Source organism: Streptomyces sp. NPDC005574, from assembly GCF_040605435.1.
In the GTDB taxonomy this organism is placed as follows: domain Bacteria; phylum Actinomycetota; class Actinomycetes; order Streptomycetales; family Streptomycetaceae; genus Streptomyces.
This window is the reverse complement of sequence record NZ_JBEXCW010000035.1, coordinates 1-81,239: the sequence shown is the minus strand read 5'-3', so window position 1 is coordinate 81,239 and position 81,239 is coordinate 1. Positions and strand designations below refer to the sequence as shown.

The following is an 81,239-nucleotide window of genomic DNA, read 5'->3' as shown; positions in this document are numbered from 1 at the left end:
CAGAACACCGCCTTCGGCCTCGGCTCCTACACCGAACTGCCCTCCTCCAACCCCGCCGTCCTCGCCTTCCTGCGCGAGTACGAGGACGACCTGGTCCTGTGCGTCAACAACTTCTCCCGGTTCGCACAGCCCACCGAACTCGACCTGCGGGCCTACGCCGGACGGCATCCGGTCGAACTCATCGGCGGGGTCCGCTTTCCGGCCATCGGTGAACTGCCCTATCTCCTGACCCTCGCGGGACACGGCTTCTACTGGTTCCGGCTCTCCCGGGTCGCCGCCCGCATCGGCAGACGCGCTTGAACGTGTGCCGAGGAAAGGACGCCGTCATCATGCAGAAGACCGCATCGCCTCGCCCGCGGACCAGGGCCGTCGCCGACCCGATGGCCTCACTCGGCGGACTGCTGCGCGAGTGGCTGCCGCGGCAGCGCTGGTTCGCGGGCAAGGACCGCCCGGTCACCGAGCTCGGCCTGCTGTCGATCACCGAGCTGTACCCGGGCTGTCTGCACCTGCTGGTGCACGCGGGCCACACCGGCGTGCCCGGCCCCGACGGCGGCCCGGCCGGCGACTGCTACCAACTGCTGCTCGGCGTGCGGGAGCACCTCTCGCCGCGCCTGTCCCGGGCGCTGGTCGGCCGGGCCACAAACGGCCCGCTGGCCGGAATGGCGATCTACGACGCGCTCCAGGACCCCCGTTCGGCGCAGCTGCTCCTGGAGCGGCTGCGCCATCCGGGTGAGGTGGGTCCGCTGAGCTTCGAGTGTGATCCGTCCGTACCGGTGCCGGCCGGTCTCGCGCCCAGGCTGCTGGACGCCGAACAGTCCAACTCCTCGCTGGTGTTCGGCGACGAGTTCATCCTGAAGGTGTTCCGGCGCATCCAGCCCGGTGTCAATCCCGACCTGGAGGTGCCGGTCGCGCTGGCCGCGCAGGGGTGCAGGCGGGTGCCCGCGCCGGTGGCGTGGTTCCGCACGGCCCACCCGCGGGAGGCGACCCTCGGCGTCCTCCAGCGGTATCTGCCCAACGCCTCCGACGGCTGGGCGCTGGCGCTGGGCGCGCTCGCCACGGGGGACGACTTCACCCCGCAGGCGCACGCCCTGGGCCGCGCCACGGCGGAGGTGCACCTCGCGCTCGCCTCGGCGTTCCCGTCCGGTGCCCACGGTGACAAGGAGCGCACGGCGGCCGCGATGACGGAGAGACTGGACGACGCCGCGCGGTGCGTGCCGGCGCTGCTGCCGTTCGTGCCCGGGCTGCGGACCGCCTTCGGCGCTCTGGCCGGCTGCGACGCCGGGCCGCCCACCCAGCGCATCCACGGCGACCTGCACCTCGGCCAGGTGCTGTGGGCGGGCCGCGAGTGGTTCGTCATCGACTTCGAGGGCGAACCGTCCAAGCCGCTCAGCGAGCGGCGCAGCGCCCAGTCCCCGGTGCGGGACATCGCCGGCATGCTGCGCTCCTTCGACTACGCCGCCCGGCAGCGGCGACCCTGGCGCCCCGAATGGGCGCGCCGCTGCCGGGAGGCGTACTGCGCGGGCTACGCCGCCCACGCCGGCTGGGACCCCCGTAAGAAGCACGGGCTGCTGCGCGCCTACGAAACGGACCGGGCCGTGTACGAGGTCCTTTACGAGGCACGGCACCGCCCTGACTGGCTTCCCGTACCCATGGCGGCGATCGAGCGTCTCGCCGTGAGAGGAGACTGACCCGTGGCCCTGCGTGACACGTCACTGCCCGAGGACACCTCGCCGCCCGAGCCCTCCGGCCCGCTCCCGTCCGGAACGAGGCCGCGCGGGAGCGCGCCGCCCCTGGAACCCGCCGACCGTGAACGGCTGTTGTCGGGCTCCCACCACGACCCGCACTCCCTGCTGGGCGCCCACCCGGTGCCCGGCGGGATCGCGTTCCGGGCGCTGCGTCCCTGGGCCCGCGCGGTCGAGGTCGTCGTGGACGGCATCCCCAGCGCTCTCGTCTCCGAGGGGGACGGCCTGTTCACCGGCGTCCTGCCGCTGGACGCCGTGCCGTCGTACACCCTGCGGGTGGCGTATCCGGGCGGGGAGCACGAGGTGCACGACCCGTACCGCTTCCTGCCCGCCCTCGGTGAGCTGGACCTCCACCTGATCGGTGAGGGCCGGCACGAGGAGCTGTGGAAGGCGCTGGGCGCCGAGGTGATGACCCACCAGGGGGTGACCGGCACCCGCTTCACCGTGTGGGCGCCGAACGCGCGGGGTGTCCGGGTCGCCGGCGACTTCACCTTCTGGGACGGCACGGCGTTCCCGATGCGGTCGCTCGGTTCGTCGGGTGTGTGGGAGCTGTTCCTGCCAGGCGTCGGGGAGGGCGCCCGGTACAAGTTCGAGATCACCTCCCGGCACGGCGGCCGGTTCCTGAAGGCCGACCCGATGGCCCGCGCGACGGAGGTGCCGCCCGCGACCGCGTCCGTCGTGACGGTGTCGCGGTACGAGTGGGACGACGCGCAGTGGCTGGCGCACCGAGCGGACGTGCCCGTCCACCAGGCCCCCTTCTCGGTGTACGAGGTGCATCTGCCGACCTGGCGGCCGGGACTCACCTACCGCGAACTCGCGGAGGAACTGCCGCCGTACGTCAAGGACCTGGGCTTCACCCACGTCGAGCTGATGCCCGTCGCGGAGCACCCCTTCGGCGGGTCCTGGGGCTACCAGGTCACCGGGTTCTACGCCCCCACCGCACGCCTCGGAGACCCCGACGACTTCAAGTACCTCGTCGACGCCCTGCACCGCGCCGGCATCGGCGTGATCATGGACTGGGTGCCCGCCCACTTCCCGAAGGACGACTGGGCGCTCGCCCGGTTCGACGGCGAACCGCTGTACGAACCCGGCGACTCCCGCCGCGCCGAGCACCCGGACTGGGGCACCTACGAGTTCGACCTCGGTCGCACCGAGGTGCGCAACTTCCTCGTCGCCAACGCCGTGTACTGGTGCGAGGAGTTCCACATCGACGGCCTGCGGGTGGACGCCGTCGCCTCCATGCTCTACCTCGACTACTCGCGCGACTCCGGGCAGTGGTCGCCCAACGTGTTCGGGGGGCGTGAGGACCTGGCCGCGGTGGCGTTCCTCCAGGAGATGAACGCCACCGTGTACCGGCGGGCGCCCGGTGTCGTGACGATCGCGGAGGAGTCCACCGCCTGGGACGGGGTGACCCGGCCCACGGACAGCGGCGGCCTCGGTTTCGGGCTGAAGTGGAACATGGGCTGGATGCACGACTCGCTGGAGTACATCCAGAAGGAGCCGGTGCACCGCAAGTACCACCACAACGAGATGACCTTCTCGATGGTGTACGCCTACAGCGAGAACTACGTCCTGCCGATCTCCCACGACGAGGTCGTGCACGGCAAGCAGGCACTGGTGTCGAAGATGCCGGGCGACTGGTGGCAGCGACGTGCCAACCACCGCGCCTACCTCGGCTACATGTGGGCCCACCCCGGCAAGCAACTGCTGTTCATGGGCCAGGAGTTCGCCCAGGGTGCCGAGTGGTCCGAGGCGCACGGCCCGGACTGGTGGCTGCTCGACCCGGCCTACGAGGCGGAACCGGACCATCGCGGGGTCCGCGACCTGGTGCGCGACCTCAACACCGTCTACCGGGGCGCCCCGGCGCTGTGGCAGCGCGACACCGACCCGGGTGGCTTCCGCTGGGTCGTGGGCGACGCGGCGGAGGACAACGTCTTCGCGTTCCTGCGCTACGACACGGACGGCAACCCGCTGCTCTCGGTCTCCAACCTCTCCCCCGTCGTCCGGCACGACTACGACCTGCATGTGCCCGGCGGCGTCCCGGTCTGGCAGGAGGCCCTCAACACCGACGCGGTCCGCTACGGCGGCAGCGGCGTCACCCTCCCCGGCCCCGTCACCGACGAGGAGGGACGGCTGCGGCTCACCCTGCCGCCGCTGGCCACGGTCTGGCTGACACCGGCCGGTACGCGCCCGCCTTCGTGAAGCCCGGCGGCGGTGCCAGGTTCCGAACGTCCCGCGAGGGGCATTCGGGGACGTACGACCTGGCCGTACCCGCCGCGACAGGCGGGGTCACAGAAGGGCTGTAGTCACGTGCGCACCGTCGGAGTGGAGGAGGAACTCCTCCTGGTCGACCCGGAGACCGGCGAGCCACAGGCGCGGTCCGCCGCCGTCCTGGCCCGCGCCGAGCTGGACGACGCGGAGCAGGGTGTCTTCGAGAAGGAACTGCACAACCAGATGCTGGAGTTCGCGACCCACCCGCAGTCGGGCATGGCCGAACTGCGGGCGGAGATCGTGCGCTGCCGCAAGGAGGCCGCCCGGCACGCGGGCGAGATCGGCTGCACGGTCGCCGCGCTCGCGTCCTCGCCGCTGCCCGTCAGCCCCTCGGTCAGCACCAACCGCCGCTACCAGTGGATGGCGGAGCAGTACGGCATCGCCACCCAGGAGCAGATGGTCCTCGGGTGCCATGTCCATGTGTCGGTCGAGTCCGACGAGGAGGGCGTAGCCGTCCTGGACCGGATCGCGCCCTGGCTGCCCGTGCTGACCGCGCTGAGCGCCAACTCGCCGTACTGGCAGGGCAAGGACACCAGTTACAGCAGCTACCGCAGCCGGGTGTGGCAGCGGTGGCCCTCCGCCGGTCCCACCGAGCCCTTCGGCTCCGCCGAGCGCTACCACCGGCGCGTCGCGGACATGGTGGCCACCGGAGTGCTCCTCGACGAGGGGATGATCTACTTCGACGCCCGGCTCTCCCGCACCTACCCGACGGTGGAGCTGCGGGTCTCGGACGTCTGTCTGCACTCGGACACCGCCGTGCTGGTCGCCACCCTCGCGCGGGGGCTCGTGGAGACGGCCGCGCGCGAGTGGCGGGCCGGCACCGATCCCGCGCCGCACAGTGTGAGCCTGCTGCGGCTGTCCGCCTGGCGGGCCGCCCGCTCCGGGCTGACCGGGGAACTGCTGCACCCCGCGACCATGCGGCGCATGCCGGCCGAGTCGGTGGTCCGGTCCCTGCTGGAGCACGTCGGGCAGGCCCTCACCGACAGCGGGGACCTCGACCGCGCCGAGGACACGGTCGCCGGCCTGCTGCGGCACGGCAACGGCGCCCGGGTGCAGCGGGAACTGCTGGAGCGCACCGGGAGTCTGCACGACGTCGTCACCGAGTGCGCGCGCCGGACCCAGGAGTGAGAACGGGGCGCCGCGCCCGCGTCACAGCAGCAGCACGAGGGCGTACGCCAGGAAGAACGCGGCGATCAGTACGGCCAGGCCCAGGATGAGGGTCAGCGGCGCCTTGGCCCAGCCCTTGGTGGGGTTGTGCGTCTCGCGGGGACCCGCCCCGGGCATGCTGCTCTCCGCCGGCGGGGTCTCCCCCGGCGGTACGCCTCCACCCGGTTCCAGACCGGTGGTGCGCTCGGGCTCGGGATCGGGATTCCCGTGGCTCATGCCGTCCGGGTCCCCCTGAGATGCCGAGATCATCAAGGCCCGGACACTATTCTGCGTTCCCGGCCCCGACCGGTCCCGCCTGGGCTAGATTCGCAGCGCCGATGACCGTACTCGTCGGAGATGTCACACCCCGTACTCATCAGGAGCAGCGCATGCGCGACTTCGCCCTCGCTCCCCCGACCGCCTCGCCCCTGACCGGAGGGCTCGCCGACAGCCTCTTCGAGACGGCCGCCCTGTACCCCACCCGCCCCCTGCTCGCCCGCCGCCCCGAGGGCTCCGGCGCGGCCTGGCAGGAGGTGACGGCCGTGGAGCTGCGGGACGAGGTGGTGGACCTCGCCAAGGGCATGATCGCGTCCGGGATCGCCCCGGGCAGCCGCGTGGCGATCATGGCACGCACCCGCTACGAGTGGACGGCGCTGTGCTACGCCCTGTGGTCGGTGGGCGCCGAGGTCGTGCCGGTGTATCCGACGGCCTCACGTGAGCAGGTCGAGTGGATCCTGCGGGACGCCGCGTGCGTGGCCGTGGTCGTCGAGGACGAGCAGTCCGTCATGACCGTCGGCTCGGTGTGCGCGGCGCTGCCGCGGCTGCGGCACGTCTGGCAGCTGGACGCCGGGGCGCTGGAACAGCTCGTGCGCAAGGGCACGTTCATCCCGCAGACCACGGTCGACTCGCTGCGCCGTATCGTGCTGCCGGACTCCACCGCGGTCGTCGCCTACACCTCCGGGACGTCCGGTCATCCGCTGGGGTGCGCGCTGAGCCACCGCGGCCTGGCGAGCCCCTGCGACACCCTGCTGGCGGGCTGGGGCCACACGGCGGCGCCGCCCGGCGAACAGGGCGCGGTCCTCGCCTTCCTGCCCTTCTCCCATGTGTACGGCCTCATGATCCAGGCCCTGTGCATACGCGGTGGCCTGCTCATGGCGCACGAGCCCGACCTGAGCGAGGCGGCGCTCGCCTCGGCTCTCCAGAGCTTCAGACCCACCTACTTCTACGCCGTCCCCTCGGTTTTCGAGAAGATCTACAAGAACTTCCTGCGGGCGTCCCAGCAGTCCGGCCGCGGCGCCCTGTTCGAGCGGGCGGCCGGCACCGCCCGGGACTTCGCCGCGGCCAACGAGCGGCAGCGGCTGGGCGAGGGGTCCGGCCCCGGCCTCGACCTGCGGCTGCAGCACGCGCTGTACGAGCGGACGGTGTACCGCAGGCTGCGCGCCGTGTTCGGCGGCCGGGCCCGCCGCGCCACCTCCGGCGGCTCGCCCCTGAACCGTGATCTCTCCCTGTTCTACGAGGGCATCGGCCTCTACGTGCACGACGGGTACGGGCTGACGGAGACCAGCGGCGGGATCACCATGCAGCCCCTGGGCCGGGAGAAGTCCGGGACCGTCGGGCAGGCGCTGCCCGGCACGGGCGTGCGGGTGGCCGACGACGGGGAGATCCTGGTGCGCGGACCGTCGGTGTTCCAGGGCTACATCAACGACGACGCCGGGACGCGGGCGGCGCTGCGCGGCGGCTGGCTGGCCACCGGCGACATCGGACGGCTGGACTCCGAGGGGTATCTGACGATCACCGGCCGCAAGAAGGACATCATCATCACCAGCAGCGGGAAGAGCGTCGCCCCCTCCTCGCTGGAGCAGCGGCTGCGGATGCATCCGCTGGTGCACCAGGCGGTCGTGGTGGGCGACAACCGGCCCTGCGTGGGCGCGCTGATCACCCTGGACCCGGAGTACCTGGCGCACTGGCGGGGGTCGCTGGCCATGCAGAGCGACGCGCAGGTGCGGGAGGCGCGGGAGGAGAACGCGCTGCGGGAGGAGCTCGCGCGGGCTGTCGCGGCCGCCAACAGCGCCGTGTCCCGCTCGGAGTCCATCCGGGTCTTCCGGGTGCTTCCCGAGCCGTTCGATCTGGCCAACGGTCTGCTGACGCCCTCGATGAAGCTGCGCCGGGACGCGATCGTGCGGCACTACGCCCTGGAGATCGACGCGATGTACCAGGCGCGTGCCCGGCCACCGCGGCAGACCGCACAGAACGGGCAGGACGAACTGTCGAGCTGGGACGACTCGGACAACGTGTTCCGCTGACAACTCGGCTGCGCCGACATGGCGTTGGCGAACACGCCGAAGGGCGCCCGCCGGATGGTCTCCGGCGAACGCCCTTCGGTTGTCGCGTTTCCCGCGCGGACTCCCGGATCAGCCACCCACGTACCAGGTAAAGCCGCCGTTCGCCGCGGACACGGCGAGCAGGATGCCGAAGAGGACCAGGTCGACGATGCCGAGCACGACACCGGCCTTGGCCATTCCGGCCCCGCCCTTGGCCGGCGCCTGCCGCATTCCGACGACGCCGAGCACGATCGCTATCGGTCCGAGAATCACGTTCAGCAAGAACACGCCGATGATTCCGCAGATGAGGCTCGCGATGGCCAGACCATTGGTGCGCGACCTGGAAGACGCGGCAGAGGAACTGCCGTAACTCGTCATCACATTCTCCCGTTGTGGGGTGGTTGGATTCCCGAACGCTTGGCCCGGGAGCGCGTTTCGCCTTTCCCGTCGTTCGGATGCCCGCCAATACGCCCCGCATTCCCGGGTGTTGTCGAGGAACGGCGCCGCACGGCCGTGACGGTTGCGTCTCGTTGCGTCTCGGACACCCTGCCGCGGCGGGGAGTGACTTCCGCGGCACGGGAAACCAGTAGCCGCATGGTGCGAAGTAGCGAATTCCGTTGGTGGCCGGGCCTGTTCGAGACGGGAGGTGAGCGGTGCTCTTCCTCATCGTGGCAGTGATCCTGCTGGCCTTCGTCCTCGGTTCGGTGGCCTATCTGCCCTGGCCCCTCACGCTGGCCCTCAGCGTGGTGATCGTCGTCTGGCTGTCCGTCTTCACCGTCCGGGAGCGCCGGCGGCGGAGCGCGGCGGGAAGGAGCTGACTCATGCGGTTCACCGCACCACCGCGAGCGCGCACAGGCCGGCGGGACACGGAGGGCATGGCCGTGGCGTCCTTCGTCCTCGGCCTGGTCGGCCTCCTCGTCATGAACATCGTCCTGGGGCCCATCGCGATCGTTCTGGCCGTGATGGCCCTGCGCAGGAACACCCCGCGGCGTTTCCGGGCCCTGCTCGGCCTGGGCCTGGGCATCGCGGACATAGTGGTCCTCGTCGTCCTCATGGCCGTCAACGGCGGCGCCGCCTGGACGGCCGTCGGCTGAGCCGCCCCTTCCCCGCGAGGTTTACTTCGGCCGGTTCGTCACATGCGGAGTGAGAGAACGACACGACCGTACGAGGGGAACCGCCCGCCCATGACCGACCACCGCAGTGGCAGACCTGACCGTTCAGCGGGAGCGCTGCTGGCCGGCGCCGGCAGCGTGTGGTGCGCCGGCGGGCGGCTGTGGGCTCCGGCCGCCCTCCTCACTGTGGGCGCGCTCGCCCTCGGGACCGCGACGGTGCGTCGACGGCGCGTGCGGGCACAGGTGTTGACGGAGCGTCAGCGCGCCACATCGGGCCGGCGCTCACCGCTGCCGGCACCCGAGCCGTGCTGCCGGTTCTGGGAGAGCTCCGACGGCCTCGCCCATCACCCCGACTGCCGCGGCGCGGGCAGCCTCGCGGGCGAGGTGGAGCGGGGCTGGCGGGAACTGGACGACGCGTGCTGCCTGCACGGCTGGCAGTCGCACGGGACCGCCCACGACACGGTGTGCGCCGAGCGGACGGTCGCCTGAGGCAGCCGGCGTCGCGGAGGCACGGCCGTCGCGGAGGTACGGCGGCCCCGGGTGTACGGCATCACGCCCGTCCCGTGCCGGGACCGGCGCCTCTGTGGCGAGCCCCACTCGCGAGGTCAGGTCAAGCCGGGCGCGTAGGCTCTGCGGGCTTGGGAACTTGTCAACCGAACGACATCGGAGAGAGGACGACCAGCCCCGCAGACGGCGGGGCCGAGGAAGGCACGATGACGACCGAGCCGCATTGGGACGACACACTGGCTGCTGAGGAGATCTCCATGCGCACCTCGCGCTTCGCGGGTGAGCTGCGCAATGTGACGGGCGCACGCCTTGAGGCGGAGAAGTTTCTCCACGATCTCTCGCGGGCCTCGCCGCCGGCAGCACCCGAGTACTGGGACGACATACTCCTGGTGGTCACGGAGCTGGCCGCCAACGCGGTGCAGTACGCCCCGGGACCCTTCGAACTGCGCATGCGCCGCACCTTCGACGGCGTGCACGTCACGATGCGCGACACCAACACCACTCCGCCGGCGCCGCGCCCCTTCCACCCCAGCCGGGGCGGTGGCGGGATCGGCTGGCACCTGATCCACACCCTCTGCGACCAGGTCAGCGTGGTCCCGGACGAGACCGGCAAGGACATCCATGTCTTCCTGCCCTGGTGAGCGCGTTCCGGCGGGTCCCGGGCGTGCCGGGACCGGCGGGACCGTCAGGTCCGTCGTCCCGTGTCCTCAGGGCGTTCCGGGACCTCGCGCAGGGGCACGGTGACGCGGATCGTCCTGCCGGTCCCCGCGTGCGTGCCGATGGTGATCTCGCGGGCCAGTCGGATGATCAGCGACCGGCCGTAGCCGCTGCCGTGGTGGCCGCTGGGCAGGACGCCGCAACCGTGGGCCTCCGGCGGGACGACAGCGCTGTTGTCGCCGACGGCCGGCCGAACGCCCTCGGGGGTGAGCGAGATGTCGAAGCCGGCCGGCCCGTTCCCGTGCCGGATGGCGTTCGCGACCAGTTCCGAGACGACGAGGAGCAGGTCGATGGCGTCCTCCTCGCGCGCCGTGCGGGAGGAGGATTCCCACTGCTCGCGCACCAGGGTGCGGGCCCGCGCGCGGGCCGTCGCCGACGTCGTCACACGGGCCGCCGTCGCCGCCCGGTCCGGGACGTGGTCGGGGCCCTTCACCCGGGCGTCACCGCCGGCGGCGCCGCCGCCCCGGCGCCGGGGCCGTCGGCGACGACCTCGGCGGTCGGGCCGGTTGCTCTCACCGCGCGCTGCCTTCCCCGCTCGCGTGGAGCGGTCCCCCGTCCCGGGTCACGCGGTGGTCGTCTCGCGCGGCGGCAGCCGACGGTAGTAGTCGCCGACGCCGGACAGGTAGGCGGGATCCATGGTCTCGCTGTCGGTGTGGAAGCGGGGGGCCGCCTTCACCTCCGCCCTGGTGCAGGCCACGGTGATCGTCGCGTTCTCGGCGTCGACGCCGGTGACGACACCGACCGGGACCAGCACGCTCCGGCCGAAGATCCACACGCCGGTGTCGACGACGAGGTGCCGCATGCCGAAGTGGTCGGCCTGCCGGTCCACGTGCCCGATGACGCCGTCGGACGCCGTCACGGTGAAGCCCGAGAGGTCCAGCCCCTCGGCGTGGGCGCTCTCCGGCGCGTAGGACCAGATTCCGTCAGTGGTCACACTGCTCCCTTCTCCCCGGTCGGGTGACGACCATGAGCCCGGGGCGGACCGTGCGCGCCCCTGGTGCTCCACAGCCCGATTACCCGACTCCCGCGGTCGCACTCGGAGCGTTTCTCCGCCACACCGCGCCCGGTCCGCGCAGCGTTTCCTTCCGGTCGCCGCCACAGCCCACCACCATGGAGGGAAAACGACGCCGGGTACCCCGCTCTCCCGACACCATGCACGATCCGCGGCGGGTGGGGCGACGGAACCTGTGAGTCGGTGCGAGGCTTTGTCGGTGGTGCGCCGGGTGGGTTAGCCTGCGGCGTATTTCTCATCGCGCAGATCCGTGAACTGCGGAAATGCATACACGGCTTGCGGGGCCGGTCAGGGGCCCCGCGGGGTTCCGAGTCCTCGCCAGGGGACTCCTGGGGAGCGGAACGAGGGTGCGCATGGCCAGCAACACCACCGAGGTCACCGATGCGGTCCCTGGGGACCAGGAGCTCAGGCGGCTCCTGGCGGGACTGACGGCCGTACGCGACGGGGACTTCGGCACACGGCTCCCGGACGACGCCGACGGCCTCATGGGCGACATCGGCAAAGTGTTCAACGGCATGGTCGACCAGCTGTCCGTGTTCACCTCCGAGGTCACCCGCGTGGCCCGCGAGGTGGGCACCGAGGGGACCCTCGGCGGACAGGCGGAGGTCCCGGGGGTCTCCGGCACCTGGGCCGACCTCACCGACTCCGTCAACGCCATGGCGAACAACCTCACCGGCCAGGTGCGCAACATCGCGCTGGTGACCACCGCCGTGGCCAAGGGCGACCTCTCGCAGAAGATCGACGTCCCGGCCCGGGGCGAGATCCTCCAGCTGAAGGAGACCGTCAACACGATGGTCGACCAGCTGTCCGCCTTCGCCGACGAGGTCACCCGCGTCGCCCGCGAGGTCGGCAGCGAGGGGCAGCTCGGCGGACAGGCACAGGTGCCGGGTGTCGCCGGTGTCTGGCGCGACCTCACCGACTCCGTGAACGGGATGGCGGGCAACCTGACGGGCCAGGTCCGCAACATCGCCCAGGTGACCACGGCCGTCGCCCAGGGCGACCTCTCCCAGAAGATCACCGTGGACGCCCGCGGCGAGATCCTGGAACTCAAGAACACCATCAACACGATGGTGGACCAGCTCTCCGCCTTCGCCGACGAGGTCACCCGCGTCGCCCGCGAGGTCGGCACCGAGGGGCGCCTCGGCGGACAGGCCGACGTCAAGGGCGTCAAGGGCACCTGGCGCGACCTCACCGACTCGGTGAACTTCATGGCGGGCAACCTCACCTCCCAGGTCCGCAAGATCGCCCAGGTGGCGACCGCGGTCGCGGAGGGCGACCTCTCCCAGAAGATCACCGTCGACGCCCGCGGCGAGATCCTCGAGCTCAAGAACACCCTGAACACGATGGTGGACCAGCTCTCCGCCTTCGCCGACGAGGTCACCCGCGTCGCCCGCGAGGTCGGCACCGCGGGCAACCTCGGCGGACAGGCCCAGGTCCGGGGCGTCTCCGGCACCTGGAAGGACCTCACGGACAACGTCAACGTGATGGCGTCCAACCTGACCGGTCAGGTGCGTTCCATCGCCCAGGTCGCCACCGCGGTGGCCCGGGGCGACCTCTCGCAGAAGATCACGGTCGAGGCCAAGGGCGAGGTCGCGGCCCTGGCGGACGTCATCAACACCATGGTCGACACGCTCTCCGCGTTCGCCGACGAGGTCACCCGCGTCGCCCGCGAGGTCGGCACCGAGGGGCGCCTCGGCGGACAGGCCCACGTGCCCAACGTGGCGGGCACCTGGAAGGACCTCACCGACAACGTCAACTCCATGGCGAACAACCTCACCGGCCAGGTGCGCAACATCGCGCTGGTGACCACCGCCGTGGCCAAGGGCGACCTGTCGAAGAAGATCGACGTCGACGCCCGCGGCGAGATCCTCGAACTGAAGACGACGATCAACACGATGGTCGACCAGCTGTCCGCCTTCGCCGACGAGGTCACCCGCGTCGCCCGCGAGGTCGGCACCGAGGGGCGCCTCGGCGGACAGGCCGAGGTCGAGGGCGTCTCGGGCACCTGGAAGCGCCTGACCGAGAACGTCAACGAACTCGCCGGCAACCTGACCCGGCAGGTGCGCGCGATCGCCGAGGTGGCCAGCGCCGTCGCCGAGGGCGACCTGACCCGCTCGATCACCGTGGAGGCGTCCGGCGAGGTCGCCGAGCTCAAGGACAACATCAACTCCATGGTGGGGTCCCTGCGCGAGACCACCCGGGCCAACCAGGAGCAGGACTGGCTCAAGACGAACCTGGCCCGGATCTCCAGCCTGATGCAGGGCCACCGCGACCTGCCCGTGGTCGCCGAGCTGATCATGGACGAGCTCGTCCCCCTGGTGTCGGCCCAGTACGGCGCCTTCTACCTCGCCGAGGACGGCGCCGGCCGCCCCGAACTGCGGCTCGTCGGCTCCTACGGCTATCCCGACGACGACACCCGGCCCACCCGCATCCCCTTCGGCCGCACCCTGGTCGGCCAGGCGGCGCGCAGCCGGCGCATCATCACCGTCGACGAACTGCCGGCCGACTACGTGACCATCTCCTCGGGCCTCGGCCATGTGGTGCCGACCGCGCTCGTGCTGCTGCCCATCGTGGTCGAGGGCCAGGTCCTCGGTGTCATCGAGCTGGCGTCGGTCACCGCCTTCACCCAGACGCACCAGGACTTCCTGGAGCAGCTGATGGAGACCATCGGCGTCAACGTCAACACCATCGTGGCCAACGCCAGGACCGACGAGCTGCTGGACGAGTCGCAGCGCCTGACCGCCGAACTCCAGGCGCGTTCCGCCGAGTTGCAGTCGCAGCAGGAGGAGCTGCAGCACTCCAACGCCGAACTGGAGGAGAAGGCATCGCTGTTGGTGGCGCAGAACCGCGACATCGAGGCGAAGAACCTGCAGATCGAGCAGGCCCGTCAGGAACTGGAGGCCCGCGCCCAGCAGTTGTCGCTGGCCTCGAAGTACAAGTCGGAGTTCCTCGCGAACATGAGCCACGAGCTGCGCACGCCGCTCAACAGCCTGCTCATCCTCGCGCAGCTGCTCGCCCAGAACCCCTCGCGCAACCTGTCCCCCAAGCAGGTCGAGTACGCGGGCATCATCCACTCGGCCGGCTCCGACCTGCTCCAGCTGATCAACGACATCCTGGACCTGTCGAAGGTCGAGGCCGGCAAGATGGACGTCACGCCGGAGCGGGTGCCGCTGCGGCAGCTCATCGAGTACGTCGAGGCCACCTTCCGGCCGATGACGACGCAGAAGAGCCTGGACTTCACCGTGACCACCGCGCCCGGCGCACCGGGCGACCTGCTCACCGACGACTCGCGGCTGCGCCAGGTCCTGCGCAACCTGCTGTCCAACGCGGTGAAGTTCACCGAGCAGGGCAGTGTGGAACTGCGGGTCGAACCGGCCGCCGACGACGAGGTGCCCCGGGGTGTCCTGCGGGGCGGCACGATCGTGGCCTTCCGGGTGCAGGACACCGGCATCGGCATTCCCGAGCAGCAACTGGAGACGATCTTCGGCGCCTTCCAGCAGGCGGACGGCACGACGAGCCGCAAGTACGGCGGCACCGGTCTCGGCCTGTCCATCACCCGGGAGATCGCCCATCTGCTCGGCGGCGCCGTCACGGTGGACAGCACTCCGGGCCAGGGCAGCACCTTCACGCTCTTCCTGCCGGTCGCCCGCCCCGACTTCGAGGACCTGCTGAACGCCGGCCGGTCCCTGGAGCGGGCGCCCGCCGCCCTGCCCGACGAGGGCAGGAGCACGCCGCAGCCCCTCATCGGCACCGTGCTGTCCTCCTCGGCGCAGCGTCCGCGCCGGCTGCTGGTCGTGGAGGAGCGTCCCCGCGGCCTGCTGACCCTCGTCGCCGAGAGCGTGGTCGCGGACGTGACACACGGCCGCGCCGACCAGGGCGCCGCGGCCTCGATCGACATCATCACCGCCGTCGGCGCCAACGAGGCCGCGGGCGCCCTGGCCGCCGAGCCCTGCCACTGCGTGGTCCTGGAACTGGGCATGCCGGACGGTGAGGCGTCCCGCTTCCTGCGGGCCCTGCAGGGCGACTCGGCGCTGGCGAGCGTCCCGGTGCTGGTGCACAGCGGGCACCGCGCCGACCTGGCCCTGGAGGAGTCCCTGAAGTCCGGCTCCGACGGCGGGTCGCTGGAGTTCCTCTCCAGCCTCGACGAACTGCGGGAGCGCATCGCGCTGCACCTGTCGGCCGAGGAGCCCGGAGACGTGCTGACCCTGGTCCGCGCGGAGGAACCGCACCAGCTGACGCAGCAGTCGCCGGACGCCGCGCCCGGGCAGACCGTGCTGGTCGTCGACGACGACGCGCGCAACCTGTTCGCGCTCAGCGGGATCCTGGAACTCCACGGGTTCCGGGTGCTGCACGCCGACAACGGCCGCAAGGGCATCGAGACGCTGATCAACCACCCGGACATCGCCCTGGTGCTGATGGACGTGATGATGCCGGAGATGGACGGATACACGGCCACGGCCGAGATCCGCAAGATGGCGCCGTACGCCGATCTGCCGATCATCGCCGTGACCGCGAAGGCCATGCCCGGGGACCGGGAGAAGTCCCTCGCCTCGGGTGCCAGCGACTACGTCACCAAGCCCGTCGACACCCAGGACCTGATCGCCTGCGTCCAGCGCTGGCTGCCCGCATGAGGACGCCGGTTCCCGCCCCGCTCACCGGGGCGGGCAGCTGTCCCCTCGTCCGCGCCCCAGGGACTTCCAGCCGAGGAGCCTTCGCACTGTGAGCAACTCCGAGCATCCGAGCGACACCGCCGACGGTGAGGCAGGCTCCCTGCCGGCCGGGTCCTCCCCCGGCGGCGAGCCGCACGCCGACCCCGCCGCCGCGGAGGAACCGTCGGACGGCGCCGGCGGGGCGGACGAGGAGCAGACGGCCCTCAACACGTCCGTGGGCCGGCTCGCGGCCACCGTGGAACGGCTGCGCCGCGAGGTGCGGGCGGCCCAGGCGGAGGCCGAGGGGCGGGCCCTGATCGAACTCGCCAAGGGCATCCTGGTCGAGCGGCTGCAGTGCGGGCCGGCGCAGGCGGCACGGCAGCTGGCCGAGCTGACCGAGCAGGCCAAGGTGACACCGCTGGAGTTCGCGGTCGAGGTCATCAACCAGGCCGCGCGGGACCGGATGTCCGAGGTGACCGACGCCTTCCTCGCGGCCGCGGAGGGCGAGGGCGATCCGGCGGACGAGTCCGCGGCCGTACGGCTGCGGGCGGCCGAGAGCGGCGCGCTGGCGGCCAACGACGCCCAGGCCGTGGCCGACTCCCTGCTGGAGCAGGCGCTGCGGCCGCTCGGCGCGGTGGCCGTGGCCGTCTGGTCGGCGGGCTCCGACGGCTCCCTCACCCTGGCGGGCAGCGCCGGCTTCTCGCCGGCCGAGGCGGAGCGCTGGCGGTACGTCCCGCCGGACGTGGCGACGGTGGCGCGCCGCTGCCTGACCGAGCGCACCGGGCAGTGGCACACCTCGCTGTCGGCGACCGGCCTGCCCAGCATCGGCCGGCAGCGGAACCCGGACGGCGGTCGCGCCGCCCTGCCGGCCGGTACGGGCGGACGCATACACGGTGTCCTGGAGATCGTCTGGGCGGGGCCGCTGGAGCCGCAGCCGCCGCAGGTGGTCCGGCAGGTGGAGGCGCTGGCCGAACTGTGCGCGCACACCCTGGAGACGCACACCCTGCCGGAGGAGTCCGCGCAGGAGCCCCGCATCATGCCGGACGCGGCGGAGCTCATGGACCTGGCGGACGGGCTGCACGACCCCGCCCTGGTGCTGGTGCCGCACGTCGACGACTTCGGCAACCTCGTCGACTTCCGCATCCAGCACGTCAACAACCGGTTCCTCGACCCGGCCGGCCGGCCCCGGGCCGTCGTCAACGGCGCGCTGCTGCTGGAGACCTACCCGATGGCCGCCGGGGAGAGCGAGCTGTTCCACCAGGTCGAGCGGGTGTACGCCACCGGTGAGCCGTTCCGGGCCCGGCGGATGAACCTGACCGCGCTGGTCGACCAGGTGGCGCTGTCGGCGGTCGCGGACATCAGCGTCAGCCGGCACGGTTCGAGCGTGCTGCTGCTGTGGCGCATCGAGGACGAGACGGCGCGGCTCGCCAGTCTGCTGCAGCACGCCCAGCGTCTGGGCCGGATCGGCGGTTTCGAGGAGAACCTGCTGACCAGCGAGATCACCTGGAACGGTCAGCTCTTCGACCTGTACGGCCGCTCGGAGTCCAGCACCCCGGTGCCGCTGGAGGAGCTGCCCGCGCACGCCCATCCGGACGACGCCGTCGCCATCCGCCGGTTCCTGCGCACCCTGCTGCACCACAGGCGGCCGGCCTCCGCGGCCTTCCGGCTCCAGCGGCCCGACGGGGTCACCCGGCACATCCGGGTCGTCGCCGAGCCCGTCCTGGACACCGACGACCGGCTGTTCGTGATCCGGGGCGCCTACCAGGACATCTCATCCCAGCACTGGACCGAGGTGGCCCTGGCCGCCACCCGGGACCAACTCGCGCACAGCGAGCAGCAGTCGGCCGAACGCGACCGGCTCACCCTCCAGTTGCAGCACGCCATCATGCCGCCGACGCAGACGCCGTTGCAGGTGCCCACCCTCCAGGTGGCCGTCCGCTACCGGCCGGCGGAGACCGAGCAGCTCGTGGGCGGCGACTGGTACGACGCCGTCGTCCTGCCGACGGGGAACGTGCTGCTGTGCGTCGGTGACGTGGCGGGCCACGGCATAGAGGCGGCGACCAGCATGGTGGTGCTCCGCAACGCGCTGCGTGGCCTGGCGGTGACCGGCGCCGGGCCGGGACAGCTCCTGTCGTGGCTGAACATCGTGGCCCACCATCTGACGGGCGCGGTCACCGCCACGGCGGCCTGCGGTCTGTACGACCCCGACCGGCGCACCCTGCGGTGGGCCCGGGCAGGTCATCTCCCGCCGGTCCTGGTGCGGGGCGCGGAGGCGGCGCCGCTGCCGCTGGTCAAGGGGATGCTGCTGGGGGCGCTGCCCGACGCGGTGTACGAGGAGGACGAGGTCCAACTGGCGCCCGAGGACACCCTGTTGATGTACACCGACGGTCTGATCGAGCGCCGGGACCGCTCCGTGGAGGAGTCGCTGACGCATCTGCTGGCCACCGCCCGCAGCGCGCCGAAGTCACTGGACCACCAGTTGGACCGGCTGCTCACCTACAGCAAGTCGGACACGGACGACGACACGTGCATCGTGGGCATCCGGGTCTCGTAGGTCTGGTCTGGGGCCCGACCTCACGGGCACGGCCTCCCGGGGCCGCTCCGGCGTCCGCACCGCGGGGCCGGACGTCCGCGGGTCAGCAGGCCCGCAGGTACTCCTCCGAGCCCACCTCCGGCCACAGGTCGCCGGCGAGCCGGAGCAGCCTGCGGGGCTGGGGTGCGAGGCCGGCGACCCGCAGCCGCCCGCCGTCGCGTTCCACCGACCGCTGCATGCCGCCGATGAGGTGCAGGACCGCGCTGTCCACGAAGACGACGGGTCCGAGGCCGAGAGTGAGGTCGCGGACGGTGGCCGGCAGTGCGTCGGCCGCGGACTCGATGTCCGGCCCGGTCTGGTCGTCGATGTCGGAGTGGACCCTCATCGTCGCCGCGGTGCCGTCCGGGCACAGCAGGACGTGAACACCCGTCGTGGTGACCCCCTTCCGGGGGGGGTGACGGCCCGATACCGGGCCGGTCGCGCTCCTCCCACCGTGTCACACGCGTACGCACGGGGCGAACATGCCGGAGGTGACCGGGCCGTGCATGCCGTGGAGATTCGGGGGTAGACGCGGGTGCGCGGTGAGAGACACCGGCCGGCACCCGGAAGTGAGGGGACGAGATGAGACCGCAGCCCGCGGCGCGCCGCGTGGACTCGGGGGCGGGGCCGCCCGCCCGCCTGTGGTGGGAACCGTCGGCAGACTGATCACGGACCACCGCCGGACCCGTCCGCACCGAAGTCACTCGCAGGGGTCTTCAGCCCCGGCCGTCAGCATTCGTGGAGGTACTCATGTCCCTTTCCCAGAACCCTCTGTCCGTCGAGGTCACCCTGCCCCGGGAGGACGTGGCCCAGGTCACGGTCACGGGCTACCTGGACGTCGACACGGCGACGGAGTTCCAGCACCACCTCGCCAACCAGCTCCACCACGGCCGACGGCACTTCCTGCTCGACCTGTCCGGTGTCCCCTTCATGGACTCGTCCGGCATGAACATCATCCTGCGGGTCTACCAGGAGGCGCGCGGCTTGCCGGGCAGCGTGCACATCATCGCGCCCGCGCCCGCCGTGCGCCGGATACTCGACCTCACCGGTGTCAGCATCACGGTTCCGGTGTCGGACAGCGTCGAGGACGCGCTCGCGCTGGTCGACCACATGCAGCAGACGCCCGAAGGGCAGGGAGTCTGACCGGGCGGCCCGGAGCCGGAGGACTTCGCGGCGGACGGCCCGCGCGGCGCTGGGCCCCGCCGCGGCCCGGCAGCCGCGTGGGGGGTCACGCGGTCCGGGCGTCGTAGGTGTCGTCGCCGTGGATCTGCGCGGCGGCCGTGGCACAGAAGGCCTCCAGGCCGCGCAGCAGGGCCGAGCGCTGCACGGCCGGCATCTGCTCAAGCACCGACTGGAGCGCGGACTCGCGCCGGGCGCGCAGCCCCGCCAGAAAGCTCTCGCCGCGCCGGCTCAGGTGCAACTGGAGCTCCCGGCGGCTGGTGGCCGCCCTGCGCTCCACGAAGCCCACGGCCTGAAGGCGGTCGCACAGGCGGCTCGTCGACGGCGGCGTGGAGCCCAGGGCGTCGGCGAGCGTGCGCAGGTTGATGCCCTCGTTGTGCTCCAGGATGAACAGGACGCGCAGCTGGGAGGGCGAGACCGGCGCCGTCGAGGCCCGGCCCCACACCACTTCCAGCAGCTCGGCCGCCTGTGACGTGACACGCGCCACCTCGGAAGGACGGGGGCGCGCGGAGGAGGACGTCACGGGGACACTCTCGCAGGCTTACCGAAAGAAGTCAGGTCACGGGGACGGTGGCACGGCGTCCGCGTCACCGCGTCGCACGGATCGGATGGGACGAAGATCATGAAGAGACTCATCGCCGCGGAGCGCGCTCTGCGTTCCGCGGCCCCGGACCAGCTGCCCGCGGCGGTCCGGGAAGTGTTGTGCGGTCAGTACGCGGCCGAGGCCGCGGACATACGCCTGGCCGACTACGCGCTCACCGTGCTGCAGCCCGTGGGCGGCGCCGCGGACGCGCCCACGCAGCCGCTGCCCGTGCACGGGAGTGCGGCCGGCCGGGCGTTCGGCGCGCAGGAGCCGTTCGTCGAGGAGCTCGACGGCGACCGGGTCCGCGTCCATCTGCCGGTCACCGCGCGCGGTGACCGTCTCGGTGTGCTCTCCGTGACGTTCGCCTCCGCCGCTTCGGCCGCGGCGGAGCTCGCGGAACTGGCCGAGGTGGCCCAGGCGCTGGGCCACGAGGTGGTGGTCGCCGAGCGCGACACCGACCTGTACCAGCGGGCCCGGCGCACCGACCGGCTCACGCTGGCGGCCGAGATGCAGTGGCAGTTGCTCCGGCCCCGCTCGTCCGCCCGGCCCGAGTACGCCGTGGGCGCCCAGCTGGAGCCGGCCTACGCGATCTTCGGCGACACCTTCGACTGGTCCGCCTCCGCCGACCGCCTGACGCTGTACCTGGCCAACGGCATGGGTGAGGACGTCGAGGCCTCGCTGCTGACCAACCTCGGTGTCAGCGCCCTGCGCAACGCGCGCCGGGCCGACATCCCCCTCGCCGACCAGGCGGCGCTCGCCGACCAGGCGATCCACGCCCGCTACGGCGGCGAGGCGTATCTCTCCGCTCTGCTGGTCGACGTCGAACTGCCCACCGGACGCATGCAGGTGGTCGACGCGGGCTCCCCGAAGATGCTGCGCCTGCGCGACCGTACGGTGGCGAGTGTCGACTTCGACGCGCAGCTGCCGCTGGGCATGTTCGAGGAGACCGACTACGTCGCCCAGGACTTCTCCCTGGAGCCGGGCGACCGGCTGGCCTTCGTCAGTGACGGCGTCTGCGCGGCCACCCCGGAGGGCGGCGAGCAGCCCTGCGAGCGCGGCTGGCCCGGGCGGTCACCTCGACCGGCCTGCTGCCCGCGGCCGAGGCCCCGGCAGCCGTCCTGCGTGAACTGGGCGCCGCCCCCGGCGGGCTGGAGCCCGACGACGACGCGCTCGTGGTGTGTCTCGACTGGTTCGGGGAACAGAACGCGACGCTGTCCGGCGTCCCGTAGACGGGGTCCGGCACGACCTGGCCAGGGCACGAACGGCGATTCCGGAATCGCCCGCCCCCGGCGGTCCCGCCGACCGGCCTCCCACCCGACTGTGTCAATTCCCACGGATGGTGTCGTACGAGGTCGGGCCATGGATAGAGTTGTCATCCGGCAAGAGTTCCATCGCCGTCTCGTTGCTATGGCGGGCTCGGTGCCAGCAACGCGACCGAGGAGTCAAGCAGGTGCCGGAGCACGAAGTGACAGACCAGCAAGGGGCGCCGACCCGGGAGGTCGGCGCGTTCCTGCGCCGCCGCCGGGAGCAGATCGCCCAGCGGTGGGCCGACGAGCCGCTGTTCCGCTCGGTGTTCACCGTCTCGCGCGACGAGGCCGTGGACGCAGGCAGGGTCGTCGTCGACGCGCTGGCCCAGGTCGCCGACGAGGGCCGGGTGCAGGACCCCGACGCCGGCGGATTCACCGTCGTCCGCGAGCAGTTGGGGCGGATGGGCGCGGCCCGCTCCCGGGCGGGCTTCACCACCGCCCAGGTCTCCAACGACGTGGACGCCCTGCGGCCCCCGGCACTGGACCTGCTCGTCGCCGACCTGCCGGACGCCTCGGCCGACCAGGTGAGGGAATGCGTGACGGCTCTGACCGTGCTGCTCGGCACGCTGCGGCTGGTCGTCCTGGACACCGCGCTGAGCGAGGGTCACGCGCTCATCGAGCGGCAGCAGATCCAGCTGCTGGAGGTGGCGACCCCGGTCATCAAGCTCTGGGACGGCATCGTGGCCGTCCCGCTGATCGGCACACTGGACAGCGCGCGCAGCCAGGTCGTGATGGAGACGCTCCTCGAAGCCGTCGTCGACCAGCACGCCCGCTTCGCCATCCTCGACATCACCGGCGTGCCGGCGGTCGACTCGCTGGTGGCCCAGCACCTGATGAAGACGGTGGCGGCCGCCCGCCTGATGGGCGCGGAGTGCGTCGTCTCCGGCATCCGCCCGGCGATCGCGCAGACCATCGTCCACCTCGGCCTGGATCTGGGCACGGTGGTGACCCGGGCGAGCCTGGCGGACGCCCTGGCCTACGCGCTGCACCAGCTGGGCGCGAACATCGTCAGCGCGGCGCCCGGCAGTGCGGAACCCAGATGAACGACCACCTCTCGCTCCCCGCAGCGGGACCGGTGCCGGTACTCAGGCTCGGTGACATCCTCCTGGTCACCCTCCAGGGGGACCTGTACGACAACACGGCACAGCGGTTGCAGCAGGACCTGAGCGAGACCATCGCGGGCAGCCGGGTCAGGGGCGTGGTCATCGACATCTCGGGCATCGAGATCGTCGACTCCTTCCTCGGGCGGGTACTCGCCGAGATCGCCGCGCAGTCCTCGCTGCTGGCCGCGCGGACCGTGGTGGCCGGCATGCGGCCGGCGGTCGCCATCACCCTGGTGGAGCTGGGCCTGACGCTGCCCGGCCTGCGCACCGCGCTCAGCGCCGAGGCGGCCATGGAGCTCCTCACCCGGCCCGCGCCGTCGTCCCGCTCCGGCGGCCACCGCCAGGAGAGCCCGTGATACGCACGTCCGCGGGCGTCGAGGCCCGTCTGCCGATCCGTTCCGACACGGATCTGGTCTGGGTGCGCCAGCACGTGCGGCAGGCCGCGGCCCTGCTCGGCTTCGGCCTGGTGGAGCAGACGAAGCTGGTCACCGCGGCCAGTGAACTGGCCCGCAACACCCTGGTGCACGGCGGCGGCGGTCTGATGGAGGCGACCCGGGTGGACACCGCGCGGGCCCAGGGTCTGCGTCTGGCCTTCACCGACGAGGGGCCTGGCATCGCCGACCTGGACCGCGCCCTCAGCGACGGCTACACCTCGGGTGGCGGCCTCGGCCTCGGGCTGGGCGGAGCACGCCGTCTGGTGCACGAGTTCACGATCGACAGCACCCCCGGATCGGGTACGACGGTCACGGTGACCTCCTGGACGGCCGCGCCGCCGGCCCCCCGGGGGGAGCGCTGATGCCCCGCGTGTGGGACGTCCCCGTGCACGACTCGACCCGGGTGCGCGACGCCAGGGTGGCCGCGGAGGCCGCCGCCGGCCTCGCCGGGCTCGGCGGGGCGCGGGTCACGGCGGCCGGCCTGGTGGCGACCGAGCTGGCCACCAACCTGCTCAAACACGCCGGCGGCGGCCATCTGCTGGTCGAGGTCGTGACCCCGCCGGTGCCGGCTGACGGCCGGGACGCGGGCGGTTGCGTGCAGATCGCCGCGGTCGACCACGGCCGGGGCATGGCCGACGTGGCCGCCGCGGCGCGCGACGGTTTCTCCACGGCGTGCTCGCTCGGCGCGGGCCTGGGCACCTGCCGGCGGGTCGCCGACGACTTCGAGCTGCACAGCGCCCCCGGCCGCGGGACGGTGGCCCTGGCCCGGATCGGCGAGACGGGCCGGCGTGGTGTGCGTCCCCCGGCCGCCGCGGTACGGGCCGGCGGGATCAACATCCCGTTCGCCGGGGCCGAGTACTCGGGTGACGCGTGGGTCTGCGTGCGGTCGGACGACCGGGTCACGCTGATGCTCGCCGACGGGCTGGGGCACGGACCCGAGGCGGCCCGCGCGTCGACGGCCGCGGTGGAGGCGCTGCGCCGCTCGGCCCACCTCCCGCCCGGCGAAGCCCTGCGGGAACTGGACCGGGCGCTGCACGGCACCCGGGGTGCCGCGGTCGCGCTGGCCCAGGTCGAGCCGCGTGCGGGGGTGCTGCGGTTCGCCGGCGTCGGCAACATCGGGGCCCGGCTGCGCGAGGACGGCACCTGGCGCTCCCTGCTGTCGCGGCCCGGGATAGTCGGCGTGCACCGCCCCACGACCCTGCGCGAGGAACAGGGCCGGTGGGCCGGGGACCGGCTGCTGATCCTGCACAGCGACGGCCTCCCCAGCCGCTGGGCCCCGCCGTCCGACCGCTCTCTGCTGTCCGCCGACCCGGCCGTCATCGCCGCCGTGACGGTCCGCGACACCAGCAGTCCGGCCGGGCCGGTGCGCGACGACACCGCCGTGGCCGTCCTGGCCCCGACCCCGCCGGACCGCCCATGACCCGCACCTGGCCGATAAGCACCGTCACCGAGGCGGCCCGGGCGCGCATCGCCACCGCCCGCCTGGCCGCCGCCTGCGGCGTGCCGGCCCGGGAACGCGCCCGCCTGGCCACCGCGCTCAGCGCGCACCTGCGGCAGTGCCTCACCAAGGGCGGCACCTGGCTGCTCACCCTGGAGACCACCGCCGCGCCAGACGGGGAGGCGCTGCTGACCGCCGAGGTGAGCCCGCCGGCCGGCACCGGCGCCGTACCCCCGTGGCGGACCAGCGTCGGCTGCCCCGAGGCGCCGGACACCGCGCCCGGCGACACGGTGGCGGCGGACCCGGACTTCCTGGCGGAGGCCCTGCTCGGCGCCGACGAGGACACCGCCCTGGTGCTGGCGGAACTGGCCGTGCAGGAGGAGCTGGTCGCCTTCCACCGCGAGGAGCTGCACCAGACGAACCAGGGTGTGCTGGCCCTGCACGCCGAACTCGACGCGGCCGGACGGGCACAGCGGGAGGCGTTCGCCGCCGAGCACGCGGCCCGCAAGGAGGCGGAGAGCGCCCGAAGACGGCTGACGTTCCTGGCGGACGCGAGCGCCGCGCTGACCAGCTCCCTCAACCACGGCGAGATCGTGCGCCTGCTCCCTGAGCTGCTGGTGCCCGAGTACGCCGGCAGCGTCGACGTATGGCTGTTCGACGGGGACGACAAGCGCCACCCGTCCCCCCGTCCGGCGGCCGCCGTGCGGGCCGCCCGCACCGGGCGTCCGCAGTACGCGGCCGACCACCCCGGCGGCCTGCCCGGCGTGGACGACCACCCGCCGTCGGCTCCGGACCCCGGCCGGCCCCTGCTGTGCGTGCCGCTGCCGACCCACCGGACCCCCCTGGGCGTGCTGACGCTGACACCGCCCGGTGGCAGCTGGGACCCGGACGACGCCGTCATGCTGATCGAGCTCACCCGGCGGGCCAGCATCGCCATCGACAACGCACGGCGTTTCGAGCACAGCCGCGACATCGCCGAGACGCTGCAACGCGCCCTCCTCACGGACCTGCCCACCACGCCGGGCCTGCATCTGGCCGCCCGCTATATGCCGGCGACCCACGGGCTGAACATCGGCGGGGACTGGTACGACGCCTTCCGCCAGCCCGACGGCAGCCTGATCACCGTCATCGGCGACGTCACCGGGCACGGGCTGCACGCGGCCGTGATGATGAGCCAGCTGCGCACCGCGCTGCGCGCGTACGCGGTCGACGGCGGCAGCCCCGGCCAGCTGCTCACCCGGCTGCACGTCTTCCTGCACCATCTGCAGCCCGATCTGTACGCCACCGCCGTCATCGCCCGCTTCCACCCCGAGGACCCGACGCTGACCTGGGCGGCGGCCGGTCATCCCCCGCCGGTGCTGCGCACCCCGGACGGTCGGGTACGCACGCTGGACGCCAAGCCCGGCGCGATGCTCGGCATCCCGCTGCGCCAGGAGATCGCCGACCACACCGTGCGTCTGTCGCCGGGCTCGACGCTGGCGCTGTACACGGACGGGCTGGTCGAGCGGCGCGCCCAGGGCATAGACCCGGGCATCCGGCGGCTGGCGGGGGCGCTCGGCTCGTTCCGGTCGGCGGAACTGGACGAGGACCTCGACGGTTCCGCCGACCGGCTCCTGCACCCGCTGCTGAGCGACTCCGAACGCGACGACGACGTGTGCCTGCTGCTGTGCCACATCCACTCCGGGGCGACGAAGCCCGCGCCCGCGCCGGCCGCGGCCGCCTCCTTCTGACCCGGCGCGCGCACCGGGCCCCGTTCAGCCCGGGAGGTGGGCGACGACCCCGAACATCGTCACCGACATGTGCAGCGCCCCCCGTTCGGCCGCCGCGGCCAGATCGTCGTAGGCGCGGTCCCGCTGTGCCTCGGTGAGCAGTCCGCGGCGCACGGCGGACTCCCCCAGCATGCGCACCAGGGGCCAGGCCACCGAACGGTGGTCCTGCAGCAGGGCCTGCGCGCCGCGGTCGTCGACCTCCAGCCCGGCCGCGCTCAGCTGGCCCACGAGCCGCCGCCCCGCGTGGGGGTTGGCCGCCCCGGTGAGTGTCCCGGAGAACAGCGCGGCCACGACCTCCGGCTCGCCCGGGTACAGGATCGCGGTGACCCAGTCGGTGTCGAGGAGCGCGATCCGGCCGCCGGGGCGCAGGACCCGCCGCATCTCCCCCACCGCCCGGTCCGGCTCCGACAGGTGCTGCAAGACCCGTTCGCACCACACCACGTCCACCGACGCGTCCGCGGCCGGCAGCGCGAGGGCGTCGCCGTCGGTGAAGCGGGCCGCGCTGCCGGCCCGGGCGGCGCGTTCCTCGGCGACGGCGCGCAGCCCCGGGTTGGGCTCGACGCCGAGCGCCGTGCCCCGCGGGCCGGCCGCGTCCGCCAGCGCCCTGGTCTCCGAGCCGGTCCCGCAGCCGATGTCGAGCGTCCGGTCACCCGGGCGGACGGCCAGCGCCTCGTGCGCCCAGGCGCGCAGCCGCCGTACGCCCACGTTGGCTTCCTGGGCGTCCAGGGCGGCCACCAACTGCGGTACCCGGTCGGCGGCGATGTTCTGCGTACGGAATCCCGAAGCGGGCTCTGTCTCCCCCATGGCGAGCACTCTAGAGCCCCGCCGGCCGGGCGCAATCGGAGTCGCCCCGGTGCGTTTCGCGCGCCGGGCGGGCATGGTGGTGGTCGACGGGTTCGTCTGCCTGCCGCACGCCACCGGCGGGACGGCCGGCGGAGCGGTGGGATCGATGAGGTGCGAAGCAGCGATCCACGGGCAGGCGCATGTCGTCCGAGGCAGACCGCCTGGAGCCGCAGAAAGGGATGGACACCGTGACACGACCCAGGATCCTGGTGGTTGGCGCTGGCTTCGCCGGAGTGGACTGCGTTCGACGTCTGGAACGCAAGCTCTCCCCCGACGAGGCCGACGTCACGCTGGTGACGCCGTTCGCCTACCAGCTCTACCTTCCGCTGCTGCCCCAGGTGGCCTCCGGCGTGCTGACGCCGCAGTCCATCGCCGTCTCGCTGCGCCGCAGCCGGAAGTACCGCACCCGCATCATTCCCGGCGGCGCCATCGGCGTGGACCTGAAGGCGAAGGTCTGCGTCATCCGCACCATCACCGACGAGATCGTCAACGAGCCCTACGACTACATCGTGCTGGCCCCCGGCAGCATCACCCGCACCTTCGACATCCCCGGGCTCACCGACCACGCGTTCGGCATGAAGACGCTCGCCGAGGCCGCCTACATCCGCGACCACGTCATCTCGCAGCTCGACCTCGCCGACGCCAGCCAGAACGAGGCGGAGCGGGCCGCGCGCCTGCAGTTCGTGGTGGTCGGCGGCGGCTACGCGGGCACCGAGACGGCCGCGTGCCTCCAGCGCCTCACGCACGCCGCGGTGAAGCGCTACCCCCGCCTCGACCCGCGCCTGATCAAGTGGCACCTCATCGACGTCGCCCCGAAGCTCATGCCCGAACTGGGCGACAAGCTCGGCCGCAGCGCGCAGGAGGTGCTGCGCAAGCGCGGCATCGAGATCTCGCTCGGCGTCTCCATCGCGAAGGCCGGCCCCGAGGAGGTCACCTTCACCGACGGGCGGGTGGTGCCGACGCACACCCTGATCTGGACCGCCGGCGTCGTCGCGAGCCCGCTCATCGCGACGCTCGGCGCCGAGACCGTGAAGGGACGCCTCGCGGTCTCCGCCGAGATGAACCTGCCCGGCCACGACGGCGTGTTCGCGCTCGGTGACGCGGCCGCGGTGCCCGACGAGGCCAAGGACCAGGAGGGCGCGATCTGCCCGCCCACCGCGCAGCACGCCATGCGCCAGGGCCGGCACGTCGCGGACAACGTCATCGCGGCGCTGCGCGGCCGCCCGCTGGCGCCGTACGTCCACAAGGACCTGGGCCTGGTCGTCGACCTCGGCGGCAAGGACGCCGTGTCGAAGCCGCTCGGCATCGAACTGCGCGGTCTGCCCGCCCAGGCCGTGGCCCGCGGCTACCACTGGTCGGCGCTGCGCACCAACGTCGCCAAGACCCGGGTCCTGACGAACTGGATGCTCAACGCGGTCGCCGGGGACGATTTCGTCCGCACCGGTTTCCAGGCCCGCAAACCCGCCAAACTCCGGGACTTCGAGTACACCGACTCGTATCTGACGCCGGACCAGGTGCGGGCCCACGTCGAGGAGAGCCGCGCGCCGCAGCCCTGAGACCTCCGGCCGGCACGAGGGCGGGTGATCACGCCGGACCGTACCGTGCCATGCTGGACAGGGATCATGACGTGAAGCGGGAGTGAGTACGGCGGCGTGAAGGAAGCGGGACGATCGGTCCGGGCACGGATGCGCGACGCCCTCGCGGCGTCCGATCCGGGATTCCTGCGGCTGACCGCGGGTCTGCGGACCGTGACGGCCATCGCCCTCACGCTGGCCGTGCTCTCCCTGCTGCGGGCCGATGTCTCCCACCTCGTGGCGGGGGCCATCGCGGCGATGGTCGCGACCTTCGCCATCCGGGAGAAGCAGCGCGCCCGGCAGGCCGTGACCCTGGCGCTCGGTCTGCCGGTGGCGTTCGCCTCGGTGACGCTGGCCGCACTGCTCAACTCCCGTGTCCTGGCCGGAGACCTGTTCTTCGTCGCCCTCATCTTCTGCGCGGTGTACGCCCGCAGGTTCGGCGAACGGGGCACGGCCCTCGGCCTGATCGGCTTTCAGATCTACTTCATGGCGCTGTTCGTGGGCGCCGGAGTGCCGGGACTGCCCCGGCTGTACGGCGCGATCGGCGTCGCCTTCCTGAGCAGCGCGCTCACCCGTTTCGTGCTCGTCCGGGAGACACCCACGGGCATCCTGGACCGGCTGCGCGAGGCGTTCCGCGCCCGGCTGGCCCAACTGGTGTCCGCGCAGCTCGACCTCCTCGACGCCGGCCCGGACGACGTGGACGACGCCCTCAAGGACGTCCGCAAAGGCACCGCCCGGCTGCACGAGACGGCCATGCTGATCCAGGGCCGGCTGGAGGAGGGGACCGCCGACGAGGCCACGGCACGGCTCGTGCAGCGGCGCATCGCGGACGCGGAGATCGCCGCCGAACGCCTGGGCCTGCTGCTGCTGAGCGCGCGCAGCGCCCGGGGCGCCGACACCCTGACCCTGCACCTGCCGGGCGCGCCCGCCCCCTCGGGGAACCGGCTGCCGGTGCGGGACGAGGCGACGGAGACGCTGCGCCGGGATCTGGCGGCGCTTCGCCTGCTGGTGCTGCGGCCGGTGGGCCGGGACGCGGGGACCGCGCTGTCCCATGTGCGCAACCGGCTCCTGGGCTACCGCGACGCCGAGAACCTGCCGTCCGCCCCGGGCGCCGTCCAGGACGTCTTCCGCGGGATCGGCGAGCTGGCCCGCGCGGTCATGGGGCTGCGCATCGCGCTGGACGGGCCGCAGGACGAGTCGGACGACACCCCGGCGACCGCCCGCTCACGCGAGGAGCTCGACGCCGAGGACGCGGCCATCGACGCCGGTGAGGAGAGCGCGCCGGACGCGGAGGAGGCGGGTCTGGACCGGCCGACCACGCGCGCCGCCGTACAGGTCGCGGTCGGCTCGGCGCTGGCCATGGTCGGCGGTGAGTTCCTCTCCAGCCAGCGCTGGTACTGGGCGGTGCTGACCTGCTGGATCGTGTTCATCAACACGGCTTCGACGGGCGAGATCCTGGTCAAGGGCTACCGCCGGCTGCTGGGCACCGTGTTCGGGGTGGTGGCCGGCATCGTGCTGGCGGGGCTGGTGGGACAGCACACGTGGACGGCGTTCGCGCTGGTGCTGCTGCTCGTCTTCGCGATGTTCTACTCGGCGCCGCTGTCGTACACGCTGATGTCGTTCTTCGTCACGGCGGCCCTCGGGCTGCTCTACACCCTGCTGCACACCTACAGCCTGTCCGTGCTCGTGCTGCGCGTGGAGGAGACGGCGCTGGGCGCGGCCTGCGGGATCGTGGCGGCCGCGTTCGTGCTGCCGGTGCACACCCATCGCCGTACCAACGATCTCCTCGTGACCGTCCTCGACCGGCTCGCCGACGTCACCGAGGGGGCCGTGGACCAGCTCAGCGGTGGTCCCGCGGTCGATCTGCTCGAGAAGGCGCGGGACCTCGACCAGGCGCTGGCCGATCTGCGGGCCGCCACCCAGCCACTCACGCATCCGGTCACTCCGCTGCGGGCCCGGCGCACCACCGCCCGCTATGTGGTGGCTCTGCTGGAGACCTGCGCGTACCACGCGCGGGCACTGGCCGCGACGGCCGAGCTGCTGCCGAGCAAGCCCTCGATCGCGGCGGACCCGCGGCTGCGGCCGGCCGGTCAGCGCATTCTGCACAACATCAGGGCGATCGCGGCGCGGGTGGCCGACGACGAGGCGGGCGCCCGGATCGAGACCGGGCCGAACATCGCCTCGCTGCTGGAGCCGGACGGCCGGGGCTCGACCGGGCACGGGCGGATCACGCACCGGGTGCTGCGCCATCTGCAGCGCCTCGACGAGTCGGCGGCCGGTCTGGCCCGGCCGCTGGACGTGCCGGTGGCGCCGCCGCCGCGGGGATGAGCGGGCAGCGCCCCGCTCAGAGGTCGGTGGGCAGGTCGCTCGCCTCGGCGATGCCCCGCAGTTCCTCGTTCGTGCGGTGGCGTTCGCGGATGTAGTCGGCGATCTCGCCGAGACGTTCCGGATCGGAGGCCGTCGCCGCATCGGTGACCACCCTGATCGGGCCGGTCTCGTCGATGTCGAGCTCGATCACCTCGTTGTCCAGCCGCCCCGTCACCGCGGTGGCGATGACGAGGGCGGCCTCGTCGCGGACCTCCTGCGGCAGCCCGTCGGCGTCCTCGTCCCCGAGGGCGAAGTCCAGCGCGGGAAGCTGGTGCTCGTCGATCGCCCGCAGGACGGGTTCGACGACCGTGAGCAGCAGCCGGTAGTCGTCGGTGTCCATGCGCAGGCGCAGAAGGTCGAGATACAGGTCCACGGGCCGGCCGTCGGACGGAAGCTCGAAATCGTTCATCCGCTTCGGGTTCCCCGCCTGCGGCCGGTTCAGACCCGGCGCCAGCGTGCCATGGCGAACGAGAACAGACCGAACAGCACCAGACCGGCCGCGACGCACACCAGCAGCCACGGCCCCAGCGGGGTGTCGGCGAAGGACCTGAGTGTGTCGTCCATGCCCTTGGCCTTGTCGGGTTCGTAGTCGATCGCGGCGCGCACGGCGAAGACGCCGGCCGCCGCGAACACCGCTCCGCGGGCCACGCCGCCGCCTACACCGGTCACGTCGACCAGCCGTCGCGTCCGCGAGCTCATCGCTGCGAGCTTGAGCTTCTCCTGGTACTTGCGGCGCACCGCCTGGACGCCGATCCAGATGCCGGCCACGACGACCCCGACGCCCGCGGCGCCCACCAGCCACTGCCCGGCGGGCATCTCCATGGCCCTGGCGGTGACGTCCCGGGACTGCTCGTCGCTCGAACCGCCGCCGCCCTTGCTGGGGCTGGCCGCGAAGGACAGCACCGAGTAGGCGACGAAGGCGTAGAAGACGAACCGGAGCCCCGCCAGCAGCCGCTTCTGCGGCTTGCGGCCCTCGGGTCCGTCGGCGCCGAAGAAGACCTGCGACAGGCGCCACAGGGCCATACCGGCGAGTCCGATGCCCAGGGCCCACAGCAGGACCGCCCCGAAGGGCTTGTCCGCTATCTCGGCGAGGGCGCCGCTGCGGTCCGCCTCGCGCTTTCCCTCCCCGAAGGCGATCTGCAGGGCGAGCACTCCGACCAACAGGTAGATCACGCCGCGCGCGGTGAATCCCGCCCGTGCCGCGCCCTCCGTGACCGAACCGTTCGCGGCTCTCTGAGCCTTACCCCGGCCGTTCCGCGCCATGGTTTGCGTGTTCATGTCTGCCTCCCGGAGAGCTGATGCCCCGGGTTCGGGGACGCACACGCGGCGCTTCGGGGGCTCGCTCCCGTCGCGCGGGGGCGTGGGCCGGCGCAGGGCAGCGGTGTGCCCGCGGGCGGGCGATCGATTCTGCGTGATCGCTCTCCCGCGGGCACACCGCTGCTCATCCGCTCACGACCGCCCCGGCTCGGGGGCGGTCGGCCGCTCAGTCGGCCAGCGGCGCGGTCTCCTGGGCAGGCGCGGTGGCCGCCTCGATCAGATCGCGGGCGGCTTCCAGGGCCTGGGTCACCTCGCGCGTACCGGTCGACACGCAGAGCGTGTAGGCCAGGTCCTTCGCACGGGTGCTCGGCGCTCTCGCTCCGCGCGCGGCCTCCTGGGCCCGCAGCGTCTCGTACTCGTCGACCAGCCGGCGCAGGAAGCCGGGGTGCGGGATCAGCGTCGGGCCCGCTCCTCTGCCCTTCACGCGACCGTCCGTCCGCCGTCGCGGCGGCCGCCGCGCTGTCCCAGCACCTCGTCCCGGACCCGGGCGCAGCTGCGGGTGATGAGCCGCGAGACGTGCATCTGCGAGATGCCCAGCCGGTCCGCGATGCGGCTCTGGGTCATGTCCTCGAAGAAACGCATGTAGAGGATGGCCCGCTCACGCTCGGGCAGCCGGCGCAGCCCCTCCTTGGCGGCCTCGCGGTCGACCACGGTGTCGAAGGAGGTGTCGGAGGCGCCGAGGGTGTCGGCGAGGCTGTAGCCGTCGTCGTCGGCCGACAGCTCGGCGTCCAGCGACAGCGTGCTGAAGCTCTCCAGTGCCTCCATGCCCGCGGCGACCTCTTCCTCGGTGAGGCCGGTGTGCGCGGCGATGTCGGCGTTGGACGGCTCGGGCGTGCCGGGTGTCTGGGTCAGTTCGCGGCGGGCGATCCGGACCTTGTTGCGCAGTTCCTGCACACGGCGGGGCACCCTGAGGGCCCACATCCGGTCGCGGAAGTGCCGCTTGACCTCGCCGGTGATGGTGGGGACGGCATAGCTTTCGAAGGCGCCCCGCTCCGGTTCGAACCGGTCGATCGCCTTCACCAGGCCGAGGGCCGCGACCTGCTTGAGATCTTCGATGGACTCACCGCGGTCGCGGAAACGGCCGGCGATCCGGTGGGCCATGGGCAGCCAGGCGGTGACGAGTTCGTCGCGGAGTACGTCACGCTCCGGCCCGTCCTCGAGTGCGGCCAGACGGGTGAAGAGGGTCATGGTGTCGGGGGCGTCGTCGTGCCGGCGCCGTGGGGGGGAAGCCTGCTCGGCGGGTGCGCCGGGATGGCTTGTCGACAAATCGATGAGCATGCGGATTCGCTCCTGAACGGTGGTTTCAGGGACTGGCCGCGGGAAGATCGCTGCCCGGATCGCCTGGAGGTCCTCCGGGGCAGTGACACTGCTCCCGCTGGGGCGCCTCCGGTCCGAAGCACGAATGTGCGTCTGCCCCTGACCCGCAGGGGCAAACTCCACTTCGCCACGAAATATGTTCCGACGCATATGGACGGCACGTCATCCGCGGGGAGTGGCGCCCGGACGGCGTCAGGACAGAGGCAGCAAGGCGGTGATCCGCTTGCCGCCGGTGGGCAGGTCCGTGACCCGGACGTCACGGGCCAGCCGGCACACGATGGGCCAGCCGCGCCCGCCGGCCCGCCGGCGCCCCTGCGGGTCGAGCGGGGCGACCGCCACCGGCGGCCGGTCACTGCCGTCGCTCACGCAGACGCGCAGGCCGGGGCCCACCACGTCGACGTGGAAGTCCGTGACCCCGCCGCCGTGCAGGATCGCGTTGGTGGTCAGTTCCGAGGTGACGAGCAGGGCGTCCGAGAGGGCGTCGGGGTCGCAGGGGGTGCGGGTGGCGCGGCAGCGCTCGGCGGCGGCCTGTTCCACGGCCTTGCGCGCGTCGGCGGGTTTGCAGGGCCCCGGCCACCCGCACCGGGCCACGGCCGAGGAGTCACTCGTGAGTTCGGTCCTGTGCTGCTCGCACATTCCTTCAGCTCCCTGATCTGTGGTGGGGGGAAGCGACCCGGCGGGCACGGCGTCCGGGGGGCGGGCGGGTGTGGACTCGGCGGCCGGATCACCTCGGCGGGTGTCCCGTGCCGGCGGACCGAGCGGACCCTCCCTGTCCGGCTCACCTGTCCGGGCACCTTGAAACGTTTCCTCACCCGGGCGGGCGCGAGCCATCCGGACGGGATATGCGGGTAGGCGGGATCCCATGAGCGAAGTGGTGGACTCGGGCGAACTGTTGCGGCGCATCCAGCGGGCCAGGGCCTGCGCGCGGGAGGAGGAACGGGAGTGGCTGGCGCGGAGCGAATCGCTGCGGCAGGGCGATCCGGCGGAGGCCCGTGACGCGGCGGTGCGAAGCCTGGCCTACGAGGCCGTGGTGCGCGTGCTGGACGAGGTCCTGACCCCGGGCAGGCATGAGCCGGAAAGCTAGGGCCCTTCGTTCGGATCCGGTCGGCGGGAAGGGCCTGAACCGCGCCATCCCGTCGACCCGGATCCGGGCGGCGACGTCGGGCCCGGAGTCAAGAGCGGCGCGCCCGGAGTGAAACAGGTCACGTGACCGGCTTTTCGGTACGCACGAGGCCCGTAGATGGTTTACGGTTCATTCATACGTGGCACGGGGTCGACCGTACCGTCCTCCGTTCGCCACCGCATACGGCCCTGGCTGGTCTCCCCCGTCCAGCCAGGGCTTTTTCATGCCCTCGCACGGTCCTCGCGCCGCAGTCGTGTCCGCCGAGGTGCCCAGGACGTCGCCAGCCGCTGAAATGGGCGTAGGGAAAGCACCGGAACCCGTCCCGGCGAGGAGCCCCGCGTCATGACCAAAGCGACGAAACTGCTGACCGTCCTTCCCCCGCCGCAGCGGGAGCGTCTGATGGCCCTCGGGCGGGAGGTCGCCTTCCCGGAGGACGCCCGCATCTTCGAGGCCGGAGGCACGGCCGACCGCTTCTGGGTGATCCGCTCGGGCGCGGTCTCCCTCGACCAGCAGGTCACGGCGGTGCAGCGGGTCACGGTCGCGGGCCTGGGCGCGGGCGACCTGCTCGGCTGGTCCTGGCTGTTCCCGCCGTACCGGTGGGACTTCGGCGCGGAGGCGTTCAGCCCGGTGCGCGCCTACGAGTTCGACGCGGCGGCCGTGCGCGCGCTGTGCCAGGAGGACCCGCAGCTCGGGATGCTGCTGATGCAGAGCGTCGCCGAGATCCTCGCCCACCGGCTGGAGACGACCCGGGGCAAGCTCATGGAGCACTACGCGCTGCACCGGCGCGGCGGCCGGTAGGAGACCCGGCAGGACGCGGGCGGGCGGCCGGCGGCACGTCAGACGCGGTAGCGGCGCAGCGCCGGGACCGTGAGGGCCAGGGCCAGCATGACCACGACGACCAGCAGTCCGCCGCCGGCGACCGCCGGGCGGGCCCCGAACGCCGAACCGGCGGTCCCGTGCAGCACGTCGGCCAGGCGCGGCCCGCCCGCCACCACGACCGTGAAGACGCCCTGCATCCGCCCGCGCATCTCGTCGGTGGCCGCGGACAGCAGGATCGCCCCGCGGAAGACCATGGACACCATGTCGGCGACCCCGGCCACGGCGAGGAAGACCACCGCGAGCCACAGGTTGCCGGTCAGCCCCGAGCAGGTGATGGCCAGACCCCAGGCGACGACCGCGCCGATGACCATCCAGCCGTGCCGCCGGGCCCGGGAGAAGGTCCCGGAGAGCAGCCCGCCGGCCACCGCGCCGATGGGGATCGCCGCGAACAGCAGACCGAGCGCGAGCCCCTCGCCGTAGGGGGCGAACGTCTGGGCGGCGAGCTGCGGGAACAGTGCGCGCGGCATGCCGAACACCATCGCGATGATGTCCGCGAGGAAGGACAGCAGCAGCACCTTGTGCGCGGCGATGTAGCGGAACCCGGCCACGATCTCCCGCAGTCCGGCCCGCCGGGCCGCCGCGGCGACCGACGGCGGCAGGGAGGGCAGCCGGTACACCGCCCACACCGTGACGCACAGGGCCAGCGCGTCGATGAGGTACAGCTCGGGCAGGCCGATCACCGGGATCAGTACGCCGGCCAGCAGCGGGCCGACGACCTGGCCGGTCTGCATGACGGTGGAGCCCAGCGCGTTCGCGGCGGGCAGCTCGTCCCCGGGCACCAGGCGGGCGATGGACGCGTTGCGGGCGGGCGCGTTCAGGCCCCAGAACGCCTGCTGCACGGCGAGCAGGACCATCAGCGCGAGCACCGACTCCAGGCCCGTCACCGCCTGGAGCCAGAACAGCAGGGACGTGACGGCTATCCCGGTGTTGGTGATCAGCAGGAGCTTGCGCCGGTCCACGCTGTCGGCGACCGCGCCGCCCCACAGGGCGAACACCACCAGCGGCAGCAGGCCCGCGAGGCCGGCGGCGCCGACCCAGGCGGAGGAGCCGGTGATGTCGTAGATCTGCTTGGGCACGGCGACGGCGGTGAGCTGGCTGCCGACGGCCGTGACGATCGTCGAGGACCACAGCCGGCGGTAGGCCGGGCGGCGCAGCGGGCGGGTGTCCATGGCCCAGCGGCGCCATCCGCGCCCGGGCGCCGGGGCGGCGGGGGACGCCTCCCGCCGCGGTTGTGTGCTGCTCTCGCTGGTGTCCACGGGCTTCCTGGTTGCTCGTTACATCTTTGTTTGTCGGGGTCACTGTCGCAGCCGAGGCCGGGCGCTCGGGACCCGGTCCGCTCAGCGGGACCGCGACGCGGACCCGAGCGACGCCAGCTGGGCCGCCGCGCTGTCCAGCAGCATGTCCAGGGCCGTCGGATAGGCGCTGGTGACCATCCGGGTGGCGAGCAGGGGCGCGGCCTCAGCGATCCGGGGATGGGTGGCCCGGGGCAGCCGGGCGTAGGTCGAACGCCACATCTCCTCGTCGGCGCGCTGCGCGGCCGACGGCAGGGCCAGCGAGGCGGCGTCGAGGGCGGCGAAGGCCAGGGTCTGGTCGATGAAGGCGTGGTAGACGCGGACGGTGTCCGGCGTGGGGAAGCCGGCTCCGCGCAGCACGTCCAGCACGGCCTCGTCGGCGGCGAGTTCGTGGGCGCGGCCGGTGACCCGGCTGGTGGTCAGCAGGGCCGCCTGGGGGTGGGCGACGTACGCGCCGTGGATGCGCAGCCCGATGTCCCGCAGGTCCGGGCGCCACGCCCCCGTCGGCCGCCAGCCGGCCAGGGCCTGGCCGATGAGGGCGTCGCCGATGGCGAGCGTCAGGTCGTCCATGCCCCGGAAGTACCGGTAGAGCGTGCTCGGGTCCGCGTCCAGGGCGAGACCCAGGCGCCGGGCGGTGAGTCCGGCGCCCCCGTGTTCGCGCAGCATGCGCAGCGCGGTCTCGACGATCAGCGCCTCGGACAGCACCGTGCCGCCCCTGGTCGGCCGGCGCCGCCGCCGCTTGTCCTCGGGCACCACCGGTTTCGCCATGCCGCCCTGCCGTCCGTTCAGGCCGTACCCGTGCTCGTACGGCCGCTCTTATGCCAACGGCATTGACCTTACGCGAGGGGGCGGCGTTGGATCTGCGGCCAGGGGCTCCCCGGCCCCGACCTCGCCCTCGCCCTCGCCCTCGCCCTCGACCGTCAGGAGTTTCAGTCATGCGCGTACTGCTTGTGGGAGCCGGCGGTGTCGGTACCGCCATCACCCGGATCGCGGCCCGGCGGCCGTTCTTCGAGGAGATGGTGGTGGCCGACTACGACCCGGCGCGCGCCGAGGCGGCCGTCGCCGCCCTCGGCGAGGCGGGGGGCCGGTTCCGCGCCGAGCGCGTGGACGCCGGCGACGAGGCGGCCGTGGTGTCGCTGCTGCGCCGCCACGCGTGCGACGTCCTGGTCAACGCCACCGACCCGCGCTTCGTGATGCCCCTGTTCGGGGCGGCGCGCACCGCGGGCGCCACCTATCTCGACATGGCGATGTCCCTGTCGCGGCCGCACCCCGAGCGTCCGCACCGGGAGTGCGGCGTCAAGCTCGGCGACGCGCAGTTCGCGCAGGCCGACGACTGGGAGAAGGCGGGCGCGCTGGCCCTGGTCGGCATGGGCGTGGAGCCGGGCCTCTCGGACGTCTTCGCGCGCTACGCCGCCGACGAACTCTTCGACGAGATCGAGGAGATCGGCATCCGCGACGGCGCGAACCTCACCGTCGACGGCTACGACTTCGCACCGTCCTTCAGCATCTGGACCACCATCGAGGAGTGCCTCAACCCGCCGGTGGTCTACGAGGCCGGCCGCGGCTGGTTCACCACGGAACCCTTCAGTGAACCGGAGGTCTTCGACTTCCCCGAGGGCATCGGCCCGGTGGAGTGCGTCAACGTGGAGCACGAGGAGGTGCTGCTCGTACCGCGCTGGGTCGACGCGCGCCGCGTCACCTTCAAGTACGGCCTGGGCCGCGAGTTCATCGACACGCTCAGGACGCTGCACCTGCTGGGGCTGGACAGCACCACCCCGGTGACCGTGGGCAGCGCCGCCGGCCCGGTGGCGGTCTCCCCCCGGGACGTCGTCGCCGCCTGCCTGCCCGACCCGGCGACGCTCGGCGAGCGGATGCACGGCAAGACCTGCGCGGGCACCTGGGTGCGGGGCGTGAAGGACGGGGCGCCGCGCGAGGTGTACCTGTACCACGTGGTCGACAACCAGTGGTCGATGGCCGAGTACGGCTGTCAGGCGGTGGTCTGGCAGACGGCCGTCAACCCGGTCGTCGCCCTGGAACTGCTGGCCACGGGCGTCTGGTCGGGCGCCGGCGTCCTCGGTCCCGAGGCGTTCACGGCCGGGCCGTTCCTGGATCTGCTGACCGAGTACGGCTCCCCGTGGGGCCTGCGCGAGCAGTGACCGTGCATGCTCCGGGCAAAGACTTGTTTCACCGGCGCATCGACAGGTGACCCGAAGACGAGTAAAGCATCCCCGAGGGCACGATCAGATCGCAGGTGACTTTCATGGACAACTGGCGAGAGCACGCCGCGTGCCGCCACGAGGACCCCGACCTCTTCTTCCCCTTCGGTACCACCGGCCCGGCCCTGGTGCAGGTGGAGCAGGCGAAGGCCGTGTGCCGGCGCTGCCCGGTCCAGGAGCAGTGTCTGCAGTGGGCGCTCGACACCGGGCAGACCATCGGCGTGTGGGGCGGAACCGGTGAGAACGAGCGCCGCGCGCTCAAGCGGCGGGCGGCCTCCCGTCGCAACGCCGGGTGAACCCGCACCCCGTCAGCCGGCCGTGCGGCGCAGCGGGCCCCACGGACTCGCCTGTCGGGCCACCTCCGCCCGCGCCTCGTCGATGACGCCGGGGGCGATCCAGCCCACGGGCCCGACCTCGGCCACCAGTGGTTCGTTGTCGGGCCCGCGGCCCGCCTCCCTGCCCTCCAGGAGCCACGGCCGTACGCCGGGGCCCTTCTCGTGGGGCAGATGGCCGTAGTCGTGCAGGCGCCGGGCCACCCACAGCTCCACGGGCCGGTCCTGCCACCACTCCGCGACGTCGAGCGGGTTCGCGGACAGGCCGGGCAGCGGGATGCCGGTCAGGTCGTCCTTGCTGGAGACCTCGGCGAGATCGATCGCCGGTCCGCGCGACCAGCGGACGTACAGGCCGCGCCGCTCCTCGACCAGGCCGGCGAGCTCGGCGAGGGTGTGTACGACCGGCAGGCCGTCCGGTGTACTCATGAGAAGACCTCCCTCTTCGTCCTCGCGCCGTCGGAGTACCCGCGCGGGGCGAGGAAAACCGGCCGGGTCCTCAGTCGCCAGGCGGTGCCGGTGTGCCGGGCAGGGTGAGGGTGAACACGCTGCCCGCGCCGGGTTCGCTCGTCACCCCGGCCGTGCCGCCGTGGGCGGCGACCAGGTTGCGGACGATGGCCAGACCCAGGCCGCTGCCCCCGGTGCGGCGGCTGCGGGACTGGTCGGCGCGCCAGAAGCGCTCGAAGACGTGACGCAGGTTCCCGGGCGCGATGCCCGTGCCGGTGTCGGCGACGGTCAGCACGACGTCGTCGCCCTCGCGCCACGCGGTCAGGGTGACGCTGCCGCCGGCGGGCGTGTGGCGCAGCGCGTTGGAGACGAGGTTGCCGAGCACCTGGCGCATGCGCACCGGGTCGGCGTCCAGCCAGAGGGCGTCGGCGGCCTTGGTGGGCAGGGCGACCCCGGCCGTGTCGGCGGCGACCCGGTGGGCGGCGACCACCTGGTCCAGGAGCTCGTCGACGCGCACGGGTTCGCGGTGCAGGCGCAGGGTGCCGGCGTCGGCGGCCGCGAGGTCCTGGAGGTCGTCGATGACCCGCTGGAGAACCATTGCCTCCTCGTGCAGGGAGCCCAGCAGGGCCGGGTCCGGGTCGACGAGCCCGTCCCGGGTGACCTCCAGCCAGCCGCGGATGTTGGTGAGGGGGCTGCGCAGTTCGTGGGCGATGTCGCTGACCATGGCCTTGCGCTGGGCCTCCAGGCGTTCCCGGCGTTCGGTCAGGTCGTTGAACGCCTCGGCCAGGATGCCGGTCTCGTCGCGGGTCGTCACCGGCACCCGGACGTGCAGTTCGGGCGGCTGCTGGGCCGCCTCGGTCAGGGCGCGCAGGGGCCGTACCAGACGGGTCGCGACGACGGCCGTCACGAGGACGGTGAGGGCGAGGACGGCGGCGGCGGCGCCGACGACCTTGGTCTTGTTCTCCGCCGACACCTCGAAGCGGGGCGCGATGCTGTTCCCGCCGCCCAGGAACAGCTCCGCCACGGGCGCCACGTACGGGTCCAGTTGGGCGCGGCGCGCCTTGTCGGTGCAGGACCGCGCCTTTCGTACGTCGTCCTCGTCGCCCAGTTTCGCGTAGGCGCCCAGGACGTAGCGGGAGGCGAGACTGCGGTCCTCGATGTCGACCCCGAAGTACGGCGCCTCGAGGTCCCGGCCCATGCGGGCGCCCAGGCAGTCGTCGGCGCGCTCCATCAGGTCCTTCAGGGCCCTGCTCTCGGTGGCGGTCGGGGTGTTGAGCCGTCCGTCGGCGCACTTGTCGGGCACGTAGTCGGAGGAGGCGGTGCCGTCCGGGTCGGTGAGGACGGGGCGGCCGCTCGGCGTCGTCGACAGGCTCCTGACGGCGCCGAAGAGGGCGAAGCACTTCTGCCGCTCCCTGGCCAGCTTCTGCAGCCGGGTGCGTTCCGCGGCGGGCAGGAGGTAGGGCCCGACGACCCGCGGGTCGATGCCGCTGCGCTGCGCGCCGGGTTCGGTGTACGTGTCGGTGTGCAGCGGGTCGACGGTGGCGGCGGCGCGCGGCGGCAGCGAGGTGCCGTGCGGCGCGGAGTCGGCGATCAGGGAGCGGTCGGAGGCGGTGAGGGCGATGCGCCGGCCCATCTTCCGGGACAGGGCGCGGAGCGAGGGTTCGACGCCCTTCCAGTCGGGGTGGGTCGCGGCGTATCCGCTGAGCCGGGCGAGGATGCGCATGTCGTCGGCGAGGTCCTGCCCCTGCTCCTGCTGGATGGCCCGGGTGGTGGTCTCCACCGCGAGCCAGGCCGTCGCCGCCACCGAGCAGAGCGCGATGAGCACGGTGGCGACGAGCAACCGGACCAGGAGCCTCTTGTGCACCGGTATCCGGGCTCTCACTCGCGGCCTCCACTGAGCTTGTAGCCGAAGCCGAACACCGTCAGCAGCCGGACGGGCCGGCGCGGATCGGCTTCGGTCTTCCTGCGCAGGTTCATGATGTGGACGTCGATCGCCCGTTCCGTGGACGACCGGTCGAAGCCCCGCGTGCACTGCAGCAACTGCCGCCGGGTGAAGACCCGTTCGGGTTCGGAGGCCATCGCCAGCAGGATCTCGAACTCGGCCGGCGTGCACTCCACCGGCACCCCGTCGCAGCGCACCTCGTGCCGCAGCCGGTCGACGGACAGACCCGCCGCCCGGACGACGGTGTCCTCGCGCCGGTCCTCGGCGGTGCGGCCGCTGCGCCGCAGGACCGTGCGGATACGGGCCATCAGCTCGCGCGGGCTGTACGGCTTGGTCATGTAGTCGTCGGCGCCGAGTTCCAGGCCGAGCAGGACGTCGTCCTCGGTGGAGCGGGCGGTCAGCATCAGCACCGGGATGTCGTCGTCGCCGCGCAGCGCGCGGCACACCCCGAAACCGTCGATCACCGGCAGCATCAGGTCGAGCACGACGAGGTCGGGCCGCGACCGCCGGGCCTCGTCCAGGGCGGCCCGTCCGTCGTGGACCACGGTCACGGTGTGGCCCTCCGACAGCAGGGAACGCCGGATGAGTTCGGCCTGCATCTCGTCGTCCTCGGCGACCAGCACGTATGCGCACACTCGGCGGATCCTAGGCTCTCAGCGGGCGAGGGACGCGGCGTCCCCCATGACCACGACGGGATGCCGGGCCGGGTCCAGCTTCACCAGCAGTTCCCTCATGTGGGCCTCCGCCAGGGACACGCAGCCGTGCGTGGGGCCGCCGTGGTCGACGTGGAGCCAGATGCCGCCGCCGCGCCCCGCGCCGAGCGGGCGGGTCCAGTCGAGGGGCGAAGTGCCCGGCTTCCGGTTGTAGTTGATGGCGATCACGTAGTCGAAGGACCCGGCCAGCGGCTCGCCCTCGAAGCCGGTGCCGGATGAGCTGAAGCCGGTCCCCCGGTCGTACGTCAGCCGGGTGCCCGGGTCGCGCAGCAGCCCTCCGGCGTCGGTGAGGGTGTACACGCCGGTCGGTGAGCGCAGGTCACCGGCCGTGTGGTGGTCCGACCAGCCCTTGAGGGCGTTGTGCGCGGGCCAGCTCGCGCCGGGCTGCCAGCCCTGTCCGGTGCGCTCGTACAAGGCGACTGTGGACCGGGGGGAGTTCGCGCCCCGGCCGGTCACCAGGACGACCTGGCGGGTGCGGGCGGGTATCAGGGCCAGCGTCCTGGGGCCGACGCCCGACAGCCGCGCGGGGGCCGCCTCGGCGGACATCCTCGCCGACGGCGAGGAGGAGGGTGTGGGGGTGACCGCGGGTGCGGGGGCGTCCGTGTGGCCGGTCGCCGCCACGACGCCGCCGCCGCATCCCGTCAGGAGCAGGGACGCGGCGAGCAGCGCGACGCGGGGTGTGCGTGTGATCATGAGTCGACCTTGACCGACGCATGTGAGGAACTCGTCAGGTCTTTACGGGGTGTTCGGCTTTCCCGCAACGTACAGCCAGGTGTGGAACAGGCTGTCGAGGTCCTGGCCCGACTCCCGCTCGGCGAGGCGGACGAACTGCGCGGTCGTGCCGTGGCCGTCGCGGTGACCGGTCGCCCAGGCCCGCAGGATGCGGTGGAACGCCTGGTCGCCGACGGCCTTGCGCAGTTCGTGCAGGGCCATCGCGCCGCGCGCGTACACGGGCGTGCCGAAGATGTTGGCGCCGCTGCCCGGGTTGCCGGGCGGGAACGCCCACAGGTCGTCACCTGCCGGACGCGCGTAGAGCTCGTCGAAGGACTTCTGCGCGCTGTCGCCGCCGTGCTGCTCGCTGTAGAGCCACTCGGCGTAGGTCGCGAAGCCCTCGTTGAGCCAGATGTCCTTCCAGGAGGTCAGCGAGACGGAGTCGCCGAACCACTGGTGGGCGCTCTCGTGGACGAGGGTGCTCAGGTCGGGCGCCGAGTCGTAGACGGGACGCGTCTGCGTCTCCAGCGCGTACCCGACGTCCGGGGCCTTGTCCACGATCGAGCCGGCGGCGCGGAACGGGTAGGGCCCGAAGATCTTGCTCTCCCACTTCAGGACGGAGGGCAGCTTCTTCAGCACGGGGGCGGCCGCGGCAGCCTCTCGCGGGTCGACGGCGTTGTAGACCTGGATGCCGTCGGCGGTGGTGTACCGCTCGACCTTGAACTTGCCGACCGTCGCGGTGGCCAGGTAGGCGGCCATGGGCTCCCGCTGGCGCCAGCGGAACGTCGTTTCGCCGTGCGCGGTCCTCGACCCGAGGTAGACGCCGTTGGCGACCGCGATGCGCCCCTTGGGCACGGTGAGGGTGAAGTCGTACGACGACTTGTCCAGCGGGTGGTTGTTCGCCGGGAACCAGGTCATCGCGCCCTGCGGCTCACCGGCGACGAAGGCCCCGTCGTCGGTGGGGATCCAGCCGTCGGCCGAGCCGTCCGGGTCGGTGACCGGCTTCGGGGTGCCCTTGTAGGTGACGGTGACCTTGAACGTCTGGCCCTTGCGCAGCGTGTGGCGCGGGGTGACGACGAGTTCCTGCCCGGAGCGCCGGTAGGCGGCCTCGGTGCGGCCGACCTTGAGGCCGGTGATCTTCAGCCCCTTGAAGTCCAGGTCGAAGCGGGTCAGTTCGCGGGTGGCGACCGCGGTCAGGACCGCCTTGCCGTCGAGGTGGCGGCCGGCCGGGTCGTAGCCGAGGGTGAGGTCGTAGTGCTCGACGTGGTACCCGCCGTTGCCCGCGAGCGGGAAGTACGGGTCACCGGCACCGGACGCGCCGATGGTGCCCGCCGCGGCGGGCCCGGCGGCCGCGAGCAGCGCCGCCAGGGCGACGGGGACGGTCACGACCACGGCCTCCCGGCGGAGGACGGCGGTACGTCTGAGGGCCTTCGTCACATGCGCTCCTGCGTCTTGGGGGGGTGGACAACCGCCCCAGCGTAGGGGCCACCCGGCTCGAAATCCCCCTCGAACAGGTCAAGTCGCGCCGTGTGACCCGCTGTGCACCGGCGTCTCACGGGCCCCGGCGGTACGCTCCCGGCACACCGCCGGACCTCGCAGAAAGGCCCCTGCCCGTGAGTGTGCGCGTGCGTCGCGTCTACGAACCGCCCGAGCCCGGCGACGGGGTGCGGGTCCTGGTCGACCGGCTGTGGCCGCGCGGCCTGTCGAAGGACGCGGCGCGGGTCGACGAGTGGCCCAAGGACCTGACGCCGTCGAGCGAACTGCGGCGCTGGTACCACACGGCCGAGGCGTCCTACGAGGAGTTCACCCGCCGCTACGAGGCGGAGCTGGCCCGCCCCGAGGCCGCCGAACTCCTGGACCGGCTGCGCGCGTCGGCGGACCGGGGTGCCGTGACGCTGCTGACCTCGGTCAGGACACCCGAGCACAGTCACGCGTCGGTGCTGGCCCGTCTCCTCCAGGCATGAGGAGACGGGCCGCCCGGCTCGCTCAGGCGGTCTGCCGGGCCGCGGCGCGGCCCGCCGCCCGGCCGGAGAACAGACAGCCGCCGAGGAAGGTGCCCTCCAGCGCGTTGTAACCGTGCACGCCGCCGCCGCCGAACCCGGCCACCTCACCGGCCGCGTACAGGCCCTCGATCGCCTGCCCGTCGGCGCCCAGGGCACGGGAGTCCAGGTCGGTCTGGATGCCGCCGAGCGTCTTGCGGGTCAGGACGTGCAGCCTGACGCCGATCAGCGGGCCGGCCGCCGGGTCGAGGATGCGGTGCGGGGCGGCGACCCGGCCGAGGCGGTCGCCGATGTAGCGGCGGGCGTTGCGGATGCCCTGGACCTGCGCGTCCTTGCTGTAGGCGTTGGTGATCTGGAGGTCGCGGGCCTCGATCTGACGGCGCACCCCGGCCGCGTCGAGGAGCGGCTTGTCCGTCAACCCGTTCATCTTCTCCACGAGTTGCTCCAGGTCGGGGGCCGTCACGAAGTCCGCGCCCTTGCGCAGGAAGGCGTCGACCGGTCCCGGCGCGCCCTTGCCTAGCACCCGCTCCCTGAGGAATCCGGCGCGGTCCTTGGCGGTGATGTCCGGGTTCTGCTCGGAGCCCGAGAGGGCGAACTCCTTCTCGATGATCTTCTGGGTGAGGATGAACCACGAGTGGTCGTGGCCGGCGATGTCCTCGGTGGTGCGCAGGTGTCTGAGGGTGCCGAGCGTGTCGTAGCCGGGCAGGCAGGGGTCGGGCAGCCGGCGGCCCAGGGCGTCGAACCACATGGAGGACGGGCCGGGCAGGATGCGGATGCCGTGGCCGGGCCAGATCGGGTCCCAGTTCTGCAGACCCTCGGTGTAGTGCCACATGCGGTCGCGGTTGACCAGCCGCACACCGGCCTCCGCGCTGATGTCGAGCATCCGCCCGTCGACGTACGCCGGGACGCCGGTGACCATCTCGGCGGGCGCGGTGCCCAGCCGTTCGGGCCAGTGGCGACGGACGATCTCGTGGTTGGCGCCGATGCCTCCGGTGGTGACGACGACGGCCTGCGCGGTGAGCTCGAAGTCGCCGACCCGGTCACGGCTGGAGGAGACGCCCCGCGCCGAGCCGTCCTCGGCCAGCAGGGTGCCGCGCACCCCGCGCGCCGTCCCGCCCTCGATGACGAGTTCGTCGACCTGGTGGCGGTGGTGGAAGGTGAGCAGCCCGTCGCGCGCGGCCTGGCGGGCGTAGCCGACGAACGGCTCCACGACGCCCGTGCCGGTGCCCCAGGCGACGTGGAAGCGGGGCACGGAGTTGCCGTGTCCGTCGGCGCGCAGGTCGCCGCGCTCGGCCCAGCCGACCGTGGGCAGGAACGAGATGCCGTGCCCGCCCAGCCATGAGCGCTTCTCCCCCGCCGCGAACTCGACGTAGGCGCGCGCCCAGCGGACCGCCCACGCGTCCTCGTCGTCGGTCCGGTCGAACCCGGCGCTGCCCTGCCAGTCGTTCCAGGCCAGGTCGAAGGAGTCCTTGATGCCGAGGCGGCGCTGTTCGGGGGTGTCGACGAGGAACAGCCCGCCGAAGGACCAGAACGCCTGTCCGCCGAGGTTGGCGGCGTTCTCCTGGTCCACCAGCGCGACCCTCCTGCCGCGGCTGGTCAGTTCGTGCGCGGCGACCAGGCCGGCGAGGCCGGCTCCGACGACGATGACGTCCGCATCCATGGCGACCGTTCCCTTCTTCATCCGGGGGTGCGACTGCCGTCGGTCAGCAGCGCGGTGAGCAGCTGACCGAGCCAGGCGCGAGCGCGCTCGACGTCCTTGTCCAGCAGCAGTTGGGTGGTGACTCCGTCGTACGCGGCGACCACCGCGTGGGCGGCGCCGTCGACGTCGCCGAGGACGGCGGGCAGTTCGGTGTGGCCGCGGGCCCGGGCGAGCCGGTCGGCGACCGCCTGCCGCAGTCGCTCCCGGTGCTCCAGCAGGGTCTGCGCCACGGCGGGGTCGCGGGCCGCGTGCACCAGGAAGTCCGTCTTCACCAGGAGCCAGTCGAGGTCGAGCAGGAGCACCTCGGTGACGCGGTCGACGGCGGCCGGCACGTCCAGTCCGGGGCCGTCCAGGGCGAGCGCGTCGGCCACCTGCCGGGCGATCAGGTCGGCCCGGTCCCGGTAGAGGGCGAAGAACAGCTCGTCCAGGCTGGCGAAGTTGGAGTAGAAGGCGCCTCTGCTGTAGCCGGCGGCCTCGCAGACCTCCTCGATGGAGACGCGGCCGAACCCCTTGGCCGCGAACACCTCGAACGCGGCGTCCAGCAGTCTGGCGCGGGTCTGGACCCGGCGCCTGGTCACGCGCGGGGTCGAGTCGTGCACCGCCATCGGCCGCCTCCGTTCGATACGTGAATGTATCCGATACACCAACGTATCCAAAGGGGCGGAACGAAACCGGCTTCCCCCGCCCGTCGCACGACATCGATGGAACATATTTTCGAATACGGAGTACGCTGGTCCCATGACCAGGCACCTCCAGGGCTCCCTCTTCGACCAGACGGACGAGCTGCGGCTGGGCTCCCTGCGCGGGACGCACCGGACCACGCTCGGCCGCGGCGCCTGGATCGACGTGCTGCCCGGCTGGCTCGGCGGCTCCGACACCCTGTTCGAACATCTGGCCGCCGAGGTTCCGTGGCGGGCCGAGCGCCGCACCATGTACGACCACGTGGTCGACGTACCGAGACTGCTCTCGTTCCACGGCGCGGACGACCCGCTGCCGCACCCCGTGCTGGACGAGGCCCGCGAGGCCCTGTCGGCGCACTACGCCGGGGAGCTGGGCGAGCCGTTCACCACGGCCGGGCTGTGCTACTACCGCGACGGCCGCGACAGCGTGGCCTGGCACGGCGACCGGATCGGGCGAGGCGCCCACCGGGACACCATGGTCGCGATCCTCTCGGTCGGCGCACCCCGTGACCTGCTGCTGCGGCCGGTGGGCGGCGGCGACACGGTCCGGCGCCCGCTCGGACACGGCGACCTCATCGTGATGGGCGGCTCCTGCCAGCGGACCTGGGAGCACTGCGTCCCCAAGTCCGGCCGCGCCGCCGGGCCGCGCATCAGCGTCCAGTTCCGCCCGCACGGCGTCCGCTGAGGCAGCGGGGCGGGCACGCGCCACCCCGCACACCCGCTGCCCGGGCGGACCCGCCGCGGTCGCGTCGCCGCCGATCTGCTTTGCTGAGCCCGTCGGGCAGGCACCTCACCACTCGGGGACGAACATGCAGACGGACGTGCGGCAGGTCGCCGACGGCACCTATCTGGTGCACGGCAGCAACACCAACTGGGTGATCCTCACCGAGGGCGACGCCGTGACCCTGGTCGACACCGGCTACCCGGGCGACCGGGAGCGGCTGCTCGCCTCCCTGACCGCGGTGGGCGGTTCGCCCGAGGCGGTCACCGCGGTGCTCGTCACCCACGCCCACAACGACCACCTGGGCTCCGCCGAGTACCTGCGCGCCGCCTACGGCACCCCCGTCTACCTGCACGAGGCAGAAGTACCGCACGCCCGCCGCGACTTCCTGCACCAGGTGTCCATCGGCACCGTCGTGAAGAACGGCTGGCGGCCCGGCGTCCTGCCGTGGGCCGTGCACGCGCTCCGCTCGGGCGGCACGACCGAGGTCCCGGTGACCGCCCCCGAGCCCCTCCCCTCGGCCGGCCCGCTCGACCTGCCCGGCCGGCCCGTACCGGTGCCCACGCCCGGTCACACCGACGGGCACTGCGCGTTCCACCTCCCCGGCACCGGCGTGGTGATCTCGGGCGACGCCCTGGTCAGCGGACACCCCACGTCCCGGCTGAAGGGACCGCAGCTGCTGCCCGACATGTTCCACCACGAGCGCGAACGCGCCGTGGACTCGCTGCGGGCGTTCGAGGACCTGGCCGGCGACATCATGCTGCCCGGGCACGGGCCGGTGCACCGGGGCTCCGTGCGGGAGGCAGCGGCCCTGGCGCGGGAGCGGGCGGTCTGAGCGCCGGACCCAGGCTCTAAGGTCGGGCCATGGCCCTGCAGATCAACGCGACCAACCCGGAGCACCCGGCGCTCCTGCTCGAACTGCCCTGGCAGCTGCCGCTGGAGGAGTGGCCCGAGGAATACCTCGTCCCGCTGCCGCGCGGCATCTCCCGCCACGTGGTGCGCTACGCCCGCGCCGGGGACGAGGTGATCGCCGTCAAGGAACTCGCGGAGCGGCCCGCCCTGCGCGAGTACGAGCTGCTGCGCGACCTGGACCGCCTCGGCATCCCCTCCGTCGACCCGCTGGCCGTGGTCACCGGCCGGGCCGACGGCGACGGCGAGCCGCTGGAGCCGGTGCTGATCACCCGGCACCTCGGCGGCTCGATGCCCTACCGCTCGATGTTCGAGACGACCATGCGCCCGGCGACCATGCACCGGCTGATGGACGCGCTCGCCGTGCTCCTGGTCCGGCTGCACCTGGCCGGGTTCGCGTGGGGCGACTGCTCGCTGTCCAACACCCTCTTCCGGCGGGACGCGGGCGCCTACGCGGCCTATCTCGTGGACGCCGAGACCGGCGACCTGCACCCGCAGCTGAGCACCGGGCAGCGGGAGTACGACCTCGATCTCGCCCGGGTGAACATCAGCGGCGAGCTGCTCGACCTGGAGGCCTCCGGGGCGCTGCACCCCTCGGTGGACCCGATCGAGTTCGGCATGGAGATCTGCGCCCGCTACGGGGCCCTGTGGGAGGAGCTGACCCGGGTCTCCGTCTACCCGGCCGGCAAGTACCACTACATCGAACGCCGCATCCGGCGCCTGAACGAGCTGGGTTTCGACGTCGCCGAGATGCAGATCGAGCACTCCCCCAACGGCGACACCGTCACCTTCGTGCCGAAGGTCGTCGACGCGGGCCACCACCAGCGCCAGCTGCTGCGGCTGACCGGCCTGGACACCGAGGAGAACCAGGCCCGGCGGCTGCTGAACGACCTGGAGAGCTGGATGGCCACCCAGGACGACTACGCCCCGGGCGACCCCCTCGCCGCCCGCCCGGAGGTGCTGGCCCACCGGTGGGTGCGGGACGTGTTCCGGCCCACCGTGCGCGCCGTGCCGCGGGAGCTGCGCGGCTCCATGGACTCCGCGGAGATCTACCACGAGCTCCTGGAGCACCGCTGGTACCTGTCGGAGCGGGCCCAGCACGACATCGCGCTCGACGCGGTCGTCGAGGACTACGTGCGCACCATCCTGCCCAAGGCGCGCGAGACGCTGGTGCCCACGACGCCGGAGTGACCCGCTCGCGCGGCGGCGGCTCAGCCGTGCGGGACCACGGCGACCGGGCAGCCCGCGTGGTGCAGCACGCCGTGCGCCACCGAACCGATCCGCGCCCCGACCGCGGTGCGGTGGGCGCGCCGGCCGACGACCATCAGCTGGGCCCGTCCGGCCAGCGACAGCAGGACCTGCCCGGCGCTGCCCATCTCCACGTGCTCGACCACCGCGACGTCCGGGAAGCGCTCCCGCCACGGCCGCAGCGCCGCGTCCAGCGCCTTCTTCTCGTACGGCTCCAGACCGCCGGCCTCGTCGAGGAGCTTGAGCGAGCCCGGGCTGTAGGCGAACACCGGGGGCAGGGTCCAGGCGCGCACCGCCCGGACGGTCGCGCCGCGGGCGGCGGCCGTCTCGAAGGCGAACCGCAGGGCCTCGGCGCTGTCCTCGGGCTCGCCCTGCTGGCCGACGACGATCTCCCGGCCGCCCGCCTCCGCGGCGGGGTCGTCCCCGGCGCGCACCAGGACGACGGGCCGGGCCGCCTCGGCGATCACCTGCTGTCCCACGGAACCCAGCAGGAAGCCGACGACCGGTCCGTGGCCGCGCGAGCCGAGCACCAGCACCTCGGACCCCGCGGCCGCGTCGACCAGCGCCTCGACGGGAGCACCCTCGACGACCTCGGTGGAGACGTCCAGCCCGGGGTGGTGACCGGTGACGGTCCTCGCGGCCCCGGCGAGCGTCTCCCGCACCCAGCCGGCCTCCGTGGCCGGATCCGCGGCGCCGATCGCCTCGTACGGCTCGAACTGCCAGGCGTGCACCACGCGCAGGGCGAGCCCGCGGCGGACCGCCTCCCTGGCCGCCCAGGCCAGCGCGGCCAGGCTCTCCTCGGTTCCGTCGACCCCTGCCGTGATCCGGCGCGTCATGCGGTGCCCTCCCTGTGTAGCGATCACTCGGTGCGGGACCAGTCTTCACTACGCTGGTGACATGACTCTTGAGTGGGAGCAGCTCGTCGTGGACGCGGCCGATCCCGGTGCCCTGGGGCGCTGGTGGGCCGAGGCGCTCGGGTGGGTGGTGGTGGGCGACCTCCCCGACGAGTTCGAGATCCGTCCCGCGCCGGACCGGCTGCCGGGCCTGCTGTTCGTGCCCGTCCCGGAGGCGAAGTCCGGCAAGAACCGCCTGCACCTCGACTTCCGGCCGCTCGACCAGGAGGCGGAGGTCGCCCGGCTGCTCGGCCTCGGCGCCCGCCGGGCCGACATCGGCCAGGGCGAGCAGCCCTGGGTGGTGCTCACCGACCCCGAGGGCAACGAGTTCTGCGTCCTCGGGCCGCGCCGCGCCTGAGCCCCGGGCAGGCCGCGGGGTATGTCCGAGCGGTTCGCGGCGATCGAACATACGATGGGCGGGAACCAGCGCGGCGGGGACGGGGACACACCGCGCCGCGCATCCGACCGCTCGGGGTGGAGACGTATGGCACAGGCCGCGGACGCAGCGCGGACCGTCATCATGACGGTGGACGACGACCCGGGAGTCTCCCGCGCCGTCGCCCGGGACCTGCGGCGGCGCTACGGCGAGTCGTACCGCATCGTGCGCGCGGAGTCCGGCGAGTCCGCGCTGGACGCGCTGCGCGAGCTGAAGCTGCGCGGCGACCAGGTGGCGGTGCTCCTCGCCGACTACCGGATGCCCCAGATGAACGGCATCGAGTTCCTCGAACAGGCCCTGGACGTGTACCCGGGCGCCCGTCGGGTCCTGCTCACCGCCTACGCGGACACGAACGCGGCGATCGACGCGATCAACGTGGTCGACCTCGACCACTACCTGCTCAAGCCCTGGGATCCGCCGGAGGAGAAGCTCTACCCGGTCCTGGACGACCTGCTGGAGGCCTGGCGGTGCAGTGACCAGCGGGCGGTGCCCAGCACCAAGGTCGTCGGGCACCGCTGGTCGGCCCGGTCCTCGGACGTACGGGAGTTCCTGGCCCGCAACCAGGTGCCCTACCGCTGGTACTCGGCCGACGAACCGGAGGGCCGGCGGCTGCTGGCGGCCGCCGGCGCCGACGGGCAGCGGCTGCCGCTGGTGGTCACCCCGGACGGCACGCCCCTGCTGGAGCCGGAGGCGCCCGAGCTGGCCGCCCGGGTGGGTCTGGCGACGACACCGACGGCCGACTTCTACGACCTCGTGGTCATCGGCGGCGGCCCGGCGGGACTCGGCGCCGCCGTGTACGGGGCCTCCGAGGGACTGCGGACCGTGCTCGTGGAGCGGTCGGCGACGGGCGGGCAGGCGGGCCAGAGCTCGCGGATCGAGAACTACCTCGGCTTCCCGGACGGCGTCTCCGGCGCGCAGCTCACCGACCGGGCCCGGCGCCAGGCCGGCAAGTTCGGCGCCGAGGTCCTCACCGCGCGCGAGGTGACGGGCCTGGAGGCCAACGGGGCCGCCCGGACCGTGCGCTTCTCCGACGGCTCGGCGATCGCCGCACACAGCGTGATCCTGGCGACCGGCGTGTCCTACCGGCAGCTGGACGCGCCCGGCGCGGACGATCTGTCGGGCTGCGGGGTCTACTACGGCTCGGCACTCACCGAGGCGGCGTCCTGCCAGGGCCACGACGTGTACATCGTCGGCGGCGCCAACTCCGCGGGACAGGCGGCGATGTACCTGGCCAGGGGCGCCAAGTCGGTGACCCTTCTGGTGCGCGGGCCCTCGCTGACCGCGTCGATGTCGTACTACCTGATCCAGCAGATCAACGAGGCGCCCAACATCACCGTGCGCTGCGGCACCGTGGTGGACGCCGTGCACGGGCCCGACCACCTGGAGCAGCTGACCCTGCGCGACGTGGAGAGCGGGCAGAGCGAACTCGTCGACGCGCAGTGGCTGTTCGTGTTCATCGGCGCGGCCCCGCTGACCGACTGGCTCGACGGCACGGTGCTGCGCGACGCCAACGGGTTCATCCTGGCCGGGCCGGACCTCACCCCCGACGGACGGCCGCCCGAGGACTGGGAGCTGGACCGGCCGCCCTACCACCTGGAGACGAACATTCCCGGCGTGTTCGTCGCGGGAGACGCCCGCGCGGAGTCCGCCAAGCGGGTCGCGTCCGCCGTCGGAGAGGGAGCCATGGCCGTGATGCTCGTCCACCGTTACCTGGAGCAGTCGTGAGCGGCGAGTGCGTACCGTGCAGCCCCCAGGAGATCGGGGCGCTGTTCCTGTTCGAGAAGCTGTCCCCCGAGCAGCTCGGGCGGCTGTGCGGCGAGGGGCGGGTGGAGCTGTTCGAGCCCGGACCGGTCTACACCGAGGGTGAGCCGGCGACCTGCTTCTACGTCATGATCGAGGGCACGGTCGTGCTGTCCCGCCGGGTCGGCGCAGACGACGTGGAGGTCTCCCGGACCTCCCAGAGCGGCGTGTACTCCGGCGCCATGCAGGCGTACCTGGGCGACCGGGTGATGCAGGTCTACAACAACTCGATGCGGGTCACGGAACCCACCCGGTTCTTCGTGCTGCCCTCGGACGTCTTCGCGAACATCATGCGGGAGTGGTTCCCGATGGCGGTGCATCTGCTGGAGGGGCTCTTCTTCGGTTCGAAGAGCACCCAGCGGGCCGTCGGGCAGCGCGAACGGCTGCTGGCGCTGGGCTCGTTGTCGGCCGGACTCACGCACGAGCTGAACAACCCCGCGGCGGCCGCCGTCCGGGCCACCGCCACCCTGCGCGAGCGGGTGGGCAAGATGCGGCACAAGCTCGCCGTCATCTCCTCCGGCCCCTTCCCGCGGGAGGTGCTGGCCAACCTGATCGAGATCCAGGAACGCACCGCCGAACGCGTGGCGAAGGCGCCGGTGCTGACCCCGCTGGAGGCCTCGGACCGGGAGGACGCGGTCGGCGACTGGCTGGAGGACCACGACATCCCCGAGGGCTGGCGGATCGCCCCCACCTTCGTCCAGGCCGGGCTCGACCTGGACTGGCTGGACCAGGTCGCTGCGGCCGTGGACCCGGAGATCCTCCCGAGCGCGATCGGCTGGCTCAACTACACCGTCGAGACCGAGCTGTTGATGGACGAGATCGAGGACTCCACCACCCGCATCTCGCACCTCGTCGACGCCGCCAAGCAGTACTCCCAGCTCGACCGGGCGCCCTTCCGGCACGCCGACGTCCACGAACTCCTCGACAGCACCCTGCTGATGCTCTCGGGGAAGACCGGCCGGCAGATCAAGGTCGTCAAGGACTACGACCGTACGCTGCCGAAGATCCCGGCCTACCCGGCGGAGCTCAACCAGGTGTGGACCAACCTGATCGACAACGCCGTCTCCGCCATCAACAGCAGCGGCGGCGAGGGCACGTTGACCGTGCGGACGGCGCTGGTCGGCGAGCAGTTGCTGGTCGAGTTCCGCGACACCGGACCCGGGGTGCCCGCGGAGATCCGCGGCCGGATCTTCGACCCCTTCTTCACGACCAAACCGGTGGGCGAGGGCACCGGGCTGGGCCTGGACATCTCCTGGCGGATCGTCGTCAACAAGCACCACGGCAGCCTCCAGGTCGAGTCCGAGCCGGGCGACACCCGTTTCCAGGTCCTTCTTCCCCTCACCGCAGCCGAGAGCGACACGCCAGAGGAGCCCGCATGACCAGCGAGACCGCCATCGACCCCACCGTCCCGCCGAGCGGCGCAGGCTGCCTCGACTGCGACGCGGCCGGCGGGTGGTGGTTCCACCTGCGGCGCTGCGCGGCCTGCGGTCACGTCGGCTGCTGCGACTCCTCCCCCTCCCAGCACGCCACCGCCCACTTCAAGGCCACCGGCCACCCGGTGGTCTCCAGCTTCGAGCCGGGCGAGGACTGGTTCTGGGACTACTCCGCCAACGAGATGTACGAGTCCGGCCCCGACCTCGCCCCGCCCGTCAGCCACCCCGAGGACCAGCCGGCGCCCGGCCCCGCCGGGCGGGTACCGGCGGACTGGACGCGGTCCCTGCACTGAGCCGCCCGGCAACGGGCCCAGGTCACGGGCCCGTTGCCGCTCCCGCGTGCCAGGATGACCCCGTGTCGCAGATCCCGTTCACCACTCCGCTCATCGGCCGGCGGGACGAACTCGCCCACCTCGCCGGTGTGCTGGAGCGTGCCCGGGCCGGTGAGGCCCGCGCCGTCCTGCTCGCCGGGGACGCCGGCGTCGGCAAGACCCGGATGCTCGACGAGGTCGCCGGACGGGCAGCGCGGGCGGGCATGACCGTGCTCACCGGGCACTGCGTCGACCTCGGTGACGTCGGTCTGCCGTACCTGCCGTTCACCGAGATCCTCGGTGTGCTCGCCGCCGACGACCGGTTCACGGACGCCCTCGCCGCGCACCCGGTGGTGGACCGGCTGCTGGGCGCGGGCACCGACACCGCCCGGGACGTGGGCGGACGGCTCAGGCTGTTCGAGGGCATGGCCGGACTGCTGGCCGGCCTGGCGGACGTCGCGCCGCTGCTGCTCGTCCTGGAGGACCTGCACTGGGCCGACCAGTCCTCCCGCGACCTGCTGCGCTTCCTGCTCAGCCGGGGCATCCTCCAGCGGTCGGCGGGTGGCGCGCCCACTCACCGGCTCGCGGTGCTGGCGTCCTACCGCGCGGACGACCTGCACCGCCGGCACCCGCTGCGACCGCTGCTGGCCGAGCTGGTGCGGCTGCCCGCCGTCGAACGGCTGGAACTGCGCCCGATGGCCGACGCCGAGGTGACCCGGCTGGTGCGCGCCCTCGAGGACCGCCCGCTGCCGGACACCACGGTCCGGCGGATCGTCGAGCGCGCCGAGGGCAACGCCTTCTACGCCGAGGAACTGCTCGCGGCGACCGACCCGGAGGCGGGCGGGGTGCCCAGCGGCCTGGCCGACGTCCTGCTGATCCGCTTCGAGCAGCTGTCCGACACCGCCCAGCAGGTGCTGCGCACGGCGGCCGTCGCCGGGCGCCGTGTCGAGCACGACCTGCTGCGGGACGCCGTCGGCCTGCCCGAGGAGGAGCTGGAGGCGGCGCTGCGCGAGGCGCTGGGCCGCCAACTGCTGGTGCCGGGCGGCTCGGACACCTACTCCTTCCGCCACGCCCTGGCCCGCGAGGCGGTGTACGCCGACCTGCTCCCGGGCGAACGGGCCCGGCTGCACGGCGCGTTCGCCCGGCTGCTCGCCGGCCGCGGCCACCCGGCGGAGAGCGCGGCGGAGCGCGCCCACCACTACCGCGAGAGCCACGACCTGACCGAGGCGCTGGCCGCCTCCCTGGAGGCCGCCGACCACGCCCAGGGGGTGGGCGCGCCCGCCGAGGAGCTGCGCCACCTGGAGACGGCCCTCGACCTGTGGTCGGCGGTGGAACCGGCCGCGCGGCCCGCGGGCGCCGACAGCGTGACGCTCACCCTGCGGGCCTCGGCCGCCGCCGCGCACGCCGGTGAGGCGCACCGGGCGGTGTCCCTGACCCGTTCCGCGCTCGCCGGCATCGGCCGCGACACCGACTCCGAACTCGCCGCCCGGGTCCGTTACACGCTCGCCGGGAACCTGATGAGCGTAGACAGCCAGACGGCGGCGTTCGCCTACAGCAGCGAGGCGCTCGCCATGATCCCCGCCGAGCCTCCGTCGCGGACCTGGGTGTGGGCCGCGGCCACGCACGTCCTGGCGGCGCGCCAGGTCGGTGACGACGAGACCGCGCTGCGGGTGGCCCGGCAGGCCCTGGTCGTCGCCGAGCGGCTGCGGCTCACGGACGCGCAGGCGGATCTGCTCATCTCGCTGGCCCGGATCGAGGAGGGCGGCCGCCGCACCCCGGAGGGCCTCCGGCGGCTGCGGGAGGCCAGGGAACTGGCCCGCCGTTCGGGCAACGCGCCGGTGGAGATGCGCGCCCTGTTCAGCATCGCGATCGGCTGCTTCGAGTCCGGTGACCTCGACGCCTGTCTGCCCTGGCTGACCGAGGGGCTGGACCGGGCCCGCCGCGCCGGGCTGCTGTCCTCGCCGTACCCGCTGGAGATGCGGTATCTGCGGCTGCTGGTGCTGTACACGCTGGGCCGCTGGGACGAGTGCCTGCGCGCCGCCGCCGACGACGCCGAGGTGCTGCCCGCGGCGGCCGGATACACGGCCGGGCCAGCGCTGTACGTCGCGTCGGCGCGCGGTGACGGCACCGTCGTGGACCGCGCCCGCACGCTGCTGGAGGGCCGGTTCGACTGGATGGGGACGCTGGTCTCGGGCATCGTCCTGACCGACGACGCGGCGCTGCGGGGGGACGCGGAGGCGGCCGTGGAGCGGATGCGGTCGACCGTCGCCGCCCTCACCGACGACGCCGGCCGTCCGCCCGACGTCACGGTCCGGCTCGCCGCCCTGGCCCTGTCCGCGGTCGCCGACCGGGCCGCCGACCTGCGCCTGGGGGGTGACGAGCCGGGGGCCCGCCGCTGGGCGGAGACGGCGACCGAACTGGTGACGTCCGCGCGGGCCGTCGCCTCGCGCGGCGGCGACGGCAATGCGCAGGGTCCGGAGGGGCAGGCGTGGCTGGCGCGTGCGGAGGCGGAGTGGACGCGGGCGCTGTCCGGGCCGGACCCGGAGGTCTGGGCCGGGGCCGTCGCCGCCTTCGACTACGGCGAGGACTACGAGCGGGCGCGCTGCCGACTGCGGTTCGCCGAGGCCCTGTTGACGGCCGAGCGGCGCACGGAGGCGGCCGCCGAGGCGGGCGCGGCCCGGGAGACGGCGGTCCGGCTGGGTGCCACTCCCCTGCTGGAGCGGGCCGACGCCCTGATCCGCCGGGGCCGCCTGACGCGGCCCGGCCCACCCGCCGGGGACCGCGCTCCGGCGCTCACCGCCCGCGAGCAGGACGTGCTGCGGCTCCTCGCGCGGGGCCGCAGCAACCGGCAGATCGGCGAGGAGCTGTTCATCAGCGGCAAGACGGCGAGCGTGCACGTCTCGAACATCCTCGCCAAGCTGGGCGCCGCGAGCCGCACGGAGGCGGCCGCGATCGCCCACCGGGACGGGCTGGTCGCGCCGGAGAGGACGACCTCCCCGTGACGCCGGCCCGTCGCCGGACCGGCCGCCGGGGCGCCCGTCCGGTCAGCGGCGTCCGCCGCAGTCGAGGCTCGTGAGGTCGACGGCGTCGGCCATGGCCTGCATCCCCTTGTCGTTGGGGTGCAGATGGTCGCCGCCGTCGAAGACGGGCAGGATCCGTTCGGGGTCGTAGGGGCTGCGCAGGACGTGGTCGAAGTCGGTGACGGCGTCGAACTCCCCGCCGTCCCTGACGAACGCGTTGACGTCCCGGCGCACCGCCTCGGCGGCCGGGTCCCACTCCGACCAGCCCCTGAAGGGACCGACGGTCGCGCCGACCACGCACTTGCCGGCCGCGTGCGCCCGTTCGACGATCTCCCGGTAGCCGGCGATCAGGTCCTGGGCGGTGACACCGGTGTGGGCCTTGATGTCGTTGACGCCCTCGAAGAGGAACACGGTGCGCACGCCCGGCTGGGACAGGACGTCCTGGTCGAGGCGGTGCAGGGCGCCGCGGCCCGCGCCGTCCGCGAGGACCTTGTTGCCGGAGATCCCCTCGTTGCCCACACCCCTGACCGTCGTGCCCCCCGCCGTGCGCAGCCGGCGGGCCAGATAGTCGGGCCAGCGGCGGTTCAGGTCGCCGCTGGACTGCCAGCCGTCCGTGATGGAGTCGCCGAGCGCGACGACGGCGCCGGTGCGCGCGCCGGCCCGGACGGAGACGGCGTCCAGGTAGAACCAGGAGCCGACGGCCTGGGTCCAGTGGGCACCGTCCTCCTCCGCGGTGTGGTCGCCCTGTGTCGTGTACGACGTCTGCATGGCCATGCCGTGTCCGGTGGCCGGGCCCGCCGCGTCGGGTGAGTGGATGCTGACGACCAGGTCGGCCGCCGCGGCCAGCCGTCCGGTCAGCGGGTCGCTGAGGACCGTCGTGCCGGCCGGGACGGTCACCGAGCGCCCGCCGTGGAAGGTCAGCCGCCGGTTGCTGCCGGGGACGAGAGCGGCGCCGTCCTGCCGGAGACCGGCGTAGACGCTGTCGAACGTCACGGGCCGGTCGCCGAAGACGTTGGAGAGCTGGATCCGCAGGTCGCTGCCGCCGACGCTGGTGCGCACGATCATGCGGTAGCCGCGGTCGGCGACGCCGTCGCCCAGGCGGTCCGCGCTCGCGCTCCAGGTGAGGACACCGTCCGGCGGGCCCTCCGCGGCCGGCGCGGGGGCGGTCTGGAGGACGGCCGCCGTAAGGACGACGACCAGCAGCCGGCAGGCGCGTGCCCAGCCGCCGGTCACCGGTCGAGGCCCTTCAGGGTGACGGACGCGCCGGGCCGCAGGGTCACCGTGCGGGAGGTGTGTCCGTGGGCGACGGTGGTGGTCCGGCCGCCCACGCTGCGCAGCCGTATCCCGGTCGGTTTCCCGTCCTTCCAGCGCAGGTCCAGGACGAAGCCGCCGCGTACGCCGACGCCGCTGACCGAGCCCGCCGCCGACCAGGCGTCGGGGAGGGCGGGCAGGAGTTCCAGGTGGCCCGGGCGGGAGTACACGAGCATCTCGACCACCGCGGCCGGGGTGCCGAAGTTGGCGTCGATCTGGAAGATGCCGCGGCCCTCGTCCACCTCGTAGATGTCGAAGAGGTTGGGTGCCGTGCCGTTGCTGCCGCCGGCCGAGGGGCGCAGATTCCTGACGACCAGCCGGTAGGCGTTCTCGGCGTTCTTGAGGCGGGCCCAGCACAGGCTCCGCCAGGCGTTGGCCCAGCCGAAGCTCTCCGTGCCGCGCGCGGTGAGCAGGGCGGTGGCGCCCTCGACGATCTCCTTCGGGGTGGAGCCGTCGGGGCGGATGCGGTCGCCGGGGAACAGCCCGACCAGCGGGGACAGGTGCCGGTGGGTGGTCTCGCCGAGGTTGTCCGGCGACATCCACTCCTCCAGCCAGCCGGTCTTCGGGCTCACCTGAGGCAGGTACAGCCGCTTGCGCAGGCCGGCGATCGTCTCCGCGTGGCCGGTGTCCCGCTTCAGCCGGGCGGACGCGGTGCAGTAGCTGCCGAACAGCGCCCACACCAGTTCCTGCGCGTAGGTGATGCCCTTGGCGTCGAGGGGGCCGTGTTCGGGTGACCAGTCGCTGTCGGCGATGAGCACCTCCTTCGACGTGCCGGGGAGGGTCGTGGTGAGCAGCCGCGCCTCCCAGAACTCGCAGGCACCCTTGAGGAGCGGGTAGATCTTCTCCAGGTGGGCGGCCGACTGTGTGTACTCGTAGTGCTCCCACAGACTGGCGCACAGCCAGGCGTTGCCGGCGGGATGCCACCACCAGCCGCCTCCGCCCCAGGGGTTGGTGGAGATGGCGACGGTCCAGCCGGCGATCTTCCCGGTGGAGTTGCGGTAGCGGTTGCGCGGGTCGTTGAAGTGGGCGCGGGTGAGCGCGGTCCAGGACGGGAGCTGGGCGAGGCAGTAGTCGGTGAGCGCGTCGAAGCAGGTGGACAGCCCGGCCCGGTCGGCCATCCAGTAGTTCATCTGGAGGTTGATGTCGGTGTGGTAGTCGCCCATCCAGTCCGGGTCGTTGCCGTCGAGCCACAGTCCCTGGAGGTTCAGCGGGAGGCTGCCACGGGATCCGGCGATCATCAGGTAGCGGCCGAACTGGACGTGCGCGGCCTCCAGTTCGGGGTCGGGTTCGCCGTCCCGGGCCCGTGCGTTCAGTCGCTCCCAGGTGTCCAGGGAGCGCTGGTCGGCGGACGAGGTGCCGAGGGAGATGTCGAACTGCCGGTACAGGGCGCTGTGATCGGCGACGTGCGTACGCAGCAGGGTGTCCGCCGCGTGGGCGGCGGCGTCGCGGACCTTGGTGCGGGCCAGGCGCTGGGGGTCCAGGGCCGGGTCGCGGTAGTGCTTGGCCGCGTCCGGCGCGTAGTTGGTGCCCCCACTCACCACCACGGTGAGGTCCCGGCATCCGGTGAAGGCGACGTGCGAGCCGCGGACGGTGACGCTGCCGCCGGTGCCGTACGCGGCGACGGCTGCCCCGTACTTCAGGCCGTTGGGGAAGGCGCCGCCGAACGACAGCCGACCGGAGGTGGTTTCGCCGTGGGTGCCCTCCAGGGCGACGGTGCCGGTGTAGTGGCCGCCGCCGCTCTGGGTGAAGTGCAGGACGATCACGTCGTCGGGGCGGCTGGCGAAGACGCTGCGCCGGTAGGTGATGCCGGAGCGGACGTAGGACGTGCTCACCACGCCCTGGGCGAGGTCGAGGGTGCGGCGGTAGCCGGAGACGGCGGACAGGTCGTGGTCGGGGATGTCCACGGTGAGCCGGCCGAGCAGCGTGAACGAGCCGAAGTCGGCGCGACTGTACGGGAATTGGCCGTCGGCGTCGAGTGTGTCGTTGAGGCCGCCGGTCCACATCGTGGCGTCGGTGAGCAGCAGGAGCTCACGGCCGGGGTCGTTGCTCGCGAGGGCGCCGAGCCGGCCGTTGCCGACGGGCAGCCCCTGTTCGATCATCGAGTGGTCGTCGGCGGGAGCCTGCCACCACAGCCGGTCGCGTGAACCGGCCGCGGGGGCGGGCGGGCCGGCCGGTCGCCGGGGCGCGGCCGACGCGGTGAAGGCGGGCAGGGCGGTGAGGGCACCGGTGGCCGCGGCGAGGGCGAGCAGGCCGCGCCTGCGCAGGCCGTCCGAGGGGTGATGGCCGCCCGAGGGGTGATGGCCATCCGAGGGGTGACGGTCCGAGGGGTCGAGATCCATGGCGGGCTCCTGGAGAATCGGTCAGGACGACTTGGGGACGTCGATCCGGTCGATGTCCGGCGCGTAGCCCGAACCGCTGTCGAAGGTGACGGTGTTGGTGCCCGCCTTCAGCGTCACCGGGACACTGACCGCGCCGGTGGTCCCCCAGTCCCCGGTGGCGGGGAACTTGTGCCGGGTGGCCCCGCCGCCGTTCGCGGAGACGTCGGCCGAGCGGGCGTCACCGCTGATGTAGGCGACCTTCACCTGGTAGGTCCCCGCCTTGTCGACGACGACCTTGTTGACGGTGAGCTTGCCGCCGAGGTAGAGGTTGCCGACCTTGCGGCCGTCGGAGCAGGCGGAGCAGTCGGAGACGGAGGCGTTGCCGCTGAGGGTGTTGGCCGCGGACTCGGCCTCGTAGGCGGTCCAGGTGAGCGCACCGCCGCGCGGGGTGACGGTGAACAGGCGGGAGCCGTGGGCGGGCAGGGCCTGGGTCACCTTGCCGTCGTGGCTGCCGAGGTTCTCGTGGTTCCACAGGTCACGGACGGCCGCCTTGCCGGTGAAGCCGAGGGACGCCCACCGGGCGGTGACGGAGGCGGGGGCGTCGGCGAGGTTGAACAAGGCGACGGTGTAGGTGCCGTCGGGGTTCCCGGCGGCCCACACCTGCTGGGCGTCGGACGGGGTGACCGGGCGTGCGGGCAGGGTGTCGCCCTGGTTGACGGCGATGACCTCGCGGTTGGTCAGCAGCGACAGGCCGTAGGAGTCGAGGCGGGTGAGGTCGTCGCCGGTGTACAGCGGGGACTTCGCGATGGCCCACAGGGTGGCGTAGCTCTGCCGCTCGGCCTTGGTGAGGCCGTCCATGGCGCCGTTGCCGACGTCGAGCGAGTCGAGGTCGTTCCAGCCGCCGGGGCCGGCGTGGCGGGTCCAGGCCGGGGTGTCGTCCCAGCGGTCGTCGACGGAGTTCTCCCAGCTGACCAGCGTGTTGCAGTAGCACTCGACGTCGGTGTCTATGCGCCATCCGTTGGAGTACTTCTTCCAGTCGGCGGCGTGTCCGATGTCCAGGGACCAGGACACCTCCAGGTGGACCGGGCGGCCGGTGGCGGCGATCGCGCGGTGCCAGGCGGCCACGTCGGCAACGTTGTCGTACTGGTCGCCGCTCTTGCCGGAGCCGGGTCCGACACCGTCGAGCTTGAGGAAGTCGTAGCCCCAGCCGGCTATCAGCCGCGCCTGGGAGTCGACGTACTTCTCGGCGCAGGGGCGGGTGAAGTCCAGCTTGTAGGAGCTGTCCCAGCCGTTGGTGGTGCGCAGGTCGCCGTAGACGATGTCGGCGGTGGTGCAGCCGTCGGCGCCCTGGACGGGGATCTTGCCGTCGCCGTACGCCTCCTTCTCCAGACCGGCGGGCAGGTAGATGCCGGCCTTGAGGCCCTTGGCGTGGATGCGGTCGGCGACGGCCTTCATGCCGCTGGGGAAGCGCTGCGGGTCGGCCTCCTGGCGGCCGTACTGGTCGAAGTGCGGTTTCCAGGTCTGGTCGCGCCACCAGCCGGCGTCGATGTTGACGTACTCGTAGCCGAAGTTCTTCAGCTTGGCGGCGAGGGCGTCGGTCTGCTTGAGGACGTTCGCCTGGGTGAGGTAGCTGTAGTCGCCGTCCGGGTTGAGGCCCGGGTACTTCGAGGACTGCATGCTCCAGCTCGACCAGCCCATGTAGGGCTTGGCCGCGAGAGCGGGAGCAGCGGTCCGGGCGGAGGGGCCGGTGGTGCCGGCGTGGGCGGCGGGGACGGCGGTGGCGACGCCTGCGGTGAGGGCCAGGACCACCACGGCTCTCAGGGCTCGTGCGGGCAGGACGGAGTACGAGGGTGACCGCATGGGTCTGCCTCCTGGGTTCGGTCGTGCGGGCGGGTACGGATCGAAGGTCTGCGGTTCGGCGGACTGCGGTTCAGGGGCTGCGGTTCAGCGGTCTGTGGCTCGGTGACTGCGGTTCGGGGGCCGCGGTCCCGCGGTTCGGGGGCTGCGGCTCGGCACCTCAGCGGTCCGCCGTGATGAAGGACTGGATCGCGGTGGCGGCGGCCCCGCGCGCCCACTCCTCGAAGGGCAGCGGGCGGGTCTGGACGTCGCACTCGGCGGCGGATCCGAAGGCCGCCGCGGCGAACGCGTCCCGGATCTGTTCGGCGAAGAGGTCGTGGGCGGCCAGCCCCTCGCCGGAGATGATCACGCGTTCGGGCCCGAGGAGGTTGGCCACGGTGGCGATGCCGCGGCCGATCGCCTCGCCCGCCCGGGCGTAGACCGCGCGGGCCGCGGCGACGCCGTCGTGGGCCAGGGCCACGGCCTGGGCGGTGTCGGTGATCTCGATGCCGGTGGCCTCGCGGATCTGCCGGACGATCGCGGCGTCTCCCGCGACGGCCTCCACGCAGCCGCGGTTGCCGCAGTGGCAGGGCGGACCGGCCGGGTCCACGGTCACATGTCCGATCTCCCCGGCCACGCCGTGCGCCCCGTGGACCACCCGGCCGTGCACGACGAGGCCGCAGCCGATGCCCGCGCCGACCGTGACCACCGCGAAGTCGGACAGCCCGGCTCCCGCGCCGAACCACTGCTCGGCGACGGTGAGGGCCCGCACGTCGTTGTCGACGGTGACGTGCAGTCCGGTGGTCATGGCGGCGAGTTCCGCGAGCGGTACGTCGCGCCACTCCAGGAACGGCGAGTAGCGGACCACTCCCGCGCCGCGGTCCACGTCCCCGGATACGGCGATGCCGAGGCCCTGCACCCGTACGCCGAACCGGTCGGCCTCGGCGAGGAGTTCGCCCACCAGCTCCGCGGTGAAGCGGAGCACCGCCGCGGGGTCGCGGGCGGGCAGCGGCACATGGCGGGCGACGCGGATGCGGCAGCACAGGTCCGTCAGTACGCCGATGATCTCGTCGCCGGTGACCTTGACCCCGAGGAACAGCGCGCGCCCGCCGTCGACCCGGACCAGGTTCGCGGGCCGTCCGAGCGCGGGCCGGGCGTCCGCGTCCACGTCCTCCACCAGGTATCCGGCCTCGATCAGCGGCCGGACGGCCTTGGTGACGGCGGCCGGGGACAGCCCGGTGCGGCGGGCCACCTCCAGGCGGGTCAGGGGGCCCTGGGACAGGACGGTGGTGAAGATCTGGGAGGCGGCCGGGGTGTTCGCGGGGAACGTCTCGGCACGGCGGGTGGAGCGCATGCCGGAGAACCTAGGGGCGTTCTTTTCCGCCGTCAATAAAAGAAGCAGGATTCGACGGAGGCCGGTTGTCGGTGGCGGGCGGCACAATCGCCGCATGACGACGACCGGTTGGTCCGAGCTGACCCACGCCTACGGCAGCGCCGAGGACATCCCCCTGCTCTTCGCCCGGCTCGGCGGCAGCGAGGACGACGCGGTGTGGGCCGAGCTGTGGGGGGCGCTGTGCCACCAGGGATCGGTCTACGACGCCAGCTGGGCGGCGATACCGCTGCTCACGGACATCGCGCGGGGCCGGACGCCCGGTGATCCGGTCCAGGCGGTGGCCATGGCCGGGGCGGTCATGTCGGACCCCGACCCCGCCTGCCGCGAGCGGTACGCGCGCGAGATCGGCGAACTGCTCGTCGCGGCACGTGAGTTGCTCACCCTCCCGGACCAGGAGCCGAGCGTCTTCGTCCACCTGCAGATGGCCGTCCTCGCCTTCGAGGGCGACAGCGTGTGGGCCGAGGCGCTGGAAGGCGTCAACAGCGAGGAGTACGAACTCGAGTGCCCGGGATGCGAGGCCGGCCTGTTCGTCGCGTTCGGCTCCTACGGCACCTTCGTCTCGTCCGGTGACTACGTGACCGCGGCGGGCGCGGAGCCGACGGAGGGCCGGGCTGAGCTGTCCCCGGCCGATCCGGCGCGGCTGGAGGGCATCGGCGCGCGGCTCCACCAGGAGGCCGTGCGGGCGGGGCAGCCAGCGGTCGCGCGGGCGCTGACCCAGGTGTTCGGCACGGGCCGCTGCCCGTCCTGCGAGAGGGAGTTCGCCGTCGGCGACGAGGTGGAGCGGCAGTGGGTCTGAACCCGGGTCCGCACCGGCACCGGCGTCGGGCCCGGATGCTCACGGGGAGACACCGGACGCCCCGCCGCGGGGCGGGGCGTCCGGGTCACTTCTGCCGGTCGGACGTCAGCGCTGTGCGGCCGGCCGGTTGGCGGAGGTCACGTTGACGGCGGCCCAGGACCGGTTCACCGCCTTGTACTCCGTGCTGTTCAGGCCGTAGAGGGCCTTCGCCGCCTTCAGCGTCGCCACCCGGGCGTCGTGGAAGTCGGTCGTGGAGACCATGTACCGGGTCAGGGCCCGGTAGTAGATCTTCGTGGCCTTGGCGCGGCCGATGCCCGCCACCGGCAGACCGTCGTAGGTCGGCGAGTCGTAGGTGACGCTGCCGATCCGCTTGCGGCCGCTGCCCTCGGCGAGGAGGTAGTACGCGTGCGAGGAGACACCGGAACCGGCGTGCACCTCGGCGTCGTACGTCGACGGGTCCCAGTAGTCGATCGTGCCCTCGAGCACGTCGAGGGAGGGGTGGTCGAGGCGGCGCAGGAACTTCTGGTCGAGTCCGAGCTTCTCGCCCACGAGGTAGTTGGGCGGGTTCTTCGCGTTGTTGGCGCTGAACTCGACGTTGGAGCCGAAGATGTCGGCGAGCGACTCGTTGAGCGAGCCGGCCTCGCCGTACTGGTTTCCGTCCGCGTCGACGCGGGTGGGCTCCAGCTTGGCGGTGGCGTCCACGACCCCGTGGGTGAGTTCGTGGCCCGTGACGTCGATGACGACCAGCGGCTTCTTGAACATCTCGCCGTCGCCGTCGCCGTACAGCATGCAGCCGCAGTAGGAGTCCCAGAACGCGTTGGCCACCTTCTTGCCGAAGTGGACCATGGCGCGGGCGCCCTTGCTGTTGTCCTTGATGCCCTTGCGCCCGAAGGTCTTCTTGTAGAAGTCCAGCGTCTTGGCCACCCCGTACTGGGCGTCGGCGGCGGCGCTGACCCGGCTGGAGGTGCTGCCGTTGCCCCACTTGTCGGTCGTGCTGGTGAGCTTCTTGCCCAGCCCGAAGTCCTCCAGGTACTGCCCCTTGGCGTCCCGCGTCTCGGTGCCCCAGCGGGTGGTGTCCTTGAGCAGGAAGCTGGTGCGCGCCGTCTGCGTGGTGCTCAGCGTGACCTTGCCGGCGAACAGCGAGTAGCCGGTGCCCGTGGCCTTCACCGGGTAGTGCACGGCGGCCGCCGTGGAGTTCGCGGCGAGCCCGGTGGGCTGCGAGGTGAATCCGGTGGCCGGGTCGAGCGTCTCCCCGCGCTCGCGCAGGGTGTCGAGCAGCCGGGGCGAGAGGAACTCGTCGTTGTCGGGCGCGTTGCTGCGCACCTTGCCGGTGACGGCGTCGATGACGACGGTCCGCGAACCGCCGGCGTCGGTGGTCGCACTGTCGCTGACCCGCACCTGGTAGGCGAGGGCGGAGGCGCCGTCACGGGCGTCGACGACGAGCTGGGCGGTGCCCGCGTCGCCCTTGGCGACGGCGGCGGCCCTGGCCTGCGCCTGGTCGGCCGTCAGCTTGGCCGAGGCGGCGGGCGCGACGGCATGGTCGGCCGCCCGCGTGACGCCGGCGTACGCCGACTGCCGGGTGAGGTGGACGACGAGGTCCCCGCCGAGGACGGGCATGCCCTGGTGGGTCCGGACGAACCGGACGTGCCGCGCGCCCTCGGGGTCGATCATCACGTCCTGGGCGTGCAGTTCGTCGCCCTGGGTGACACCCGTCGCGGAGGCGTGGGCGAGGGCGGCGGCGCGGGCCGCGCGGACGACGGACGCGGCGGATCCGTCGGCGGCACCGGCGGAGGCCGTGGCCTGGTCCGCCCCCGTGGCCGGGTCCGCGAAGGCCGTGCCCGCGAGGCCCGTGGCGGCCGTCGTCACGGCGACGGCGACCGCCAGGCTGCGTATGTGGGCTCTACGCACTGATGAGGGTCCTTCGTTCAGAGGCGGTCGGAAGCGCCGGCCACCCCGAGGCGTGGCGCCCTGAGCCGCCACGGAGGCTGGTCGGCCCCCGGAACGAAACCCTTACGGATGAGTCATGGACATGTAAAGGCTTATCAGTCTTTTTCCTGATCATCTATGGCAATACTTTGCACTTTCATGCCATTAGGTGATCAGTGGACCATCAACTGTGCGTCGCCTGTGGAGATGTGACGGGATGCGAGATGGTTGCCCCGCCCGGATGTGACGCATCTCGCATCCCTTCCGGGCGGACTGACACCCACGAGACAGGAGATGACCCGGATGGCATCAGCAACGATGCGCGGCGGGGCCGTTGCGGGGGCGCTCGCGCTGTCCCTGCTGGCGGTTGACGCGCAGGCCGCGCCGCAGGCGGCCGGCACCCCCACGGTCCGGGCCTCGGCGGCCGTGCTGCCGCAGCCGGATCTCGCGAGCCTGCGCGCCACCCTGCGCACCGCTCTCGGCCAGGGCGCGCCGGGGGCCATGGCCCGGATCGACGACCGCGGCACGGTCAGCGGGGTGACGGTCGGCCTCGCCGACCGGAGGACACGCCGGGCCCTGGACGGCGCCGACCGCTTCCGCATCGGCAGCATCACCAAGATCTTCTCGGCCGTGGTGCTGCTGCAACTGGTCGACGAGCGGAAGCTGAAGCTCGACACCTCGGTCAACCACTATTTGCCGGGGCTGCTGCCGGACGACCGGATCACGGTCCGGCACGTACTGGGCCATCGCAGCGGCCTCTACGACTACACGAACGACATGTTCGCGAGCTCGGTCAGCGGGTTCGAGGCGGTCCGGAACAAGGTCTTCACCTACCGGCAGCTGGTCGCCCGCTCCCTGCGGCACGCGCGGACCGGCGCGCCCGGCGCCGCCTACTCCTACTCCAACACCAACTTCGTGGTCGCGGGTCTGCTCATCGAGAAGCTGACCGGCCACCCGGTGGCCACCGCGTACACCGACCGCGTCATCAAACCGCTCCACCTCACCGACACGTTCTACGTGCACCCCGACACGCGTATCCCCGGCCGCCACGCCAACGGCTACCTCACCCAGGACCGGGCGGGCGCGGCCCCGGTCGACGCCACCGAGCAGACGGTGTCGTGGGCCCAGAGCGCGGGCGCGGTCATCTCCAGCACCCGGGACCTCAGCACCTTCCTGTCCGCGCTGCTGGGCGGCCGGCTGACCTCGGCCGCCCAGCTCGCGCAGATGGAGCGCTGGCTGCCGGCGGGCGCCGGACAGGCCTACGGGCTCGGTCTGCGGCGGCGCGACCTGTCGTGCGGTGTCTCCGTGTACGGGCACACGGGCGCCGTCCAGGGTTACTACTCCTACGCGTTCGCCTCGAAGGACGGCAGGCGCACGCTCACCGCGGTCGCCAACACCTCCAACAACGGCCCGGTGCACACCACGATGCTGCGCACCCTGGAGTCCGCGTTCTGCGGCACACCGGCGATGACGCGACGCGGCGGGGCGGTCCGGCCGGACCGGGGCACGGCACCGGCGGAGCGACCGGAGGACGTCACCGCGGGGGCCACGCCGGCCGCCACCACCCGCGACTGACCCTCGCGGGTTCCCCACCCCGCCCCGCGACCGGCGGGGCGGGGCGGGGAACCCGCACGCCCTGGTGGACGTTGTCCGGACACCCGCGACGGGTTTCGAGCCACGACACCAGGGCGGCGCCATGAGCGAGTTGGTCCCCGGAGGGAACGTGCCCCTGCCGGTCGGTGCGCTGACCGTCCGCGTGCCCGGCCGATTCGACGTGTCCGCGCTCATCACCGGCGACGACGGCAGGGTGCGCGGCGACGGCGACTTCGTGTTCTACAACCAGCCGTCCGTGCCCGGCGCCCGGCTGGCCGGCGGCACGCTGCGCGTCGATCCACGGTCGCTGCGCGCCGGCGCCACCCGGGTCACCGTGGTGGTCGGCCCCGCCGAGCCCGGCACTGACCTGAGCCGGCTGCCCGCGCCCACCCTGCACGTCGGCGGTGCGGACGGCCGCACGCTGGCCCGGTTCGCCCCGCCGCGACCGGGGCCGGAGACCGTGCTGCTGCTCGCGGAGATCTACCGGCGCGGCGACGGCTGGAAGCTGCGCGCGCTGGGACAGGGCTACGCCGACGGACTGGCGGGCCTGGCCCGCGACTTCGGGGTGGACGTCGTCGACGACGCTCCCCCGCCCGCCGCACCCGTGATCGCACCGGGCCCCTTCCGCGACCCGGCCGACTCCGCGCGCACCCGGACCGGTTCACCAACGAACGCCTCGGACCCCTTCCTCGCGCCGGTCAACTCCGCCCGCGCGCAGGCGGGTTCACCGCCGGTGTCGTCCGACCCTCGGCTGGCCGCCGCGGCCCGGGCCCACGCCTCGGCGATGGCCGCCGCCGGGCGCCTGTCGGCCGAGGGACCCGAAGGCGTCTCGGTGCACCAGCGGGTCACCGCCACCGGATGCGCCTACCTGACGATCGGGGAGCACCTGGTCTCCGGGCCGCGCACGCCCGCCGAGTTCGTGGCGTACTGCCTGCGCACGCCGCGGGCGCGACGCACCCTGCACGACCGGGCCTTCACCCACGCCGGGATGGCGTCCGTGACCGGTGGCCCCTCCGGCGACACGTACTGGACGGCGCTGTGGGCCCGGCCGCTCACCCCCGAGGGGCTGGCGCGCACCGAGTCGGACGTGGTCGCCCTCACCAACCGGGAACGAGCCGGCGCCGGGCTGCCGCCGCTCGCGGTCGACCCGCTGCTGGCCGTCGCGGCGCGGGCGCACAGCGCGGACATGGTCGCCCGCGCCTTCTACGCGCACACCGCGCCCGACGGCTCCGAGCCGTGGGACCGTGCGGCCGGGGCGGGCAGCACCCGGCGCACGATCGGGGAGAACATCGCCTGCGGTCAGCGCTCGCCCGCCGAGGTGGTGGAGGGCTGGATGAACAGCCCCGGCCACCGCGCCAACATCCTCAGGCCCGACTTCACGCACCTCGGCGTCGGATTCGCGGGCGGCGGAGCCGCGGGCACCTACTGGACCCAGCTGTTCGGCGCCTGACCGACGCGTCCCGGGCACACAACGGGCGGGCCGGTACGCGATCTTGGCGGAACGGATGCCTCCGGGACAGGATGCGCGCATGAAGGGTGATCTGTTTTTCAGTGAGCACATGGTGCGGCCGGCCACCGAGCCGGGCATGACGGTCGAGAACGCCAAGTGCGTCAGGTACGTGGTGCAGGGCGAGATGCTGGCCCGCCAGGGCGCGATGATCGCCTATCGCGGCAACCTCCAGTTCGAGCGCAAGGGCCAGGGCGTCGGCGGGATGCTCAAGCGGGCGATGACCGGCGAGGGGCTGCCGCTGATGGCGGTGCGCGGCCAGGGCGAGGCCTGGTTCGCGCACGAGGCGCAGAACTGTTTCGTCGTCGAGGTGAACCCCGGCGACGAGTTCACGGTCAACGGCCGCAACGTCCTGTGTTTCGACGCCTCGTTGGCGTACCGGATCGCGACGGTGAAGGGGGCCGGCATCGCCGGTGGCGGTCTGTTCAACAGTGTCTTCACGGGGCAGGGCAGGCTCGGCCTGGTGTGTGAGGGCAACCCGCTGGTCATACCGGTCTCGCCGCAGTACCCGGTGTACGTCGACACGGACGCCGTGGTGGGCTGGACCTCCGGTCTGGACACCTCGCTGCACCGCTCGCAGTCCATCGGGTCGATGCTGCGCGGCGGTTCGGGCGAGGCCGTCCAGCTGATGCTCCAGGGCGAGGGACACGTGGTCGTCCGGCCGAGCGAGGTGACGCCGCAGAAGGCGCAGCAGCACTGAGGTCCCGGCGGGGGCGCCGCGGGACCTGTGGCGCGGGAGGATACGCGGGAAACCGGCCCCCGGGCGACCTCGCCCCGCCCCCGTCCCTGAGCCGCGACCCGCATCTCCGCTCCGCGGCCCTCGGAGTGATCTGCGCCTCACGGGCAACCCGCCCGGTCCCGCCGACGTCTTGATCGGCAACGGATGACGCCCTGGCCCTTAGGGGTCGGGGCATCTTCTCGACGTACTATACCCGCCATGTATACACAGAGCGTATACATGGCGGGTATAGGAGGACCGAAAGGGATTCATGTACGGCAAGGCATTCGCCCCGGAATACCAGGGCGCCCTCACCACCCTGTCCGTCAACTCCTCGCTGACCGACGTACTGGCCGCCGGCACCGAGCAGTTGAGGGCGGCCGAGCGGGCGGGCCGGCACGACGAGGCGGCCCGCTCCGGGCTCGCGGTCGCCGAGGCCCACCGCCGGCTGGGCCAGGTCGGGGACGCGGAGCGGGCGTGGAAGGCGAGTTACCGCTCCGCCCGTCAGGCCGGGGACACCGCGGCGATGGCCTGGGCGCTGTGGAGCGGCGGCACGCTGGCCCGGCAGCGCGGGGCGTTCCCCCTGGCCCGACGACTGCTGCACCTCGCGGCCGAATTCGGCGAGCAGGGCGGGGACGTCGTCGTACGCGGCTACTCCCTCGCGGGTCTCGCGGAGACCGGCCGCATCCAGGGCGACTACGAGGCCGTCGGCAGGCTGCACGAGCAGCTCCTCGCGGAGGCCCGGCGGCGCGGCGAGGCCCGGCACACGGTGTGGGCGCTGGAGGGCATCGCGCAGATGCACCGCAACACCGGCGCGTACGACTCCGCGTACGCCCTGTTCGAGGAGGCGGCCCAGATAGCCGAGCGGGCCGAGGACCGGCGCGGCCACGCCTGGGCCCTGCGCGGACTCGCCGACGTCGTCTCGGTGCGCGACGGGGACACCGAGCGGGCACTCACCCTGCTGTCCGAGGCGGAGGCCACCTGCCGCGAGATGCGGCTGTCCAGCGCGCTGGCCTACAACCACAAGATGCGCGGCAACGTCCTGTACCGCTCGGGCCGTTACACCGAGGCCCGCGACTGGTACGAGCGGGCGCTCGCCGGATTCCGCGCCATGAGCGAGCCGCGCGGGGAGGCGCTGGCCAGGCTCGGCCTGGCCAAGTCCCTGGCGCGGCTCGGCCGTGACCGGGACGAGACGGCGGCGGAACTGGCGGACCTCGCCCGCGTGCTGGAGCGGATCGGACTGCGGCACGCACGGGCGATGGTCGCCCGGGCCCAGCAGGAGCTGGGCATCGACGCGGACACGGAGGCCGTACGGTGACGACACTCGACTCGGTGGCCCCGGCCCCGCTCGCCGCTCCCCAGGTCCTCGACCGGTGCCGCACGTCCGTGGCGCCCGCCCTGCGGGAGGCGGTCGGCCGGCTGCATCCGTGGCTGGGTGAGATGGCGGCCTACTCGTTCGGCTGGTGCGAGGTGGGCGGCGCGCCGGCCGCCGCGTCCGGCGGCAAGGGCGTACGGCAGGCACTCGCGCTGCTCGGGGCCGAGGCCGCGGGCGCCCCCGGCCGGGCCGGAGTGCCGGCGGCGGTCGCCGTGGAGCTCGTGCACGCCTTCTCGCTCCTGCACGACGACATCATGGACGGCGACCAGGCCCGGCGCCGCCGCCCCACCGTGTGGAAGGCGTACGGCACCGGGCCGGCGGTGCTCGCCGGGGACGCCCTGTTCGCGCTCGCCGTCGAGATCCTGGCCGAGTCCCGAGCGGGCGGCGCGGCGGTCCGCCTGCTGTCCGCGGCACTGGCCGACCTGGTGCGCGGACAGGCGGACGACCTGCTGTTCGCCTCGCGCGACTGGACGGGCCCGGGGCAGGTGGGGCCCGCGGAGTACCGGGCGATGGCCGAGCACAAGACGGGCGCACTGCTCGGCTGCGCGGCGGCGCTCGGAGCCCTGCTCGGCGGCGCGCCGCCCGCCACGGTCGCCGCCCTCGACCGCGCCGGCCGCCACCTCGGGATCGCCTTCCAGGTCGTCGACGACGTGCTGGGCATCTGGGGCGACCCGGCCGTCACCGGCAAACCCGTGCACGCAGACCTGCGCGAAAGGAAGAAGACCTACCCGGTGCTCGCCGCGCTCGGCTCCGGCACCCCGGCGGCCCGCCGGCTCGCCACCCTGCTGGAGCGCGGGGGCGAGCCCGCCGAGGCGGCGGCGCTGGTCGCGGAGGCGGGCGGCCGGGCGGCGGCGACGGCCGAGGCACGCCACCACGCCGACGCGGGGAAGGCGGCCCTCGCCGGTGTGTCCCTGGCGGCACCGGCCGCCGGCGAACTCCGGGAGATACTGGAATTCCTGGTGCGGCGCGATCTGTAGAAGCGTTCTTGACCCGCGTGGGCGGGGCGCGTCAGGGTGCGAGGCGACGGGCATCTCCGCCCGCCGGGAAAGGTGACTGTTTTGATCGAGATTTCGGACGTCGAGGTCGCGGCGGAGAAAATCGCCGGGCATGTCGTGCGCACTCCGACCGTGCCGAGCCCCGGTCTGTCCACGCTGCTCGGCGTCCCCGTGACCGCGAAACTCGAATTGCTGCAACGCACCGGTTCGTTCAAGGCGCGGGGCGCGACCGCCCGGCTGCTGTCGCTCGGCGAGGCGGAGCGGGCCGCCGGAGTGGTGGCGGTCAGCGGCGGCAACCACGGCATCGCGCTGGCGGTGATGGCGGCCGCCCTGGACGTCAAGGCCACGGTGGTCATGCCGCGTTCGGCGCCCGACCGGTCCGTCGGGCTCGCCCGGGCCGCCGGGGCGTCGGTGCAGCTGACCGACGACATGCCGAGCGCGTTCGCCCTGGTGAACCGGTTGCGGGACGAGGGCCTCTCCCTGGTCCACCCCTTCGACGACCCCGTGGTGGTGGCCGGACAGGGCACCGTCGGGCTGGAGTTGGCGCAGGACGCCGGGGACCTCACCGACGTCGTCGTCAGCGTCGGTGGCGGCGGACTGATCGCCGGCGTCGCGGTCGCGCTGCGGGCCCGGCGGCCTGACGTGCGGATCTGGGGCGTGGAGACCGAGGGCGCCCAGGCGATGTCAGCGGCGTTGGCGGGCGGCGGACCGGTGCCGGTCGCGCTGTCGTCGATCGTGACCACCCTGAGCGCGCCCTCCGTCTCCCAGCTCACCTACGACCATGTGTCCGCGCTGGTCACCGACGTCCTGGTGGTCCCGGACCGGGAGGCCGTCCAGGGCACGCTGGACCTCGCCGACCACGCCAAGGTGTGGACCGAGCCGGCCGCGGGCTGTCTGCTGCCCGCCGCCCGGCAGGTCGTGGAGCGGGTCGGCCCCGGCGCCCGGCTCGGCCTCGTCGTGTGCGGAGGGAACGCGACGACCGGCGATGTCATGGAGTGGGCGCGGCGGTTCGGACTGCGCTGATCGCCCGCGGGGCCCGATTCCCGCCACGGCCCCGCGATTTCACCGTGTTCGTTTTCACCGGCGCCGCTTTCCGTTTACCGGCGGTTACCGCCAGGTCGGGGCCGAAATCGGCTGCCGCCGGTAAGCGCGCGGGAATTGCGGCGCCCGCAGCGCACCACGGGGAGCTCGCAGGGCCGTTCCGTGCACGCGCCCCGGCTTCTTCTTTTCGCACACCTGCTCGCCGCACGCGGAAAAGCAGAAAAAACGCAGGGTTGTTGGGGATTCGTTGAACGCTCCCCGTCACACGCGTCGTACCTAGGGGAAAGGTGAGAGCCAGGGGTCCAGCGAGGGATGACCATGGGTAAGGCGCACGTCTCCACACACGAGTTGGTCGCCGGAAGGTACCGGCTCGGGGAGGTCCTGCACCGTGAGACGAACCGTGTCTGCTGGTCCGGGGAGGACGTCGGGACCGGACGGCCCCGCCTCCTCACCCAGATCGGCCTGCCACCGGATCCGGACGGCGAGACCTCGCGGCGGGCCACCGCACGCGTCGTCCGCACCTCGGAGGCCATGGCGTCGCTGTGCCCCGGCCGGGTCGCCGAGGTCGTCGACGCCGTCGTGGAGGCCGGCACCCTGTGGACGGTCGGCGAGTGCGTCGACGGCGTTCCTCTGGGTCAACTCCTCGCCCAGCAGGGCACGTTCAACTACGTCCGGGCGGCCCGCATCGGTCTGGAACTGCTGGACGTGCTGGAGGCCGGGCACGGTGAGGGCATCACCCACGGCGAGCTGAGCCCGGACCAGATCCATGTGCGCACGGACGGACCGGTCGTGGTAAGCGGCTTCGGCCTGGCGGGCGCGACACTCGTCCCGCGGGTCACCGCACCGTCGTACGCCTCCCCCGAGCAGGCCCGCGACGATCGCATCGGGCCGGCCGCCGACCTGTGGGCGCTGGGCGCGATCCTCTACACGATGGTCGAGGGACGGCCGCCGTTCCGGGACCGGGACCGGCCCGAGGCCACGCTGCGCGGGGTGGACCGGCTGCCGCTGCGCACCCCGGTGCGCGCCGGGCCGCTCACCCAGGTCGTGCAGGGGCTGCTCCGCAAGGACTCCCGGGAGCGGCTGACCCGCCCGGTGGTCCGCGAGTCGCTCGTGCGGGTGCTGAGCGAGGACCCCGACACGGCGTCGCAGATGATGCGCCGCCCCCGGCTGCGCGGTGGCGGCCACGCCCTGGGTTCCGGCTGGAACCGGCGCGCGATGGCCGCGGGCACGGCCCTCGCGGTGGTCACCGTGGCGGTCGCCGTCCTCGCCGTGACCAGGCAGCTGCCCGGCACCGACACCTCCGCCGCCAACCCGACACCGCGCCCCTCCGCCTCGGGTTCCGGGTCCGGCGCGGGTGCGGGCGCGGGTGAGCGCACCGAGGGCCGTAGCGCCGCGCCGTCCACGAACCCGGCCCCCTCCGCCTCACCGTCCGTCCCCGCTTCCGCGGCCTCGCGTCCCCCGTCCCCGTCCGCTTCGGCCCCGGCCTCCTCCCCCGCCTCCACCGCCACCGCGCTGCCGGCCGGGTTCCGCCGGTACGAGGCGCCGGAGGGGTTCGCCGTCGCCCTCCCCGCCGGCTGGAAGCGGCTGAACACCACCCGGGCGGCGGACAGCGCGTACCGCGTGATCTTCGGCGCGGACGACGACCCGCGCACGCTCGCCGTCACCTACAGCGAACAGGCGGGCCCGGACCCGGTCGCCGTCTGGCGGGACGACGTCGAGCCGGAGCTGCAGGGGGAGGACGGCTACCGCCGGATCGGTGCGATCCGGGCGACGACCTACCAGGGCCACAAGGCCGCCGACATGGAGTGGCTCAGCACCGTCGACGGAACCCGGGTGCGCACCTTCGGCCGCGGTTTCCTGCTCGGCGGCGGCCGCAGTTTCTCGCTGCGCTGGACCACTCCGGCCGCCGACTGGGACGACAGCGCCAACCGTGCGGCGCTCGACGCCTTCCTCCGCACGTTCCGGGAGACGTCGGGCTGAGTCTCAGGCCGGGTTCCGGGGCGCGCCCAGGACGCGGAGCGGGCGGGGGTCCAGCGGGGTCGTCCGCCACCGCGCCGTGAAGGTCCCCTCCGGGAGGGAACAGGTCACGGCCAGCCGGTGCGGTGTCTCCAGGAACACCACATCGGCGACGAGGGTGTCCGCGTCGGTCCATCCCCCGCTCAGCGCGGTCGGCACCGGCTGCTCGGCGACACTCCAGCCGTCACCACCGCCGGCGTCGCCGCCGAGCCGTAGGACGAGCCGGTCGCCACCCTCGGTGAGGGTGATCCGCCAGCCGTCCGCCTCCGGCGTGACGCCGACCGCCGAGAGCGTGGGCCGGTCGGCGCAGACACCGCCGTCCGGCGTGAACAGGGCGTCCCGCCACGCCTCGGCGCGCTCCGGCGGCGCGGGCTTGCCGGGCACCGGTGGCAGCGCGAGCCGGGCCAGCCGCCCGGCGAGTGCTGCGTCGCCGTCCTCCTGGCCTTCCCCGCCCCGCCGCGCGGTCCGGGGAGCCGATGCGAAGGCGGGCAGCAGGTGCGCCCAGACCAGGTCCAGGACCTCCTGCATCTCCGTCGTCGCCCCGGTCAGCGCGACCACGGCGTCCTGCTCGGGCAGCACGAGGCAGAACTGGCCGTACGCGCCGTCCCCCCGGTACCCGTACCCGGGCCGGGACCTCCAGAACTGGAAGCCGTAGCCGTGCTGCCAGTCGGACCGCGCGTCGGGGGCGGTGGCGTCGGCGGTCGCGACGTGCGCGCGGGTCGCGTCGGCCGCCCACCCCTCGGGCAGCAGCCGCCGGCCGTTCCACACACCGTCCCGCAGATACAACTGGCCCAGCCTGGCGATCGCGTCGGTCGCGGCGTGCAGACCGCTGAAGCCCAGTTCACGTCCGTGCCGGTCCCGCTGCCACGCCACTTCGCCGATACCCAGCGGGTCCAGCAGCCGCGGCCGCAGGTAGTCGGTGAGGGACTGCCCGGTGAGGCGCTGGACGATGGCCGCGAGCGTGTAGGTGGCGGGCTGGTTGTAGGCGAAGACGGTCCCCGGGTCGCGGTCCGGCGGCACCAGGAGGAACCCGCGGACCAGTTCGGTCCGGTCGGTCTCGCGGGCCAGGTCGAAGGTCTCGGCGAGATGGCCGCTGGACATCGACGCCACGTGCCGCACCAGCATGGCCCGGCTGCGCGGGTCGGTGATGTCGGCCTCGAACTCCGGGAAGAAGGAGATCACCGGATCGTCGAGACGCAGCAGCCCCTCCCCCACGGCGATCCCGGCGGCCGTCGCCGTGAAGCTCTTGCTCAGCGAGTACAGCAGGTGCGGGCGCTCGGCGGTGTACGGCGCCCACCAGCCGGAGGCCACGAGGTGACCGTGCCTCAGGACCATCACGCTGTGCGGCTCGATACCGGGCGCCGCTTCGAGGGCGTCGAGGAAGGCGTGGACGCCGGACGCGTCGACGCCCTGGGCGGCGGGAGTGCTGACGGGCAGCGGCTGGACAGTCATTCGGTCATCCTCTCCCGCCGCCCGGCCGGTGATCGAGGAGGCGACAGGTCGCCGGAGACCGGTTTTCGGCCCCGTCGACCGGGGACCCGGCCCTTATGGTGCAATTCGGATACACGATGATGACCGAGCAGGCCGGCCCCCGTGACCTCGTCGACCACGTGGTGCGCGCGGAGGAGGCCGGCTACGACTTCTCGGTGACCTCGGACCACTACTTCCCGTGGCTGCGCTCCCAGGGCCACTCGCCGTACGCGTGGAGTGTGCTGGGCGCGGCCGCCCAGGCGACGTCGCGCATCCCGCTGATGACATACGTGACCTGTCCCAGTTTCCGCTACCACCCCGCCGTCGTGGCGCAGAAGGCGGCGACGATGCAGCTCCTGTCCGAGGGGCGGTTCCGGCTCGGCCTGGGATCGGGTGAGAACCTCAACGAGCATGTGGTGGGCGGCGGCTGGCCCTCCGCCGACGTGCGGCACGAGAGGCTCGAAGAGGCCGTGGAGATCATCCGGAGGCTCTTCGAGGGCCGTCACGTCAACCACCGCGGGAAGCACTTCGACGTGGAGTCGGCCCGGCTGTGGGACCTGCCGGACCAGCCGCCGCCGATCGGCATCGCCGTCTCCGGGGAGCGGTCCTGCGCCCTCGCGGGCCGGCTCGCGGACCTCGTCATCGCCACCGAGCCCAAGGCCGGACTCCTCGACGCCTTCGACCGGCACGGCGGCGCGGGCAAGCCCCGCGTGGGTCAACTGCCGGTGTGCTACGACCCCGACCGGGACGTGGCGGTGAAGCGGGCCCACGACCAGTTCCGCTGGTTCGGCAGCGGCTGGAAGGTCAACTCCGAACTGCCGCACCCGGACGCCTTCGAGTCGGCGACCCAGTTCGTCACGCCCGAGGACGTCGCCGGCTCGATCCCGTGCGGCGACGACCCCGAGGACTTCGTGGAGGCCGTACGCCCGTACGCCGAGGCCGGGTTCACGGAGATCGCCCTGGTGCAGATCGGCGGCGACTCGCAGTCGGCGTATCTGGAGTGGGCGGCGAAGAAGCTGCTGCCGGCGCTGCACGACGCGCTCGACTGAAGCGGCACCCACCGCGCCGGCCGCCGCGCGGGGGCGGTGTCCCGCGGACGGCACCGGGGCGCAATAGGCTGCCGGACGGTACCGGCGCGGTCCGCCGCGCGGGTACCGTCCGAGCCCGGTTCTGCCCAGGAGTATCCCCCGTAACCGCAGCGATCTCTCCGCCCGAGACATCCGAGATGTCCGATACGTTCGTGACGTCCCCCGCACCCCTGTCCGACCTCGTGGCGCGGGACGCCCGCGAGTTCGGGACCTACGCGCGGACCGGAGGATGGGCCTTCGGCCTCATGGTGGCCCGCAGCGTCCGCCCCGGCGGCCAGGGCGCCGGCGAGACACCGAAGGTCTCCGCGAAGGAGTTCGCCGAACTCGCCGGCTGCTCCGCCGAGCGCGTCATGCGCTACTACAAGGCGTGGGACCGGGCCGCCGACGACGGCATGGTCCCGCACTTCGAGGCGCTGGCGCCGGGCCAGGAGGTGGAGCTGCCGGACGCCGACGTGTGGCTCGGCTACTACGTCTCCCGCTCCAGCGCCGCCTCCGAGCGCGGCACCGCCATCGCCCAGGCCGCGGAGGCCGAGGGCATCCGGCCGACGAAGGCCCTTGAGGTCGCCGAGAACCCGACCGCGCTGCGCGCCGCGATCCTCGCCGACCCCTCCACCGCCCGTGCGGCCCGCCAGGCGCTCCTGGACCGGGTCCGCGAGGACCCCGAGCTGCAGGCGGAGCTGGCCCGTGACGTGGTGCGCACCGACGACCTGAAGAAGGCCGTCGCCACCGAGAGCCGGGCGGCCGACCGGATCGGATACGTCCGCCAGATCGCCGAGTCCGGGCAGGTCAAGACCCCGGCGGGGCAGACCATCGACGCCCCCACCGACCTCCGCGAGGAGGCCGAACGCCACCTGTCGCTGCTCGACGAGCTCGACGACGGCGAGGACTGCGGCCCCTGGGCCGGCGAGGCCTACGACACCATGAAGTCCCTCGTCGCCGACGTCGTGGAGGCCGATCCCGAACTGCGCGTCCAGGAACGGCGGACGAAGTTCTACAGCAGCCTGCAGAAGGCGACGAAGGTCTTCGAGGAGCTGACCTTCGACGACGCCCAGGACTTCTACGAGGACGACATGGTCGAGCGCCTGGAGGACCTCCAGGAGGCGATCGCCACCTGCATCACGGCGCTGCGCGGTGCGCGCACGAATCCCTCGGAGAGCTGAGCATTTTGTGCGCGGAGGGGGTACTAGAGGGCTCTACGCCCGAACGTGCCCCACGTCCGTCCCCCTCGGAGGCCCCCTCGTGAACTCCTTCACGCACAAATCGCTGGTGGTGCAGCTCCAGGCGGGCGCCACGGACCGCTTCCCGGTGCTCGCCCACCTCAGCTACGACGCCGACGACCCGTTCGCCGTCACCGCGGTGTTCAGCCACGACGGCCGTGTCCTCGCGCAGTGGCGGCTGGACCGGGAGATGCTCGGTGACGGACTGCTGCGGCCGGTGGGCGTGGGCGACGTGCGGATGCGCCCGGTGTCGACCGGCCTGTGGGAGGAGCTGCGCATGGACTTCTACGGCGACGCCCGCGCCGACGGGGAACGCCACCACGCCGTGGTGTTCGCGTGGGCTCCGGGGATCGCCGCGTTCCTGCGCCAGACCCACCAGGTCGTCGCGCCGGGCCGGGAGCAGGTCCGGGTGGACGACTTCCTGGCCGCGGTCATAGCCGGCGGCTGACGAGGGGCCGACCGCGGGGACCGGCAGGGGGCCCCGCACCGCGACGAAGGGGGCGCCCGGCCGGGCGCCCCCGTCGTCGTTCCGCTCCCGGTCAGTCCGTCGTGTGCCG

General features: G+C 73.0%; 71 protein-coding genes and 1 pseudogene. 44 read left to right on the top strand and 28 right to left on the bottom strand.

Annotation, left to right across the window (positions count from 1 at the left end; translation table 11 throughout):
• From ABZT03_RS22910 to ABZT03_RS22895, 4 genes are all read left to right on the top strand, one after another.
• Positions 1-300 (top strand): alpha-glucosidase C-terminal domain-containing protein (locus tag ABZT03_RS22910; protein ID WP_356042065.1); only part of this gene is annotated, 300 nt, incomplete at its 5' end.
• 29 nt (positions 301-329) lie between these two features.
• Positions 330-1,688, top strand: coding sequence for a phosphotransferase (locus ABZT03_RS22905; RefSeq protein WP_356042064.1), 1,359 nt, complete (start codon positions 330-332; stop codon positions 1,686-1,688).
• Positions 1,689-1,691: 3 nt separating this feature from the next.
• Entirely contained in the window at positions 1,692-3,944 is a 2,253-nt protein-coding gene (gene glgB / locus ABZT03_RS22900; protein WP_356042063.1) for a 1,4-alpha-glucan branching enzyme, read from the top strand.
• A gap of 108 nt (positions 3,945-4,052) precedes the next feature.
• The gene (locus ABZT03_RS22895) at positions 4,053-5,141 is read left to right on the top strand and encodes a glutamate--cysteine ligase (RefSeq protein ID WP_356042061.1); all 1,089 of its coding nucleotides are present in this window, start codon (positions 4,053-4,055) and stop codon (positions 5,139-5,141) included.
• Between the two features lie 21 nt (positions 5,142-5,162).
• Here the strand turns inward: ABZT03_RS22895 and ABZT03_RS22890 are convergent, their stop codons facing one another.
• Positions 5,163-5,396 carry a DUF6480 family protein gene (locus ABZT03_RS22890; protein WP_356042059.1) on the bottom strand — a complete coding sequence of 78 codons (234 nt, stop codon included), beginning with the start codon at positions 5,394-5,396 and terminating at the stop codon, positions 5,163-5,165.
• Positions 5,397-5,548: 152 nt separating this feature from the next.
• Between ABZT03_RS22890 and ABZT03_RS22885 the strand changes: the two genes are divergently transcribed.
• Complete coding sequence (locus tag ABZT03_RS22885; RefSeq protein WP_356042057.1) at positions 5,549-7,462, top strand: AMP-dependent synthetase/ligase; 1,914 nt, start codon at positions 5,549-5,551, stop codon at positions 7,460-7,462.
• Between the two features lie 108 nt (positions 7,463-7,570).
• On the opposite strand, the gene ABZT03_RS22880 is transcribed toward ABZT03_RS22885, so the two are convergent.
• On the bottom strand, positions 7,571-7,858 hold the full coding sequence (locus ABZT03_RS22880) for a DUF4190 domain-containing protein (protein ID WP_356042055.1): 288 nt from the start codon (positions 7,856-7,858) through the stop codon (positions 7,571-7,573).
• A gap of 275 nt (positions 7,859-8,133) precedes the next feature.
• Between ABZT03_RS22880 and ABZT03_RS22875 the strand changes: the two genes are divergently transcribed.
• The 4 genes from ABZT03_RS22875 (at position 8,134) to ABZT03_RS22860 (ending at position 9,740) form a co-directional block, all read left to right on the top strand.
• A complete protein-coding gene (locus ABZT03_RS22875) occupies positions 8,134-8,298 on the top strand; it encodes a hypothetical protein (RefSeq protein ID WP_356042053.1) in 165 nt (54 codons plus the stop codon).
• A gap of 3 nt (positions 8,299-8,301) precedes the next feature.
• Positions 8,302-8,574: a DUF4190 domain-containing protein gene (locus ABZT03_RS22870; RefSeq protein WP_356042051.1), complete on the top strand. Its 273-nt coding sequence runs from the start codon at positions 8,302-8,304 to the stop codon at positions 8,572-8,574.
• Between the two features lie 90 nt (positions 8,575-8,664).
• Complete coding sequence (locus tag ABZT03_RS22865) at positions 8,665-9,081, top strand: hypothetical protein (RefSeq protein ID WP_356042050.1); 417 nt, start codon at positions 8,665-8,667, stop codon at positions 9,079-9,081.
• Between the two features lie 224 nt (positions 9,082-9,305).
• Complete coding sequence (locus ABZT03_RS22860; RefSeq protein WP_356042049.1) at positions 9,306-9,740, top strand: ATP-binding protein; 435 nt, start codon at positions 9,306-9,308, stop codon at positions 9,738-9,740.
• A 44-nt stretch (positions 9,741-9,784) separates the two neighbouring features.
• Here ABZT03_RS22860 and ABZT03_RS22855 read toward each other — a convergent pair whose 3' ends face one another.
• The gene (locus ABZT03_RS22855) at positions 9,785-10,249 is read right to left on the bottom strand and encodes an ATP-binding protein (protein WP_356042047.1); all 465 of its coding nucleotides are present in this window, start codon (positions 10,247-10,249) and stop codon (positions 9,785-9,787) included.
• Between the two features lie 129 nt (positions 10,250-10,378).
• Entirely contained in the window at positions 10,379-10,750 is a 372-nt protein-coding gene (locus ABZT03_RS22850) for a PRC-barrel domain containing protein (RefSeq protein ID WP_356042045.1), read from the bottom strand.
• Between the two features lie 431 nt (positions 10,751-11,181).
• Between ABZT03_RS22850 and ABZT03_RS22845 the strand changes: the two genes are divergently transcribed.
• Both ABZT03_RS22845 and ABZT03_RS22840 read left to right on the top strand, forming a co-directional pair.
• The gene (locus ABZT03_RS22845) at positions 11,182-15,459 is read left to right on the top strand and encodes a HAMP domain-containing protein (protein WP_356042043.1); all 4,278 of its coding nucleotides are present in this window, start codon (positions 11,182-11,184) and stop codon (positions 15,457-15,459) included.
• 88 nt (positions 15,460-15,547) lie between these two features.
• A complete protein-coding gene (locus tag ABZT03_RS22840) occupies positions 15,548-18,031 on the top strand; it encodes a SpoIIE family protein phosphatase (protein ID WP_356042041.1) in 2,484 nt (827 codons plus the stop codon).
• A gap of 82 nt (positions 18,032-18,113) precedes the next feature.
• Here the strand turns inward: ABZT03_RS22840 and ABZT03_RS22835 are convergent, their stop codons facing one another.
• Positions 18,114-18,395: an STAS domain-containing protein gene (locus ABZT03_RS22835; RefSeq protein WP_356042039.1), complete on the bottom strand. Its 282-nt coding sequence runs from the start codon at positions 18,393-18,395 to the stop codon at positions 18,114-18,116.
• Between the two features lie 404 nt (positions 18,396-18,799).
• On the opposite strand from ABZT03_RS22835, the gene ABZT03_RS22830 reads away from it, so the two are divergent.
• A complete protein-coding gene (locus ABZT03_RS22830; RefSeq protein WP_356042037.1) occupies positions 18,800-19,192 on the top strand; it encodes an STAS domain-containing protein in 393 nt (130 codons plus the stop codon).
• Positions 19,193-19,277: 85 nt separating this feature from the next.
• On the opposite strand, the gene ABZT03_RS22825 is transcribed toward ABZT03_RS22830, so the two are convergent.
• The gene (locus ABZT03_RS22825) at positions 19,278-19,751 is read right to left on the bottom strand and encodes a MarR family transcriptional regulator (RefSeq protein ID WP_356042036.1); all 474 of its coding nucleotides are present in this window, start codon (positions 19,749-19,751) and stop codon (positions 19,278-19,280) included.
• Positions 19,752-19,850: 99 nt separating this feature from the next.
• Between ABZT03_RS22825 and ABZT03_RS22820 the strand changes: the two are divergent.
• The 6 genes and pseudogenes from ABZT03_RS22820 to ABZT03_RS22795 all read left to right on the top strand — a co-directional run bounded on the left by ABZT03_RS22820 (position 19,851) and on the right by ABZT03_RS22795 (position 25,823).
• Positions 19,851-21,040: pseudogene (locus ABZT03_RS22820) on the top strand (PP2C family protein-serine/threonine phosphatase).
• Positions 21,041-21,261: 221 nt separating this feature from the next.
• The gene (locus ABZT03_RS22815) at positions 21,262-22,161 is read left to right on the top strand and encodes an STAS domain-containing protein (protein ID WP_356042035.1); all 900 of its coding nucleotides are present in this window, start codon (positions 21,262-21,264) and stop codon (positions 22,159-22,161) included.
• On the top strand, positions 22,158-22,577 hold the full coding sequence (locus ABZT03_RS22810) for an STAS domain-containing protein (RefSeq protein WP_356042033.1): 420 nt from the start codon (positions 22,158-22,160) through the stop codon (positions 22,575-22,577). Before ABZT03_RS22815 ends, ABZT03_RS22810 begins: the two co-directional genes overlap by 4 nt.
• Positions 22,577-23,017 carry an anti-sigma regulatory factor gene (locus ABZT03_RS22805; protein ID WP_356042069.1) on the top strand — a complete coding sequence of 147 codons (441 nt, stop codon included), beginning with the start codon at positions 22,577-22,579 and terminating at the stop codon, positions 23,015-23,017. The genes ABZT03_RS22810 and ABZT03_RS22805 overlap by 1 nt, the downstream gene beginning before the upstream one ends.
• Positions 23,017-24,075 (top strand): SpoIIE family protein phosphatase, encoded by a 1,059-nt coding sequence (locus ABZT03_RS22800; RefSeq protein WP_356042031.1) that lies wholly within the window; start codon positions 23,017-23,019, stop codon positions 24,073-24,075. Before ABZT03_RS22805 ends, ABZT03_RS22800 begins: the two co-directional genes overlap by 1 nt.
• Positions 24,072-25,823, top strand: coding sequence for a SpoIIE family protein phosphatase (locus ABZT03_RS22795; RefSeq protein WP_356042029.1), 1,752 nt, complete (start codon positions 24,072-24,074; stop codon positions 25,821-25,823). The genes ABZT03_RS22800 and ABZT03_RS22795 overlap by 4 nt, the downstream gene beginning before the upstream one ends.
• Before the next feature lie 24 nt (positions 25,824-25,847).
• Here the strand turns inward: ABZT03_RS22795 and ABZT03_RS22790 are convergent, their stop codons facing one another.
• Positions 25,848-26,666: a methyltransferase domain-containing protein gene (locus tag ABZT03_RS22790; RefSeq protein WP_356042027.1), complete on the bottom strand. Its 819-nt coding sequence runs from the start codon at positions 26,664-26,666 to the stop codon at positions 25,848-25,850.
• Between the two features lie 218 nt (positions 26,667-26,884).
• Between ABZT03_RS22790 and ABZT03_RS22785 the strand changes: the two genes are divergently transcribed.
• Together ABZT03_RS22785 and ABZT03_RS22780 are read left to right on the top strand one after the other, a co-directional pair.
• Positions 26,885-28,261 (top strand): NAD(P)/FAD-dependent oxidoreductase, encoded by a 1,377-nt coding sequence (locus ABZT03_RS22785; protein ID WP_356042067.1) that lies wholly within the window; start codon positions 26,885-26,887, stop codon positions 28,259-28,261.
• 129 nt (positions 28,262-28,390) lie between these two features.
• Positions 28,391-30,607 (top strand): FUSC family protein, encoded by a 2,217-nt coding sequence (locus tag ABZT03_RS22780; protein WP_356042025.1) that lies wholly within the window; start codon positions 28,391-28,393, stop codon positions 30,605-30,607.
• 16 nt (positions 30,608-30,623) lie between these two features.
• Here the strand turns inward: ABZT03_RS22780 and ABZT03_RS22775 are convergent, their stop codons facing one another.
• From ABZT03_RS22775 to ABZT03_RS22755, 5 genes are all read right to left on the bottom strand, one after another.
• Positions 30,624-31,055 carry a hypothetical protein gene (locus ABZT03_RS22775; protein WP_356042024.1) on the bottom strand — a complete coding sequence of 144 codons (432 nt, stop codon included), beginning with the start codon at positions 31,053-31,055 and terminating at the stop codon, positions 30,624-30,626.
• Between the two features lie 29 nt (positions 31,056-31,084).
• Positions 31,085-31,924 (bottom strand): DUF1206 domain-containing protein, encoded by an 840-nt coding sequence (locus tag ABZT03_RS22770; RefSeq protein WP_356042022.1) that lies wholly within the window; start codon positions 31,922-31,924, stop codon positions 31,085-31,087.
• Between the two features lie 205 nt (positions 31,925-32,129).
• Positions 32,130-32,387, bottom strand: a complete 258-nt coding sequence (locus ABZT03_RS22765) for a DUF5133 domain-containing protein (RefSeq protein WP_356042020.1) — start codon at positions 32,385-32,387, stop codon at positions 32,130-32,132.
• Complete coding sequence (locus ABZT03_RS22760) at positions 32,384-33,241, bottom strand: SigB/SigF/SigG family RNA polymerase sigma factor (RefSeq protein WP_356042019.1); 858 nt, start codon at positions 33,239-33,241, stop codon at positions 32,384-32,386. The genes ABZT03_RS22765 and ABZT03_RS22760 overlap by 4 nt, the downstream gene beginning before the upstream one ends.
• Positions 33,242-33,472: 231 nt before the next feature.
• The gene (locus ABZT03_RS22755) at positions 33,473-33,916 is read right to left on the bottom strand and encodes an ATP-binding protein (protein ID WP_356042017.1); all 444 of its coding nucleotides are present in this window, start codon (positions 33,914-33,916) and stop codon (positions 33,473-33,475) included.
• A 226-nt stretch (positions 33,917-34,142) separates the two neighbouring features.
• On the opposite strand from ABZT03_RS22755, the gene ABZT03_RS22750 reads away from it, so the two are divergent.
• Together ABZT03_RS22750 and ABZT03_RS22745 are read left to right on the top strand one after the other, a co-directional pair.
• Entirely contained in the window at positions 34,143-34,364 is a 222-nt protein-coding gene (locus ABZT03_RS22750) for a hypothetical protein (protein WP_356042015.1), read from the top strand.
• A gap of 381 nt (positions 34,365-34,745) precedes the next feature.
• Positions 34,746-35,201 carry a cyclic nucleotide-binding domain-containing protein gene (locus ABZT03_RS22745; protein WP_356042014.1) on the top strand — a complete coding sequence of 152 codons (456 nt, stop codon included), beginning with the start codon at positions 34,746-34,748 and terminating at the stop codon, positions 35,199-35,201.
• A gap of 38 nt (positions 35,202-35,239) precedes the next feature.
• Here the strand turns inward: ABZT03_RS22745 and ABZT03_RS22740 are convergent, their stop codons facing one another.
• Complete coding sequence (locus tag ABZT03_RS22740; protein WP_356042013.1) at positions 35,240-36,538, bottom strand: MFS transporter; 1,299 nt, start codon at positions 36,536-36,538, stop codon at positions 35,240-35,242.
• 81 nt (positions 36,539-36,619) lie between these two features.
• On the bottom strand, positions 36,620-37,342 hold the full coding sequence (locus ABZT03_RS22735; protein ID WP_356042011.1) for a helix-turn-helix domain-containing protein: 723 nt from the start codon (positions 37,340-37,342) through the stop codon (positions 36,620-36,622).
• 167 nt (positions 37,343-37,509) lie between these two features.
• On the opposite strand from ABZT03_RS22735, the gene ABZT03_RS22730 reads away from it, so the two are divergent.
• Positions 37,510-38,730 (top strand): saccharopine dehydrogenase C-terminal domain-containing protein, encoded by a 1,221-nt coding sequence (locus tag ABZT03_RS22730; RefSeq protein WP_356042009.1) that lies wholly within the window; start codon positions 37,510-37,512, stop codon positions 38,728-38,730.
• Between the two features lie 104 nt (positions 38,731-38,834).
• Positions 38,835-39,086 carry a WhiB family transcriptional regulator gene (locus ABZT03_RS22725; RefSeq protein ID WP_356042007.1) on the top strand — a complete coding sequence of 84 codons (252 nt, stop codon included), beginning with the start codon at positions 38,835-38,837 and terminating at the stop codon, positions 39,084-39,086.
• 12 nt (positions 39,087-39,098) lie between these two features.
• Here ABZT03_RS22725 and ABZT03_RS22720 read toward each other — a convergent pair whose 3' ends face one another.
• From ABZT03_RS22720 to ABZT03_RS22700, 5 genes are all read right to left on the bottom strand, one after another.
• A complete protein-coding gene (locus tag ABZT03_RS22720) occupies positions 39,099-39,548 on the bottom strand; it encodes a DUF6098 family protein (protein WP_356042005.1) in 450 nt (149 codons plus the stop codon).
• Positions 39,549-39,618: 70 nt separating this feature from the next.
• A complete protein-coding gene (locus ABZT03_RS22715) occupies positions 39,619-41,448 on the bottom strand; it encodes a HAMP domain-containing sensor histidine kinase (RefSeq protein ID WP_356042003.1) in 1,830 nt (609 codons plus the stop codon).
• The gene (locus tag ABZT03_RS22710) at positions 41,445-42,143 is read right to left on the bottom strand and encodes a response regulator transcription factor (RefSeq protein WP_356042001.1); all 699 of its coding nucleotides are present in this window, start codon (positions 42,141-42,143) and stop codon (positions 41,445-41,447) included. The genes ABZT03_RS22715 and ABZT03_RS22710 overlap by 4 nt, the downstream gene beginning before the upstream one ends.
• Positions 42,144-42,161: 18 nt before the next feature.
• On the bottom strand, positions 42,162-42,914 hold the full coding sequence (locus ABZT03_RS22705) for a L,D-transpeptidase family protein (RefSeq protein WP_356042000.1): 753 nt from the start codon (positions 42,912-42,914) through the stop codon (positions 42,162-42,164).
• 42 nt (positions 42,915-42,956) lie between these two features.
• A complete protein-coding gene (locus tag ABZT03_RS22700; RefSeq protein ID WP_356041998.1) occupies positions 42,957-44,369 on the bottom strand; it encodes a M1 family metallopeptidase in 1,413 nt (470 codons plus the stop codon).
• Between the two features lie 176 nt (positions 44,370-44,545).
• On the opposite strand from ABZT03_RS22700, the gene ABZT03_RS22695 reads away from it, so the two are divergent.
• Positions 44,546-44,896, top strand: a complete 351-nt coding sequence (locus ABZT03_RS22695) for a DUF488 family protein (protein WP_356041997.1) — start codon at positions 44,546-44,548, stop codon at positions 44,894-44,896.
• A gap of 22 nt (positions 44,897-44,918) precedes the next feature.
• Here ABZT03_RS22695 and ABZT03_RS22690 read toward each other — a convergent pair whose 3' ends face one another.
• Both ABZT03_RS22690 and ABZT03_RS22685 read right to left on the bottom strand, forming a co-directional pair.
• Complete coding sequence (locus tag ABZT03_RS22690) at positions 44,919-46,592, bottom strand: FAD-binding dehydrogenase (protein ID WP_356041995.1); 1,674 nt, start codon at positions 46,590-46,592, stop codon at positions 44,919-44,921.
• 17 nt (positions 46,593-46,609) lie between these two features.
• A complete protein-coding gene (locus tag ABZT03_RS22685; protein ID WP_356041993.1) occupies positions 46,610-47,236 on the bottom strand; it encodes a TetR/AcrR family transcriptional regulator in 627 nt (208 codons plus the stop codon).
• Between the two features lie 133 nt (positions 47,237-47,369).
• Here ABZT03_RS22685 and ABZT03_RS22680 point away from each other — a divergent pair, with 133 nt between their 5' ends.
• The 3 genes from ABZT03_RS22680 (at position 47,370) to ABZT03_RS22670 (ending at position 50,132) form a co-directional block, all read left to right on the top strand.
• A complete protein-coding gene (locus ABZT03_RS22680) occupies positions 47,370-47,996 on the top strand; it encodes an alpha-ketoglutarate-dependent dioxygenase AlkB (RefSeq protein ID WP_356041990.1) in 627 nt (208 codons plus the stop codon).
• Between the two features lie 124 nt (positions 47,997-48,120).
• Positions 48,121-48,867 carry an MBL fold metallo-hydrolase gene (locus ABZT03_RS22675; RefSeq protein ID WP_356041989.1) on the top strand — a complete coding sequence of 249 codons (747 nt, stop codon included), beginning with the start codon at positions 48,121-48,123 and terminating at the stop codon, positions 48,865-48,867.
• 29 nt (positions 48,868-48,896) lie between these two features.
• On the top strand, positions 48,897-50,132 hold the full coding sequence (locus ABZT03_RS22670) for a DUF4032 domain-containing protein (RefSeq protein ID WP_356041988.1): 1,236 nt from the start codon (positions 48,897-48,899) through the stop codon (positions 50,130-50,132).
• Between the two features lie 20 nt (positions 50,133-50,152).
• Here the strand turns inward: ABZT03_RS22670 and ABZT03_RS22665 are convergent, their stop codons facing one another.
• The gene (locus ABZT03_RS22665) at positions 50,153-51,025 is read right to left on the bottom strand and encodes a universal stress protein (protein ID WP_356041987.1); all 873 of its coding nucleotides are present in this window, start codon (positions 51,023-51,025) and stop codon (positions 50,153-50,155) included.
• A 61-nt stretch (positions 51,026-51,086) separates the two neighbouring features.
• Here ABZT03_RS22665 and ABZT03_RS22660 point away from each other — a divergent pair, with 61 nt between their 5' ends.
• The 5 genes from ABZT03_RS22660 to ABZT03_RS22640 all read left to right on the top strand — a co-directional run bounded on the left by ABZT03_RS22660 (position 51,087) and on the right by ABZT03_RS22640 (position 58,064).
• A complete protein-coding gene (locus ABZT03_RS22660) occupies positions 51,087-51,440 on the top strand; it encodes a VOC family protein (protein WP_356041986.1) in 354 nt (117 codons plus the stop codon).
• A 126-nt stretch (positions 51,441-51,566) separates the two neighbouring features.
• Positions 51,567-53,243 (top strand): FAD-dependent oxidoreductase, encoded by a 1,677-nt coding sequence (locus tag ABZT03_RS22655; protein WP_356041985.1) that lies wholly within the window; start codon positions 51,567-51,569, stop codon positions 53,241-53,243.
• Positions 53,240-54,697 carry an ATP-binding protein gene (locus ABZT03_RS22650; RefSeq protein WP_356041984.1) on the top strand — a complete coding sequence of 486 codons (1,458 nt, stop codon included), beginning with the start codon at positions 53,240-53,242 and terminating at the stop codon, positions 54,695-54,697. Before ABZT03_RS22655 ends, ABZT03_RS22650 begins: the two co-directional genes overlap by 4 nt.
• Positions 54,694-55,044: a UBP-type zinc finger domain-containing protein gene (locus tag ABZT03_RS22645; RefSeq protein ID WP_356041982.1), complete on the top strand. Its 351-nt coding sequence runs from the start codon at positions 54,694-54,696 to the stop codon at positions 55,042-55,044. Before ABZT03_RS22650 ends, ABZT03_RS22645 begins: the two co-directional genes overlap by 4 nt.
• Before the next feature lie 62 nt (positions 55,045-55,106).
• Positions 55,107-58,064 carry an AAA family ATPase gene (locus ABZT03_RS22640; RefSeq protein WP_356041981.1) on the top strand — a complete coding sequence of 986 codons (2,958 nt, stop codon included), beginning with the start codon at positions 55,107-55,109 and terminating at the stop codon, positions 58,062-58,064.
• Between the two features lie 42 nt (positions 58,065-58,106).
• Here the strand turns inward: ABZT03_RS22640 and ABZT03_RS22635 are convergent, their stop codons facing one another.
• The 4 genes from ABZT03_RS22635 to ABZT03_RS22620 form a co-directional block, all read right to left on the bottom strand.
• Entirely contained in the window at positions 58,107-59,315 is a 1,209-nt protein-coding gene (locus ABZT03_RS22635; protein WP_356041979.1) for an SGNH/GDSL hydrolase family protein, read from the bottom strand.
• A complete protein-coding gene (locus tag ABZT03_RS22630; RefSeq protein WP_356041977.1) occupies positions 59,312-61,732 on the bottom strand; it encodes a glycoside hydrolase N-terminal domain-containing protein in 2,421 nt (806 codons plus the stop codon). Before ABZT03_RS22630 ends, ABZT03_RS22635 begins: the two co-directional genes overlap by 4 nt.
• Before the next feature lie 21 nt (positions 61,733-61,753).
• Positions 61,754-63,571 carry a CBM35 domain-containing protein gene (locus tag ABZT03_RS22625; protein WP_356041975.1) on the bottom strand — a complete coding sequence of 606 codons (1,818 nt, stop codon included), beginning with the start codon at positions 63,569-63,571 and terminating at the stop codon, positions 61,754-61,756.
• Positions 63,572-63,728: 157 nt separating this feature from the next.
• Positions 63,729-64,901 (bottom strand): ROK family transcriptional regulator, encoded by a 1,173-nt coding sequence (locus tag ABZT03_RS22620; protein WP_356041973.1) that lies wholly within the window; start codon positions 64,899-64,901, stop codon positions 63,729-63,731.
• A 94-nt stretch (positions 64,902-64,995) separates the two neighbouring features.
• Between ABZT03_RS22620 and ABZT03_RS22615 the strand changes: the two genes are divergently transcribed.
• Entirely contained in the window at positions 64,996-65,736 is a 741-nt protein-coding gene (locus ABZT03_RS22615) for a hypothetical protein (protein ID WP_356041972.1), read from the top strand.
• Between the two features lie 105 nt (positions 65,737-65,841).
• Here the strand turns inward: ABZT03_RS22615 and ABZT03_RS22610 are convergent, their stop codons facing one another.
• The gene (locus ABZT03_RS22610) at positions 65,842-67,644 is read right to left on the bottom strand and encodes a M4 family metallopeptidase (protein WP_356041970.1); all 1,803 of its coding nucleotides are present in this window, start codon (positions 67,642-67,644) and stop codon (positions 65,842-65,844) included.
• A 336-nt stretch (positions 67,645-67,980) separates the two neighbouring features.
• On the opposite strand from ABZT03_RS22610, the gene ABZT03_RS22605 reads away from it, so the two are divergent.
• From ABZT03_RS22605 to ABZT03_RS22575, 7 genes are all read left to right on the top strand, one after another.
• A complete protein-coding gene (locus tag ABZT03_RS22605; RefSeq protein WP_356042066.1) occupies positions 67,981-69,237 on the top strand; it encodes a serine hydrolase domain-containing protein in 1,257 nt (418 codons plus the stop codon).
• A gap of 121 nt (positions 69,238-69,358) precedes the next feature.
• Positions 69,359-70,705 (top strand): CAP domain-containing protein, encoded by a 1,347-nt coding sequence (locus ABZT03_RS22600; protein WP_356041968.1) that lies wholly within the window; start codon positions 69,359-69,361, stop codon positions 70,703-70,705.
• A gap of 79 nt (positions 70,706-70,784) precedes the next feature.
• The gene (locus ABZT03_RS22595) at positions 70,785-71,462 is read left to right on the top strand and encodes an AIM24 family protein (protein WP_356041966.1); all 678 of its coding nucleotides are present in this window, start codon (positions 70,785-70,787) and stop codon (positions 71,460-71,462) included.
• Positions 71,463-71,751: 289 nt separating this feature from the next.
• Positions 71,752-72,798, top strand: a complete 1,047-nt coding sequence (locus ABZT03_RS22590) for a tetratricopeptide repeat protein (protein WP_356041964.1) — start codon at positions 71,752-71,754, stop codon at positions 72,796-72,798.
• The gene (locus tag ABZT03_RS22585) at positions 72,795-73,832 is read left to right on the top strand and encodes a polyprenyl synthetase family protein (RefSeq protein ID WP_356041962.1); all 1,038 of its coding nucleotides are present in this window, start codon (positions 72,795-72,797) and stop codon (positions 73,830-73,832) included. The genes ABZT03_RS22590 and ABZT03_RS22585 overlap by 4 nt, the downstream gene beginning before the upstream one ends.
• Positions 73,833-73,913: 81 nt before the next feature.
• Positions 73,914-74,873 carry a threonine/serine dehydratase gene (locus ABZT03_RS22580; protein WP_356041960.1) on the top strand — a complete coding sequence of 320 codons (960 nt, stop codon included), beginning with the start codon at positions 73,914-73,916 and terminating at the stop codon, positions 74,871-74,873.
• A gap of 330 nt (positions 74,874-75,203) precedes the next feature.
• Positions 75,204-76,871: a protein kinase gene (locus tag ABZT03_RS22575; RefSeq protein ID WP_356041958.1), complete on the top strand. Its 1,668-nt coding sequence runs from the start codon at positions 75,204-75,206 to the stop codon at positions 76,869-76,871.
• 3 nt (positions 76,872-76,874) lie between these two features.
• Here ABZT03_RS22575 and ABZT03_RS22570 read toward each other — a convergent pair whose 3' ends face one another.
• Positions 76,875-78,359, bottom strand: coding sequence for a serine hydrolase domain-containing protein (locus ABZT03_RS22570; RefSeq protein ID WP_356041956.1), 1,485 nt, complete (start codon positions 78,357-78,359; stop codon positions 76,875-76,877).
• Positions 78,360-78,454: 95 nt separating this feature from the next.
• Here ABZT03_RS22570 and ABZT03_RS22565 point away from each other — a divergent pair, with 95 nt between their 5' ends.
• The 3 genes from ABZT03_RS22565 to ABZT03_RS22555 all read left to right on the top strand — a co-directional run bounded on the left by ABZT03_RS22565 (position 78,455) and on the right by ABZT03_RS22555 (position 81,130).
• The gene (locus tag ABZT03_RS22565) at positions 78,455-79,426 is read left to right on the top strand and encodes an LLM class F420-dependent oxidoreductase (RefSeq protein ID WP_356041954.1); all 972 of its coding nucleotides are present in this window, start codon (positions 78,455-78,457) and stop codon (positions 79,424-79,426) included.
• 176 nt (positions 79,427-79,602) lie between these two features.
• Complete coding sequence (locus ABZT03_RS22560) at positions 79,603-80,625, top strand: hypothetical protein (protein ID WP_356041952.1); 1,023 nt, start codon at positions 79,603-79,605, stop codon at positions 80,623-80,625.
• Between the two features lie 79 nt (positions 80,626-80,704).
• The gene (locus ABZT03_RS22555) at positions 80,705-81,130 is read left to right on the top strand and encodes an SsgA family sporulation/cell division regulator (RefSeq protein WP_356041951.1); all 426 of its coding nucleotides are present in this window, start codon (positions 80,705-80,707) and stop codon (positions 81,128-81,130) included.
• Positions 81,131-81,239: the final 109 nt, after the last annotated feature.

Excerpts from the sequence above, each read along its gene's own strand:
- ABZT03_RS22755 (WP_356042017.1), bottom strand. The coding sequence starts at position 33,916 with ATGTGCGAGCAGCACAGGACCGAACTCACGAGTGACTCCTCGGCCGTG.
- ABZT03_RS22675 (WP_356041989.1), top strand. The coding sequence starts at position 48,121 with ATGCAGACGGACGTGCGGCAGGTCGCCGACGGCACCTATCTGGTGCAC.
- ABZT03_RS22600 (WP_356041968.1), top strand. The coding sequence starts at position 69,359 with ATGAGCGAGTTGGTCCCCGGAGGGAACGTGCCCCTGCCGGTCGGTGCG.
- ABZT03_RS22745 (WP_356042014.1), top strand. The coding sequence starts at position 34,746 with ATGACCAAAGCGACGAAACTGCTGACCGTCCTTCCCCCGCCGCAGCGG.
- ABZT03_RS22605 (WP_356042066.1), top strand. The coding sequence starts at position 67,981 with ATGCGCGGCGGGGCCGTTGCGGGGGCGCTCGCGCTGTCCCTGCTGGCG.
- ABZT03_RS22760 (WP_356042019.1), bottom strand. The coding sequence starts at position 33,241 with ATGCTCATCGATTTGTCGACAAGCCATCCCGGCGCACCCGCCGAGCAG.
- ABZT03_RS22785 (WP_356042067.1), top strand. The coding sequence starts at position 26,885 with ATGGACACCGTGACACGACCCAGGATCCTGGTGGTTGGCGCTGGCTTC.
- ABZT03_RS22615 (WP_356041972.1), top strand. The coding sequence starts at position 64,996 with ATGACGACGACCGGTTGGTCCGAGCTGACCCACGCCTACGGCAGCGCC.
- ABZT03_RS22705 (WP_356042000.1), bottom strand. The coding sequence starts at position 42,914 with ATGATCACACGCACACCCCGCGTCGCGCTGCTCGCCGCGTCCCTGCTC.
- ABZT03_RS22590 (WP_356041964.1), top strand. The coding sequence starts at position 71,752 with ATGTACGGCAAGGCATTCGCCCCGGAATACCAGGGCGCCCTCACCACC.
- ABZT03_RS22565 (WP_356041954.1), top strand. The coding sequence starts at position 78,455 with ATGGTGCAATTCGGATACACGATGATGACCGAGCAGGCCGGCCCCCGT.
- ABZT03_RS22655 (WP_356041985.1), top strand. The coding sequence starts at position 51,567 with ATGGCACAGGCCGCGGACGCAGCGCGGACCGTCATCATGACGGTGGAC.
- ABZT03_RS22730 (WP_356042009.1), top strand. The coding sequence starts at position 37,510 with ATGCGCGTACTGCTTGTGGGAGCCGGCGGTGTCGGTACCGCCATCACC.
- ABZT03_RS22620 (WP_356041973.1), bottom strand. The coding sequence starts at position 64,901 with ATGCGCTCCACCCGCCGTGCCGAGACGTTCCCCGCGAACACCCCGGCC.
- ABZT03_RS22575 (WP_356041958.1), top strand. The coding sequence starts at position 75,204 with ATGACCATGGGTAAGGCGCACGTCTCCACACACGAGTTGGTCGCCGGA.
- ABZT03_RS22835 (WP_356042039.1), bottom strand. The coding sequence starts at position 18,395 with ATGAGGGTCCACTCCGACATCGACGACCAGACCGGGCCGGACATCGAG.
- ABZT03_RS22775 (WP_356042024.1), bottom strand. The coding sequence starts at position 31,055 with ATGAACGATTTCGAGCTTCCGTCCGACGGCCGGCCCGTGGACCTGTAT.
- ABZT03_RS22905 (WP_356042064.1), top strand. The coding sequence starts at position 330 with ATGCAGAAGACCGCATCGCCTCGCCCGCGGACCAGGGCCGTCGCCGAC.
- ABZT03_RS22630 (WP_356041977.1), bottom strand. The coding sequence starts at position 61,732 with ATGGATCTCGACCCCTCGGACCGTCACCCCTCGGATGGCCATCACCCC.
- ABZT03_RS22570 (WP_356041956.1), bottom strand. The coding sequence starts at position 78,359 with ATGACTGTCCAGCCGCTGCCCGTCAGCACTCCCGCCGCCCAGGGCGTC.
- ABZT03_RS22750 (WP_356042015.1), top strand. The coding sequence starts at position 34,143 with ATGAGCGAAGTGGTGGACTCGGGCGAACTGTTGCGGCGCATCCAGCGG.
- ABZT03_RS22870 (WP_356042051.1), top strand. The coding sequence starts at position 8,302 with ATGCGGTTCACCGCACCACCGCGAGCGCGCACAGGCCGGCGGGACACG.
- ABZT03_RS22790 (WP_356042027.1), bottom strand. The coding sequence starts at position 26,666 with ATGGGGGAGACAGAGCCCGCTTCGGGATTCCGTACGCAGAACATCGCC.
- ABZT03_RS22735 (WP_356042011.1), bottom strand. The coding sequence starts at position 37,342 with ATGGCGAAACCGGTGGTGCCCGAGGACAAGCGGCGGCGGCGCCGGCCG.
- ABZT03_RS22885 (WP_356042057.1), top strand. The coding sequence starts at position 5,549 with ATGCGCGACTTCGCCCTCGCTCCCCCGACCGCCTCGCCCCTGACCGGA.
- ABZT03_RS22560 (WP_356041952.1), top strand. The coding sequence starts at position 79,603 with ATGTCCGATACGTTCGTGACGTCCCCCGCACCCCTGTCCGACCTCGTG.
- ABZT03_RS22725 (WP_356042007.1), top strand. The coding sequence starts at position 38,835 with ATGGACAACTGGCGAGAGCACGCCGCGTGCCGCCACGAGGACCCCGAC.
- ABZT03_RS22800 (WP_356042031.1), top strand. The coding sequence starts at position 23,017 with ATGCCCCGCGTGTGGGACGTCCCCGTGCACGACTCGACCCGGGTGCGC.
- ABZT03_RS22685 (WP_356041993.1), bottom strand. The coding sequence starts at position 47,236 with ATGGCGGTGCACGACTCGACCCCGCGCGTGACCAGGCGCCGGGTCCAG.
- ABZT03_RS22720 (WP_356042005.1), bottom strand. The coding sequence starts at position 39,548 with ATGAGTACACCGGACGGCCTGCCGGTCGTACACACCCTCGCCGAGCTC.
- ABZT03_RS22795 (WP_356042029.1), top strand. The coding sequence starts at position 24,072 with ATGACCCGCACCTGGCCGATAAGCACCGTCACCGAGGCGGCCCGGGCG.
- ABZT03_RS22830 (WP_356042037.1), top strand. The coding sequence starts at position 18,800 with ATGTCCCTTTCCCAGAACCCTCTGTCCGTCGAGGTCACCCTGCCCCGG.
- ABZT03_RS22660 (WP_356041986.1), top strand. The coding sequence starts at position 51,087 with ATGACTCTTGAGTGGGAGCAGCTCGTCGTGGACGCGGCCGATCCCGGT.
- ABZT03_RS22860 (WP_356042049.1), top strand. The coding sequence starts at position 9,306 with ATGACGACCGAGCCGCATTGGGACGACACACTGGCTGCTGAGGAGATC.
- ABZT03_RS22670 (WP_356041988.1), top strand. The coding sequence starts at position 48,897 with ATGGCCCTGCAGATCAACGCGACCAACCCGGAGCACCCGGCGCTCCTG.
- ABZT03_RS22665 (WP_356041987.1), bottom strand. The coding sequence starts at position 51,025 with ATGACGCGCCGGATCACGGCAGGGGTCGACGGAACCGAGGAGAGCCTG.
- ABZT03_RS22880 (WP_356042055.1), bottom strand. The coding sequence starts at position 7,858 with ATGACGAGTTACGGCAGTTCCTCTGCCGCGTCTTCCAGGTCGCGCACC.
- ABZT03_RS22845 (WP_356042043.1), top strand. The coding sequence starts at position 11,182 with ATGGCCAGCAACACCACCGAGGTCACCGATGCGGTCCCTGGGGACCAG.
- ABZT03_RS22645 (WP_356041982.1), top strand. The coding sequence starts at position 54,694 with ATGACCAGCGAGACCGCCATCGACCCCACCGTCCCGCCGAGCGGCGCA.
- ABZT03_RS22780 (WP_356042025.1), top strand. The coding sequence starts at position 28,391 with ATGCGCGACGCCCTCGCGGCGTCCGATCCGGGATTCCTGCGGCTGACC.
- ABZT03_RS22680 (WP_356041990.1), top strand. The coding sequence starts at position 47,370 with ATGACCAGGCACCTCCAGGGCTCCCTCTTCGACCAGACGGACGAGCTG.
- ABZT03_RS22865 (WP_356042050.1), top strand. The coding sequence starts at position 8,665 with ATGACCGACCACCGCAGTGGCAGACCTGACCGTTCAGCGGGAGCGCTG.
- ABZT03_RS22890 (WP_356042059.1), bottom strand. The coding sequence starts at position 5,396 with ATGAGCCACGGGAATCCCGATCCCGAGCCCGAGCGCACCACCGGTCTG.
- ABZT03_RS22595 (WP_356041966.1), top strand. The coding sequence starts at position 70,785 with ATGAAGGGTGATCTGTTTTTCAGTGAGCACATGGTGCGGCCGGCCACC.
- ABZT03_RS22810 (WP_356042033.1), top strand. The coding sequence starts at position 22,158 with ATGAACGACCACCTCTCGCTCCCCGCAGCGGGACCGGTGCCGGTACTC.
- ABZT03_RS22625 (WP_356041975.1), bottom strand. The coding sequence starts at position 63,571 with ATGCGGTCACCCTCGTACTCCGTCCTGCCCGCACGAGCCCTGAGAGCC.
- ABZT03_RS22690 (WP_356041995.1), bottom strand. The coding sequence starts at position 46,592 with ATGGATGCGGACGTCATCGTCGTCGGAGCCGGCCTCGCCGGCCTGGTC.
- ABZT03_RS22770 (WP_356042022.1), bottom strand. The coding sequence starts at position 31,924 with ATGAACACGCAAACCATGGCGCGGAACGGCCGGGGTAAGGCTCAGAGA.